The sequence below is a fragment of the Myceligenerans indicum genome, from assembly GCF_016742955.1.
In the GTDB taxonomy this organism is placed as follows: Bacteria; Actinomycetota; Actinomycetes; order Actinomycetales; family Cellulomonadaceae; genus Myceligenerans; species Myceligenerans indicum.
This window is the reverse complement of the sequence record NZ_JABBYC010000011.1, coordinates 1-104,653: the sequence shown is the minus strand read 5'-3', so window position 1 is coordinate 104,653 and position 104,653 is coordinate 1. Positions and strand designations below refer to the sequence as shown.

Below are 104,653 nucleotides of genomic sequence, written 5' to 3'. Positions count from 1 at the left end.
AGATGTGTATAAGAGACAGTGGGGATAGGTGGTGGGGAGGGTCAGCCGTCGGTGGTTGTGATGCGGGCGTAGGCCAGGGACATGCCTATCGCGAGGTAGGACAGTGCCCGGAGGGCTCCCTCGGCCAGGCCGTCGAGCGACACCGGGTCGCGGATCAGGTCCACCAGGCTCGTCACCGACGTCGGCAGGAGGAACGGGTGCAACCAGTCGAGCGCCGAGATCTGCATCAGCACCCCGGAGACGATCAGCCCTCCGAGCACGCTCACCACCACCAGCATCGGATGCTCCGTGAAGGCGGAGACGGCGAGCGCGACCGCCCCCACGGCCATCAGGTACAGCGTCGCCCACGCCACGGCGAGCGCCAGCCGCCCCAGCACGTCCCCGATCGACAGCTCGGTCCCGGACATCGACACCAGCCCGTCCGTCCCGGCCAGGACCAGCCCCGTCACCAGGCCCGAGACGACGACCAGCGTGGACGCGACGAAGGCGACCACAAGCACCCCGGCCGCCTTGACCGCCAGCAGCCGCCCGCGCGCCACGGGGGCGAGCAGCCAGCCACGCAGCGCGCCGTGGGACTGCTCGCCGGCCAGCGCGTCGCCGCTCGCCATCGCGACCGTGAGCGGCAGCAGGAGCATCAGCAGCGTCATCAGCGACCCGAGGGGCAGCACGAAGGCGCTGGTCGCCATCGTGACGAAGATCGGCGGCCCGCCGTCCGGCCCGGGGCCCGGGCCCGTCTGGCTCGCGGAGACGGGTCCGTCCAGGGTCAGATCGACGGCGACGCCGGTGATGACGGGAAGGGCGGCGAGCAGCGCCAGCACGGCCAGCGTCCGGGGACGCCGGAAGATCCAGCGCACCTCGGCCCGCAGCAGGCGGACAAGCGGGACGCGCCGCCGCGCGGTCGTCGTCGCCGCGGGTGCGGCCCCGGACACCGGGGCGGGCAGGGGATCTCGGACTGCCATCGGGCCTCGCGCACTCATCGCGCCTCCTGGGGTTCGTCGCCGTCCAGCGCTCCCACCATGTCGCCCACGTCGTGCGTCAGCCGGGCGAACGCCTCCTCCAGCCCGGTGCGCTCCCGCCGGGCCTCGTCCACGTCGATGCCCGCGCGGACCAGGGTCTCGACCACCGTCGCCGGTGTCGTCGTCGTGACGTCCGCGCGCACGCCTTCCGGTGCGAGCCGCGCGGGGATCCGGTGCTCGCGCAGGGCATCGACCGCCCGGGCGCCGTCGGGGGTGGAGACGAGCAGGGTGGGGCTGCTCGACTCCAGGAGGTCGTCGAGCGCGCCCTGTGCCACCACGACGCCCTCGTTCAGCACCACCACGTGCGTGCACGTGGCCTCGACCTCCGCCAGCAGGTGCGACGACACGAGCACCGTCACGCCGCGGGCGTGCAGTTCCGCGATGATCCGGCGGACCTCCTGCGTGCCGGCGGGGTCCAGGCCGTTCGTGGGCTCGTCCAGCACGACGAGCCGGCGGGGCGCCAGCAGTGCCGAGGCCAGCCCCAGCCGCTGCTTCATGCCCAGCGAGTAGGCGCGGTACTTCTTCGTGGCGGCGTCCGTGAGCCCCACCCGGTCGAGTGCGGCGGACACGGCACCGTTCAGCTCCGCGGTGGCCAGCAGTGGTTCGGCGGCCGCGAATCGCAGCAGGTTCTCCCTGCCGGACAGGAACGGGTGGAATCCGGGCCCCTCCACCAGGGCCCCGACGTGCGGCAGGACGCGGTGGGCGTCGGTCGGCACCGGTGCGCCCAGCAGCTCGATCTCTCCCTCGGTCGGCTGGACGAGTCCGAGCAGCATGCGGATGGTGGTGGTCTTGCCGGAGCCGTTCGGCCCGAGCATCCCGACCACCGCGCCCTGCGGGACCTCCAGGTCGACGCCGTCCACGGCGACCGTGCCGCGGTAGACCTTGCGCAGCCCCCGGGTGCGCGCCGCGACGGCGGTCGCGGGGGCGGTGCCCGCCTCGGGAACCGTCGCCTCCGGAGCCGTCGCCTCGGCCTCCCGCGCCGTCGTCACTGCTGGTCCAGGGCGTCGACGAGCACCTGCTGCGGCACCGCACCGGCCGCGATCCGGCCGTCGTCGGTGATCACGGCGCCACCGACGGCCACCTGGACGAAGGTCCCGGAGCCGAACTCGCCGGACACCGGCCGGCCGATCTGCTCCAGGAACGCGCGGGCGTCCTGTCCGTCACCGGCCGGCCCCTCGGAGGCCCCGTCGGCGGGAGCCTGGCCGATCACCACGGTGTCCCACCCGTCGCCGACCGTCGTGGTCCGCTGCCGGAGGTCCTCGGCGTCGGGCGCTGTACCGTCGCCGGCGGACCGGGCGCCCGCCGTCGTCGTCTCGACGTCGGTGCCGGCAGGGGGCGTGAAGTCGAACAGGTCCGCGTCCTGCGCGCCGACCTCGAACCGGACGAAGCCGAGCGAGAGGACCGGTTCGGTGCTGCCGCCCACGTAGACCTCGACCCGCAGCGGCACGCGCGTCTCGTCGTCGATCGCGACGGTGATCTCCCGCAGGAGTGTCTTCTCCGTCGGCTTCGGGGTCAGCACGAGCTCGTACGCGGCCCGGTCCGCGACCCGTGCCGTCCCGTCCACGAAGATGTCACTGGTCGCGCGGAGCTGCTCGACGAGCCGGGCCGCCGCCTGCGAGGGGTCCGCGAGCTCGGACGCCGCGTGTTCCCGGGCGGCCGCGGCATCGGTGTCGTCCCAGGTGAAGTGCTTCGCGGCGGACTCCTGCGAGTCGTAGGCCCAGACCTCGCCCGGGCTCTTGACGACGGTGAGCTCGGACGCCGGCCGCTCGACCTGGATCCGGGTGCTCTCCGCGCCGTCGTGGAACACCCGCACGGAGTCGGCGTCGAGCACGTCCGCGCCGGACACCGGGCCCGTCCCCGGCAGGACGGGGAGCCCGAGGTCGTTGCTCACCTCCGCCACGCCGTCGAACGCGGGCGGGCGGGCCTCCAGCGTCGAGGCCACCAGCTGCTCCGCGTCGATCTCCGGCAGCACCGGGTCCTCGTCCGCGCCGGCGGGCAGGGCGCCGAGCGCCAGGCCGGCGAACCCTGCTGCGATACCCGACCCGGCGGCGACCAGCGCCTTCGTCCTCGGCCTCATGTGACGCTCCTTCGCTCTCCTACCAGTGTCCTGCACCTGACACCCTCCACGATGCGCCGTGTCCGCTGAGATCTTCCTGAGACCGGCGCCCCCTCCTGAGACCACGCTGAGAGCGGCACGCGGAGTGCCCCGTCGGCCTCCCGCGTGCGGCATGCTGGCAGGTATGAGACCGCAGATCCTCGTGGTCGACGACGAGCCCGGCATGCGCAAGGCGCTGGACCGCGGGCTGCGCGCGGAGGGCATGGACGTCACCGTCGCCGCGGACGGGCCGACGGCGCTGCGGCTGGCGCGCACCGGCTCGTTCGACGCGATCCTGCTGGACATCATGATCCCCGGCCTGTCCGGGTACCGCGTGCTGCAGGAGCTGCGGTCCGCACGCGTGCTGACGCCCGTGCTGCTCGTGTCCGCGAAGGACGGCGAGGTGGACCAGGCGGACGGGCTGGATCTCGGCGCCGACGGCTACGTGGTCAAGCCGTTCTCCTTCGTGGTGCTGGTCGCCCAGCTGCGTGCCACGCTGCGCCGCGCGGCGGCGGGCACGGCACGCGGCCGGATCGAGCTCGGCTCCCTGGCCATCGACCGCGGCACCCGGACGGTGCGGTACGACGACGTGGACGTGCCGCTGAGTCCACGCGAGTACGCGCTGCTGGAGGCACTGGCCGTCCGCGCCGGGACCGTGCGCACCAAGCAGGAGCTCCTGGACGAGGCGTGGGGCGACGAGCGGGCCGCGACGAGGAACGCCGTGGAGGTGTACATCGGCTACCTGCGCCGCAAGCTGGCTGCCGCCGGTGCCGGTTCCCTGGTGCGGACCGTGCGAGGGCACGGCTACCAGCTCGGGGAACCGCGCGCGTGACCGGGTCGCCGGGCGGTCGCTGGGCGGGCATGTCGCTGCGCCTGCGGATCACGGTCCTCGCCACGGTGGTCAGTCTGGCGTGCCTGCTGGGCCTCGCGCTGACCGCCGGCCGGGGACTCGGACCGCTGCTGACGCGCGCCGTGGACGCGGAACTGGCCACGGCGCTGACGGAGGCGGCCCGCGACGTCGTGGGCGGACGGACTCCGGCCACGCCCGACGGCCTGGAGATCTACGTCCTGGACACCGCGGGGCACGCCGTCGGGCCGGGCGAGGCCGACGGCGCCCGCGCGGACGACGCGGCGGACGACGCGGCGGGCGGCACGGCGGGCGGCACCGCCGACACCACGGCGGACGGCACCGGCAGCGCGCCGGCCCTGACGCGTGACCAGGTCCGCACGCTCAAGGCGAGCACCCCCATCACCACCCGCCCGCCGGCCACGGGGCGCGAAGGCGACGGCCCGCCCGTCCGCTGGCACGGGACCGTCGTCACCGCTCCTGACGGGAGCCAGCGGCTGGTGGTGGCCGGGACGGGGCTCGTGGGACTGGCCGCCGCCGAGGCGTCGGGCGGCCGCTGGCTGCTGGTCGTCGCCCTGGCCGGGACCGTCGTGGCGGGCGTGGCGATCTGGTTCGCCGTCGGCTCGGCGCTGCGGCCGGTGGCCCGGATGCGGCAGTCCGTACGCCGCCTCGGACCCGGCTCGCGGATCGAGGTGCCCGACGCCGCGGCCCGGGAGCTGCGCGCACTGGCCGAGGACTTCAACCTGCTGCTCGACCACCGGGACGCGACCGCCGAGCGGCTGCGCCGCTTCACGGGCGACGCGGCGCACGAGCTACGCTCCCCCGTGGCGTCGATCCGCGTGCAGTCGGAGGTCGCGGTGGCGAACCCCGACCCGCAAATCTCGCAGGAGGTGCACGCCGACGTCCTGGCCGACGCCGAGCGGCTCTCCGCCCTGCTCGACGGGCTGCTGGCACTCGCGCGCTCGGACGCCGGGGAACTCCCGCCGGCCCGCGACGTGGACCTGGTGGGCGAGGTGCGGGCCGCGGTGGCGCGGGCCGGGGACCAGCCGGTTCCGATCGTGACGGGCTCCCTGGCGGGCGAGGCGTGGGCGGCCGCCGCGCACACCGAGGTCGAGCTGGTCCTGGACAACCTGCTGCGCAACGCCTGCCGGTACACCCGCACGCGAGTGGTGGTGTCGGTGCTGGCCGACCGGCGTGGCGCGCGCGTCCTGGTGGACGACGACGGCCCGGGCATCGCCCCGGAGCACCGGGCAAGGGTCTTCGACCGCTTCTACCGCGTCGCGGACGACCGCGCCCGCTCCTCCGGTGGCGCCGGGCTGGGCCTGGCCCTGGTCGCGGAGCTGGTGCGCCGCCGGGGCGGCCGGGTCGCCGTCGGCGACTCCCCCGACGGCGGTGCCCGGTTCACGGTCGTCTGGCCGCGCGCGGCGTGACACCGCGCGCGGCCCGGCGCACGCGGCCTACCGCACGCTGCCCGTCACGTGCCCGGCGGGCACGGAACCACCGGTGACGTGGCGCCTGCGCACCGGGTAGGGCAGGGGGTGGGTGACCGCCCAGGCGACGTACCGGCAGATCAGCTCCTTGTGGCGGGCTGCCAGGCGCCCGCCCGGCGCGGCAGGCTTGGCCTGGTCGTCCGGCGTGACCATCTGGACGATGCCGTCGTGGCGACCCAGGCTGATGCACTGGTGGATGTAGGCCAGCGACGTGCTCGGGAGCTTTCCACCGGTCAGCCGCGCGGCGATGGAGTCCGCGGCCTGCCAGGCCATCGGAATGGCCGACGCGCAGGACATGCGCAGCGGGTTGCCCCGCGGACCGTCCGCGAGCGCGGCGTCACCCACGGCGTAGACGTCGGGGTGGGAGACGGACCGCATGGTCTCGTCCACGACGATCTGGCCACGCTCCGAGACGGTCAGCGACGTGGCGGCGGCGACCGGCTGCACGCCGAACCCCGCGCACCACACGGTGGCGTCGGCGGGAACCACGACGTCGCCGGCCACCACCTCGCTCGCGCCGACACGCTCGACATCGGTGTGCTCGTGGAGCGTCACTCCCAGGCGGTCCAGGGACTCGCGCAGGTGGCGCCGTCCCTTCGGGGAGAGCCAGTCGCCGAGCTCGCCCCTCGTGACGAGGGCGACGTCGAGGTCCTCGCGCGCCTCGGCGATCTCGGTGACGGCCTCGATGCCGGTCAGCCCGCCTCCGGCCACCACCACGTGGCTTCCCGGCGCGAGCGACGCGAGCCGTTCGCGCAGGCGTAGCGCACCGGGGCGGCTCGCGACGTGGTGGGCGTGCGCGGCGACGCCCGGCACGCCGGCGTCGTCCCAGGAGCTGCCCAGGGCGTAGACGAGCGTGTCGTAGCGCAGCTCGTCGGCGGTGGCCGGGTCGTCGGGCCCGGTGAGGGAGACGGTGCCGCGGTCGACGTCGACGGCGGCCACCCGCGCGACGCGCAGGGTGACGCCCGTGCCGGCGAGGATGTCGTGCAGTGGCCGGCGGGGCAGCTCCTGGCCGGCGGCGACCTGATGCATCCGGATCCGTTCGACGAAGTCCGGCTCGGCGTTGACCAGGGTGATGTCGACGTCGTCGGGGTGCAGGCGGCGGGCGAGTCGCCCGGCCGCGACGGCTCCGGCATATCCGGCTCCGAGGATGACGATGTGGTGCTTCATGAGTGCACTCAGCTCCTGTCGTGGATGGTGGTGCCTCCTGAACCGGACGGCGGCACGATCCCTGACACCTCGGGCCTATGACGACGGTCACACCGCGTGTGCCGCCCGCATCGTCGGCCGCGCCCGGCGCCCGGGCCGCCCGCAGGGCCCGGGCCGCCATGGCACGCGTGAGCCGCCTTGGGGCCCCATCACCCCGGCGACGCCGTCCTCACCAGCCGCGGAGCAGCGGTTCCCCGTGCTCCGACGCCGCCCACTGCCGGCCCGCGCGGTCGAGCTTGTCCGGGTTGGCGTGGGTGAAGACGGCTGCGATCCCCTCGGCGGTCGTCCCCAGGGTGAGGATCCCGACCAGTCGGCCCTCGACGGTGGCCACGAGCGCGGGGTCGCCGTTCGCCGTCCACGCGTACAGGTCGGGGCTCCCGCCCACCAGGGCCCGCTTCGCGTCGGCGGGCCGGAACACGCCGCGCAGGAACTGGGCGACGGCCTCGGCGCCGAAGAACGGCTTGGGTCGCACCGGGAACTTCCCTCCGCCGTCCCCCACGCCCATCACGTCGTGGGTGAGCAGGCGGACCAGCGGCTCGGTCCGGCCACTGGTGGCGGCGGCCAGGAACTCCTCGACGACCTGGTGCGCGGCGGCGCGGTCGACGTCGGCGCGGGCCCGGGCCGTGGCCAGGTGCCGCCTGGCGCGGTGCAGGATCTGCTGGCAGCCCGCCTCGCTGAGCCCGAGCATCTCGGCGATCTCCGCGTGCGGGACGGCGAACGCCTCCCGCAGCACGTAGACCGCCCGCTCGTGCGGGGTGAGGCGCTCCATGAGCACGAGCACCGCCGTCGAGACGGAGTCCCGCTGCTCCGCGGTCTCCGCGGGGCCGAGCAGCGGGTCGCCGTCGAGCACGGGCTCCGGCAGCCACTCGCCCACGTAGACCTCCCGCCGGGCGCGGGCGGACCCCAGCTGGGTAAGGCACAGGTTCGTCAGCACGCGGGTCAGCCATGCCTCGGGCACCCGGATCTGCGCACGGTCGGCGGCTTCCCAGCGCAGGAAGGTCTCCTGAGCCACGTCCTCCGCCTCGGCGGCGGAGCCGAGCAGGCGGTACGCGATGGCTTCCAGCCGGCCTCGAAGCCCTTCGAAGAGCTCCAGCTCGTCCTGCCGCAGCGGCTCCCTCGTCATGCCCCGACCCTACGACGCCGGAGCGGGCGGGCGGCGTGCGCGAACGGCGTGCCACGGCGGTTTCCGCCGCCGTGTCGACGGCATCGAGGCCGGCCCGACGGGCGGGGTGCGCCGCCTTCAGCTGCTTCATCTCGTCCCGGGCCATCTCCTCCCAGGCGCCCTGGCCGAAGTTCGGCGAGATCGCGTGCGCGGCGTGCTCGCCGACCTCGGGTCCGGGATCCTGGACCGGGACACCGAGGAACTCCTGGCGGCCCACCCGCCCGTGATCGACGACGAGTAGCCGCGCGGCGACGCACTCCCTTCACGGACGGACGGGACCGCGTCAGGCGCCGCCGTTCGCCTCCCCTTCGGCCGCGAGCTTCTCGCGGACCACCGCCACGACCTTCCCCACGTTGACGGTCCAGCCCACCCCGACCACGCGCGGTCCGAGGAAGTGGTCGGACTCGGGGTTCCAGACCCGTTCACGGATGCGCGCCATGGTCGGGAACCGGAAGTCGTACGGAACCACCATGGCCACCGTGCCGTTCCACGTGCGCTCGTCCTCGGGCTTGCGCAGCTCCTTGACGACCGCGGCCACCGTCAGGCCGACCGTCACGAGCGTGACGACCTTCCTCAGGCGGCCGCGGCGGTGCTTCTTCCCGCCGGTGTCGCCGCTGTCATGCGTCGCTGCTTTCCTGGAACCCACGTCGGCCTCCCGTGTTCGTGGCACTCGTCGTTCGCGGCACCCGTCTTCCGGCGCCCGCCCCAGCTCCATCCTGCGCCGCGGTCCGCGATGCCGCCACGGGGCCGCTACGGCCGCCGCAGCCAGACCGCCGTTTCCGGCGGCAGCACCGCACCGTCGCAGGGACCGCTGGCGAGCAGCACCTCACCGCCCGGCAACGACACCTCGCGGCCGGAGAAGTTGACGACCACGCCCCACCCGCCGGGGCGCTCGAACGCGAGCACGTCCGGGTCCCCGACGTCGGTCCACTCCAGCGTCTCCGCACCCTGCAGCTTGTGCCGCAGCGCGAGGGCCTCCCGGTACAGCTCCAGCGTCGACCCTTCGACGCCGTCCTGCCGGTCGACCGCGAACTCGGCCCACCCGTCCGGCTGCGGCAGGTGGCTCGCCGCAGACGGCCCGAACCCCGCCGAGGGCGCTGCCGCCCGCCAAGGGATCGGGACACGGCACCCGTCCCGCCCGACGTCGACCCCCGGGCTGCGGTAGAAGGTCGGGTCCTGCCGGGCCTCGTCCCGAATGCTCGCGACCTCGGGCAGGCCGAGCTCCTCCCCCTGGTAGAGATAGGCGCTGCCGGGGAGCGCGAGCAGGAACAGCACCGCCGCACGGGCGCGCCGCAGACCCTGTTCGTCGTCCACCCGCGGCGAGGTTCCCCCGCTGAGCAGCCACTCGCGGCCGGTGGCGCCGCCGCGGCCGTGGTCGTCGGGCAGCCCGTACCGCGTGCGGTGCCGCACCACGTCGTGGTTGGACAGCACCCAGGTGTTGGACGAGCCGGTGCGCGCGGTCGCGGCGAGGTTGTGGTCGATGATGCGGCGGAAGTCGGCGGCCGCGAAGTCGGCGCGCAGCAGGTCGAAGTTGAACGCCTGCCCGAGGCTGTCGGCGCCGGCGTACCGGTGGCGGCGCGCGGGGTGCACCCACGCCTCGGCGACCGCGACGCGCGGCGGGTCGTACTCGTCGAACACGGCCCGCCACCGGGCGTAGATCTCGGTCAGCTCGTCACGGTCCCACAACGGATGGGAGCCGTCGAGCACCTCGTCCACCGGGACCAGGTCGGCCTGGGACGGGAGCGGGTCGGCCGACAGGTCCTTGGCCAGGGCGTGCGCGACGTCGACCCGGAACCCGTCCACGCCCCGGTCCGCCCAGAACCGCAGGGTCGTCAGGAAGTCCTGCCGGACCTCGGGGTTCGACCAGTTCCAGTCAGGCTGCTCCGGCGCGAACAGGTGCAGGTACCACTGCCCGTCGCCGACCGGTTCCCACGCCGGGCCGCCGAACATGGACACCCAGTCGCTGGGCGGCTCGGCTCCGTCCGGCCCGAGCCCGTCCCGGAACACGTACCGGTCCCGGGCCGGTGACCCCTTCGGGGACGCCAGCGCCTCGGCGAACCACTCGTGCCGGTTCGAGGAGTGGTTCGGCACGATGTCGACCACGACGCGGATGCCGGCCTCGTGGAGCGCGGCCACCATCGTGTCGAAGTCGGCCAGGGTGCCGAGCCGAGGGTCGACGTCGCGGTAGTCGTCGACGTCGTACCCGCCGTCGGCGAGCGCCGACGGGTAGAACGGGCTGAGCCAGACGGCGTCGACACCCAGGTCGCGCAGATGGTCCACGCGCGAGGTGACGCCGGCGAGATCGCCGATGCCGTCGCCGTCGGAGTCGGCGAAGCTGCGCGGGTACACCTGGTAGACGACGGCCTGGCGCCACCAGTCGGGGTCGTGGGTGAGGGGCATGGTGCGGCCTTTCTGAAGGCTTCTACTTGACGGAGCCGCGGACGACGCCGGAGATGACCCAGCGCTGCGCGATCACATAGACGAGGAGCAGGGGTGCCATCGCCATGAGGTAGGAGGCGAAGGCGACCGTGTAGTCGGTGTTGTACTGGCCCTGGAACACGTACTCGGCCAGCGGGATCGTCCGGGCGGCCGGGTCCGAGAGCACGACGAGGGGGAGGATGAAGTCGTTCCACGCCCACACGCAGGTCAGGATCCCGACGGTGGCGTTCATGGGTCCCAGCAGCGGGAACACCACCTTCCAGAACACCGCCCAGGTCGAGGCGCCGTCGATGCGGGCGGCCTCCTCGAGCTCGAGCGGGATGCTGCGGATGAACGCGGTGTAGACGAACACGTTGAGCGACAGCCCGAAGATCGTGTAGAGCACGACCAGCCCGGCCTGGTTGTCCAGCCCCAGCAGGGCGGTCTCCTTGACGAGCGGGAGCATGATGATCGGGAACGGCACGAACAGGGCCGCCAGCAGGTAGAAGTAGGCACCCCGGAAGAACGTCCGGTCCAGGTTGCGGGCGATCGCCCAGGACACGATCGAGCTGGTCAGCAGCGTCAGGACGACCGAGCCGACGGTGATCAGCGCGGTGTTCGTCAGCGCCTGCGGGAACTGCGTCCGCTCCCAGGCGTCGGCGAAGTTCGCCCAGCGGATCGACGTCGGCCACTCGAAGCCGGTGCCGCCGAGCTGGTCGGGCGTCTTGAGGGCGACGACGACGGCGAGATACAGCGGGACCAGGACGGTCAGCGAGCAGACGGCGATGAACGCCGTCGCCCACCAGTTGACGCCGCGGACGCCGCGGACGCCGCGGACGGCGCGGACGGCGCGGGTCCTCGCGGGGCGGGCGCCGAGGAGTGTGGTGGTCATCAGAAGTCGGCCTCTCTGCGCTGAAGGACCCGGAACTGCCCGAGCGAGACGACGGTGATCACGATGACGAAGACCACGGCGTTCGCGGTCTGGTAGGCGAACTCCCCGCCGGTGAAGCCGCCCTTGTAGATGAGCATCGTGATGGACTCGGTCGACGTGCCCGGCCCGCCTCCGGTCAGGGCGACGACGTGGTCGAAGACCTGCAGGAAGTTCTTCAGGCTCAGCACCATGTTGATCGTGAAGAACGCACTGATCAGTGGGAACGTGATGGAGCGGAACTGGCGCCACGCGCCGGCGCCGTCGATGGACGCCGCCTCGTACAGCTCGGTGGGGATGCTCTGCAGCCCGGCGAGGTAGATCACGACGGCGAACGCGGAGGCCTGCCAGACCGCGAAGAGCACGATCGCCACCCACGCCCATTCCGGGCTGGACAGCAGGTTGTCGCGCACCGCCGGGACGAACGGCAGGAGCTGGGGCAGCGAGTTGGCGAACAGGTACTGGAACACGTACCCGACCACGAGGACGGCCAGCACGTAGGGCAGGAAGAAGACCCCGCGGAACGTGTTGCGGGCGACGATCCTGGCGTTCAGCCCGAGCGCGACGGCCAGGGAGACGACGTTCGTGAGGATCGTGGCGGCGACGGCGAAGCCGAAGCTGAACCCGTAGGCGTGCAGGGCGCGGTCGTCGGCCAGCAGGCCGGCGTAGTTGCGCAGGCCCACGAAGTCCCAGGTGCCGTAGCCGGCGTAGTCGGTGAAGCTGTAGAAGACCCCGACGAGCACGGGTACGGTGTGGAACCCCGCGAACAGGACGAGGGCGGGGACGACGATCCAGTAGTAGTGGCGCCGGGAATGCAGGTTCTTGCGACGGCTTGCGTGGCCCACGGCGCGGGGCGCCGGTGTCCGGGCCGCGACGACGGTGTCGGTGACGCTGGTCATGGCTGCCTCACTCTCCGGTCCGTGCGGCGACCTTGCGCCACTCGTTGTCGAGGGTGGCGAGCGCGCGTTCGCCGTCGCCGTCGAAGATCCCCTGTTGCAGCACCGCGGCGAGCGGGATGCTGGGTGGGACCTGGTGGTCGATGAACCCCGTGATGCGGCCGTCGTCGAAGTAGGGCTGCAGCTCGGCGAGCATCGGGTCGTCGGTGCCGGTGCTGGTTGCCGACGGGGAGAACATGTGCTGTTCCGCCGCGTACCGGTCGAGGACCTCGGGGGTGAACAGGTAGTCCACGAATCGCTTCGCCTCTGCCAGGTGCGGTGTGTCGCGGCCGATGGTCACGGCCACGTCGACCCCGCTGACCAGCAGGGTGTCGCCGGCGTCGTCGGCGGGGTACGGGAAGACGCCCAGATCGATGTCCGGGTTGACGGCCTGGATCTGGGAGGTGGCCCAGATGCCCTGCATGAGCATCGCCACCTCGCCGTTCGCCAGGGCCGCGTTGCCGTCGTCGTACGTACGCCCCCGGTAGCCGTCCTGGACGAACGTGTACGCCTGCTGCATGCGCGTCAGCGTCGTGTCGAAGTCCCGCTCGAACGACACCGGGGCGTCGGGGCCGACGTCGGCCCCCTCGGCCCGCAGGTCGTCGAAGAACCCGTCCTGGGCGGCGTACGCGCCGAGCCCGTTGAACGAGGGCTGCGTGGTCCAGGCGTCGGCCAGCGTGCCGTAGAACGGTGTGACGCCCGCCGCCTCGAGCCGTTCGCAGACGTCGATCAGCTCGGCCCAGGTCTGCGGGGGCTCCAGGCCGTGCTCGGCGAAGATCTCGCGGTTGTAGAGGATCCCGTTGGCGTTGCTCGAGAAGCCGAGGGCGTTGACCTCGCGGCCCTCGAAGGTGCCGAGGTCGCCGAGGATGTCCTGGACGCCCGGGTTGATCCGCTCGAGCACCGGGTCGCCCGTGAAGTCGTGGAACACGCCTGCCTTCGCGAGCAGGCCGAAGTTCCCGCTTCCGTTGAGCGTCAGGACGTCCGGTGTCTTGCCCTTGACCAGCAGCGCGCGGATGGCCGTGTCAGGATCCGGCACGGTGTTCACGACCACGTCGATGTCGGGGTTCGCGGCCTCGAAGTCGGCCACGATCGCGTCGAACGTGTCCGCGGCCTCGGGTTTGAACTGGAAGAAGTCCAGCGTGACGGCGTCCGGGTCCTGGCCCGGGCTGCCGCAGGCGGACACCCCTGCGACCAGAGCCACGGCGAGCGTGGCGGTCGCAAGGCGTGCCAGGGACGGCTGTCTCATGGATACGCCTCCTTGCGTACGGAGATGCTTCTCGCCACGGCCTGCTGCCGGGGCGGTGCGGTGATGCGGTGGTGCGGGTGACCGGTCAGCCGGTGGTGAGCTCCAGGACGACGAGGCGCTCGGGATGGAGCACCGGTGCCTGCAGCCCGACGCTGCCCAGCTCGCGGCCGGTGAGCGTGACCGGCCGCCGGGTCCAGGCCAGGGGTGACTGGCCCGGGCCGTCGTCGACGGCGCCCGCGACGACGCGGACGGTGTAGTGGCGATCGGGGTGCAGCCCGGGCAGCGTGAAGCGGCCGGGCGGGTAGGTGACGCTCGTGGAGACCTGGGTGTAGGTGAACACCGCGGCGGTCCCGTCGGCGGCGACCACGCCGCGGACGTCGGCCTGCGGGCCGGTGTCGGCGTTGACGACCACACCGGTGTGGGAGAGCTCGCGGTGACGCCGGTGCAGCGCGACCCAGCCGGCGACCTCGCGCAGGCCGGCTTGGTCCAGGGTGGTCAGGTCCCACTCGATGCCGAAATGTCCGGGCAGCGCCACGCCGGCGGACAGGTCCAGGGCCACCGTGCGGCCCGTGGAGTGCACCGCCGGTGTGGTCAGGTGCATGCCCTGGAGCTCGGGCGGCAGCAGCAGGCCGGTGTACCGCTGGTTGGTCAGCCGCTCGACCGGGTCCAGGGTGTCGGAGGTCCAGACGCGGTCGGTCAGTTCCAGGATGCCCAGGTCCACCCGCCCGCCGCCCGAGGCGCACGACTCGATCTCCAGGCCCGGGTGGCGGTCCTTGAGCTCGGCCAGCAGCCGGTAGAGCGCCAGCACGGTCTCGTGCACGCGGGCCTGTCCGGTCCCGGCGCCGCCGGCCTCGAGCAGGTCGCGGTTGTGGTCCCACTTGAGGTAGGCGATGTCGTGTTCGCTCAGCAGTGCGTCGAGGCGCGTCAGCACGTACTTGTACGCCTCGGGGTGCGCGAGGTCCAGGGCGTGCTGCTGGCGGCCCGGCAGGGGCAGGTCCCCGCGGGCGCGCAGGATCCAGTCGGGGTGCTCGCGGGCCAGGTCGCTGTCGAGGCTGATCATCTCGGGCTCGACCCACAGCCCGAACTCCATGCCCAGGCCGCGCACCGCCGAGACGAGCGGGTCCAGCCCGCCGGGCCACACGGCGGGGTCGACGAACCAGTCCCCCAGGGCCGTGGTGTCGTCGCGCCGGCCGCGGAACCAGCCGTCGTCGAGCACGAACCGCTCGACGCCGACGCCGGCGGCCCGTTCGGCGAGGTCGAGCAGCTTGGGCAGCGAGTGGTCGAAGTACACCGCCTCCCACGTGTTGAGGGTCACGGGGCGGGCACGCCGGGGGTGGTGGGGCCGCGCGCGCAGGTCGTCGTGGAACCGGTGCGCCAGGGCGTCCAGCCCGTCTCCCCACGAGCCGACCGCCCAGGGCGTGGCGTACGCGGCGCCCTCGGGCAGCACGATCTCGCCCGGCAGGAGCAGTTCGCCGGCCGCGAGGTACGAGTCCCCGGCCGGGGTCCGCTCGGCGAGCAGCCGGTGGTTCCCGCTCCAGGCCACGTGCACGGCGTGCGCGACGCCGCGCTCGAACCCGAACCCGGGCCTCCCGGCCGCGAGGAGCAGGCTCGCGTCGTGGCCCGGCCGGCCGCGCCGGCTCTCGCGCAGGTGCGTGCCCACGGTGAAGTCGTGCCGCTGCGGGGAGCGCTCACGCAGGTGGCGGCCTGTGGTGCCGAGCAGTTCGTCCGCCCCGACGGGAAGCGGGAAGACCGGCGCGAGCGCGTCCACGGTGTACGGCTCGGGCCCGAGGTTGGTCAGAGTCAGCCGCTGCCTGAACAGTCCGGCCGCCGTGACCTCCAGCTCCGCGTCGAGCGTGAGCCCGGACTCGTCGTCGGCGGCGTGCACGACGACGCGCGCGGCTCCGTCGTCGTCGGCCGCGAGGCGCTCGGGCCGGACCTCTCGCGTCACGAGGCGCGGTGAGAAGGTCCGGCCGGACCGGTGGCCTGACAGGCCCGGCGTGCCGAACCAGCCGGCGGCCTGCCCCGGCACGATCGACATCGGGACCGGGACGTCGAGCCCGCCCGAGACCCGCTGCGGGATCGCGGCCGTGACGAGGTCGGAGAGCGTGGACCGGGACGAGGCTCCGAGATCCTCCCCCCACCAGACGACGACAGGCAGGTCGGCGGTGCCGGTGGCGAGAACGACGCTGGTTCCGCCACCCCTGAGGTGGAGCACACCGGAGTGCTCGGGCTGAGGCATGAGTTATTTCTACAGCAGAAATAACTACGAGGCAAGGGTCGCTCGACGACGGCGTCGCACGGCGGCAGACCGAGGCGAGATCGGGACGAGGCCCGACGGCACCGCGGGAACGGCGAACGGTCCGGGACGACGGAGCGCCATCAGGGAGAATGGCGAGCGTGAACGCCATCGAGGCCATCCCGCAGGGCGGGACCGCGCGTGAGCTGGCGCGCCGGGTCCTGATCCACGGTCCGATCTCGCGTGCCGACCTCGGCCGGCAGCTGGACCTGTCCCCGGCCAGCCTGACGCGGCTGTCCAAGCCGTTCCTCGACCGCGGGATCTTCGTCGAGGGCCCCGCCACCCGTCGCGGCGCCCACCGGCCGACCCGGCCGCTGGACATCCGGGTCGACGCCGCCCGGTTCGCCGGTGTCAAGATCACCGGCGACGGCGCCTCCGGTGTCATCACGGACCTGCGCGCCGGCCCGCTCGCCGAGGCCTCCCGCTCCCTGCCGAGCCAAGAGGTCGACGACGTCGTGGCGGCCGTCGCCGCGCTGGTGGCCGAGCTGGACCGGGCAGCACCGGGCGCACCCCTGGCAGGCCTCGGCGTGAGCCTCGGAGGCCACGTCTCCGACGACGGCGACGTCACCCGCGCCCCGTTCCTCGGCTGGCGGCACGTGGCACTGTCCACGGCCCTGGAGTCCGCGACAGGCCTCCCGACGACCGTGGAGAACGACGTCACCGCGCTCACCATCGCCGAGCAGTGGTTCGGTGCGCTCCGCGACGCCGGCTCGTTCGCCGTCGTGACCGTCGGCGCCGGGGTGGGGTACGGGCTCGTCGTGCACGACCAGGTGGTCCGGACACCCAACACGGGCCTGGGGCTCGGCGGGCACATCCCCCTCGTGGCCGACGGGCCCCTCTGCCCCGACGGCCATCCGGGCTGCTCGACGGCGATGCTCTCGGCGCCCTCCATCGTGGCCCGGGCCACGGAACGGCTGGGACGGCAGGTCACCTACGAGGAGGTCCTGCGGCTCGCCGCAGAAGGCCACCCTGACATGCGTGAGATCACGAACTCGGCCGGGCGGGCGCTCGGGCGCCTGCTCGGCTACGTCACGAACCTCGCCATGGTCGACGCGGTGGTCCTGGCCGGCGAGGGCATCACGCTGTGGGACGTCGCGGCCCCCGCCGCGCTCGAACAGCTCGACGCGGATCGCGACCCCGACGCGACACCGGTCCGGATCGAGGTCGACGACGCCGGGTTCACCGCCTGGGCGCGCGGCGCCGCCGCCGTCGCCGTCACCGCGGCGCTGCGGTCGCTGCGCCTGCCCGCCGGCACGTAGGAGCCCGACGGCGGAACGGGTGAAAGGCACGTCCCCCACTATCCGACGATCCCGGCATTCCTTAAACTACCTGCGACGATGGTCGGTGATCGGAGTGCCATGGACGCCATACCGGTTGAGGTGGGCAGCGCGACGCTGTACCTGGAGCCCTCCGACGTCGCGGTCGAGCGCGTCATGTCGGAGGCGCTCGACGACGACTACGACGGCACCGTCGAGAGCGGAAACCTGCCGCGGAAGGTCGCCGACGGATACGAGCAGCTCAAGATCGTCCTCACGGAGATCATGCACGACATCTCGGGCACCATGGTCCAGAAGGTCAAGGAGCAGGGAGACGGCGCGCCCAGGTCTCTCGAACTGGAGATGTCCCTGAAGTTCTCGGCGTCCGCGAACGTGTGGGTAGTCGCCGCATCCGGCGAGTCGGGTATCTCGGCACGCCTGACGTGGGACTTCACGGACTGAGCGATGGACGTTCGCGAGAGGCTGGAGCAGGCGACGTGCGAGGTGCTCGACGTCGACGGTGTCCTGGGCGAGGCGGGACGGTCTCTGGGCACGGCCTGGCTCGTGTCCGACCAGGGGCACCTGATCACGGCCGGCCATGTCGTCGTCGACCTGTACGAGACCGCCCTGATAGAGGCGGCGGCCGGCGCGGGCGCCGAACCCGTTGTGCACGTCAGGTTCCCGGCCCGGGCCGGGGAGGAACCCCGGACGGAACGCGCCGCGTTCCAGGTGCCTCCCCTGCGTGACAGGTCCACCGACATCGACGTCGCGGTACTGCGCCTGACCGGCGGAACCGACCGGAACGCGCTGCCGACCATCCTGGTCGACGACGCCGAGGGCGAGGTGCGCGTGGCCGGGTACGGATCCAACACGCCCGGGCGCCAGCAGGCCGGGCGCGGCACGCTGACCGGTCACAGCGTCAAGGGCGCACGGTCCGACCAGTGGCTGTTCCAGTACGAGACGACGTCGCTGACCCACACCGGCTTCAGCGGCTCGGCGGTCTGGAGCACGGCTCTCAACGCCGTCGTCGGCTTCCAGATCAGCTATGTCGCGGGACGCGACCGCCGTGAGCCGGCCTCCGCGCTCGCGATGCCGCTGACCCGGGTCGTGAAGTACTGGGCCGACCTGCGCAGCTTCACCGCTGCCGCGCGACGGCGGACGTGCGTCCTGATCCAGCCCCGCACGCCGACCCCCCGGCTGCGGGACGACGTCGTCCGCCCTGTCCTGGACGCATTCGGCATCGACCTGTACGAGTCGCAGGCCGGGGCGACGCACGACGAGGACTACCGGCGCCTCGAGCTGGCCGACGCCGTGGTCGCCGACGTCACCGGCGACGACTCGAGTGTCGTCTACGAACTGGCGGTGGCCCAGGCCCTCGGCGTGCCGGACGTGGTGGTGGCCGACGCCGCCCGGTCCGACGGCGACCACAGCATGTTCCAGGTGCGGCTGCTCGACCTGACCGACGCCGAAGCCTCTCGTGCGCACCTGCGCGAACGACTGGAGTCCGTCCGTGCGACCTTCGGCAGCCTCGGCCCTGCTGACACCAGCAGCCCGCTGATGAGCTTCTTCCACACCCCGTTGACGCAGATCTCCGCCGCGGACGCGCTGTCGCGCGGCTATCTGAAGAACTTCGTCCGCCCCGTGTCCGAGGTCCTGCGCCGCGTGCGGCAACGCCCCGGCGAGGCCGAGGTGATCGTGAACGGCAGGCGCCTGCGCCGCTCCCAGCTCGGGGAACTCACCCTGACCGTCGTGCTGCCGGACCAGCTGAGCTGGGCCAGCGACGAGTTCATCACCCGCGACATCGCGGCCCAGGTGGTCGACGCCTCGATCAACGACAACCTGTCGCGGCCCCGAACCATGAAGGCCCGCCCGCCTCGCAAGAACCAGCCGATAGTCCTCTACGACGTCTTCCCGACCACGATGAACGTCATGACGGACTCCATCGCGGAGCGCGTCCGTCACCTCGCGGGCAGTCCCGAGGGCCAGCGGCTCGCAGGTGAGGAGCTCGAACGCAAGGAGATCGACCGCTTCCACCTGCGCCTGCTCGACCTCGTGCGCAACGACACGGACGTTCATGCCGGTGAGCGCATGCGGGCCGTCGTGCACGTGGCGCGGGCCAGCGCCGTGTTTCCCGACCTCTACGGGTAGGGCGCGCCGGCGGGAAGAAGGCAACCGGCCGGCGACACGGACGCCCGATCGCGGCACGGCGCCGCTAGCGCTCGCCGGCGCACGCGGCCTCGATCGTGCGCACGACGACACGTTCCGCCTCGCCCTGGTCGAGGCGGCCCGCCATGACCTCTGCCGCGGCGGCGTGCATGAGGCTGAAGCAGGCCGTCACCTGCCATTCGAGCGGCATGTCGGCGCGGAACGCTCCCGTCCCACGTCCTTCGGTGAGCACTGCGCCGAGTCGCTCCTCGTGCCGATCGTGATGCTCCCGGAGGCGGCCGGCGGACTCGAACCAGCTCGGCTACGTCGCGGCCGTCGCCTCGCTGTGCGACTCACTTGGCGGCTCACCCGGCGGCCAACTCTGCGGCTGACTGTCCCGCCGCCGCACCGCGCCGGGCGAGATGCCGTAGCGGCGCTTGAACGCCCTGCCGAACGCCGCCTCGGAGCCGTAGCCGACCCGGCGGGAGATCGCGGCGACCGGGTCGGCGCCGGTGGTCAGCGCGACGTACGCCTGCTCCAGGCGCCAGGTGGTCAGGTAGCGCATGGGCGGCTCGCCGAGGAGGGCGGTGAACCGTTCGGCGAACGCCGACCGGGACATCCCGGCCAGCCGCGCGAGCTCGACCAGGCTCCAGTCGTGGTCAGGCTGCGCGTGCACGCTGCCGAGCACGCGACCCACCTGCGGGTCGCGCAACGCGGCGAGCCATCCGGTCCCGGCCTCGTCCGCGGTGTCCAGCCACCGGCGCAGCACCTGGATGACGAGCACGTCCGCCAGCCGGGTCATCACCGCCTCGCCTCCCGGCTCCAGGGTCCGCGCCTCGTGCGCCAGCAGGCGGAGCACCGTCGCGAACGCCCCCGGCTCGCCGTCGTCCCAGGAGTCCACCCGGATCAGGTCGGGCAGTTCCGCGACCAGTCGTGCCGTGAGGGGATCGTCGGCGGTCATCGCGGCGTAGGCGATCTGCGTCCGCTCGCCCCCGCCGCCGAACCGCATGCGCTCGTAGGTCTCCCCGACCCGTTCGACGGGAATGTCGAAGAGCCCCGAGCTCGGCGCGCCGGGCGAGCTCAGCAGCCGGTGCGGCGTGCTGTGCGTGATCAGCGCGGCGCTGCCCGCCTCCAGGGTGTGCCGCTCGCCGCCGAGTTCCAGGACGCAGCGGCCGGACAGCACGACCGGCAGCATCACGCAGGGCTCGATCCGGGGGAACGCCACGCCCCAGGGCGCCGTGAGGTCGGCGTGGCAGTACAGCGCCCCGGTGAACCGGAGCAGGTGAAGGCCGCCGCCCAGGGTGCCCGACGCCTCGTCCGGGCCTCGCGGCACGCTGCGCGGCGGGGTCGGCAGACCGAGTTCCACGGCCCGGGGCGTGGCAGGCCCGACAGGCGGTGCGGCATGCCCGCCGACCGACGCACGCAGTCCGGAAGGAGGGTCCGCAGTGGTCTTGACCATGCGTCCAGCCTTGCATGCCGATCTACCGGCCGTCCGGGGTTCCGGACGATCAGCACAAGATCGCGGACGATCAGGCATTCCGCGTCCGCCTCCGAGACGCCACCGTGGACGCATGGACATCACCGCAGCACATCCCTCCTCCTTCGCCGTCATCGGCGCCACCGGAAAGACCGGCCGCCGCGTCGCGGACCTTCTCGAGGCGGGCGGTCACACGGTGCGCCGGCTCGCCCGCGGAACCACCCCGGCGTTCGACTGGGAGCGGCCGGACGGCTGGGCCCAGGCCCTGCACGGCGTCGAACGGCTCTACGTCACCTACGTGCCGGACCTTGCCGCCCCCGGAGCCGACCTCGCGATCACCCGGCTGACCGACGCCGCCCGGGAAGCCGGCGTCCGACGCGTCGTCCTGCTCTCGGGCCGAGGCGAACAGGGTGCCCGGCAGTGCGAGGACGTCGTGCTCGGCTCCGGCATCCCGGCGACGGTCGTGAGCGCGAGCTGGTTCGCGCAGAACTTCACTGAGGGAGCGCTCGCCGACGCACTGGAGACCGGGGTTCTCGCGCTTCCGGCCGCGAACGTCCGGGAACCGTTCGTCGACGTCGCCGACATCGCCGCCGTGGTCACGCGGGTGCTGACGACGGACGGGCACGAGGGCCGCCGGTACGAGCTGACCGGACCGGACTCGTTGACGTTCACCGAGGCGGCGGCCCTGCTCACCGACCTCACCGGGCGTGCGGTCCAGTACGTCCCGATGGGTTTCGAGGAGTTCCACGCCGCGGTGGCAGCCGAGGCCGGCGACGACGCGGCGACCCTGCTGACCGAGCTCTGCCGCGAGGTGTTCGACGGCCGCAACGAGGCCCCGGCCGACGGCGTCCGGCAGGTTCTCGGACGCGAGCCCCGCGGCCTGCGGGACGTCCTCACCGACGCGCTCGCGGGGTCCCGGACCGCATGAGGCGTGCGGCCGCGGCGGTATGGTCGTCGCGGCCGAACGCATCGCACCAGACGACGGTGAGGACACCATGACCACGCACGACCAGTCCGAGGTCCTGGCTCGCGTCGCCCGTGGCCTGCTCTACAGCGAGTCGGAGGCGGCGTTCCAGTCGGGCCTGCGGCGGTCCGACCTGATCTTCGAGTACAACCACACGCCCCCGGGCGAGGCCGCGCGCCGGCGGGACCTGCTGGAGCGGATCCTGGGCTCGGTCGGGGAACGTACCGTCCTGCTCCCGCCCTTCCACGCGGGTTTCGGGAGCAACGTGCACCTGGGCGACGACTTCTTCGGCAACGTCAACCTGACGTTCGTCGACGACGTGGAGATCCGGATCGGGCACGGCGTGATGATCGCGCCGGGCGTCACGCTGACGACGACCGGGCATCCGGTCCATCCCGACCTGCGCGTCGATTTCGGGCGCTACTCGGAACCGGTCGTCGTCGAGGACAAGGTGTGGATCGGCAGCAATGCCGTCGTCCTGCCGGGAGTGCGCGTCGGCCACGGCTCGGTGATCGGTGCCGGCAGCGTGGTCACCCGGGACATCCCCCCGATGACCGTCGCCGTCGGCGTCCCGTGCCGGCCCGTCCGCGAGATCACCGAGGAGGACCTGAAGGAGCGCCAGGAGATCCGGTGACGGTTTGCGGCCCGGACCGGCGCGGCCCGTCCGGCAGCAGTACCGGCCCGGACCGCGGGTCAGTGCACCCGGTCCGGCGGCTCGTGCGCCGCACCCACCGTGGCGTCGGTGGTGAGCCAGGCCGCGATGCGGGCGATGCTGCGCGCGGCGCCGGGCTCGTCCGGGCGGTTGAGGTGGCCGTGCGTGGTGCCGTCCTCCCGTACGACGGCGACGTCGACCCCGGCGGCCGCCAGCTCCGACGCGTAGGCCTCCCCGCCCGCGCGCAGGGCGTCGTGGTCGGAGTTGACGATGAACGTGGGCGGCAGCCCGCGCAGGTCCTGCCCGCCGGGGAACGCGTACGGCGAGCCGGCCGGGCCGTCGTGGCCCAGATAGTTGCCGTTCATCGCGCGCACCGCCGCGGCCGGGAAGTTCTTCTCCTCGGGCAGGGCAGCCACCTTCGCGGCCAGCTCGGGCCGGAAGGCGGGCAGCGCCTGATGCGTGACCGGATAGGCCAGGACGACGCCGCGCGGCAGCGGCACGACAGCGCCCCCGCGCGCACCCGGCGGAACGGCGCCGTCGCGCAACCGCAGCGACGCCCCGGCCGCGAGGTCTCCTCCGGCGCTGGCACCACCGAGCCACCACCTGCCCGCCGTCAGCTCCGGCGCGGGTCCGTCCGGTCCGGCCGCCCACGCGAACGCGAACGCGACCTCTTCGGACGGGACCGGGAACCGCACTCCCGCACCGCCCGGGCGAGCCCCGGCGGTGCGGTAGTCGAGCGGCGGCGCCAGGCGGTAGTCCACGCTCGCCACGACCACCCCGGAACCGGCCAGGCTGCGCGCGACCCAGTCCGCCTCGGGCATGTCGAGATCCCCGTGCATGAACGCCCCGCCGTGCGCCCAGACCAGCCCGGCCACGGCGCCGGCCGGGGGCGCGTACACGCGAACGCGCAGGTCGCCGTGCGGCCCGTCCAGCGTTCGATCGGCAATCCGCAGGCCGGCGTTCCCCATCCGTCACTCCCGTTCGTCTGGTCCTCGTCGATCCCGGACGATGCGATCGAACCACCTCGGGTAAGCGCTGTCCAGACCCGTCACGGCGGCTGCGCCGACACCTCGCCGCCCGCGTAGCGCTTACCGATGCCCTACTATTTGTCCGTTTGCTTCACAGTGTGGTGCCGATCAGCCGGCCCCCTGTCCTGCGCGAAAGGACCCCCCATGCGCCTCCTGTCGGCAGCGTCCCGCATCGCCGCCACCCTGGCCGTCGCCCCGGCCGTACTGTTCGCGGCGCCGGCCGCCGCCACCGGCGGCTCGGACGACCCGGTTCCGTACGAGGTCACGGCCGAGGGCCTGACCCTGCCCCCCGGCACCACGTTTCCCGACAACGGCCACGTCAACATCCGGTACACCGTCGACGGCACCGAGAACTCCGCGGGAATCCACTTCGAGACACTGAACGACCAGCCGTCCGGCAAGTACGTCGGCGAGTCGTTCCTGCCCTGGGGCGAGCTGATCGACGCCGCCTCGTACTGCATCACCTGGGTCCAGGTCTCGGAGTACAACCAGCACTTCGGCGAGGGCGGCCAGGAGCCGGTCTGCACCACCGACGAGCCCGAGCCCACGCCCGACGCGACGGAGCCGGCCACCGGCCCCACGCCGTCGGCCTCCACGCCGTCCGCCGCACCCGGCACACCGGGCGAGGCCGCCGTCACGCCGTCGGCGTCGCCGGAACCCTCGGCCGAGGACGGCACGGTGCTCGCCGCGACCGGCTCGACGGCCGTCCCCGTCGCGATCTTCGCCGGACTGCTGGTCGCCGCGGGCGCGATCCTGGTGGTCCTGGGACGCAGAGCCAGGCGCGGCTAGGGCGCAGGGAGGCCGCCGGACCGACCTCGGCGCCGCGGACCGCGGCCGCGTCGGGGACGGCCCGCCGGCCTCCTGCCTCACGCCAGGCGCCGCACCGGGGCGCCCGCCCGCCAGGCGCTGATCGCCTCGACCGCCTGGGCGTAGAAGACGCGGTACGTCCCGTCGGTCACGTACCCCAGGTGCGGGGTCAGCACGGTGCGCGGCGCCGTCCGGAGCGGGTGGTCGGAGGGCAGCGGTTCGGCGTCGTACACGTCCAGGCCGGCGCCGTGGATGCGCCCGGCCCGCAGGGCGGCGAGGAGCGCACCGGTGTCCACGAGGGGCCCTCGGGAGGTGTTCACGAGGATCGCCGTCGGCCTCATCAGCGCGAGCTCGGCCTCGCCGACGAGCCCGCGGCTGCGGGCGCTCAGCTTGTAGTGCAGGGTCACGACGTCGGACGTCGCGAACAGTTCCCGCTTGCTCACCGCCCGCACGCCCTCCGATGCCGCACGGGCGGCGTCAAGATTCTGGCTCCAGGCGACGACGTCCATGCCGAACGCCGCACCGACGCGCGCCACCCTGGCCCCGAGCCGCCCCAGCCCCACGACGCCGAGCCTGCGCCCCTCCAGGTCGCCGCCGACCGTGGTCTGCCACCCACCGGTGCGCATCCCGGCGTCCTCCTGCGGGATACCCCGCAGGACAGCGAGGATGAGCCCCCAGGTCAGCTCCGGTGTGGCGGACGACGGCGACTCGGTCCCGCACACGGCGACCCCGCGGGCCCGCGCCGCGTCCAGGTCGATCGCCGCGTTGGCCCGGCCGGTGGTGACCAGGAGGCGCAGGTCGGGCAGGCGTTCGAGGAGGCTCGCCGGGAAGGCGGTGCGCTCACGCATCGCGACGACGACGTCGGCGCCGGCCAGTGCCTCGACGACGGCGTCGGCCCCGGGAAGCGGGTCCCGGAGGAAGGTCACGCCCGCATCCAGCGAGGCCCAGTCCGCATACCCCTCGGCGACCCCCTGGTAGTCGTCCAGCACGACGATTCGCATGTCTCCTCGTTCCCCGTTCGGTGACGCCCTCGGTCCGGCGGCCGGCGGCCGCCGTGGACATCCAGCCTCACGCCGGCGTCCGGGTCAACTCGCCCTGCACGCCTCCCGCTACATACCGCACAGTCGGTATGCTGTCGTCGCCGCGCACCCACGACGAGGAGGTCGCTCCCATGGAGATCGCCGGTGCCGCCCTGGCACACTGCGGCTCCCCTGCCCGGTACGCCGAGTCCCGCCCCCCGACCGCCGCCCTCGATCGCCTCGCCGCCGGCGAGGAACTGCGCCAGATCATCATCCTCGACGAAGGGATACCAGCATGACCACCACACCTCGCGTCGCCGTCGTGACCGGCGGGGCCCGCGGCATCGGAGCCGCGACCGCCCGCCGGCTCGCCGCCGACGGCCATGCCGTCGCCGTGCTCGACCTCCTGGAGGACCAGGCCGCCGGCACCGCCCGGGCCGTCGAGGCCGACGGCGGACGCGCGCTGGCCGTGGGCGCCGACGTCGCGGACGCCGAGTCCGTCGAGGCCGCGGTCGCCCGCGTGGCCGAGGAGCTCGGCGCGCCGACCATCCTCGTCAACAACGCCGGGATCCTGCGCGACAACCTGCTGTTCAAGATGTCCCCCGACGACTGGGACGCCGTGCTCGGCGTGCACCTGCGCGGTGCGTTCCTCATGACCCGCGCCGTGCAGGCGCACATGGTCGAGTCCGGCTGGGGCCGCGTCGTGAACCTGTCCTCGACCTCGGCGCTCGGCAACCGCGGCCAGGCGAACTACTCCGCCGCCAAGGCCGGGATGCAGGGCTTCACCAAGACGCTCGCGATCGAGCTGGGACGGTTCGGGGTGACGGCCAACGCTGTGGCGCCCGGCTTCATCGAGACCGACATGACCCGGGCCACCGCCGAGCGGGTGGGGGTGTCGTTCGAGGACTTCGTGGCGCACGCCGCGAAGGAGATCCCCGTGGGACGGACCGGGAAGCCGGAGGACATCGCGGCCGCGGTGTCCTACTTCTGCTCCGAGGACGCCGGCTTCGTGTCCGGCCAGGTGCTGTACGTGGCAGGAGGTCCGCGCGGATGACGATCCACGTCACGAGCCCCGCCGACCTGCCCGACGCCGTGGGCGCCACCGCCACCGGCGAGTGGTTCACCGTGGACCAGGCCCGCATCGACGCCTTCGCGGATGCCACCGAGGATCACCAGTGGATCCACGTGGACCCGGACCGGGCCTCCCGCGGCCCGTTCGGCACGACGGTCGCGCACGGCTTCCTCACTCTCTCCCTCCTGCCACACCTGGCGTCCAGCCTGGTGCGGGTGGACGGCGTGAGCATGGCCGTGAACCGCGGGATGGACCGCGTGCGCTTCCTGACGCCGGTCACGGTGGGCTCACGCGTCCGCGCCACCACGGAGATCACCGGCGCCGAGCCGACCGGCCGCGGGGTGCGGGTCTCCTCCACCGTGACGATCGAGATCGAGGGCGCCGACAAGCCCGCGCTCGTCGCGGAGGCGCTGTCCCTCTACGTTCCCGCTTGATCAGACGCGTTCCAGCACCATCGCCATTCCCTGCCCGCCGCCCACGCACATGGTCTCCAGGCCGTACCGGCCGCCGGTGGCGGCCAGGCCGTTGATCAGCGTGGACGTGATCCGCGCGCCGGTCATCCCGAACGGGTGCCCGACGGCGATCGCGCCGCCGTGCACGTTCAGGCGGTCCTCGTCGATCCCGAGCTCACGCGCCGAGGGGATCACCTGCGCGGCGAACGCCTCGTTGATCTCGACCAGGTCCATGTCGCCGACGCCGAGACCGGCGCGCGCCAGAGCCTGCCGGCTGGCCTCGACCGGGCCGAGCCCCATGATCTCCGGGGAGAGGCCGCTGACGCCGGTGGACACGATGCGCGCCAGCGGCTGCAGGCCCAGCTCGTCGACCACCCGTCCGGAGACCACGACCACGGCCGCGGCGCCGTCGTTCAGCGGGCACGCGTTGCCTGCGGTGACGGTGCCGTCCGGGCGGAACCGGGGCTCCAGCGTGGCCAGCGTCTCGACGGTGGTGCCGGGGCGGGGGCCGTCGTCGGCGGCGACGATCGTGCCGTCGGCCAGCGTGACGGGGGTGATGTCCCGCGCCCAGAACCCGTCGGCGATCGCCCGCTCGGCGCGCTGCTGGCTGCGGGCCGCGAAGGCGTCCTGCTCCTCGCGCGTGATGCCGTGCAGGGCGGCCACGTTCTCCGCCGTCTGGCCCATCGCGATGTACGGGTCGGGCAGAAGGCCCCGCTCGCGCGGGTCGGTCCAGGGGGCCGCGCCGCCCGCGGCGCGTCTCGCGGTGGTGGCGACGGCGTCGGCGAACACCGGGTTGTTCAGGTCGACGCCGGGGATCAGGTCGCTGGAGCCGACGTCCATCCCGCTGACGGACTCCACCCCCGCCGACACGAACACGTCGCCCTCGCCGGCCTTGATCGCGTGGAAGGCCATGCGGGTGGTCTGCAGGCTGGAGGAGCAGTACCGGGTGACGGTGGCGCCGGGCACGGAGTCCCAGCCCAGCAGCACGGCGACGATCCGGGCCATGTTCATGCCCTGACGTCCTCCGGGCAGCCCGCAGCCCAGGAGCAGGTCCTCCACACGGTCTGGGTCCAGGCCCGGCACCTGCTCGACGGCGGCGGCCACCATCAGGGCGGCGAGGTCGTCGGCGCGGACGTCGCGCAGCGAACCCTTGTGCGCGCGCCCGATCGGCGAGCGGGCGGTCGCGACGATGTATGCCTCGGTCATGGTCTCTCGGTCCTTTCTGGGACGGATCCTGGTCGATTCGGACGAGACCCCGGTCGCGTCTCGCGCGGGATCTCGCGCGGGCTGTCTGCCGGAGCGTGCGGGCCACGTCTGGGACGGCCACGTCTCGGACGGCCACGTCTGGGACGAACACGCCTCAGACGAACACGTCTCGGACGAACGCGGCTCAGACGAACGCGCCTCAGACGAACGCGGCGTGGCCCGTGATCGACCGGCCCACGATGAGCTGGTTCATGTCCTTGGTGCCCTCGAACGTGTAGACGGCCTCCGCGTCGGCGAAGTACCGGGCGACGCCGTGGTCGAGCTGGATGCCGTTGCCGCCGCACGACTCGCGGGCCAGTGCCACCGTCTCACGCATACGCGTGGTGACGAACGCCTTGGCCATCGCGGCGTGCGCGTCGGTCTGCCGCCCCTCGTCCTGGAGCTGGGCCACGCGCACGCACACCCCCAGGCTCGCCGTGACGTTGCCGAGCATGGTGGCGAGCTTGTCCTGGATGAGCTGGTAGCTGGCGATGGGGTTACCGAACTGCTCGCGCTGCGCGGTGTAGCGCACGGCGGCCTCGTAGGCACCGATCATCGTGCCCAGGGCCTGCCAGGAGACCCCGTCGCGGGTCACGCGCAGCACCTTCGCCAGGTCGCGGAAGCCGTCGATGCGCTGGAGCCGGTCCGCCTCGGCGACCTCGACGCCCTCCAGGGTGATGTCCGCGTTCTGCACGATGCGCAGCGACTGCTTGCGCTCGATCTTGGTGGCGGTGAACCCGGGCGTGCCCTGTCGCACCAGGAAGCCCTTGACCTGGCCGTCGGCGGTGTCCTTGGCCCAGATGACGACGACGTCGGCGAAGGTGGCGTTCCCGATCCAGCGCTTGGCCCCGTTCAGGACCCAGGTGTCGCCGTGCCGGGTGGCGGTCGTGCGCAGGCCTCTGGCGGTGTCCGAGCCGGCCAGCGGCTCGGTGAGCCCGAAAGCGCCGATCACGTCGCCGGACGCCATCGCCGGGAGCCACCGCGCGCGCTGCTCGGGCGATCCGCCCATGCCGATCGAGCTCATCGCCAGCCCGGAGGAGACCCCGATGAACGTGCAGAACGAGGAGTCCACCCGGGCCAGCTCCATGCCGACCCAGCCGCGGAACACGGCCGACGTCTCGTCCCCGGCCGTCTCCGCCCAGCCCGATCCGAGCGTGCCGAGTTCGGCGAACGGCTTGAACAGGTGCACCGGGCACTCGGCGCGCTCCCAGTATTCGTCGGCGATGGGGCGCACCTCCCGTTCCATGAACTCGCGCACGGCCAGGACGGACTCCTGCTCGCGCGGTGTGAGCAAGGACTGGAAGGCGTAGAAGTCGGCATCCAGGAAGCCCGCGCCCTGGGACTGCGGGGTGGCCTGGGACTGCGAGGTGGCCGGCGACTGCGGGGTGGCCGGCGACTGCGGGGTGGCCTGGGACTGCGGGGTGGCCGGTGAGAGCGCCATCGATCCTCCGATCGTCGTCGATCGCCGACCAGCAATCCGACCGGTCGGTCTGTATCATTGTGCCGCATCCCGCGAGCGCCGCGCCACACCCGCCCCGCAGTGCGGCCTTGCCGCCCCTCGGCCCCTGACGACAGCCCCGCACGGCCGCTCACCAGGCCCGCATGGTCGGTCGCCCGGGCGCAGAGTCGGTCGCCCAGGCGCAGAGTCGGTCGCCCAGGCGCAGAGTCGGTCGCCGGGGCGCATAGTCGGTCACTGGGCGCACGGTCGGCCGCCGGGCACATGGTCGGCCGCCGGGCACATGGTCGGTCACTGGGCGCGTGGTCGGTCACTGGGCGCGTGGTCGGTCACTGGGCGCGTGGTCGGTCACTGGGCGCGTGGTCGGTCACTGGGCGCGTGGTCGGTCACTGGGCGCGTGGTCGGTCACTGGGCGCGTGGTCGGTCACTGGGCGCGTGGTCGGTCACTGGGCGCGTGGTCGGTCACTGGGCGCGTGGTCGGTCACTGGGCGCATGGTCGGTCAAGCGATTGACCGACCACGCGCCCAACGACCGACCACACCCGGCAGGCCGGGCAGGCCGGGCAGGCAGGCAGGCAGGCAGGCAGGCAGGCAGGCACACCATACCCGGCAGGCCGGGCAGGCCGGGCAGGCAGGGCAGGCAGGCAGGCAGGGCAGGCAGGCCGGGCGCGCCGGGCCGGCACGCCCCCCGGCACGCCCCCCGACTCGCCCCTCCAGCTCCCGCGCCCGCGGCGAAGGGGCTCGCCTCACATACCGACCACGCGGTATGCTCCATCAGCCGGCACACGACCGCGGTGCCGGGGTGACGACGAGGGGGTCGAGGATGTCCGACGTGCCGGGACTGGACCGTGCGGGGCTCACACGATGGCTCGAACGCGCGCACCCGGAGCTGACCGCCGGACCGCTGACGGCGACGCTGCTCGCGGGGGGCCGCAGCAACCTGACCTACCGCGTGGACGGCGCCCGCCTCCCGCTCGTGGTCCGCCGGCCACCGCTGGGGCACGTCCTGTCCAGCGCGCACGACATGCGCCGCGAGCACCGGGTCATCTCGGCCCTGGAGACGAGCACCGTCCCGGTCCCCCACGCCGTGGACGTCGTCGACGACACCGAGACCCGCGAGGTGACCGGCACCGTCTTCCTCGTCATGCAGCACGTGTCGGGCAGCGTGCTGGCGCGGCCCGAGCTCAACCAGGACTGGACGCCCGGCGGGCTGCACGGCCTGAGCCTGCACCTCGCCGAGGTGCTGGCGGACCTGCACTCGGTCGATCCCGGCTCCGTGGGCCTGGCCGGCTTCGGCCGGCCCGACGGCTACCTGGCACGGCAGCTGCGCACGTGGCGCCGCCAGTACGACGCGTCACGCTCCCGTGAGCTGCCCGCGCTCGACACCCTGCAGGACCGCCTGGGCGCCCTGCTGCCGGAGCAGAACCCGCGGGCCGCCGTCGTGCACGGGGACTACCGGCTCGACAACGTGATCGTCGACGGCCCGCCCGACGCACCGCGCGTCGCCGCCGTCGTCGACTGGGAGATGGCCACGCTCGGCGACCCGCTGGTCGATCTCGGGATGCTCGGCATGTACTGGGAGTTCGCCGAGCTGACGGGCGGGGCCGGGCCCGCCGTCGGCGCCGTCGTCCCCGGGGCCGGCTACCCCGGGCTCGACGAGCTGGTCGACGCCTACGCGGCCCGGGCCGGGGTCGCCACGCCGGACCTGTCCTGGTACCGAGCATTCGCCACCTACAAGCTCGCCGTGATCCTGGAAGGCATCCACTACCGCTTCCGGGCCGGGGAGACCGTTGGCGACGGCTTCGACGGCATCGGGGACCTCGTGGCTCCCCTGGCCGAGGACGGCCTCGCCCGCACCGCCCCGAGGAGGAGCTGAGCATGGACTTCGCACCCGACGCCCGCACCACCGAGATCACCGGGCAGGTGCACCGGTTCCTGCACGAACGCGTGCTGCCCGCCGAGCCCGTGCTCGACGAGCAGCTCGCGGCCACTCCCGGCGAGTGGGGCTTCCGGCCCGTCGTCGGCGAACTCCAGGCCGCGGCACGCGCCGAGGGCCTGTGGAACCTGTTCCTGCCCGACGCCGGTCCGGATGCCGGGGCCGCCGGCTCCGCCCACGCCGACCCCGACGCCGACCCCCACACCGGACCGGCCCAGATGCCCGGCACCCGCCGCGGCGCGGGACTGACCACACTGCAGTACGCCGCCGTGGCGGAACTGACCGGCTGGAGCCCGCGCCTGGGCCCGGCCGCGTTCAACTGCGCCGCCCCCGACACCGGCAACATGGAACTGCTGGCCCACTTCGGCACGCCGCAGCAGCAGGAACGCTGGCTCGACCCGCTCCTGGACGCCCGCATCCGCAGCGCGTTCTGCATGACCGAGCCAGGCGTCGGCTCCTCGGACGCCACCCAGATCACCACCCGCATCCGGCGCGACGGCGACGACTACGTGATCTCCGGCCACAAGTGGTTCGCGACCGGCGCGATGAACCCGGACGCGCGGCTGCTGATCGTGATGGGCAAGACCGACCCGGACGCGCCCCGGCACCGGCAGCAGTCGATGGTGCTGGTGGGCCGGGACACTCCGGGAGTGACCGTGGTGCGCCCGCTGACCGTGTTCGGTTACGACGACCGCGACCACGGCGGCCATGCCGAGGTCGTGTTCGACGACGTCCGCGTGCCCGGCGAGAACCTGCTGGGCGGCGAGGGCGACGGGTTCGCGATCGCCCAGGCACGCCTGGGACCCGGCCGGATCCACCACTGCATGCGTGCGCTCGGCATGGCCGAGCGGGCCCTGGCGCTGGTGCGCGAGCGCGCGCGGACGCGGACGGCGTTCGGCGGCCCGCTCGCGGACAAGGGCGTGGTGCGGGAGTGGGTCGCGGAGTCCCGGATCGAGCTGGAGGCGCTGCGGCTGCTCGTGCTGAAGACGGCGTGGCTGATGGACACCGTGGGCAACAAGGAAGCGATGACGGAGATCCAGGCGATCAAGATCGCCGTGCCACGCGCCGTCCAGCGGATCCTCGACCGGGCCATGCAGGTCTTCGGCGCGGCCGGCGTCTCCGCGGACCAGCCGCTGGCCGAGATGTTCGCCGGAGCCCGCGCCCTGCGGCTGGCCGACGGGCCCGACGAGGTGCACCTGAACTCGCTCGGCCGGGCCGAGCTGCGGCGCCCCTGACGTACTACCCCTGACCGAACCCGCCCCTGACCGGCTCCCCCGACCGGCGGCCGGTGCCGGCGCGCCGGCACCGGCCTTCGACCTACCGCTCGATACCGCTCGACGACGACGGGAAAGAGGATCCCATGACCCATCAGCCCGACGACGCCATGGACGGCGCCGGCTTCGGCACGCTGTCCGTGGCGAGCATTCTCGCCGAGACCGCCCGGCGCCGGCCCGATCACGCAGCACTGCACTTCGCGGGGACCACGACCACGTACCGGGAGCTGTGGGACCAGACCCGGGCGTACGCGGGCGCGCTGCGCGCCCGCGGGATCGGCCGCGGCGACCGCGTGGCGATGATCGTTCCCAACGTCCCGGACTTCCCGCGCGTGTACTACGCGGCGCTCGCGCTGGGCGCCGTCGTCGTCCCCGTGCACCTGCTGTTCAAGGCCGAGGAGATCGAGTACGTGCTGCGCGACAGCGGCGCCGACGTGCTCGTGGTGGCGGCGCCCTTGCTGGCCGACGCCGCGGCGGCGGCCGGCCGCGCCGACGTGCCGGTTCTCACCGTTCTGGCGCCGCCCGCCGGAGCGGGCGGTCCGGAGCTGCCCCGCCTGGAGGACGAGGCCGCCGCGACGGCGCCGATCGTCCGCCACGAGCCGGTGGCGCCCACCGCGGCGGCCACCATCCTGTACACGAGCGGAACCACGGGATCCCCCAAGGGGGCGGTCGGGTCGCATCTCGCGCTCGTGGAGCAGGTGCACTGCTCGCTGGTGGACGCGTTCGACCTGCGTTCCGACGACGTGGTGTTCGGCGGGCTGCCCCTGTTTCACGCGTTCGGGCAGGTCTGCGTGCTGAACACGGCGTTCCGGGTGGGCGCCTCGGTGGTGCTGCTGCCCCGCTTCGAGCCCGACGACGCGCTGGCCCTGATGGTCGGCCACGGCGTCACGGTCTTCGCCGCCGTCCCGACGATGTACGTCGGGATCATCGAGGCCGCGCGCCGTGGGGGTGCCCGGCCCGCCCTCCGGTATGCCGTCTCGGGCGGCGCCGCGCTGCCGTCGGCCGTGCTGGAGGCGTTCTCCGAGACGTTCGGAGCCCAGGTGCACGAGGGCTACGGCCTGACCGAGACCGCCCCGATCGTGTCCACCAACCCGCAGTCCGAGCCGATCCGGCACGGCACGGTGGGCAAGCCGATCTGGGGCGTGGACGTCGCGGTCGCCGACGCGGAGGTCGAGGGGCGGATCGCGCTGCTGGAGGAGCCGGGGGCCCTGGGGGAGGTCGTGGTGCGGGGGCACAACCTCATGAAGGGGTACCTGGGGCGGTCCGACGCGGCGGCCGAGGTCGTGGTGGACGGCTGGTTCCGCACCGGCGACCTCGGCACGCTCGACGAGGAGGGTGTGCTGCGGATCGTGGACCGCAAGAAGGACCTGATCATCCGCAACGGCTACAACGTGTACCCGTCGGAGGTGGAGGCGGTGCTCGCGCGGCACCCGCAGGTCGCGATGGCCGCGGTGTTCGGCCTGCCCCACGAGACGCACGGCCAGGAGGTGCACGCCGCCGTCGTGGCGCGCGACGGGAGCGAGGTGGACGCGGGCGAACTGGTGGGCTACATGCAGGAGCACGTCGCGGCCCACAAGTACCCGCGCGTCGTGCACGTGGCCGACTCCCTTCCACTGGGTCCGAGCGGGAAGGTTCTCAAGCGGGAGCTCGTGCAGCAGTACGGGACCGGGTGACGGGTCCCGGAGGGGCCCTGCGAACCAGGGCCTGTCCCCCGCGGCCGCGCACCGCCCCGCGCGGCCGCCGGGTGGGGGGGGTCAGCGGTGCGGGATGCCGGCGATCATGCCGCCGTCGACGACGATCTCGGCGCCGGAGACCCAGGACGACGCGTCCGAGGCGAGGAACAGCACGGCCCCGGCCACGTCCTGCGGCAGGCCCGGCCGGCCCAGCGGGATGTCGAGCCGTTCCGGGTCGATCCGCGTGGTCATGTCGGTGTGGACGAAGCCGGGGTGCACCGAGTTCACGCGGATCCCGGCCGGGCCCAGCTCGACCGCGAGCGACTTGGTCAGGCCCAGTACCGCGAACTTGGAGGCGGTGTACCCGTGCAGGTGGGGGCTGCCCCGTTTGCCCTCCACCGAGGAGATGTTCACGATCGAGCCACGCCCTGCCGCCTTCATCGCCGGCACCACGGCACGGCAGCCCAGAAAGGTGCCCGTGGCGTTGACCGCCATGACCGCCTCCCACTTGGCCAGAGTCAGGTGCTCGATCGGCGCGGCGTTCGCGATGCCGGCGTTGTTCACCAGCACGTCGACGCCGCCCAGCTCGGCGATCGTCCGGGACACCACACGCCGCCAGGCCGACTCGTCGGTGACGTCCAGTTCCTCGAACCGGGCACGCTCGCCCAGCTCGGCCACCAGGGCGTGCCCCTGCTCGATAAGCACGTCCGCCACGACGACGGACGCACCGGCGTCGTGCAGGATGCGGGCGTAGGCCGCACCGAGGCCGCGGGCGCCGCCGGTCACGAGCGCGACCCGGCCGGTCAGGTCGGTGGTCACCGTCATCATCGGTCCCCTCCGCCGCCGGAGGTCGCACGGATGGTCCCGCCCGGCGCCGCGCCGGTGGCGTCCGCCGCGACGCGCACCACGATGCGTCCGGTGGTGTCGCCCCGGGCCAGCCGCCGCACGCCGTCGGCCGCGTCCTCGAAGGCGACGACGTCGCTCACGTCCGGGACCAGCTCGCCGTCGTCGACCAGGCGGCACAAGGCCTCGTGCGCCTCGTCCAGGAGCTGCGGCCGGAACTGCTGGTACAGGCCCCAGTGCAGCCCGAGCACGCTGTAGTTCTTCACGAGCACGTGGTCCGGGCGCACCCGCGGCAGGTCGCCGCTCGCGAACCCGACCACGACGATCCGCCCCTCGAAGGCCACCACCTTCGTGGACCGCTCGAAGGAGGCACCGCCCACGGGGTCGATCACCACGTCGGCGCCACGCTCCCGCAGCGGGGTGACCCAGTCGTCGTCGCGCAGGTACACCTCGTGCGCGCCGGCCGCGCGGGCGGCGTCGACCTTCTCCGGGCTTCCCACCACGCCCACCACGTGGGCGCCCGCGGCCGCGCCGAGGCGGCAGGCCGCCGAGCCGACGCCACCAGCCGCCGCGTGCACCAGCAAGGTCTCCCCCGGCTGGAGACGGGCACGGCGGTGCAGGCCGAACCAGGCGGTCTGGTAGGCGATGGTCAGGCCGCAGGCCTGCACGTCGTCCAGGCCCGACGGCGCCGGGTGGACCGCCGCGGCCGGCAGCAGGGCGTACCGGGCCAGGGCACCCTGGCCCCAGCCCACCACGCGCTCGCCCACGGCGACGCGGGTCACGCCGGGCCCGACGGCGGCCACGTCGCCACACAGCTCGATGCCGGGGGTGAACGGCAGCTCGGGCCGCACCTGGTACCGGCCGCGGGCGAGCAGCACGTCGGGGAAGTTCAGCGCGACGGTACGGACGCGGACCAGCACCTGGCCCGTGCCGGGCTCGGGAACCTCGACGGTCCCGAGCTCCATCACCTCCTCGGGCTCGCCGTTGGCCAGAACCTGCCAGGCGGGCATGACCCGCGGGGCCGGCGCGGCCGGCGGGGCGGACTGTTCGGGCATCAGGTCTCCTTCCGGATGCTGCGCAGGAAGAGGTCGGTCACCTGCTGGGCGACCTCGGTCTTGGTCTCGGGGCCCTCGGGGCGGTACCAGTGCGAGAGGTAGTGCACGTCGGAGAAGAAGTGGGCGATGAGCACCGCCGTCGGAACGTCGTCCCGGAACACCCCGGCGGCCTGACCGCGCTCGATGATCGTGGCGAACTCGTCGTTGTACTCGCGCCGGCGGCGGGTGACCTCCTTCTGGCGCTCCTCGGACAGCATGTGCACGCTGCGGAAGAAGACGGTGCCCTCGGGCAGGAACTCGATGGAGGTCTCCAGCACGTCCACGCACACCGCGCGGAGCACCTCCTCGGGAGCCCCGCCACGCGCCGTGATCTCGTCCAGCCGGCTCTTCTGCAGGGACAGCATCCGCTCGTAGATGGCGAACAGGAGGTCGTCCTTGGAGGTGAAGTAGTGGTACATGGCGCCCTTGGTGACACCCGCCGCCTCGACGATCTGCTGCACGCTCGTGTTGGCGTAGCCGCGCGTCGAGAACAGGTCGAGGGCGGCCCGGGTCACCTCGTCGGCGACGTTCTTGGTTCGCATGGCTCCCATCCTCCATCACCTCCCGTTCGCGCCCCGGGGCCGCCGCGGGCGACGTCAGCCCAGCGCACGGATGCCCGCCCCGCCGTCGACCAGCAGGGTCTGCCCCGTGATCCAGGCGGCGTCGTCCGAGAGCAGGAAGGCGGCGGGCCCGGCCACGTCGGCCGGCTCGCCCAGGCGCCGCAGCGGGTAGGCCGCCGCGACCTCCTTGTCGCGGCCCTCGTACAGGGCGCGCGCGAACGAGGTACGGATCACCGCGGGCGCGAGGGCGTTGACCCGGACGGCGGGCGCGAGCTCGCCCGCGAGCTGCTGCGTGAGGTTGATCAGGGCCGCCTTGGACACGCCGTAGAAGGCGATGCCCGGGGATCCGCCTGTGCCGGCGGCGGACGCCATGTTGACGATCGAGCGCAGGCCGGCGGGCCCGTCGGGACCCGCCTCGCCGGCGGAGCCTGCCGCCACGCCTGCGGCATCGCTCGCGGCGGCCACCGCGTCCCGCGCCCACTCCAGGGCAGCGATCACGTTGACCTCGAGGATCTTGCGCGCCGCGCCCACGTCGAGCTCGGCCAGGGGCCCGAACGCCGGATTGATGCCCGCGTTGTTGACCAGATGGTCCAGCCGTCCGAACCGCTCGACGGCGGCCGCCAGCGCGGCGGCGCGATGCACGGGATCGTCGACCTTCCCGGCGACGCCGACGGCGTGCTCCTCGCCGAGCTCGGCCACCGCCGCGGCGAGCGCGTCCTCGTGACGGCCCGTGACGACCACCGAGCCGCCCTCGGCCACCAGCCGCCGCGCGACGGCGAAGCCGATGCCCCGGCTGGCGCCGGTGATCACGGAGACCCTGCCCTCGAACCTGTGCGTCATCCGGTGCACCTCCCTGTGCGTCCGTGCGCGACGTGCCGTGCTGTCCGCGGGCGAGCCGCGGGTGCCGGCCGCGCACCACCGGCAGCAGCGATCATACCGTCTAGTCGGTTTGATGAGGAGACCGTACCGCACCCTGGCCTTTCCGGGCCAAACCCATCCGGACCGGATCCCGCTCCGAACCCCTGATGCCCTACCAAGGCGGCACCCGCCGCCGGCATACAGGAGGACATGTCATGCGTACGACACGAATCACCACCATCGCGGCCGCCGCGGCCCTGGTCGGCCTGCCCCTGGCAGTGGGGCCTGCCAGCGCCGACGATCACGGCGGCAGCGAACTCACCGCCGAGCTCACCCAGCTGAACGACTCGGGCGCGTCGGGTACGGCGTGGGCCAAGGTCGACGGGACCCAGGTCGAGGTCAAGGTCGAGACCACGGGCCTGCTCGACGGCGCGCCGCACGCCCAGCACATCCACATCGGCGGCCAGGGCGTGTGCCCGTCCAACGACCAGGAGGGCAGCGGCTTCGAGGGCGCCCTCCAGACCACCGACGCGGCCGACCAGTACGGCGGCGTCGCGGTGTCGCTCACCATGGAGCCGGGCGAGACCGGCCCCGACGCCGCGCTCGACGTCGACAACTTCCCCACCGGCGCGAGCAACACCTACTCGCGCACCATCACCGTCTCCGACGAGGTGGCGCAGCAGATCGCGGACGGTGACGGCGTCGTCGTCGTGCACGGTGTCGACCACGACGGGTCGGGCGCCTACGACGGCGACACGAAGTCCGACCTCGACCCGAGCCTGCCGTCCGAGGCGACCGACCCGGCCGCCTGCGGCGAGCTGGACGTGGCACAGATGGCCATGCCGGAGGGCGGGGTCGAGACCGGAGGCGCCGACACCAGCGGCGTCGAGTACCCGGCCGTGCTCGGACTCGGCGGCCTGGCCATGGCGCTCGGCGCGTTCGGCCTGATCGCGACGCGTCGCCGCGCCACCAGGTGACGACGATGAACTCCGGGAAGGACAGCGCACGCCGCCGCCACACCCTGGTGGTGGCGGCGTGCGCCGCGCTCCTCGCCGTCGGCGGCTCGGCCGTGGCGTGGGCCGCCAGCCGGCAGGTCGAGGAGCCTCCGGCGCCTCCGGCCGCCGGCGTGACCGCAGACGTCACCGCCGAGCCGCCGACGGCGCAGCGCGCGACGCCGCAGCCGTCGACGCCGCGTCCCTCGACACGGCAACCCGGGTCGAGCACCCGGGACGCGTCCGGTGTGACGCCGCTGCCGGCGTCACGGCCCGTCGCGGTCCGCATCCCGGGGATCGGCGTCGACTCGCCCGTGCACGGGCTCGGCCTCGACGACGAGGGCAGGCTCCGGGTCCCCTCCGGGGCGCGGTACAACCAGGTCGCCTGGTACGACGGCTCCCCCACGCCCGGCGAGGTGGGACCGGCCGTCCTGGAAGGACACGTCACGGGGAGCGGCTACGCCCCCTCGGTGTTCTTCGAGCTGGGCAACACCCGCCCGGGCGACCGCATCGAGGTGGACCGCGCCGACGGCAGCACCGCCGCGTTCGAGGTGACGGAGGTCAGGAGCGCCCCCAAGACCGACTTCCCGCGCGTCGACGTCTACGGCGCGACCACCGGGCCGGAGCTGCGCGTCATCACCTGCGGCGGCACGTTCGACACCAGCACGGGACACCACCTGGACAACGTCATCGTGTTCGCCAGCCTCGTGCGGGACTGACCCCCGCCGCTCCCCGGGACGCGAGACGGCCTCCACGCCGCGCCGGTGGGACTGTGTCCGCCCCGGAGGCACGTCGCCAACCCGGAGGCGCGTGGCCGCCCGCCATGACTCACGCCCGCCCGGTGCACGCCCGCCCGGTGAGCGCCCGGCCGGTGAGCGCCCGGCCGGTGAGCGCCCGGCCGGTGAGCGCCCGGCCGGGCGCACCGGCCCCTCCTTCACATCACCCGGATCGGGTGAACCGCGACGTGCCGCCCGGCCGTACCGTGCTGTTGCGTCGGCGAACCATGCCGAGGTTCGACCATCGGGCGGGCCCGGTCACGGGCACCAGGTGTCCGGACCCGCTTCCCGTGGCACCGGCGCCCTCGGGCGGAGGACCGGGGCTCACGCCAGGCGCAGGCGCGTCCGGGGCACCTTCTCGGCCCCGCACGCGCCCGACGCGCAGGAACTGAGGAGGAGAATCATGGCAACACAACCGACGACCCCCGCGCCCGTCGTCACCGCATGGGCCGGCTGGGTGTGGTTCGGCGCGACCATGCTCGTCACGCTCGGGCTGTTCCAGGTGATCCAGGCCCTGGTCGCTCTGCTCGACGACGGATTCGCCGTGGCGCTCGAGAGCGGCCTGGTCGTGTTCGACCTCAATACCTGGGGCTGGACGCACCTCGCCATCGGAGCCCTGCTCGTGATCGCCGGCATCGGCGTGTTCGCCGGCGCGCTCTGGGGGCGGGTGATCGGCGTCATCGTCGCCGCGATCAGCATCCTGGTGCAGATCACGGTGCTTCCCGTCTACCCGATCTGGGCCCTGATCGTCATCGTGCTCGACTCGTTCGTGATCTATGCGCTCATCGTCCACGGCGAGGAGGTCCGGGCCGCATAGAACGGCGGAACGCCCTGATCGTCGGGCCCGGGTCCCGCGGACCTCCGCGAGACCCGGGCCCTGGCCGTGCCGAGCTGCCCGAGACCGCGCCGGGCCACCGGCCGGGAGCTCACCGTGTACGGGGACCTGTGCGTGACGCTGGGCGGCGTGCTCGTCGCCGGGAGCTCGCTGGTCATCGAGGACTGCGCGGGGACGGTCGAGCAGCAGTGGGATCTGAACGACGACGGCACGATCAGCGCCGTGGGCGCCCCGGAACTGTGCCTGGCCACCCGGGAAGACTCCTGGGGGCTGTCGCTCGCGACCTGTGAGGCAGGGGCTACGACCCAGCTGTGGTGCCACTCGGCGTCGCGGGACGGGCGGTTCACTCCTGGATCAGTGCGATGACGTTGCCCGCGGGGTCGGCGATCCATCCGATCGTCGGGCCCCGGGTGGGGTCGGTGCTCCGTGCCACGCCGTGTTCGTCCTGGTCGAACGCGGGGTACCGAATCAGGCTCACACCGGCCGCCTCCAGTTCCTTCACCGCCTCGTCGATGTCCGGAACGACCACGTTGAGCACCGTGTACGACGCCGGAGCATGGGCCTCGCCCTTGGGGTAGACGAACACCGACGAGCCCTCGGTGAGGTCGATCTCGAAGCCTCCCATCGCGTTCCCGCGTGCGGGCAGGCCGAGCGTGTCGCGATAGAAGCGGAGCGCGGCGTCGGCGTCGTCCACCGAGAAGCCGCTGAAGGTGCGCGTCGTGGTGACCATCGTGGGTTCCTTCCGTCGGGTCGTCCTCCGGTTGACGAACGCGGGTGAAGGAACTCATCGGTCGCGGCGCCGAGCGCATAAGCGCCGGCGCCCGTCGAAGGTGACGACGACGCGCGTGGCCGCGATCCGGCGCGGTCGACGCCCCTCTCACGCCGAGTCCGGCAGGCCTATGCCATCCGGTCCATCTCGCGGCGGATGCGGTCCTCGCTGAACGGACGACGGAACGTGTCCACGCCGTGGAAGAAGAGTCCGATACCCCAGCCGACGAGCGGGAAGACGGGCCAGAAGAAGCCGTCGGCCGTGGTGAAGAACCACACGACCACCAGCATCGCGTTGATCAGCACGTAGACGGCCAGGTGGGTCCAGAACTCCGAACGCTTCTTCAGCCGCTCGACGGCCTGGGTTCGCCGGTCGGCATCTCTGTTGTCGTTGGTGGACATTGCGGCCTCCTCGCGTCTCGGGTGTCCATGCCCGATCCACCACCAGCCTGACGCTGCGCGCCCGCCGATCGCAGGGCCCAAAGGCACTGACCGCAGGGACCATCCGCCCGAAATGAGGCTCTCCCGCGCACCCGGTCCCGACGCGGGCGCAGCCTCAGCCGGTCACGGAGGAGCCGGTCACGGAGGAGCCGGTCACGGAGGCCGGGAGGCTCCCGCCCGTCAGGATCTCGGCACACTGCCGCTGCAACGCGACGTCGGACCACATCGGATGGTGCGGCGCGGCGTTGGAGCACACGACGGCGCCCCACGCGCCGAGCCGTGCCGCCTCCCGCACGGCGTGCCGGCACAGCTCGGCCCCGAACCGGTCCTCCTCGAAGCGGCCGTGCAGCGGGGTGTATCCCACGTAGCCCTCACCGAGGATCAGCGGGATCCCGCGGCCCGCGGCGGCTTCCGCGGCAGCCTCCAGCCAGAGGGCGAGCTTCTCGTACATGGCCGCTCGGTGGGCATCCAGCCGGTCGTACAGCCAGTGGTCCCACGCCTCGGGGTCGCACCAGTCGTGCACGTAGACCTCGGCGACCGACATGATCGTCGCGCGCGTGCGCCACTCCTGCCCCTCCGGCACCGACCACGCGGCGAGCCCGGGCGCGTCCGGGCGCAGCAGCTCACGCGCCCGGTCCTCGTCGAACTCCTCCACGGGGCCGCGAAGCCCGAACGTGTCGATCAGTTCCTGCAGCACCCCGTACACGTACGGGTGCACGACCAGTGCGTCGAGGTCGGCGGGCAGCGCGTTCAGGGCGCCCACCGGCACACCCCCGTAGTTCACGGTCACCGGCCGGTCCGGATGCCGCCGGCGGAACCGGGCGATCCCGCGCTCCAGCCGCGGGGTGAGGGCCCGGACGGCGTCATCGCCGCCGCCGGCACCCAGCCCGTCGGTCAGGTAGCCGATCTGCACTTCGTTGTGCAGCTCGGTCAGCACGAGCCGGTGGCCCAGGCCCTCCTGGTCCAGCAGGTCGGCGAGGTCCGCGTGGGCGTCGGCGAGCACCACGGCGCGGTCCTCGGGGTCGACGGCGTGCAGCGCCTCGTACCACTCGGGTGTGGCCGCGAACGACGGGGACTGCTGGTACTCCCACGAGGAGGCGATGACGCCGACGTCGTGCCGGTCGGCCGCGCGGAACAGCTCCACCAGGTGGGCGCGCGCGTCGATCGTCGTCTCGTGCCGGACGTCGTACCACCGCACACGCTGCCCGAACTCACCTCCGAGCGGGCCCAGGCCGAACGCCGACGTGTCGATGCCGGACCCGAACAGCAGGAACGGCATCGCGCAGATCCGGATCGTGTCGTAGCCCCGCTCGCGCGCCTGCGCGAAGGCGCGGTCCAGATCCTCGAACGGCTCCCCGGGGCCGGTACGCGTGTACCAGGTGAAGTCCCACAGGCACACCATGTGCGGGCGGTCGGGGGTGGTCAGCAGACTGTTCATGGCGAGAACTCCTTCGGTTCGGCGGGATCTGGTCGGGCGAGACCCGAGACGGCGGAGACCGGGGCCGTGATGCCGGATGAGGCGACGCAGGTCCGCCGCGTTCCAGGAGGCCGCGAGCGCCGGGCCGGCCGGGAAGGGTGAGCACGCGCTCCACATCGAGCATGGGGCCGACGCTACGAAGTCGCGGCACGCCCCGGGAAGTAACGCATCGACGCTCTTGCCTGGACGATCCGATGATCCTGCGGTCCGCCGCCGGCGAGCCCGCAGGGGTAGCCTCCGGGGATGCGCATCGGCGACGGCTTCCCCGGGCAGCGCCTGCGGGTGCTGCCGTCCGCCGTCGTGGGCGCGGCGTCGGACACGGGCCCCACCTCCCGGCTGCTGGTCACGGACGCCGGCTATTTTCCGCATGCCGCGAACCACGGCAGGAGCCGCGGCGAAGGCGCCGTCGGGACGATCGCCATCGTGTCCGTGGCGGGGTGCGGATGGTGCCGCACGCCGGGCGGCCTGCACCAGGTCGGGGCAGCTCAGGCCCTGGTCATCCCGGCCGGAGTACCCCACGAGTACTGGGCGGACGACGACGCCCCATGGACGATCTGGTGGATGCACGCCCGCGGCCCGGACGCGGGCGAGTTCGAGCGCGACCTCGCCCGGCACGCCGGACCGGACAACGTCGCCGTGGTCGAGGTGCACGACGTCGTCCGTGTGGTCGCCGACCTCGAACGCGTCGTGGCGGCCCTCGAGACCGACGACACCTACCCCAGCCTCCTGCGCTGCGCGGGCGCCGCCTGGTCGGTGCTCGCCCAGCTCGGGGCCGACGCCGCCGTCGGCAGCCCGGCACGCGGCGAACCGGTGCGTGCCGCGCAGGAATACCTGCGGACACACCTGGACGCCGTCGTCGAGGTGGGGGCGCTCGCCCGCCGGTTCGGCCTGAGCACGTCACACTTCTCCGCCCTCTTCCGCGCGGCGACCGGGGGCGGCGTCGTCGAATACCTCAAACGGCTGCGGATGGCCCGGGCGTGCGAACTGCTGATCACCACCGGGCTGCCGGTCGCCGACATCGCCCGCGCCGTCGGGTACGCCGACCCGTTCTACTTCTCACGGCAGTTCCGGAGCGTGCACGGGTGCAGCCCGAGCGAGTTTCGGGGGCGGGGGCGGTAGGGGTGTCGGAGGCCGTGGCGGGTGGGAGCTCGGAACCGTCTTCAGGCGACTCGCAGAACCACGGCAACTAGCTAGGCACTGTTCATGAGATCGCTCCGAGCGGAATGCACGAACTCACGGATCGCCGTGCGTGATCGATCGCGCCAAGCCACCAAGCGCTCATCGGACTGGTCCACGAGGGGCTCGTCCCCGGATCTGGACCTGCCAACCTCCTGAACCGCGTCAAGCGCCTCCCGCCTCAACGGACTCGGCCAGGCGGGGTCAGCGGCAGACCACGGGAACGCCGTGGGGTCCGGCCGGTCACGCGCTGATCGACCTCGCGCCGGTCACCGGCGGCTCGGCGGACCACGGGAAGGTGATCCACAGGTCGGTGTCCTTCCACGAGTAGTCGGGCTGGACGATCGTGCGCGGCTTGGTGAACAGCACCGCGGAACGGGCGTCGGCGCCCTGCTTCTCCAGCAGCTCCATGACCAGGGCGAGAGTGCGTCCGGAGTCGGCGACGTCGTCGACCACCAGGACCCTGGCGCCGGGGAGGTCGGAGGTGTCCATGAGCGGTGGCAGGACGCGCGGATCATCGAGCGTCTTGCCGATGTCCGTGTAGAACTCGATGTTGAGCGTGCCCACGCCCTTGGTGCCGAGTGCGTACGCCATGGCACCACCGGGCACCAGGCCGCCGCGCGCGACGGCGACCACCACCTCGGGCACGAACCCGCTGGCCACCACCTGATGCGCCAGGTCACGCACCGCGACGGGGAAGGTCTCCCAGGTGAGCACCTCGCGCTGGGGAAGCGCGTCGGCCCCGGGGGAAGGTAGTTCGGTCGACGTCATGGGAAAGACCCTACGAGACGTGGCGGGCGCGCGTCTCTTGCCCGCGGCGCGGAGAGGGCCCGGTCCGGCCCCCGACCCCGAGCCGCCCGCGACAAACGTCACCGCCCGAGCGGACTCGCTCCCGTCAGAGACTCGGCGATCCGGTCGAGCGACCCGGGCGTGATGGCGTAGTAGCCCCACTTGCCCCGCTGGGTGCGGGTGAGGAATCCGGCTTCGACCAGGATCTTCAGGTGGTGGCTGACGGTGGGCTGCGACAGGCCGACCGGTTCGGTCAGGTCGCAGACGCATGCCCCGCCGCCGTCGTGCGCGGCGATGATCGAGACGAGCTGGACGCGTGCGGGGTCGCTGAGCGCCTTGAAGGCGTGGGCGAGCTCGCGGGCGGGTTCCGGGTCGATGGCCTCGCGGACCATCGGCGCACAGCAGGCGCCGGAGGGGGGCGCCACCGTCGGGAGGAGTTCGCGCGTCGCGGTCATGCCCCCCATCTTGCCACGGATCGAAGTTTGTGGATATGTTGCTCACGTCATCGCATCGAAGTATGTCGATCTGAGGAGGACGGGATGACGAGTCTGCCTGTGGTGGTCGTCGGCGGGGGCCCGGTGGGCCTGGCCGCCGCCGCGCACCTGCTGGAGCGCGGCCTGGAACCGCTGGTCCTGGAAGCCGGCCAGGGGCCGGGCGCCGCCGTGGCGAGCTGGGGTCACGTGCGGCTGTTCTCCCCGTGGCGGTTCGACGTCGACGATGCCACCGCGCGTCTGCTGGCGCCCACAGGCTGGACAGCTCCCGACCCGGAATCGCTGCCCACGGGCAACGACCTGGTCGACGTCTACCTGACGCCGCTGGCCACCAAGACGCCCCTGGCCGACCGGATCCGCTACGGCACGCGGGTCGTCGCCGTCGCGCGCCAGGGCGCGGACCGCACGCGGTCCGTCGGGCGGGAGCGCCGCCCGTTCCTGGTCCGCACCGTCGAGCCGGGAGGGCAGGTGACCGACGTGCTGGCGCGCGCGGTCATCGACGCGTCGGGCACGTTCGGGCAGCCCAACCCGATCGGCACGGCCGGCCTGCCCGCGGTGGGCGAGACCGAGGCGGCCGGGTTCCTCACCGGGCCGCTGCCGGACGTGCTCGGACGGGACCGCGCCCGGTTCGCCGGGCGGCACACCCTGGTGGTGGGCATGGGGCACTCGGCGGCCAACACGCTGCTGTCCCTGGTCGAGCTCGCCGAGGCCGAGCCCGCCACGCGCATCACGTGGGCCATCCGCGGTGCGACCGCCCGCCGCCTGTACGGCGGTGGCGAGGCGGACGAGCTACCCGCCCGCGGGCTGCTCGGTACGCGGCTCCGTGCCGCGGTCGACGCGGGCCGCCTGGAGCTGGTGACGCGGGTGACCGTGGACAGGCTCGTGCCCGACGGCGACGTCGTGCACGTGACCGGCACGGGACGGCGAGACGGCGCCGACGGGGAGCTGGACCTCACCGTGAGCGCGATCGTGAACGCCACTGGGTTCCGGCCCGACCTCGCCATGCTGAGCGAGATCCGCCTGGACCTGGACGCGGTGGTGCAGGCGCCGGCGAAGCTGGCCCCGCTGATCGACCCGAACCTGCACTCCTGCGGGAGCGTGCCTCCGCACGGGGAGGCCGTGCTGGCGCACCCCGAGGAGGGCTTCTACCTGGCGGGCATGAAGTCCTACGGGCGTGCGCCGACGTTCCTGCTGGCCACCGGGTACGAGCAGGTCCGCTCGATCGCCGCCGCTCTGGCGGGGGACCAGTCGGCAGCGGACGCCGTCGAGCTCGCGCTCCCTGAGACCGGCGTCTGCTCCTCGGACCGGGCTCAGGACGCCGACGACGCGGCGAGCAGCGCGGCCGCGTGCTGCGGCACGGCGCCGGGGCCGGAGCTGGTGACGCTCGGGGTGGGTGCGCCTGCGGGCGCGGACGACGGCGGGGCCGGGGCCACGCGGCGGGACGCCGGATCCGGCGCGCCCGGCTCCGCCGGTCCGGAGGGCAGGGAGCCCGTCGTCGCCGGCGCGAAGGCCGGGTTCGCCACCGGGGTGGCACACGGCCGGTCGGGCGACCCGGTTGACTGATCCGGCCCGTCCCGGCCTCGCGGCGCCCCGGTCCGCACCGGGGCCCGCGGGGCCGGCACGCCTGGTCGCCGTGCTGGCGGTCACCCAGACGGTCGGGTACGGCGTGCTGACGTACGCGCTACCGGTCCTGCTGGTCCCGATGGCTGCGGACCTCGGGACGACGCCGGCCGTCGTGGCCGGCGCGGTGGCGGTGTCCGTGCTCGCCTCGGGCCTGGTCGCGATCCCCGTCGGACGGTGGCTCGACCGGCGCGGAGGACGCGCGCTGATGACCGCCGGGTCGGTGCTGGGCGTCGTCGTGGTGGCGGCGTGGTCGCAGGTGACGCAGGTGTGGCAGCTGTACGTGGTGCTCGGGCTGACCGGGGTGGCGCTGGCCGCCTCCACCTACGAGGCGGCGTTCGCCGTGCTGATCTCCCGCACCGCTCCCGCCCACCGGGATCGCGCCCTGCTCGCCGTGACGGTCGTGGCCGGGTTCGCCTCCAGCGTGTTCTTACCGCTGACGGGGCTGCTGTCGGAGAACTTCGGGTGGCGGACCGCCCTGCTGTGCCTGGCCGGGCTGCTCGCGCTGACGGCGGTGCCCGGCCACGCCCTGGCCGTCCCGACAGGCGCTGGGCAGCCGGGGCGGAGCCTCCGGCGTGGCCTGCCGCCCGCCGTGTCCGAACCGGGGTTCTGGCTGGCGACCGCGGCGTTCGTCGCGCACGCCGCCGCGGTCTCCGCGATGGGACTGCTCCTGGTCAGCCACCTGACGGGCGCCGGATGGGCGGTCACCACGGCGTCGGCGACCGCCGGGCTGCTCGGCATGCTGTCGGTGACCGGCCGCCTGCTGCTCACGGGGCTGTCCCGGCGATGGGGCATGGCCACGGTCACGGCCGTGGTGTTCGCCGTCCAGGGGCTGGGCGCCGTCCTGCTCCCGCACGCCGCGAGCCTCGCCGGGGCGGTGGCGTGCGTGGTCGCGTTCGGCGTCGGGTTCGGGGTGGCGACGATCGCCCGCCCGGCGATCCTCGCGGACCGCTACGGCACGGCCGGGTTCGCCACCACGGCCGCGGTCATGGTGGTGCCGCTGACGGTGGCCCGCGCCGGTGCCCCGCTGGGGGCCGCGGCCCTCGGGGATCCTGGCTTCCTGCCGGTGGTGGGGGTCTCGTGCTTCGTGGCGGCGGGGTTGCTGGGGGCGTTGCGGTTCGTGCGCCACCCCGCTCTTTCGGGATCCACGCCCGTCGCGGAACAGGGCGGGCCGGCGCGCGGCGGGTGACCATGGGGTCATGGTGCGAACGATGGGCGTCGACATGCCGATCGGGCTGCCCACCGGGACGGGCCGGGCAGGTGGCCGGCCCCGACGACGTGCTCGACGCCGCGGTCGCGTGCTGGTCCGCGCGACGCGTGGCCGCGGGAGACGCGGTCCGGTACCCGGACCCGCCGCAACGGCTCGACGGGATCGAGGCGGCGATCCATGCCTGAGCGCCGGAAACCTGAGCGCCGTCAAGCACGACGGGCGGGCGGGTGCGCCCGGGAGCTCAGGCTTCGCGGGCGAAGGCGATGCTCTCCTCGACCGCCGACAGCACGGCCTCCACCTCGGCCGCGTCCCGCGGGCCGTAGACCATGTACTCGGTGCCGAAGTCCTCGTACTGGTGCGCCTCGGCCCAGCCCAGCGCGACCAGTTCCTCGCCCCGAGCGTGCGGCAGCACCAAGTGGACGCTCGTGTCGGCGACCCCGTGCAGGTGGACGGGCTCCAGACGACGGCCGGGCGCGAGGTTCGTCCCGGGGGCGCGCTCCTGCTCCAGGTCGGTGAGGAACACGGCCCGTGACGACGCCGGGGACACCTGGCTGTGACCCTCTTGGACGCCGTCGAGCGCGAACACCCGGGCGACGAGCTCACCCCAGACGGCAGCAGACGACCGCTGGGTGAGCTGGCGATGCGGGCCCTGGTCGGAGGTCTGCGGGCGGTCGCCCGAGCGTTGTCTCGTGAGCACGCTCGGACCGTACAGCGGTGAGGTGGCAGGGAACGGGTCTTTTTCCTGCCTCTCCCAAGGCCACGGCGAGGCTCGCTCCGGTCGGCGGCGCGCCAGTCCGTCCGGAGCGACGACGAAGCCTGGTTCATCGGCCGGCAGCCTCCGGACGCTCAGCCTGCGCATCCGGGACGACGGGCGGCTCGGGTGGCCTCCTGGTGCGGAGCTGCCGACGAACCTCGGCCGCCGGGTACGGGACCGCCCGGCTCTCCCGCTGGAACCGGCGGTAGAACTCCCCCATCACCGCGGCGACCGGCGCGTCCCGCACGATGAGGTCCGCGAGCGCCGCCGGAATCCCGGTCGGGGGCACTCCCTGGGCGGACGAGCGCACGAACGCCCTGCGTTCGTCGGGGCCGTGTCCGTACAGGGCGACGGCCAGCCAGTTCACCAGGTGCGTGGCCGCGTAGCCGCGGTCGTAGTCGCGGTGGGCGTCGAGGAAGGCGGCCTCGTGCGGAGTGAGGTCGAAGCTGGAGGAGATCGCCAGTCCGTAGTCGGCGAGGTAGAGACGGTGGCCGTCGGTGAGGATGTTCTGGAAGTGGGCGTCGACGTGCAGCAGCCCGCGGGAGTTCATGAAGGAGATGCCGGCGTCCAGTTCGCGGTCGATCATGGCGCAGGCCTGCTCGGCGGCCTCGCCTCCGGCGTTGACCTGGGCGCCCAGCCAGTCGTGCAGGTTCTGCGGGATGTACTCCAGGAAGAGCACGAGGCTCGCCGAGGAGTCGCGCACGGCCTCGATCCGATGGCGGATCTGCGGCCCGCCGCCCCAGTAGGCGACGGCGTGGTCGACGTCGGCCAGTTCCTCGGGCAGTGGGTGGCCGCCGTCGGGCAGCACACGCCAGTGGTACATCAGCGGGAAGCCCTATGTGGCAGCCCAGGCGGCGACGCGGTAGCAGAACCCGTCCAGGTCTTCCTCCGCCCGCGCCAGCGCGGACCGCACGTCCCGCGGCGCGAAGCGCAGCACCGGGCGGGTCGAATCCTCGGCGTCCTGGGTGATCTTGACGATCCCGCCTGTCATGTGAGCCCCGCGTCCGGGTCGTGTCCGAGCCCGCAGCCAGGTCGGTCGCCGTCGAGCACCTCGAAGACCTCGGAGCGTTCGTCGATCGAGGAACAACGTCCCGGAAGAACCGTCTCTCCGGTGGTGAGGTCGGTGAACCGTAGGCCGCCCATCGCCATGGGCACGACGCCGTCCGGTCCGGTCGGTGGCAGCGCGCGGTCCATGTAGATGTCGCGAGTGGCGGCATCGTCACCGTTCTCATCCGTGTGGAACCGGTGCAGCATCTGGTGGACAGCGGTACCGACCTCGACGTCGGACAAACCCGCGTGCAGGGCCAGGTACCAGAAGCCTTCTCGGCGCACGACCGGCCACAGATCGAAGTTGTCGTCTCCCAGGACCTCGATCACCGGCTCGATCCGCAAGGCTGCCATGCGGGACACCGTGGCAGCAGACCGGCGCCATGGTCAACGGCAAAGGCGACGTCTCACGATCGCGGCACCCCCGGGGAAAGCGCAGGAGAACCCTCCCCCACAGTCGACCTCGGCCCCGAGAGCGTTGACGCCGGCGGCGGAGCGAGAGTGGCCATGGAGCGCAACGAGTAATGATCGTCGGAGCGGTCGCGTGACTGCCCGTGGTGCGCACTGAGTAGCCCTCTGCCCACGGCCGGATTCGGAAGGCAGCACGATATTGAGATGCTTCGAGGCGACGGCATGACGGGACGCCCGGCATTGGTCGCAGTCAGCGGCCCGCCCGGGGCAGGGAAGACGACCCTGGCGCGCGCCGTGGCCGAGGCGCTGGCCTGGCCGCTGGTCTGCCGGGACGAGATCAGGGAACGCCTGGCCGTCACGGGCTCGGACTCGACGGATCCGAACCTGAAGACCCTTGAGCTGTTCTTCCGCGAGATCGGTGAGCTTCTGACGGCGGGGAAGAGCGTCGTCGCAGAGGCAGCCTTCCAGGATCGGCTCTGGCGCCCGGGCCTGGAGCCTCTGACGGGTCTGGCTGGCATCCGCGTCGTGCGGAGCGTCGTCGACCCTGAGATCGCACGCGCACGCATCAGCCGCCGCGCCGTCGACGATCCCAGCCGTGCCGTCCACGCGGACGCCGAACTCCTGCGCAGGATCGCCGACGGGCAGCGGCCGATCGAGTCGTGGGTGCCCATCGCGCTCGACGTGCCCAGCCTGGTCGTGGACACCACGCGGGGGTACAGGCCGTCTCTGGGGCGGGTCGTCGAGTTCGGGGCGGGAGTGTCGGGGCGTAGGACGCTGTGTCTGGGATCCTCGGTATCGTGGGTGGTCATGAGCCTTTCGGACTACCTCGACATCACGGTCGCCGAGGCCGAGCGACAGTGGCGCGAAATCCTGTCCCGTCAGGGGGACTCGGAGAATCGCCCTCGAATCAATCACACGCCGGTTGAGACGCTTCTCGCCGGTGCGGTGCGCGTCGTGGCGAATGTCAGGGCGGGTGGTGGAGACGGCCGCACCTTCCCGTTTCCCGTACCGGAACTCGCACGGCTGTTTCGTCGCAAGCCCAATGGCGTTGCGTCCAAAGTTCAGAACCTCTCCGGCGTCCCTGGCCGGAACCGCGGCGCCACCACCGACATCGAACTTGGTCGACGCCTCGCCGCGGAGCCGAAGCTCGTCGCCACGACCTACCGCGTCGTCGTCACAGCAGCCCGAAACGTGGGCATCGGCACCGACCGCCTTTCCGACTTCCTCGGCCTGGAGCATGGCGGCTCGATGGTGCTGCTCGGGCAGGAGGAGATCGACGAGGCTGATCTGCAGACCGCTGTCGAGAGGGAGATGCGCCAACGCCTGATGGAGAACCTCGAGACCGACGGCGCTACCGAGCGTGCACTGATGCGGATGATCCGAGTCGGGCAGAGCGCGTTCGCTTCCGAGGTGCTACGCAACTACGGCGACGCGTGCGCTTTCTGCGGGTTCACGCTCGGCGACGGACGACGCCCCACCCTCCTTCGGGCCGGACACATCAAGCCGTGGCGCGACTCCAATCCCCGGGAGCGCCTTGATGTCGCCAATGGGATCGCGGCGTGCCCCACGCACGACGCTGCCTTCGACACAGGCCTGATGACGCTGGACACGGCTGCCAATCACTTGGTCGTTCGCTTCTCGCCGCGGCTTGCGGCAGCGGTGAACAATCATCCGGCGACCGCCTTCCAGTTCACTGGTGACGGCTTGCGGCAACGGATTGATCTGACGGTGCCTGTGGTCGCGCCCGAAGACAGGTATCTCGCCTGGCACCGGGAGCAGGTCTTCGGGTAGGGCCGTTGCGGGTGATGCCGGATGAGTAGCGCGCGTTCCGCCCGGTCGAACCAGTCGGCCGCTGTGTGAGTCGGCGCCTACGGGTCAGAGGTTGAACATGTGGGTTTGGGGTGCGGGACCGTTGGAATTCTGCGGTCTCTAGGGTAGCGGGGGGTGGGGCGTGCCTGCTGCGTGCCACTCCGAAGTAGGCCCTGATCTGCGGCCGGGAAACGACGACGTGGAGTTCCTTGACAGCAATCAGATAGGCACGCAGGAGAACACCCCTGTCAACCAGCGACGCGGCCCGTGGTCCACGGTACGCGAGCAAAGCTGCAGGGTGTAACCCCACAGCAGGCTATGCGCGATCCGCCGTCTGCACATAGCGTCAACGCATGTCTGCAACGGTTGCGGCCTCGTCGCCGTGGGATGAGCCGACAGTTAGCGCGCGTGCGCGCAAGCCGCGATCTCCGGCACGCCTGCTTGGGAGTTCCCACCGAATGGGGTGAATCATCCGGCTATCGCACGACACACGGAAGCAGTTCCGGGGAGTGTCAGTGAGCCCTGGCATCATCGGGTGCGGCTGCTATTCCGTCCGCAGAAGGGTAAGACGTGACAGTTCTGGTTCCTGGCGTCGGCGCGGGCTCGCTCCTGCAGAGCGAGTTGCTCGCAGAAGGCCGGTCGGTCCGCATCGGCGCGATCCACAGACTCGACTTCCACGAGGCTGTCGTGCTGACGCACGACCGTTGGAAGCACGAGGCCGGCGGCATCCCGCAGTATTCGTTCCTGCTGGCCACAGCGCAGAACATCAACGCCGCCGAAACGGACGACGACGAGGTGCTGCTGCTGCGCGTTGAGGGTACCGCCCAGCTCGCGATGGAGACCGAGTTGCACGCGGTTCGTGAGGAGGCGTTGCGGACCGCTCTCTCCAGCACGACGAGCCCTTCGCCCACGCAGGTCCTCGACGTGGACGTCGATCCGTTCACCCGGAACCGCATCTCGTTCACCGGCCTGCGTTGCAAGGTGCTGGGGACGTTCTACGAAGAGAACGTCAACGGCAACAAGATCCTCGAGTTCGGCGCCGACGTGGACAACTTCTACGCCGCTTCAACCTACCGAGTACTCAAGCCTGTCGGGGAGGGCTTGGCAGCGGTTGCGTCATATCTGAAGCCGTCCAAGGAAGCGCCTCTGCGAGTTCCGATCGGTGTGGTCAGGTTCTCCGCAACCCGTCGCCGTGCGCGGATGTCGGGCCAAGCTGCCTCGCCAGTAACCGTGAACATCCACGACTTCATCGGGCACAAGACCGCCCTGCTCGGTATGACGCGGATGGGTAAGTCGAACACCGCGAAGACAATCATTGCGCGGACCTTCATCGTCTCCGAACAGCAGCGCCAAGCTGGCGAAAATCCGATCGGACAGCTCATCTTCGATCCGCAGGGTGAGTACGCAAACCCGAACTCGCAGGACGGCACGGAGATTGCTGCCATCGGTGAGAAGCATGTATCGATCTACAAGTTCGGCGCCGATGGCAGCCAGCCGCATGTCAAGCCGTTGAATATCAACTTCTTCGCTGAGAACCAGATAGACGCAGTTCAGAACCTGATCACGGACCAGCTCGCTGACGAGAATGCTGGCTATGTAAAGGACTTCGCGGGCACGTCGTTCGCGGACGATCCGGCCTCCTCCTTCGGATCGGCAACGACTCATGCGGTTCGAGCGCGCTTCGTGCTCTACGGCGCCCTTCTGCGTGCTGGGTTCGAGGCTCCTGCCAACTACCGTGCGCGCCTGGTTATGAAGGGTGGCCTGCAGAAGAAGCTCGAAGAAAAGCTCGGTTCGAACCCGTTTCAGACTTCCTCCAGGGGCGCGCAGTACGTGAGCGTCGGCAAGGACGACATCCCGAGGGTCATCGAGGCGACCGTTGCGATGCGCGAGGCCGGCGACACAGATGCGGTCGACTTCACGAAGGATGTCCGCTGGAAGAGCGTCGAGCCGATCTTCACGACCAAGATGGACTCGCGCAACGTCCGTGGCTGGAGGAACCTCAACCCGCTCCGACCGTTCCACAGCCCGCTCACGCAGCAGAACCCTGCCGACGAGATTTATGACGAGCTCCTCGACGGACGCATTGTCATCGTCGACCTGCACATCGGTGCTCAAGACGTCACGACCCGGCTGAGCGAGGCAATCACCCGCCGGATCATGGCCCACCAGACCGAAGTCTTCACCTCAGGAAGCGACGTCAAACCGCCGCAGATCCAGATCATGCTTGAAGAGGCGCACAACCTCTTCGCTTCGGACAAGTACAAGGATGACACTGACGTGTGGGTCAAGCTCGCCAAGGAGGCGAGCAAGCTCCGACTTGGCATGACCTATGCGACCCAGGAAGTCTCTGGCGTGGCGCACCAGGTGAGGGCGAACACCGCGAACTGGGTTGTGGCGCACTTGAACAACACCAAGGAACTGACGGAACTGAGCCGCTTCTACGACTTCGGCTCCTTTGCGGACGCCATCCTGTCGTCCGAGGACCGCGGATACGTGCGCCTCAAGACGCTCTCGTCGCCCTTCATCGTGCCGGTTCAGATCGACCTGTATGACCCCGACCTGGTCAACGCCGCTCGGGCAGCGGCTGGCGACCCGCCTATCGCTGGGCCGGCCCTGACGCTCCTCGACGGCGGTCAGTGATGCCGTATCAGAACATCGTCGGCGGGCATGAGGTCGCATCCCGGCTGAGCCACAGCACCGCCGCCGTGAAGGCGATCTCGGACACCCGCACGTTCTACGTCCCCGCTGAGGTACTCCGCGACGTCGAAGCGATCCGCAAGAGCATCCGACCCCGTTCGGACTTCGTGCGCGATGATGGCGCAGACATCGACGCGGCACTCGCGATCGACGGTTCCTACATGGTCGAACCGATCCGCGACGGACTGCCGTCTGTGCAGTACGGCTTCGCGCAGGCCGCCGCTGCATTCGTCGATCTTGGAGTGATGGAGACGCAGCGCGCGGAGCGATTCATCGACCCAAGCGAGATCGAGCGCGCGGTGGCCACCGCGCTGGTGACCTTGGACCTGCCAGCGGCAGGCGCGTACACGCGCCAGGGCATCGATATCCAGACGTCGTGGCGTGAAGCGATCGACGGCGTCTTTCGCACAAAACTCGTCGAGGTGAACCGTCTGAATCAGACTCTCCTCGACCTGCTGTTCCTTCTTCACGGTAGGCCCGATGCGCCGGCACAGACCGTACCGGCCGGCTGTCCTGCCGACGGATGCGGCGTCGACCTCGAGGTCCCACGTGCAGGGATGGACTGCTCGAATTGCTCGGCGCGGGTGTATCCGACCGACGTGCTGCGGATCCACGAGGAGGTCTCGGAGGACGGCACAAACCAAAGCGCGCTCGGCCGCCTGATGTCGGTGGTCGAACTTCTCGTGCTTGTGGGACTGGCGACGCTCCTGTGGAACGAGTCTCGCAACGAGGTGTTCTCCCGAACACTCTTCATCGTCGATGGCCCCCTGGCGGTGTATGGCCCGCCAGCCAAGCTGCGCGCCCGCGCACTGAGCTACTTCCAGGCGATGGCTGCTGCGACCCAAGGGCTGGCACCGTTCATCTGCGGCATCGAGAAGTCCGGGCTCATGGTGGACTACGCCAGACAACTCGCCCGTCACGATGTCCTCAAGCCGGGGGACCTGCTGGTGTGCGACGGGCCGGTCATCGAGCGCATAGCCAACACCAAGGACGTCCTGCGGTACGGCAAGGAGACCTACTGGGGCCGCAAGTTCGTCTACCGGGCGCTTGACGGTCGGGTCGTCGTGCCAACGGTGATGCCTCCCGTCGGGGCGCCTTATGACTCCGATGGTGGCTTGCCCGAACCCGAGCACTACCCGACTCTGGCAGCGATCTTGGACGTGATTGATCGAACTGGCTCCTCGATGTACGTCGACGGGATCATCCCGGTGGCGGCCGCGCACGGAAAGGCAGCCTTCCCGATCGGCGTCGGCACCGACGTCCTGCGACTGGTCGCCAGGACGCGCCTCGGGCTGGACACATCAACCCCACGTCCCGATGTAGCGTGGGGCCCGTGACCGTTCTTGCAGATGAGAGGGACTCTAAACCGGTCGGTTCCGCCGTTGCGGGGCCGACCGGCTTAGTGCCGCCCGAGCCCGAGATCCGCAAGATTAAGGCCGACCCTGGCGCCATCACTCACCCGCTCGCTGCAGGCCGGTATCAAAGCCCGTTGCGGTATCCAGGAGCCAAGACTGGGCTCTCGAGCGTCATCGGGGAACTCATAGACGCTGCGCGCGGCGCCGCGGAGATCCGAAACGTCGATCTCTTGGTAGAGCCGTTCGCCGGCGGCGCATCAACGTCGCTGCGTCTCGTCGGCGACGGGACCGTCGAGCGTGCGCTCCTGGCCGACGCCGATCCCATGGTTGCGGCGTTCTGGAGGGTCGCCGCAGCGCGGACCGACGAACTCGTGTCACGTATTTCCGATGAACACGCACAGTTCGTTGAGCCTGGTGGGACTGTTGCGCTCAGTCGTTGGGACTACTGGCGCGCATGGGAGCCCGCCGCGGGGATGAGTCGCAAGGCTAGGGAACTTGAGCTGGCGGTCAAATGTCTGTTCCTGAACCGGACGACCTTCTCTGGCATCCTTCACGGGCAGGCGGGGCCCATCGGCGGCCGCGCCCAGAAATCGGACTACACCATCGGATGCCGGTTCAACCTTGCCTCCATCAAGGAACGGCTTGAGTACGTAGGCCACCTCTACGACGCCGGCCGCATCGTCGATGTCTGGTGCGGCGACTGGAAGGCGACGCTCACCGAAGTCGTATCCAACTACAAGACCCTGATTCCGAATCGGGTTGTCGCGTACCTCGATCCTCCATATCTCTCGAAGTCGGGCAAGCTCTACCGCAAGTCGTTCGATGTCGATCCGAGCCGCCTCGGAAGGGATTTGGAGTGGACGGCAGGACTGCAGCACGAAGCGCTGGCGCAGTATCTCCGCACGGAGATGCGTTACCGGTGGATCCTGTCCTACGACTTTGACTCTGCACTCATGACAGACCCCGCGTACTACAGTGCGGCGCAAATGCATCCGACTGCCGACGCTCGGCAGAACGAGGGGGTCAAGCAGTGGCGTATTTCAAAACGTGTGGTCCAGCTGAACTACACCGCTTCGTCACGAAAAGGACGCGGAGCGGCACGCGAGCTCTTGATGACAACCCTGCCGCCAGCATCGGTTCCAATCAATGGACGCCTCAGCGCGGTCGATCCAAAAGACATGACGCCACCCACGATTCCTTGCAGGGACGATCAGATTTAGCTGAGGTTCCTGTCCGCGGCCGCCTGGCCTGACTTGGGTCACCTCTATCCACAGCGGCAATGTCCACGGCGGTGACCTGGGCTGACGCTCCGGGTTCTGTGGAATTAGTGCCTGAGTAGGGCACTAAACAGCTCCCTCGCCGGCGGGACAGCTCCCACAGACGCGGCCTACTTTGGGAGCGAATGGTGTGCGATGAGTCCGTTGCGCCTCGTCGACGGAGGTAGAGGCGGGATATCGCGGCATTGTCGAAACGTCGCCCATGCTCATCCGCGGCCGGTCTGGCAGGGTCGCCTGCCCGCAGATCCCTCGATCCAGCATGAAGCGCCATCGTCCGCCTGTATAAAACCTGGCTGGCGACGCGCCAAGCCATTTGACCCAAGTCAGGCCTGGTGGCGACTCTGCGCCTTGGCAGAGTTAGACCCTGTCGGTAGATTCACGAGATGCTGAAGTGGGAACCCCTATTCACCGCGGCGGTTCGTTGACCGGCTGGAATTCATCGCCCTGATGCTGCACGACGCGCCTTCCGGCTGTCGGCCGGGACGTCGCGACAGAGTTCGGCGAGGTCGCACTTCCCACACTTGTCGTTCCACACCGGCAGCCGCGGCAGGTCGTTCTCACGGAGCGAGTCGCCTGCATTCTTAATCCGCCCGCGAACCTCGACGAGCAGCGGGTCCTCCACGAGTTCACGGATGGTCTTGCCCTGCTCGTCGAGGTTGAGCACCTCGACCAGGTCGGCCCGCTCGCCGCTGAGTTCCTCGTACCCGACTGCGTAGACATGCAGTTGGTCGCGGGTCACGTCCTCGTCCTGGGCGCGTGCCGTCGACTTGAAGTCAACGATCGCCAGCTCGTCCTTGTCGAGGCGACGGACGAGGTCGATACGGCCGTCGACTGTGATCCCGGGTGCGACGTGCACTTGGATCTGCTTCTCGCTGTGGACTGTGCGCGCAAGGTCGTCTTGGTGATCGGTGAGGTACCGACCGACCGACTCGACGGCAGCCTTGCGCAGTGCGTCACGTAGAGCTGGGTAGGCGTAGGGCGTGTGCAAGTGCCGTTCCACGAGTTCGGCCGCCTCGGTCGGGCTAACAATATCGTCGGCGAGCGCGCGCTTGTGAGCCTCGGCGAGCGCGTCGTGGAGGCCCTTGCCGTAGCCGAGCGCTTCGTGAATCGGCGGGTTGAAGCCGTAGAGGAACCGGAGCTTGAACTGGTACGGGCACTCGAACAGGTACTTGAGCTCCGAGAACGACAGCGTGACGTTGGGGATCTCGCGCTTCGCGTGGGGCGTCAGTCTCGTCCCGCGGACGCCGGGGTCGCGGGTGAGGAACCACTTCTGCCTGGTGCAGTGGTCGAAGAACAGTGAACGACGGCGGTAAAGCCGGTTGGACGGCACAGGTGAGTAGGAGACGAACAGGTACTTCTGCGCCCGTGTCACGGCGACGTAGAAGAGTCGGGTCTCGTCCTCGACGGTCCCTCGATAGCGGTCTGGGCTGGAGACGGCGGTATCGGGGATCACGTGGAAGAGGCCGACCCCGCCCTGACGCTTGGCCGGGAACCTGTTGCTTCGCAGGCACGGCACGAAGACGGCCGGCCACTGCATGCCCTTGGCCTGGTGAACCGTCGAGATCACCACGGCGTCGGGCATTGCGTAGCCGGCGTCGGCGTCCGCATCGGCGTAGTAGCTCGGCGCTTGGTCGGGGAAGGTGAGCCAGTCGGCGAACTGCTGGTACTTCTGTTCGGGGTCGGTGTTGAAGTAAATCGCCTCGAAGTCGGAGATCGCCTGGCTGAACTTCCCGAGCTGGTAGAAGACCAGTTCGGCACGTTCAGGCTTACCGGGGACTGTCTCCTCGCGGAGCTCCAGCGCTTCGAGGAACTCGAGATAGAGGCGCTGGATGTTGTAGACGCCCCACCGGTCGCCTCGTCCGAAGTCGCGACCCTCGTTGAGTACGGCCATGGCGTCCGCCCAGTTGCCGGTGGGTGGCAGGAGGTGAGCGTCGATGAAGCGCTGGCGAAGGGCAGGCTCGTCGAGCCTGCCCGCCATGAACTCGAAGACCCCAACAATCGCCTGAATCTCCGGGCTCTCGAACAGTCGATTGAGGCCCTTGATCACGTAGGGGATGTCCCGTTTGCGCATCTCCTCGACGAGCTCGCCGGCGTCGGCCTTGACTGAGCGGAAGAGGACGGCGAAGTCCGACCAAGACAGGCCTCGTGGCTCTGACGAGATCGCGTCCTGGAACGCAAGTCCGTGCATCGCCTGGATGCGCTCGCAGATCCAGGCGGCCTCGGATTGCGGGTCGGGGAAGTCGACCGCGAGCAGATCACCTCGTTCGAACTGCTGGTGTCCGGACGCCACCATGGCTTTAGGCAGTCGGTTCCCCAGCTGGATCAGCTCAGCGACCGACCGGCCGACCTCGACGACGCCCTCGCTCGAACGGAAGTTGTCGTCGAGAGTCACCTGCCGAACACCGGAGTAGCGGTCCCAGAAGGTGACGATGTTGCTGACTTCGCTCCCGCGCCATTGGTAGATGGTCTGGTCGTCGTCGCCAACGACGCAGAGGTTCGCACCGAACTGCGTGAGCCCCCGAACGAGCCGCTCTTGGAGCGGGTTGACGTCCTGGTACTCGTCGACGACGACGTAGTGAATGTCATCGCGAATGTGACCCTGGATCAGTGCCGCAGCGGCGTCCTGGCTCGGGTCGCCCTCCAGGAGCTGCACCGCGAGATTGATCATCTCGGTGAAGTCGAAGTAGGCGTTGCCGTAGAGGAGCTGCATGTAGTCCCAGTGCGCCTTGAGCACGCCGTTGGGCACCAAGTCCTCGTCCACGGCGTCTTCCCGAAGGACGGTCGTGACCTGCATGTAGAGCTTTGAGTGGATGTAGCGGCGCAGCCGCGGTGTGCTTGTCAGCGACGTCGGGCACTCGGTTAGTCCCGACTTGCGGCTGTTCCTGTCGACGAAGAGCCGCGCGGTGATGTCCGTGAGCACGGAGAACTTGAACGTCTCGGGCACGAGCCTCTGCACGAGGTCTAGTGCGTAGCCGTGCATGGTGCCGATGTACATCTCGGCAATGCCTTGGGTGCTCACGCCCTCGGCTTCGAGGACCGACAGGATGCGCTCCTTAAGCTCCGCGGCCGCCTTCTCAGTGAACGTGAACGCGATCAGGTTCGCGGGCTTGACCCCGGGCTGGGACAGGATCGCCGCGATCCGCTGTGAGATCACCTGAGTCTTGCCGGACCCGGCGCAAGCGATGATCTGCAGCGGCTCGTCAAGGCAGGCGATCGCCTCGGCCTGGGCTGCGGTGTAGTTGGTCATGCTCGTGGCACTCCCCCGTAGTCAGACTCGATCTGGTGGGTGATCAGGGATCGGAACCGTGCGTGGACCGGCGGGGATGGATCAACCACCTTGAGGGCCGGTTCGTCGCGGCCGCGCATCACTCCGGCGCGGATGAGAGTGCGGACCTCGATGTCGTCCGGCGGTAGTGAGTACCCAGCGATCTCGACCCTGTCGGCGCGGCCGAGCGCCGCATATGCGTCACGCCACACTGCCTGGAGTGGCCCGAGCTCGTCCTGCTTCCCAGTGACCATCGTGACGATCCACGGCTCGTAAGTCCTACTCGAGACTCGGCTCCACATGTCTCCGAGGTACGCACGTATCCGAACCAGCTGGTCGACGTCGCCTTCGAGACTGGGAAGTGCCACACGGTACTGTCGGCCGGCCGTCTGAAGCTCGGTGAGGGACGCATAGTCAGTATGGTCGTAGCTCCGTTTGACCGTCCGGTTCGATGTCCAGTCCACGGAGCCGTGGAGCTTAAGGAGCGTGACTCCCGAGGTCGAAAACCTCCCGCTCTCGCGCGACCGACGGAGCGGCACTTCCCTGAGTTCCGCGTGACGTTCGACGAGCGGGTCCCAATTCGTCGTGACGATGACGTGACCCGGCTGAACAGCTTCGGTCAGGTAGGGATGCTTCCGGAGCTTGACGCCGTCGACCTCCTTCGTCCGCGTGATCAGAAGGTGAGCGATGGCCCGCTTGAGCTCGCGGAGAAGGGTCTGGCTGTCCTTGAGCCCTGTGCCCGGCCAGCCTTGTCCCACACCGACGAATGCGCTGAGTGACGAGAAGAAGTCCACGACGTCAGGCTGATAGTGGTCGTAGGTGGCGTCGGGATACAGGAACTTGTATGCCGCTCGAAGCCGTGCGCTGAGCTGTGGGCGCAGTGCAGTCTCGAGCTCCTTCAAAAGCGCGGGCGTGTTCGGGAGCCCGAAGGCACTGGACAGTCCCGCTCCGAAGAACCAGACCTTCGTGTCACGGGGCGGCTCCGGAGCTGGCATATCACACCACCTCGAAGACCTTCATGACCTCGTCGCCGTAGTCGTTGATGACCTTGATCGCAATCTTGCCCGTCTCGGGCTTAGCGAACGGACGTGAGGTCGTCTGGTAGAGCGATGCCCAGGCGTCCTCGTCGATGTCGGATTTTAGGGCCGTCTTGAGCCGCTTGTACGGGTCGTTGCCGCCCGTGAAGTAGCAGTGGCGGACGAAGAATGACTCCTCGTTGTAGTTGGTGTCAATGATCCAGAGCGCGGCCTCGCGCTGGGCGAAGATCACCCGGTGGGTGAGGTCGAAGTCGAAGCCCTCCTGCTCGAACGCCTTGCCCTTCTTCGTCACCGCGATAGGGATTAACGACTCGCTCGGGCGGCGACCGTCACGAACCTCGCCTGTCGGGCCCTGCGGGCCGATCACGTAGTGGCGGTCAGGCTGCTCGTAGGGAGAGTTCAGGATCGGGTTGTCGATCGACGTCACTCTCGCTCCTTGTCGGCGTGGCTACCTGCGCAGGTGCAACCCTACCGACCCTGGCCAAAACTGGCCGAACCGCCAGGCGCCCTAGCGCGCCTACACCGCCCATGGCAGTCTCAGATGACCCGTTGGTAGGTTTCGTGCACTACGGAGGGGGCAGGTATGACGCACACCACAGGCCCGAACGAAGCCCTGTCACGGTCATCTGACCACCTCGGCAACTTGGCAAACATCCTCAAGGATCTGGGCGGCGGGGCAACACTGCTCAACGAGCTGACGCAGAACGCCAACGATGCCGCTGCCGACAGCATCCGGTTCACGGCCTCGGAGGACGAACTCGCGGTCTGGAACTCGGCCGTCTTCAGCGACTGCGGCCAGCAGCAGGAGCGACGCACCTGTCCCTGGCGGGACGCGGGACGACGTAGTTGCGACCTGCACTCGTTCCGCCTGGTCGCCGGTCGCCACAAGTCAGATGACGACTCAACGACCGGCGCGTTCGGCGTCGGTTTCACTGCCGTCTACCAAGTCACCGACCACCCCGAGCTAGTCACAGCGGGATGGCACCTGATCCTCAACGAGCTCCAACCCGAGGACCGAAGAATTCGCGTCTGCTCTGGCGGCTGTTCCCGAGATCACGAACAGCCGGGGACAACTTTCCATCTGCCTTGGGCACGCAGCGACTCCGAGCTGCGACGGGCACTTGGCGCTACACCGCTCGCCGAGAGCGAGGTCAGTGCACTGATCGCGCAGATGATCGACGGCGCGGCACCGGCTCTCATCTTCCTCGAGCGGCTTCGCTCGCTCGAGTTTCATGCATCCGGCCGGCGCACGGTGGTCACGCGGTCGAAGCAGGCAGACCGCATAACCATCGAGATCAACGGCACGCCGAGTGAGTGGCTGCTCCTGGGCGGCCAGGCCGAGGGTGCGGCGGAGTTGAAGGCCCACTTCGGCGAGTCGAGATCTGACAGGTCGCCCCGCGTACAGGTGGCGGTCCCCATCGATGCGGAGCGGGTTGGCCGGGTCTTCGCCGACCTGCCTACGGAAACGCGGACTGGCTGGACCGGCCACGTCAACGGCACGTTCTTCCCGCGCCAGGACCGAAAGACCGTCGAGTTCGGCGGCCAAGGGTTCCGCGGCAGGTGGAACGACTTACTAATCGAGACCGCCGCTCGGATCACAGCAGAGCATCTGGAAGAGATAGCGGACGCTCTCGGGGAGCGGGTCGCATGGCGATACCTCGTCGCGGTCGAGCAGATCAACCGGGACATCGCGAGAGACGAGTATCCGGCACCCTTCAGTGCATTTTTCACGCACGCCAAGTCGGCGGCCACCGATGCATCGATCGCTCTGCTTGCCGATGGGCGCAGGGTGACACCGCGGGGGGTCCTCGTGCCTCGCGACGACCACGAGTACCAGGCGGCCGATGCACTCACAAAGCTGGACTTGACGCTCTTACACCCGTCGATCCGACCTGAGGCACGCCAGATATCCCGGACCCAATACGGGATGAGCGACCTCGCAGTGGACGACGTCGTTGACGCGCTCAATCTTGCCGACGTCACTGGTCCATGGATCCCATCCAACGACTCGCTTCTCGCCGAAGACGATGTCGAGGCGGTCCTTCAACTCATCGAATCCCTCCAAGCTCGGGGCAAGGCTTTGCTCACGAACGCCCTCGCAGGCGAGGTAGCGATCGTGCCGTGCCTTGACGGATCATTCGCTCCAGCTACCGAAGTTGCGAATCTGGGCGACGATGACCGGGCACTTTTCGAACTGCTCGCCCCCGATCTGAAGATCCTTGACGAAAATCGCCTCCAGAACCTGTGCCCAAGCCTCATCACGCTTTGCGATGACATCACTCCCTCTCGGGCAATCGAGATCTTCGAGGCAGACACCGACGCACTGGCCGTCGCTCCCGACGAGGTCCTTGATTGGCTGGCCAATCACAGGAGCGCACTCGCGACTGACGAGGTCCGAACCCGCGTGAGAGCGCTGCCTGTCTACCCCAGCACGAGCGGCGAGCTGCTCCCGCTGACCGACCTCTCACTCCCGTCCGATTTTGATGACGTGCTCGGGGTAGCTGATGTCGTCAATCGCGAAAAGACCACAGGCTACGAAGACTTGCTACAACTCCTTGGCGCCAGGAAATTGGACGCGGTCGAGTACCTGGAAAGGCATGTTGTACCCGCAGCGCGCGCAGGTGAACTCTCCGACGCGCAAGCTGTTGCCGTCCTGGAGATCATCGACCGTCACCAAGTCGACCTCGATCAGTCAGGAGCAACCCGCGCGGCGCTCGCCAACACCCCGCTCGTCGCGACCGATCAGGGTCTCAAGTCAGCGCGGGAGGCTCACCTCCCGAACCGCGCTCTCGCCCTCATCGACCCCGACGCGCCGACCGCCGTCGTCGACGGGCTGCCCTCGCACCTGATCGACACACTGGTCTGGCTCGGCGTGTCGAGAACGCCTAACGACACCGTTCTCAACTCGGCTGCCCTGCGGCTCGGGCAGGACTCGGAATCACCAGTACGCGACGTCGTCTTGGCTATCCTCGACTCGCTGCCCAACCCACCCGACACCGACAAGGTCCCTGAGTCGCTCAGCGCACTCACTACTTCGCCTTGGCTGCCTATCGAGGGGGGTCGCAAGGCGCGCCCCCGGGAGGCATACGCGGTCTTCCAGCGGTACTTGTTCGAGACGCAAGGGCCCCATCTGGACCTACCGCGAGCAGACCAGCAGCGACTTAGCCTCGTGCTCGACTGGTTGAGTGTCCCGAGCACCCCAACGACGGCGATGGTGGTCGCTCACCTCCGGAACTGCGCCGAGCACGGCATAGAGGTGAACGAGCAGGTGTACCGGTTCCTCGGCGATGCGAAGAACGAGCGAGCGGTACAGGCTCTTCGCGACTTTGCCTGTGTACAGATCAGCAAGGGCGAGTTCGTCAATCCCGACGCAGTCTTCTGGACCGACCCGCAACTCGGTCAGTGGGCACACCATCTGCCACCATCACACCGCCAGTACCAGGCGTTCTACGACAGGGTCGGGGTGGAGGAGTCGCCCTCGCCCGGCCAGTTGGAACGTGTCCTTCGGCGGATCGCTCGCGCGTTCATGAGCGAGTACGTCGAGGGCGACGACCAGGCGGTCGTCCACCGGTGCTGGGAACTACTCGACGAGCAGCTGCCAGCTTCCAATGAGGCGCTTGAGAGGCTTAGGCCCGTCAAGTCTGCCCTTGGGCCGCGCGGACTTCTGGAGAAGCCTGAGCTACTCCTGTTCGCCGACGGTCGCAGGCTCGCAGAGACGATCCCATTGATCAAGGACAACTTGATCCATCGCGACCGGACGACGCGACGGGCGCTGGCGGCCGCCGGTGTGCGGCCAGTTGAAGAGGTCATCGAGCCACGCGTCGACCCGACTCTCGCCGTGTCTCCCGCGGACCGTGTCGCAGCCCTGATTCGAGACCGGAACAACGCGCTTGCCCGGTTAGTTGATGCGCAGCGGTCAGACGAAGTGGACTACGAATTCGGTACGCTGACAGACCTTCGCTACGACCACATGCCAGACCTCTCGATCGAGTACGTCACGCGCTTCGCCCATCAGCACTGGGTGGACGAGCCACGGTCAGCGGAGGCGATCTATCTCAGCGACGAGCACCGCCTGATCGTCCGGAACCAGGCGCCGACTCGCCATCTAGCCCGCGAGCTCGCCTTGTGTATCGCGCCCGATGCAGACGTCAGCACAATGGCCCCCTCGATCCTCGAGATCCTTAGGGCAGAAAGCCTTACAGAGGCGATGAATGTTCTTGACGAGTACGGAGTCCGCGACCTCGACGTCATGGCTTGGGAAGCAGTGAAGAGTAACCCCGCCGACAATCTATCCGAGAGTACCGGCACGGCTAATGCCAACACTGACCACGAGTTGGACGAAAATGCCGCGGAGACAGGGCGTTCGACCGCGGGGACGTCGGACCTCCCGGACACCTCAGATGCGCCTGAGCAGGGCGGCGTCGAAGATCTGGCGAACGGTGTAGGTAGCCCGGCGCAGCACGATGGAGCCGGGCAGGGCGCTCGTACGTCCGATTCGCACGGCGGCACTGCAGCGGGGCGCGAGCGGCCCCCGCGTCGACGGTCCGATCGACAGCGCGTGCCCAACACCTCGCGGCTGACCTCTTATGTGAGTTTCGGTGACTCAGAGCACGAGTCAGACGGCGGGGACGAGGCGCAGCGCAGCAGCGCGATTGACAAGGCTGGAGTCAGGCACGTCATCGAGTTCGAGAGGAGCTGCGGACGCTTCCCGGAAGAGCAGACACACACCAACCCTGGCTTCGACGTGCTGTCCAGGAATCGCGACGGCGTCGTCCTGCGCCGCATCGAGATCAAGTCGATCGGCGGGCCGTGGAGCGATCGAGGCGTGCTCCTCTCGTCAACACAGTTCGCAGATGCCCAGGCCAACCCCGACCTGTACTGGCTCTACGTGGTAGAACACGCCCAGGATGACGACACCGTCGTGATCCACCGCATCAAAGACCCTGCGGGTCAAGTGACTAAGTTCGCGTTCGACAAGGGATGGCAAGCGCTCGACGAGCCAGAGGTGTCACGCGACGCGTCGGGGCAGCCAACGGTGCAGTCTACTCGGGGACTTCTCGGATGGAGTGCAGGACTTCAAGAGAATGGATTGCCGTAAAGATGGTCGGTCCCTGACTTGTGGCGCTGAGATGTTCCGCCGGTACGTCACGCCGACGGCTATCTGCCTCGCGGTACTCCTCCCTGATTGTGGCCAGCATGGTTGCCCTCAAGATCCAATCAACCACGAAGGTGCGGACATCTGATGAATCGCGGTCGCCGCGGCAAGGTACTCGTCGCAGCGTGCACGGGTCGCTGGGTCGCGGATCCGGTCGAAGTAGTCGGCGGACGGGACGACAGCCTCGATACTCCCGCCCAATTCGAAGACTACATCGGCGAAGATCTGATCCGCTCCGGCCCCAGGGCGGCGGCAAGGTCTGGTCTGTAGGAGCGCGGTGGTAGGGGTCTGACCTGCGTCTTTGCTGGTGAGACGGGATGCGCGGGTGCGTCCCGGTGCAGGTTGGATCGGAGGTTCCTACACCAAACCAGTCCCCACCTGCAGGAACACACCCGCGCTGATGCCAGCTTCTCGTGCCACGTCCGTGGTTTCCAAGCCCGTCTCATCCGAAGTCCTGCTCGTCGAGCTGCTGTCCGGGCTGCCTGATCCACGTGCCCGGCGTGGCCGTCGTCATCCGGTCGGTGCGCTGGTGGCCGTCGCGTTGTGCGCGGTGCTGACCGGCGCGCGAGGGTTCGCTGCGATCGCGGAGTGGGCTCGTGACGCGGGCCGGTCCCGGCTGCGGCGCCTGGGGATGGTGCGCCGGGTTGCCGATGCCTCGACGTTCCGGCGGGTCCTGACCCGCCTGGACCCGGCTGCCCTCGACGAGGCGCTGGGCGCGTGGGCGGTGACCCGTGCCCGCCAGGCCGGCGGGCGGCGCGTCTACGCGATCGACGGGAAGGCCTTGCGCGGGGCGCGCAAGAGAGGCGCGCAGCGCGGGTTCCTCGTCGCGGCCCTCGACCACGCGACCGGGACCGTGGCCGGGCAGGTCGGGGTGGACGCCAAGGGCTCGCAGATCACCGCCGCCCGTGTCCTGCTCGGGCTCAACGTGGCAGGCGCGGTGTTGCCCCTGGACGCCCTGCACACGAACAAAACCACAGCCGCCCAGATCGTGGCCGCCGGCGCGCACTACGTCTTCACCGTCAAGGGCAACTCACGGGTGCTGTTCGCGATGCTCAAAGCGCTGCCCTGGGCCCTGATCCCCGCGACCACGTCGACCGACCGCAGGCACGGGCGGCGCGCGACGCGCACGATCAAGTTCCTGGACGCCCCGGCATGGATCGAGTTCACCGGCGCCGCCCAAGTCGCCCAGCTACGCCGCACCGTCACCCGCAAGAGCAAGAAGACTGTCGAGGCCGTCTACCTCGTCACCTCCGCGCCCGCCCGCACCGCCGACCCCGCCACACTCGCAACCTGGACGAACGAGCAGTGGGGAATCGAGAACCGGCTCCACTGGGTCCGCGACGTCACGTTCGACGAGGACCGCTCCCAGATCCACACCGGCCACGCCCTGCAGAACATGGCTGCCCTGCGCAACACCGCCATCGCCATCCTGCGCACAGCCGGCTGGAACAACATCGCCCGCGCGCTGCGCCATCACGCCAGAGACGTCAACCGACCCATCCAAGCACTCCTACAGGCATGACTTTGCCGCAGCCCTGGCTCCGGCCCCCAGGCATGTCACACCGATCAAGCCTGCCTGCGCGAAGGCCGAGAGGTCACTCTTGAGAGCCTCTCGGACGAGGCCGGCCGTGGACGCCTCGAGGTTCGAGTGGCCGGTGATGCCGACGGTCGTCATGGTGGTCCTCTTCCGGTTCAGTAACGCATCTGCATGAGCCCGAGAACATCATCGAGAGTGCGGTCCGCGACCTCGTTGGCTCGCTGGTTGCCGCGCACCAGCAGATCTCGCAGGTACCGCGGCCCCCGCTCGGCCACCTCGACACGGCGGGCTCTCATCGGACGCATCCCCTCGACGACCGCCTCGGTGACGACCTGCTTGAGGCGGCCCGCACCGGCCGACCCGACGTCGTCCGCGAGCGCCTCGGGCGTCGTCCTGGCGAAGTGTGCGCCGATGGTCAGGAGGTTGGCGATCTCTGGACGGCGGTCTGGTTCGTAGGTGATGTGGCGTTCGGAGTCGGTCTTCGCGCGCTTGATGAAGCGGGCCGTTTCGTCGTCGGACGCGCGGATCTCCAGGGCGTTGCCTGCGGACTTGGACATCTTCGCGCCGTCGTTGCCGAGGATGGTCGGGGCGGGGACGATCAGTGCGTCCGGCTCGGGGAAGTATGGGCGGTCGGCGGAGTAGCGGTTGCTGAACCGGCGAGCGATGGTGCGGGAGATCTCGAGGTGCGGGAGCTGGTCCTGTCCGACCGGGACGAGGTTGGCGTGGCAGAACAGGATGTCGGCTGCCTGGTGGACGGGGTAGGTGAACATGAGCCCGGACATGCCGCGCCGCCCGCGCTCTTCCGCGGCGGCGGTCTCCGTCTTGACGGTGGGGTTGCGCTCCAGCTTCGGCGACGGTGACCAGCGACAGGAACGGCAGCAGGAGCTGGTTGAGGGCGGGGACGGCGGAGTGGGTGAAGATCGTCGTGGCCTCAGGGTCGATTCCAGCGGCGAGGTAGTCGAGCAGGATCTCGCGGACGACGGCGGGCAGGTCTCCGGCGACGTCGCGGTCGGTGATGACCTGGTAGTCGGCGATGATCAGGAAGATCTCGACGCCACGGGCCTGGAGCTGGACGCGGTTGTCGAGGGTGGCGATCAGGTGGCCCAGGTGCAGGGCACCGGTGGGTCGCTCGCCGGTGAGGACACGGAAGCTGCTCGGACGTGTGGTGATCTGCTGGTCCAGGACGGCTGAGCGTTCCCGGGCGATACGGATGGGCTCGGTCGAGTAGACCCGCTCGTCGGCGGATGCGGTCATCTTGTCTGTTGCGAGGTTGGCGTTCACGGTGGCTCCTCGAAGTAAGTTTCGGGCCTGCCACCGCCGTCGGGCTCTTGAAGACGAGAACGTCCCGGGCTGCGGCAGGCAGCTGGGGACGGGCGTCGGGCGCGTCTGGTCACGGCTGCGTGCGCAGCCACCACCAGTTCCGCCGGAGAGTCATGTCGTGAGCATAGCTTGCAGGCTCGATCCGGACCGGGATGTTCGGTTCGCCGTGCGTGGCTGCGTCGGCCGCCCCTGAACCGAGCGGCAAGTATGCGCAGCGACCGCGTCACGCCTGCGCTACCTCACCCAGCGTGCACCACGTTCCATGGAACGGTACGAGAGCCCACCCAGCCCCTTGCCCGTGGGCTCACGCCGAACCCTGGAGCGTGAACCATGCCCGACACCAAGACGCCCTCGCTGCACGCGATGTCCGTCGCGCTGACCGAGATCCTGGAACTCCTCGGAGAGGACCGCATCGCCCGCCTGACCCTGCTGCGCGGCGGCACCGTCACGATCGAGCCCGTCCACCTGTCCGAGGGCGCCGCCCTCGCCCGCGACCTCGGCCTGTCCGAGACCTTCATCCAACGCCTCGCGGTACCGACAGTCGCGGACTGGTGCGGAGCCGTCTCCGGCCTGGAATGCCACGTGCGCGCGCTGACCGGGAGCGACGAATGAACGAGCCGCAGCCGGTCGCACTGGGCTACATCGCCGCCCACACCAGCGCCCAAGCCCAGCAGCAGCGCGAGGCCGTCACCGCGTACGTGCAGGCCGAAGGCCTGGCCCTGGCGGACGTGCTCGACGACGCCCGCGACGGCCTGACCATCAGCCAAGTCACCGAGACCGCCCGCAACCACCACGCCGACGTCGTGGTCGTCCCGGGATCGGCCCGACTCGCCGAGGCCTACACCCGGCTCGCCTTCGAGCTGGAAAAGCACGGCGTGCGCTGCACCCTGCTGGGCAAGTCCCGCACGCCGCGACCGGTGCGGACGCTCTCTTCGGTCCAGCGCCGGCCATAGAGTGCCGCCGGCCACGCGCCGCGTTGCATCTTTGTCGCATCCCGTTCGCGGCACGGCCTGATGGTGGCTCTACGGGCCGGCGTCATGGATCATGCGGTGTGAGGAGCCTCCTGACCCGGCCCGAGCGTCCGCCGGGCGTACGGGACCGAGCCAAGGGAGAGGGCCATGGGACGACGCCGTGCAGAGCTTGCCGCTCGGCGGCGCAGTCGTGGCCTGACGCAGGAGAGCCTGGCCGCCCAGCTCCAGGTCGAACGAACCACCGTCGCCCGCTGGGAAGCCGGCGACACGGCGCCGATGCCATGGGCACGTCCCCTCCTGGCGCAGCTACTGGATATCACCGTCGACCACCTCGACGCGCTGCTCACCAACAACTCCACGCCCCCACAGACTCCGGAGACGGGCGGCACCGAGTCCGACCTGCCCACGGGCCCGGTCATTCCCGCCCCTCGGCGCGCGAGCCGGGCCGATATCGCCGCGATGAACGTCATGGCCGAAGCGTTCGCCCGAACCGATCATCAGATCGGCGGCGGGCATGCGTCGGCGACGGTCAGCCACTACCTGCACCAGACGGTCCGCCCGCTCCTTGCCGACCACACCGACGACGACGTGGGCCGCGCCCTGCTGGTGAGCGCGGGCAGGTTGCACGACCTGGCGGGGTTCATGCTGTTCGACGCCCAGCACCACGAATCCGCCCAGCACCACTTCGCGCAGGCACTCGGCCTGGCCCGTGCTGCCGAGAACGATGTGTTGACTGCGCACATCTTGGGGGACATGACGATGCATGCGATACAGACCGGGGCGGTCGGGCAGGCTGTCGCGCTCTCGGACGGCGCCGTCGTCCACGCCGACAGGTCGGACTCTGGCCGTGTCCGCGCCCGCGCGGCCGCTCTGGCTGCCCGAGCCCGTGCGGGCGCAGGCGACGCGACGGGCTCGGATGCCATGGTGTGGGCAGCTGAACGCGCTCTGGCACAGGCACCACACGACGATGACCCAGCCTGGATCCGGTTCTTCAACCCTGCCCAGCTCCAGACCGAGTTCCTGTACGCCGCCTGCGCGCTCGGCCGCACACGCGAGGTCGAACGCCTGGCCCCTGCCGTACTCATCACCGACAGCCGGATGCAGCGACGCCACGTCCTGGCCTCAGCCGCGATCGCCGGCGCGTTCGCACCACCGGCAAGCCAAGCTCGCGGCGCGAGCCATCGCGCCGAACCCGAACGTGCACTACAGATCCTGGCCGGGGTCCTGCCGACCGTCGCTCACCTGTCCAGCCCACGAGCTTCTGCTTCGATACTGGCCGCTCGCGGCCGGCTGAACGGCTACGGCGGCCTCTCCGGCCTGGATGCGTTCGACCGCGATCTCACCAGGACGATCGGCGCCGCCTGACATGACGCTGTTCACCGAACCCGTCCTGCGCCGCGCCCTGACCGCAGCCTGCGCCGAACGCGACCTGCCGGTCCAGAATGCCCGCCTCGTGCACCACTACAGCAACGCCGTCTACGTCCTGCCCACCGTCGACGTCGTCGTGCGACTAACCACCAGCCGGCGCACCTCCCAGCTCCTGGACGTCACCCAGGCCGCCGTCGCCCACCTGGTCCACGACCACGCATTCCCTGCCACCGCACCACTCGACGGCTGCCCGCCGGTCCGCCTCCCGGAAGGCATCAGCGCGTCCTTCTGGCGCTACTACCCCCAGCCGTCCGCCGGCCGGCCCTTCACATCAGCCGACCTCGCGACCCTGCTGCACCAATTTCACACCGTCTCGATGCCCGACGCCGAACTACCCGTCTGGCAGCCACTGACCTCCCTGCGCGAAGAACTCGCACGCGACCAACCCCCGCACGGGCTCACTCCCGACGAGGCAAGTTGGCTCCGCAGTACCGCCGATGACGTCGCACAGCAGGTTCTCGAGAACACCTGGGCCCTGGGCATCGGCCCCATCCACGCCGATGCCTGGACCGGGAACCTCCTGTGGGACGGCGACCAGCCGATCCTCGGCGACTGGGACAACCTCGCCATCGGCCCCGGCGAAGTCGATCTCATCCCGACCTGGCACGCTGCGGTCCGCTACGGCCGCGACCACACCTGGACCCGCGACTTCGTCGATACCTACGGGTACGACCTGGCCACCGACCCGTCCTTCGACCTCCTCCTGCGCATGCGCGACCTGGTCCAACTCACCGGCCCGCTCAGACGCGCCGCGGAGTCCCGACAGCACCTCGCCGTCCTCCGCCAACGGTTCGACGCTATCCGCGCCGACAACCGCACGGCGCGATGGGTCGCGCTGTAGACAGACGGACCTACCTTGAAGTCCCGGGCGAGGCCCCAAGGACCGCTGCTTCGACGAGTCGCGGTCCCATGTATTCCTCGGGGATCGCGTCCATGATGACTTCGTCGGCGGGTTGGCCGAGCCAGGAGCCGGTGCGGCGACGGGTGCCCACGATGCGGAAGCCGGCCTTTTCGTAGGCGCGGATGGCGCCGGTGTTCTGCGCGATGACGGACAGGTGGACACAGCGCAGAGCAGCCAGGTGGAAGGCCCAGTCCAGCACCATGGTGGTCGCGGCGGTTCCAGTTCCCCGGCCGCGTTCGGCAGGTTCGCCGATGTAGATGAAGAACTCCGCGGTGCGGTAGCGGTCGTCGATGAGCAGGGAAGCCAAGCCGACCGGCCGCCACATCTCGCCGTCACTGTTGTCGGTGTGGTCGCGGTAGATGGTGAAGCGAGTCTGGGTCTCGGTGTCCGAGAGCTGGTGGTCGAGCCCGGCGGTGCGTTCGGTGAGGGACTCCGGGGTCTGGCGGGCGTAGCCGGCCATGACGGGCAGGGAATTCTCCCAACGCCAGTACAACTCCAGCAGGTCGGCGCGCAACGGGCCCAGCCCGACGCCGTCGTGGGTGAGCCACAGGTCAGGTGCGGTGTCCTCGTTGATGGTGAGCTCCAAGGGTCAGATGGTGAGCAGGGCGGTGAAGCGGCTGGTGGAGGGCGGCTCGGCGACGGGCGCGTCGTCGACCTCGATCCAAGCGTGGAACTGGACGGGGTCGGGCGCAACGCCGTGACTCCAGGTCGCGCGCCGACGGCGCACGGTCAGGACGAGTATGGCGGCGACGGACTCCTCCAAGCAGGCGATCCGGGCTGGGACCTTGTGTGCGACCCAGCGGACGGCCTCGACGGCGCGTGTCGCGTGTGCCGTGGTGGCCGGCCGTGAGGCCGGACGGGTCGCGACGGCCAGCAGTCGGATGATCCGGCGCATGGACCGCGAACACGGACCGATGTCACGGACGGCAAGGACGACGACGAGCGCCACCGCTGCGATGATCGCGTCTCTTGCTCGCGGCACGGAGAGGGCCGAAGGCTCGAGGTCTGCCTCCTCGGTACCGAACACGAGCGTCGGGCTCTGGGCGACGACGACGTTCGCGTCAGCCGCCCAGACGCGTCCCGTGGCGCCGGTCGCCGCCTGAACGCTCCCTGTCGTGTAGTCGATCCGGATCGCTGCTTCGCCGAGGACGCAGGTGCGGATCATCTGGGCGGGATCAGTCATCGCGTGGCCACCTCCGCCGGAGCGGGCACCCAGTCGGGCAAAGGATTGGCGTAGTGAGCCCGTAACCATGACTCGATGGTGATCGCGGCGTCGAGGAGCCAGATCCCATCGCCGATTCCGCCTGCGGCCCGATCGAGTGCACTCTCGAGTGTTGCGGGCCTGATCAGCCCGGCCGCGCTGAGATGTCCGTCGACGAGATCGGTGAGTGCTGCCCGGTGGACGCGCATCCCGTGGTGGAAGTCCGGCGCGTACAGGCCCTTGGTGGTGCGGGTGAGCAGCGACGGCGGCAGAATGTCGGCCATCACCGCACGCAGGACAGGCTTGAACGCCGCCGGACTCGGCATACGCCCGGCTACCGTGGACAGGTAGGCGTCGATCACGCGCGAGTCGGCAAACGGGTTGTGCAGGACGACGCCGTGCACGTGAGCAAGCTGGGCGTCGGCGTGCGCGGTCCGGCCGACCTCGGTCATCTGCTCGACGACGTCCCACACCGCCCGCCCTCCGCGAGGCTGACGCGGGTCGGTGACGCCTGCGGCGTACTCGGCGAGCGCGGCTGCGTGGGCTCTCGCCTCGCCTGTCACCCAGGTGGCCTGTCCCGGTGCTGAGACGGTGTGTGCCGCACGGCGGGCGCGCGTCGTCGTCGACCCACCGCCCACGAGATCAGCCCAGTCCAGCAGCGCCTGGGAACGGTCGGTCCGGTTCAGGTCCCCAGCCTGCCGCAGCACTTGGACCGGGGAGCAGCGGCGCACCCGCCCGATCCCGACCGCCTCGTCGACCGCCTCCGCGTAGCGGTGGGTCGCGAGCAGGTCCGCGATCCACGCGTCCGGGGTCACCAGCAGCGAGTCTCCGCCGTCACCGGTCAGGTGGGCGCTGCTGGCAACCGTGGCGGTCATCGCGTCGAGTTGATAGCCGAACCGTGTGTGAGCGATGGTCGAGGGTGCGGGCTCGTCCGTCACGGGGACGCGTTCCAGTCCGCCGTAGGGCAGGTGGCTCGGCTCCAGCGGGAGCAGATGGTGGCGCACACTCGGGTGCTCCGCCGCGTCCAGGGCGTAGCGCAGGTCGCCTGTGGGCTGGTCGTACGGGGCGTGGACGGTGAACGACGCGATCGAGCGGTCCGGGCTGAGCCGGCGCGCGGCCAGGAGCGTGAGCGTCGTCGAGTCCAGGCCACCGGACAGGTCGGTCGACGGCGAGAGCGCGTCATCCACCCGGACCCCGACGGCGGCATCCAGTTCGTCACCGATCGACAGCGCGGAGTCGCCTGGGGCCGCCGTGGGAGACCAGACCCTGGCGGACTGGATCGCGCCCTCAGGAGCGAGCCGCACCCGGTGACCGGCCGGGAGCAGGTCGACGCCGTCGAAGTACGTCCTGTCGGCGGTCAGCAGCGGTGTGCTCGGCGCAAGCAGCTCGGCAGCGACCCGACCCAGACTGACGCCTCGCCCCGTCAGCCCGGCCAAGGCACGAGCCGACGTCGACCAGTACACGCCGTCGTCGGCCGCGGCGGTGTAGATGGGGACAGCGTTGGCAAGGTCCGTCCAGACAGCCGTGGCGAGGTCGGTCCGCTCGATCACGACGTATGCGCCCGGCCACCGCCAGACGACATCGTCCGGGATCCGGGCGTGCACGAGCCGGTCCAACTCGGCGTCGGAGGCACCGCAGACGCCCAGAACGACCAGATCGCGCAGCGGCCCCGATGCTGTCCGGATCCAACCTCGCGGCGCCTCTCCCACGAGCCAGGGGCCGGGCGCGATGCCGCTGTCGCTGCCGCTGCCGCTATCCAGCACAGCACCAACAGGGACACGGCGTGCACCATGCCCGACGAAACCTGCGGCCCAGTACATCGCGCCGCCTCCCCTCGATGGTGACGAGCTGTGGGACCGACCCGAGGCCGGCCCCACAGCCGCTGCCGGTCACTTGTAGAAGTACCGCTTGTCCTCGCGGCCCTTCTTCCGCTTGCTCCCCAGCGCCAGCTCGACCACGCCCCCGAGCTCGACCACCTCGTCGGCGCCACCATCCTCGACAGACCACGGCGCCTCCCGCCTCACAACGACGCCGAAGTCCTGCCCACGAGTCGGATCGACCATCTCCATCAGACAACCTCCTTGTCCGTCACGGCGAGCACCCACCCGCCTGGCAACGATCCAATCGCTCCGCAACCCGTCCGCCCAGGGCATCTCTGTGGCACTCTTGTGGCTTTTGCGCTGCAAGCGCTGAACGCTACGTCCTTCAACCGAAACGGGAATGCGAGTGGTGGAACCAGCGCATGTCTGTCGCAATTCGGCCCGTGAACTGCGGGGATGCGAGCTTCGACATGCCGGTCAGCTCATCGGGATAGGCAGCCTTCAGTAGAATCAACGCAGTTCGGAGGGTTGGTTGTCCCATCGCCGCGCGCCGTTGCAGCGTTGCCGCGATCACCAGTTGAGCGACGAGGGAGCCCTGTGAGCCGATCGGGACAGCCGGCCCATCAACGCCGCGAGCGGTTGACCGCCAGGCGCAAGGCGGTAGGCCTGTCGCAGGAGATGTTCGCCGAGCGCCTCGGTGTGGACCGCACAACAGTGGCCCTCTGGGAGGCTGGTACCAGTGAGCCACGCCATGGACGCGCCCCACGATGATCAAGGCCCTCGGGATCACAGCCGAAGATCTCGATGAGTTCCTGCGGCCCGCGCCCCAGCGATGCTCGACGACGAAGGTCGTCCTGTCCGGGATCAAGCCTCACACGTCGCGGATCATCGCTGCGGCCTGCGCCATCCCGTATCGGGCCGACAACAGGTCGAGCAAGTCGTCGATCGTGTGCGGCGGGTTGACGTACCGGGCGCTGATCCTGCCCAGTGCACGTCGCGCCATCGCTGGTGAGACGGAGACAGAGTCCGCTGCAAATCGCGCGGCCGTGACCACGGAGATCCCATGGGGCAGGAGCTTGGCCGGCAGGTCCTTGACGTTGTCGCTGACGATCACTCCGGCACCACCCACGACCGCAGCCGCGACCAGGTGCTCGTCGTCGGGATCCGGCAGGCCGTACGAACCCTCCAACGGTTCCCAGCCCTCGACGCACGAGTCGTCGAACGCCCAGCCCATCTGATCGACCAACCGCCGGGCCGCCAACTCAGCCTGCTCCGGCTCCGCACCACGGTGAACCCGCTTGTCGGCCTCGACCCGGACCAGCTCGTCCAGAATCGCTTGCGACCAAATCGGCCGGTACAGACCCTCAGCGGCCATGCTCAGCAGAAATCCCGCTGCAAGCTCGGCCACAACACCGAGGTGTCCAGCAATGCTGTGAACACCCGGTCACCCCCGCCGCTCTCGTGCTGCTGCCCTACGCGCCTCGCGCAGACGGTCGATCATCTGGGCGGGATCGTCCTCGTCCTCGAGGTCCACCGCCGCGGCGTCGAGCATCGCGTACTGCCGGGCCCGCCGCCGCTCCCGGTACGCGAGCACGTCGCTCAGCAGGAGGCGCCGCCGGTTCCCGTTGCGCTCAGCGGCCAGTTCACCCGACTCGATCATCCGCACCACTGTCGGCCGCGATACCCCGAGCAGATCAGCCGCCTGCTGTGTCGTCAGCTGCGGCTCCTGAGGCGATACTGTGACCGCCTTACCTGCCGCGAGCGCCTCGACCACCTGTACCAAGGCCCGGTACACCGTCCCCGGCAACTCGATCTGCTCGCCTTCGTCACTACCGACCAGAAAGAACCGCCGAGCAGGCTCGGTCCCCCACCGCTCGCTGTGAGCAGCAAGGAAACTGAGAACCTCGGCCGCCCCAGGGCCCGAATCCTCCGGAACATAAGTCTGTGATGCCAGCTCTGCGCTCATGACGGTCCCTTGATCGATCCTACGAACGTATCGTAGGCGCTTTCGGAACGTTCGCACAGGGTCGATCGGGCTCTCCATGCTTCCCGGCTGCAGGGTGCAGAGCTCAGGCCCGGCGAGCGAACGCGGGATTGCACGAAGGAAGATTGCGTAAACCCGGCATATCAGCTCTTCACAGCCCCACCGCGGACGGAATCCCCGTCCAGGCCCAGCCCATGGAACAACTCGTCCTCGGACACAACCTCCGGCGCGACCACCGCGTCCTTGAGCAACGTCTTGCTCTCCAGAAGCCGGTCGAGGTTGACGTCGAAGGAGTCACGGTCGGGGTGGATCGCCATCGGCAGGTACACGTGCACCTCCCGTGTCTGCCCGATGCGGTGGATGCGGTCCGTGGCCTGCGCCTCCTTGGCCGGGTTCCAGTGCCGCTCCAGATGGATCGCGTGATTGGCCCCCACGACGGTCAGCCCCACGCCCACGGCCAGTGGCGACATGATGATCACGTTGAATCCGTCGGCAGCCTCGAAGCGGCGGATCAGCGTCTTGCGTGTCGCCCCGCCGCCCGCCGACGTCGCCGCCGTGTCGCCGTTGACGACGCTGACGGTCAGGCCGTACCGCTCCATCAGCCACCCGGCGAGCGCCCGCTGGACCCGCTTGTCGATGGCGAAGACGATCGCCTTCTCACCGCGCCGGCGTACGTCGTCGAGGGCGTCGAGCATCCCGTGCATGCGCGCCGAGTCCAGCATGGCCGCCGCGTCAGCGCTCAGCGGTCCGGACGAGTCGGCTGTCGCGGAGGGATGCAGGCTGACCCCCTTGAGCTGCTGGAGCGCCTTGAGCGCGGCGCCCTTGACGCCGCCACCAAACGTCCGGAACCGATGCAGGACGTCGTCGTAGGCGTCCACCTGGACCTGCGGCATGGCGAGTGGGACCTTGTGGACGGACTTGGCCGGCAGGTCGGTGAGATGGTCTTCCTTGACGCGGCGCAGCATGAACGGTCCGACGGCGGCGCGCAGGTCACGCCCGAGCTCGCCCTTGGCCGCGCCGGTGGCCTCTTCCATGGGCGCGATCCAGCGGGTACGGAAGTCGGGGTAGGCACCCAGCAGACCGGGCTGGGCGGTGTCGAGCAGCGACCAGAAGTCCTTGAGCTCGTTCTCCACAGGGGTGCCGGTGGCCAGAAGCTTGAACCGGGCGCGGAGCCCCTTGGCGGCACGTGCGGCCAGCGTCTCGGGGTTCTTGATCTTCTGCGCCTCGTCCATGACGACGACGCCCCAGTCGACCTGGCCGAGCGAGATCTGGTAGCGCTGCAGTGTCTCGTAGGTGGTCAGAACGAGCCTGTTGGGCATGTCGAGCCGGGTGGCGCCGTAGGGGCGCTCCGTGGGCCCGGGCCCGATCCGCAGGCTCGTCCGCTGTGCCACGACCTCCTTGCGCACGATGCCTTGCGCGTCGAGGTCATCCGCCTCGACGGCTGTCTCTCGGCGTACGCCCAGCAGACGGTACTGCTTGAGCCCAGCGCCCTGGAGTACCACGACGTCGTCGAACGGCGACTCCGGGAAGACGCGTGCGAGCTCATCGAGCCAGTTCTCCACGAGAGCAACAGGAAGGACGGCGAGCGTCGGGCGGGCGTGGCCGGCCGGGCCATGGTTCGGATCGTCCTGCTCGGCACGCAGCGACTCACGCAGGGCGACAAGGGTCATGAAGGTCTTGCCCAGGCCCATGTCGTCGGCGAGGATCGCGCCCTGTACGCGTGCCGGGTCGTCGCCGTCGGCCGCGAGCGCGGCGTGCATGAGGCCGGTCATCCACTCGATGCCGTCGCGCTGATGGGGGTAGGGCGTGAAGTGCAGGTCCTCGCATGCGACGGGCTTCCGCGGTATCGCCCCGCGGGCGGCGACGCGCTGCTGCTCGGCGAGGTCGGTGGTGTCCTTGAGGATCACGCCGACACGGACGGAGTCGGGCTGCTCGCCGGCGGGGGCCGTGAGGCTTCCGGCCAGGTCGGCGCCGAGTTCTTCGAGTCTCTTCCGCGAGGCTGCCAGTGCTTCCTTCACGCGGCTGCGGTCGGCGATGTCGACCAGGTCGTCGCCCAGGGTCAGGACCTCGCGGTCCTGCTCCCACGCCTTACCGACCTGCTCTTCGATCTCCGTGTGCTCAGGAAGTGTCCGGGCCTTGCCGGCGAGGGCCTCCGGCCCCGCGACCACGTCGCGGGCAAGCCACGTGAGCCCGCTCTCCGCGGCCTTGGCGAAGGTGACCGGCGCAATCTTGCCGATCCCCTTGACCCGGTATCCGAAGCCGAGTTCGACGTCGACCAGCTCCGGGTCGAAGAAGTCACCCGGCGCCGCGAAGAAGTCGTCCCGTTGCTCGGCCGGGATGTGGGGGTTCTGCCGCACCTCGTCGACAGCGCGGCGCTCCTGGTCGTCGAGGAGCACGAGGTCGTCATCGATCCGCAGCACGCCGCCGTCGTTCGTGGAGTCCAGCTGATGCCAGCGGCGGGCCGCCTTCTCGGCGTCGACTCCGGCGCCGAGGTCCGGCTGGACGTCGAGACCGCCGTCGGGCCGCTCGTCGACGATCAGTCCGACCCGGTCGGGCTGGACGACGCGCCGTCCCTCGAGCTGGCGCAGGTCGAGGTCCAGGACCGGGCCCTCACGGTCGGGAGGGCCGGCGTCAGGCACATCGTCCATGGCTCGGCGCAACTGGGCGAGCAGGCGGACGTTGCGCGTCTCGGTGCGCTCCTCGACTGCGAGCCCTGCGTGCTCCTCCACCGCGCGGACGGCGTCGAGGGCAGCGGGAGCGAGCCGGTATCGGCGCGTTCCGACCTCGATGAACGGCCCCGTGCGCCGCACGGGCTGCGGGTATCTCCCGTCGACCGCCTGGAGTTCGACGACGAACCGCGAGCTGGTCGTGGCGCCACGAACCGCGCCGGTGATGCTTCCGGGGAAGGCGTCCGGAACTCCGAGGAAAGCCGCCTCGTCGGTATCCAGTGCTGCGACCACGCCGTCGGTCACGACGAAGCCGTCGGAGACCTCCAGCGCCACTCCCTGCTCGGCCAGGGCTTCCAGGGCCAGGAGTTGGAGACGGCTTCGCGGCGACCCGATGCCCGAGCGGAGCCCGGCGAGCGCCTCGGGAGGAAAGGTGAAGGCGACCATGCCGTCGCGGGGCTCGACGGTGAACCCGGCGTCGTCGGCCTGTTCCGTCTCGGCGGCGTGGCCGCGCAGGAGGTCTCGGAGTCTCATCGGCTTCATCCCCAACGTCGCCGGTATGTGGTGTGGGTGGTGGCGGACAGTTCGCGGCGGCGTTGCTTCTCGAAGTCGGCCGCGGAGTAGACGGCACGCGGGTCGACCGTCACGCCGATGGCCTGGAGGAAGGCGAGCGCCTTGGGCTGCCAGATCTCGTTGTGCCGGTAGTTGACCTGCCGCCCGTCGCCGTGGATCTGACGGTGTCTGCCCGGCACGGTCTCCCTGAAGTCCGTCAGCGTGTACGTGCGCTGTCGGGGGTCGACCAGCATGGGCACCGGGTCGCCTGCATACAGGTAGATCTGGAAGTTGTGCGACCCCTCGACGACCGTGAAGCCGTCACAGGTCAGCACGACCACGGCGGTTTCGGCCGCGTTGGCGCCGACGTAGCGCGCCGCGTCGACACGCGCGCCGCCGCGGGCACGGCGTGTGATCCCCCGGCGCACGTCGTCGCCGAGAACGAGACGCACCTCGCGGACGAGGCCGCTGCGGTAGAGGCCCTTGAGGAATGTGGTCCGCGCGGGAAGCATGCGCTTCATTCCGTCGCTGCCGTGATGCACGGCGTAGTCGTCCAGCGCGTCGAAGTACACCTGGAGGTCGGCGCCGACCATCCAGTGTGCAGCCCGCTCGGTGAGATGTGCAGGAATCTCTGCCCACCACCGTCGCCACTGCGCGGTCTCACGCAGCCGGGGATCTCCGCCGATGGCGGTGATCGCTTCCAGCCACTGTGCCGACGGGTCCTGCACGATGGGCTTGTCGCACAGGGCGGCCAGCAGTGCGTGCCCGAAGGACAGATCGTCCTCGGTCTCCGCGGCCGTGACCGCGTCGCGGGTCACGTCCCCGAGGAACGTGTGGCCTGCGGCGGTGTGGTCCGCGCCGGCGATCGCCACGAGGTAGTACTCGCGACGGAGGAGGATTCCGAAGCGGCCCTCCATCCCGGCGACGCCAACGCTCCGGAGGTGATCGTCCAGGCTCCGGCCGATCGACGTGAGATGGAGTGCGAGAGTTCGCGGCGCGTCGGCCGGCAGCCAGAATCGTGGTTCGCGGGCGATGGCGTCGAGAGGGCCGGCGAGGTCGCCGTCGTCGGCGATCTGACGTGCGGCTTCGTACAGCGTCCCGCCGACTCCGGCGAAGAGCCCGGCACCGACGCGGTCGAGCCGGTCGAAGATGCGCCAGAACAGGGCCGCGAGAACCATGGTTGTCTGGCGTCGAGGCCGATCCAGGAGGTGCGTTCGGGCAACAGGGAACAACCTGGGCAGGAACGCCCAGGCCATGTCGTCCTTCACCCACACGGTGAGCAGTGCGCGCAGGACTTGCGGCTCCCCGAGGCGCTCTGCGACGGCATCGATCGCACCCCGGGTGAGAAGGCTGCGCACCTGCGCGACGACGTCGGCGAATCTCTTGCCGGCTGCCCCTTTGCCCTGCGCGACATCACCGGCCTGCTCCGCCAGCACCGACCAGTGCCGCGCGGTGTCTGCGGGCCAAGGGGGAACCGAGAACGCGACGTTGCGCCGGAAGGCGTCCGCCATCAGTCCTCGGTCCCGTCGAGCCCGGCCTCGTGCTCGATGATCTCGGCGAGATCATCCGCCGTGGGCCGCACGACCGTGAATCTCAGGTCGATGCGCCGGTTCTTGGCCTTGGCCGCCTCCGTCGACTGGTCCGGCTCGACCGGGCGGGTCTCCCCGTATCCAGATACCGAGAAGAGAGGCTCCCCCGCTTCGCTGCGAAGCGCCTTCAGTTCCTTCGCGCCGGGACCCGACTCCCAGACCCTCCAGAGCGAGATCGCCCGGAACGTGGACAGGCCCCAGTTGCCCGTGCCGTCCAGTCCGGTGTGGGGTGTGTTGTCGGTGTGTCCCTCGACGAACACCGTGTCGAGCACGCGGTATCGGTCGTCCTTCGCGACAACGTCCGCGACCACCTGTCCGATCGTGAGCGCGGTCTGTCGCCTGGCGGACGCGATCTCGTACGACCCGGAGTCGAAGCCGAGCAACGAGGTGGGGATGCTCAACACGGAGGACGTCTCGTCGACCTCGACCCGGATGCCGCGCCGGGCGAGCTCCTCCTGGATCTCGGCGAGCATCTGCGCGCGCACCAGCTCCGACGCGCGGACCGTGTCGATCTGTGCGGTGAACATGGCCTCCTGCTCCTCCACGGTCTGCTGCGTCTGCACGAGATCCTGCTGCTGGTCCTGGAGGCGAATGACGACCACCATGAGCGTCAGGACGAACACGAACAGCAGCGCCGACATCAGGTCCGAGAACGAGATCCAGTAAGGGTTCTCCCCCGTCTGCTCAGTTCTGCGCGTCCGCGGCGTCCGACGCAGCACGGGTCACCTCCTCGACGGCCGGAACGGCCTGGGTGACGACGGCAGGGGTCGCCGACAGGTGGGCGACCGCCTCACCCAGCGTGTTGGTGTACTCGCCGAGGCGCAGGTGCAAGCCGTCGAACTGCTGGCCGGAACGGACCGCCGAGGACTCGAGTCCCTCCACGAGGTCGGCGAGCGCCCGGGTGACGCGTGTCATCTGGTCGGAGTAGTCCCGGGTGTGCGTGTTCCACTCGGACATCCGGTTCTCGACCTGCTTGCTGACTTCCCGTTCGTAGTCGTTCAGCCACTCGTTCACGGAGTCCGTGAGCGCCTTGAGCCGGCTCTGGAGGTCGGTGAAGCCGTTGTTGACCTGGCCTGCCGCCTCGCCGATGCGGTCTGCGGCGGTGAGCGTCGTCCTGGAGAGCGACTCGAGGCTCTCTCCCACCTGGGCGGCGGTCGTCACCGTGCCGGCGGTGCGCTCGCTCAGCTCGTCGAGCTTCTCGACGCCGTCGGCCACGGCGTCGCCCAGGGCTCCCGCCGAGCGGTCGAAGATGTCGGCGGTCGCGCGGAGCTTCTCGGACACAGGACCGAGGCCGTCGCCCGCCTCCTTCAGACGCTGCGTTGCCTCGTTCAGGTCGGTGACGATGCGCGGCAGGTGCTTGTCGAGCAGCTCGACCTGGCGGGCGGTCGCTTCCGCCATGCCGTTCAGCGTCGAGGAGAGCTCCGTCGTCGCGTTCTCCAGCCGGGAGGCAAGGCTGCTGCCCATCATCCGGAACTCTTCGGTGAACTTCTCGACCAGGACCTCGAAGACCTCGCTGGACTGGACCGCCGCCTGGGCATGGTTCCGGGCGACGACCTCCTGGAGCTTGTTGCCGATCTTCTCGGCCATGTCGTCCAGGGCCTTGGCCGAGTCATCGGTGTGCTGCTGGATGCGCAGCAGCGACTCCTCGGGTGAGTGGTTCTCGAAGAGGCCGTCGATCGTGCGCTGCACGTCCTTGATACCGGCGTCGAGACGGTGCTCCACGATCCGGTGCACCACGGTCAACGCCAGGCTGAAGAACACTCCCCAGAGCGACGACACGAACGCCGCGCCTGCACCGGCGACGAGCCCGTTCAGACCGGGCATCATGTCTGCGCCCGTGGATCCGCTCAGGTCGAGTCCTCGCAGACCGTATGCCAGGCCGGCGAAGGTTCCCAGCACACCGAGTGCGGTCAGGATCGACGGCGCGGACGCAAGGAAGCGGTTGTGCATGACCTCGGGTGCCAGCGCCGCGGTGCCGAAGAAGGTCTCCGCGTTCTGGGTGTTCCACAACCGGCTACGGTCCGGCGAGGACACGAGCGTTTCGTCGAACTCGCGCCATGCGTCTCGGACGTGATCGTCGGCCGCTCCGTCCGCCAGGGCAGCAAGCTCGCCGCGACGCACCGCGAGGTCGTCCTGCCTGAGACCACGCAGAAACTGCGAGAGGTGAACGATGCGTCGCCGGGCACGGTGGCCGCCACGGAGAACGAGCCACATGGCCAAGAAGAAGAGCAAGGCAACCAGGGCGCACACGACGATCGATATCGGGCCGTGAGGCCAGAATGCCTCGAGCGGGGACTGCAAGGACATGGCAGGTGGGCTCTCCTTCACAGGGATGCGAGGTGCTGGCCGTCGCGCGCGGACACGCGGGCGATGCGATGCATCGGATCCTATCTGCCTGCATCGCACCTATATCCACTGATGTGAGGCGAATTCACCCGGGTGAATTCAGGCGAGACGGCGCGCGGGTTCCTGCCTGCGCAGCCCGCGGAACGGCGTCAGCCGCGGATGCTGTCTCTCGTGATGGAGCCTGCCACCCCATCTGGTGGCGTTCCTGACGCAGGTCAACGACCCGATCGCGGCCCGCAAGCGCAACGCTCTGGGGCGACGAACGCCATCAGCTGTTCGTATCGCAAGCGTTGATCATCGAACCAGGCCGTGTCAGGGTGCACGATGATCCCAGCGCAACTGCCGGAGTTTGCATCAACGGCAAGTAACAGAAGTTCCGGGTATCGCTGTCCACCCACCTCGATGTCGGTCACATCGAGCGACAATCCCATCCCCCTCGCGTGGCGCCGCCAATGTGTCGCTCGCGAGCCTTCTACCGAAGCAAGAAAATCACGGTAGCTCGTCAGGTCGGCCACACCCAGCCGAGACGTCCTGGAGCCTTGAACGAGCTCCGTGTCGATGCGAAACTCAACGTCCAGGCCATGACACCCGCCGCCCTCACGCGGGATGATATTCACGACATCCAGCGCAACCCTTCCACCTTCGCCGACGAATTCCGCCATACGGTACGGAGTTCGCAGCTTTCCGGGCGGGCGACTGAGCGTTGACAATGAACAAACTCCTTGGACTTGAGACCCGAGAAACGGGGACGCCCGAAGAACTGTCAGACCTCACTGGCGATATGGCCGCGGAACTCACCGTCCCGCCGCAGGATCGCCACCCCGCCCCGGAACGGGTCGGGGGGTTGAATCGGTTTCAGGGTCCCTGCGTGCAGGCCTTCGGCGGAAGACCATCACTCACCCTTCGTCTTGGGGTCTCGTCAGCTCCGCAGGCTTCACGTCGGTGTACTCGCGCTTCTTCTCTCCTGCGATAAGGGCGGCTCCTCGACGTTCCAGCTTGTCGCGTTCCGCATCCGGGATCGCCATTGACTCGGCAAGCACAGCAGCGAGCCCGTCCACGTGTGCGTCGTCGGTGTCATAGCCGAAACGCCACTGGATGTTCTCCTCGCGCGTGATGAGGTCGACCGTCGAGAGTTCACCTCCGTCGCGCGCGGTGACTGCCCGGACATATCGCACTTCATCAAGGGGGATGTCCTGACCGATCTCGCCCTGCTGCCGGAACGCGCTCGTCTGGGCGACGAGGATGCGGCGATCCGTGACAGCGACCAGCGTCTTCACCGACGGGTTGTCGACCGCGCCAGCTGTTGCGTCGCGATCCAGCTTGCTCAGAACGCTGTTCCCGACGGTTCTGACAACATCACGCACATCGGGCTGGTACGGGAAAGCGAGACAACGCAGGGCTTCGCCATCCTGGATGAACCATTGCAGAAGGCGAAGGTAGGGCTCATGGTCAAGCCCCGTGGGCGCGCAGACGACACCTGGCGCCTCGAGCGGTGTGCTTGGTGGACGCAGCGCGTCGGCAAGCGGAGCGATCGCCTCAAGAAGCCGGGCAGCGGTCAGACGGGCTTCCTTCGAGTCCTTGCGCTTCTGCATCATGGGCATCGTCGCCGGACCTGGGAGTTCAGCGATGATCCGCAGTTCCCGCGTCAACGAACCGATCAGGTCCGCCGCCGCTGCCAGACCGGAGTCGAGCACCTCGCGCGTGTTCTCGGCGATGATCTCGACCAGCCGTGCCTCGTCCGCATCCTCGGCTCCTGCGGCCCGGGCCCGGGCGGCGTGGAGCGCCTGATAGCCGGTCCATGCCTTGACCGAGGACAACAACGCGAAGCTGTCGAACACGATCGCCTCGGCGTTCGTCTGCAGGTACTCACGACGAGCACGCGTCTCGAGCTGATCCAGCTGGCGTACATGACCACCGACGTTGCGCCGGTACAGGTCGAGCTGCTTACCCAGGTCCGCCTTCCGGGCCGCAACGGTGTCCCACAAGGTCCCCGGTACCGCCCCGACCTCCCCCACCTTGGCGACCGCGTCATCGACAACGTCGACCAGGCCTGTCAGTTCAGCCCACTGCTCGTGTCGGATCGCGGTCAGCACCTGGCTCGTCAACGCGATATTGGACCTGACCAGACCCGTAATCTCGTTCAGGGTCATCTGCAAGGCGACCATCGCCAGCACAGGCCCGATCGCGGCGGCCGCCGATGCCACGCTCACCGTCGCCACAGGGATGAAGCGGGCCTGAGCAAGACCACCCGAAGTGACCACGGTCCCGAGGTTCGCGCCGCCCTTCGTCGCAAGCGTCCCACCGGCCTTCAACAGAGTCTGAGTCGCATCACTCAGCCTGTAGAGCCCTTGCGCGCTGGACATCGCGGTCCCGAGGTTGCCGCCCACCCCTGCGGCAGTCGCAACCGAAGCGAGCGCCGTGGAGATCTGCTTGCGGTCCCTGGTCGGCACCAGACCGAAGTCCAGAAGGTCAAGTTCTGCCGGGACCTCACCGAAGACGACGGCAACCCCTGGGAGCGTCTCCACAAGGAGCGTCGACACCGCCGCGGAGTCGCCATCAGAGCCGGACGTCGCGCGCCGTTCATCGGGTGAGGCAATAGCATCGCGCCGGCCGTTCGTCTCATTCGCGGCTGGCTCCGTCGAGGCCGAAGAATCCTGCATGCGATCTCCTCTCGCACAAGCATGCAACCACTGGAAATGCCACCGATCGCTGCCTGCGAGCCTACTGCGCCTACCTCGCAACTCGGCGAAATCTCACGTCCCGTCGTGCCACGAACCTCAACTTCACCCAGCGGACCGTCGCTCCGCGCGATGACGAGTCGACCGGTGAGTCCCTCCTGTTGCCTTCCTTGGTCGAGTTATCGCGATGACTCACGACAAGCCGAGCACGATCGTGATGATCGTTCCGGCAAGCCCTGCCCCGGCGATCACCGTGAGGAGGGTCAGGGCGCTTCGCACCTTGGCGATGCTCGTGGTGGTCCCGTTGTGGTCCCGGTGGTGCGTGGCGGAGAGGTCACGGACCTCACGCGACAGCGTCTCACCAAGTCGCCTCGTCGCGGCCTGCTCCTCACGGAAGATCTCGAGCGCCCCTTTGATGCCGGCAAGTGCGTGCTGGAGCCGGTCGAGGTCGGCCGCGTGGAGGCGGCGGGTGATGCTGCGCAGGTCACGGGAGACGTCACGCAGCTCGGAACCGGTGTCGTAGAAGGCGCTGGCGCCGGCCTGGATCGCCTTCTCTGCGGCTTCCAAGGCGTCGGCGCGCTTGTCGAGGGCGTCGGCTGCCTGGGTGAAGGACTCTCCGCGGCGGACGAAATCGGAGAGGGCGCGCTCGACGGTGGTGAAGTCGTCGATAACTGCTTCGAGTGTCGTGTCGTCGGACGTCATGGAAACCTCGTCAGGTCGTGGGGCATGGCGGTCACATGGTCGGGGGTGTGCTCCAGGCCGCCGCCGTCCGTCCAGCCCATCGGTGGACACGCCGGGCCAGTACCGTGCGCAGTTCCGCAGGGTCGGCATCGCCCTGCCGGGCCGATGCCAGGACTTCCTCCTCGACCGGTTCGAGGAGATCTGCTGGAAGGCCGGTCTCGTGGGCGATCTGCCACACCAGCGCCAGGCTACGACGGCCTTGACCATCGAAGTCGGAGCGTAGCTTCCGTGTAATCCACCTGAACAGCTTCAGTGCGTCGTCGTGGCCGACGCCGAACTCACCAAGTCGGGCGAACGCGGACCGGAGGTTGACCTCGACGACCTCCGGATCGAGGTCTCGCCGAAGCGCCTCCCCGACCCCCCGGGCCACGCGGAGAACGGGCTGGTCCGGGTAGGCCTGAAGCTGGCGAGCTGCGGCACCTGCAAGCTCAGAGGGGTCGTCGACCTTGGCTGCGTCGATCTCGGCCAGTGCCGATGTCACGTCGACGCCCTGTCTCGCCGCGACACGCACAAGGACCGCCGCTATGAGCCCGTCGGAGAGATAGCTACGGATCGCGTCGCGAACCGCAGTGTGCCGCCTGGTGTCGTCCTGATCCCGCCCCAGGCGCGTGAGCCGGTACATCTCTGCCAGAGCGTGCACGCGGGCGGGTTCCACGACGCCGTAGATCATGTTCAGGAGGTGCCGCAGATGATGCTCAGCCCTGCGGTCGACGGACTCCGGTGCAACCGAAAGCGCCTGCCGGTGGGCACGCAGCCTGCCGGGGTCGATGCGGTCGGCGAAGTCCAGGAGCGCCCGGTCGAGGCCCTCAGGTGACAGGTCTCCGAGGTCGATCGTGAACTTTCGCGACCCGTACTCGATCGTGTAGTCGTCGACGACGCCGATCATCGCCAACCGATAGAGCGCCTTCTCCTGATCGCCCGACGTCGGCTCCAGCGGTCGCTTCTCGCTCTGCCACTGACGTTGGAACTCCGGTTGTCGCGGGATCTCGACACGAGCGAATGATCCCTTTGGCAGGAGGCGGCGAAGCAGCGTGCTGGAGTGACGGAACTCCGTCTCCTGGCCCTTGAAGCTGTTGTTGAGGAAGTAGAGCTGCCTCTTCAGGTCGCTCTCAGGCAGGTTGGCGGCTGACTTAGCGCGTTCTTCCCGGTCGGCCAGCGGGTCCAGAACGCTTCGAGTGCTGTCGTCGTCAGACGGAAGGCTTGTGACCAGAACACACTGCGAGTCCAGGCCGTCGCGCCCCGCGCGTCCCGCTTCCTGCGCGAAGGACTCGATCGAGGAGGGGAAGCCGACGTGGACGGTCCAGCGGATGTTCGGCTTGTCCACGCCCATACCGAACGCTTTTGTCGAAATGAGCATCGCAGTCTCGTTCGACAGGAAACGAGCCGCCTCCACAGACTTCACGCTCTCCCACATCGCAGTGGAAGTGCCCCTGGGTGGCGAGCCGGAGTACAGGCCGACTCTGCCCTTGATCAGCAGCTCCTCTTCTGGCCCGTCCTGAGCGATACGGTCATATCCTGCGACGACAGCGCCCTCAACTGCCTTCAGCCCGAGGCTGCCGTTGACATGGGGCGTGAAGATCAGGCCCGACCGTGTGTCTCGGCGTGCCAAGGCGACGAGCTCCGCAGCCGTACAGCCGAACCGGTCGGGAAATGTGGTGGTGATGACCTCGGCAACGTCCGCGAGGAGACGCTCTTCGTTCGAATGGACGACGTCGAAGGTGAGGTTCGTGCGGTCGAAGTTGTCAGCCCGGTGCAGGTGAAACGGTTGCCCAGGCCATTCGAGTTCGCGGCGCAGATCGCGCAGGACCGCAGGGCTGGCCGTCCCGGTCAGCGCAAGCAACGGCGGCAGAACGTCGTCGTCCCCGCTACACAGCAACCGCAGGTTGCGTCCGACACGCAGGTACGCAGCCCGGAAGTCGTGACCCCACTCCGAGACGCAATGGGCCTCGTCCACGACCGCGAGATTCACCATCAGGTGCTCAGCGACCTGCTCGAGGGCCTCGCGGAAGGCGGCCGTCTGTAGCCGTTCGGGCGTCACGAACGCGAACGCGGCACCGCCGTCGGTGATCAACTCGAGGATCGCGGCGGCCTTAGCCTTGTTCGCGATCCGACGGGCGTGGATGGCCACCACCCGGTCGATCCCGTCGGCGCGAAGACGGCGTTCCTGGTCGTCGATGAGCGACACGATCGGATCCACGACGAGCGTCAGGCCCGGGCGCAGCAGGCCCGCAATCTGGTAGATCAACGACTTGCCGGCGCCAGTGGGCAGCAGCACGCAGGCGTCCTCGCCCGTCAGGATCCGCTGAACGGCCTCTCGCTGACCGGGCCGGAAACCGTCATAACCGAACAACCACCGTACGAGGACGTCCAGCCCTCGGTCTACATTCGGCTGGTCGGTGGCCTGCCGCCGGGTCCGGGACACGGCCGGTATCCACGCGAGATCCACCGGCAGATGTGCACCGCGCACGACGGCGGTGGGTACGTCGTCGACCTGCGGCAGCACCGCGTGGGGTGCGGTGAACGGCTCCAAGACGAGGCGTGCAGCATCGACTTTCACGTCCGCGACCGGGCTCTCGCCGTCAGACTCCCTGAAGAGCCCCGTCTCGTCCCGAAGGAAACTTCGGCCGTTCACGCTGACCTGCACAGGCAGGACCGCTGCGGACCAGATGTCTGACACCGCGCCGAGGAGGTCCAGCACGTCAAGTACGGCTGGCAATGCAAGGTCGAACGGGTCGCGCACGTCGAGATCCCAGTTGCGACCGGGGCGCAGGTGCCCGTCCCTCAGAAGGAGAGCGATCGCGATCCCGACGCGGGTCACCGCCGCCGGACCGTACAGCAGCCGGGTGGTGTCCGGGTCCGCCATGCCCGCCAAACCGTCGGGAACCGCCCGCAGTCCTCGCCGCAGCCTTCCGCCGGGTGCGACGGCTTCCGGGCCTGAGTAGCGCGATGCCTTGTAGCCGGCCCGCTCGAGAGCGCCGTCTCGCGCCTGATCGACGCTTCGGGCCGTGCGGTGCTGGCTACCGTCGATCTCGACGACTACCGGCTTCGTGTACCACGGAGCGGAGACCAAGAAGTCCGCCCAGCGATCCCCCACACCATCAACCGTGCCCAGAAGAGCCTCCAGCGAGGGCTGCGGGTATACGAAGCGCGCAATCGGCGCAGCCTCCGAGACGATCGCCTGCCACAACGGTGCCTCGTAGGTCGGATCCAGCTCGAATGCCGGGTCGAGCACCAAGGGCTCCAAGACCGGCCCGATCGCCGACGCCACCACGGACTCGCCAGTCATCGCGCCGGGGCGCTCGGCCTCACTCAGCAGATCTGCAACCCGGCCGCGGATCACCGGGTTCTCACCGCGCTGCAGGATCTTCAGCAGAACCGAAGCCACGTATCGGACATCGTCCGAGACCGGAGCAGTCGCGCTCGGCACGGCGAAGCACGCCTGACTCGTCAAGCGGCGGATTCGGCCCCGCACGTCGTCGGACAACCCCGCAGGCGGATCAGCAGCTTCATCGAAGGCCAACCGTCCACCGGCCGGGGTGTAGAGCAGCGACCAACCGGGTCGGAACGACCGCTCTGCCCACACGACCCGACGTTCCACCAGCCGCCTCTTCGTCAAATTTCCGGAGACCTGAATCGTAGCGCTGATTTAACACACTTCGTCACTATCTGGTGGACAGGCGCCACGTCGAGTGGCCGGCGAACACTGGCTCTCTGACAGACTCCGCGCATGATCACGAGCGAAGCGAACCGAAGGGCAAGCAGAAGCAAACAGGCGGCGGAGGTCTTCGGCGACCAGGCCGATGCGGCGCTCGATGCGCTCGCACTACTCGACTTCGCGTGGCACGACTGCTACGGAGAAACGTCTCCGCCAGAACGAGTCGTTGAAGACATCTGGATGGTGTCCGGGGGCGACCTCGCGCAGTTCATCCAAGCTGCCTACCTGGCCGTCATCGACTTCAGGGATCTTCGAGTGGGCGCCGATGCAATGCACGGCTGACGCGGCCACATGTCGCTGTCCCGGGTGCGCTCGGTGAGGTCGCACAGCACCAGCCGGTTGCGACTCACTGCTTCCAAGTGGCATGGGTCGCCGGCGAACTCGCGCCCGTAAGCAGTCGACCCCCAGCAACGGAAAGTTGAGCGGCCGGAGCGGCCGACGGCGAACTAGACCGAGTTTCACCTCCTGCTCCCCGAGACATCGGCGACGCTCGCGCCGATCGTCGCCGCGACGTCGTCCGGCAGCGGATACGGCCGCTCCGGTGGCAGCAGCCCACAGGCAAGGGCAGATGCGGCTGCCACAAAACGGGCCTGCCACCGATGTAGCTGCGAGGGGCTGCCGCCGCCTCCTCGGGGAACTGACCGGAGAGCCCGTTGCGCTCTGCCTCGCAGTAGTTCGCTGCGAGCTCCAGCCACCCTTCTGCCTCAGCATCGAACGGCACGAGGTTGACGGACAGCTCGACCGGAGGGCCCCCGTTCCACTCCGGTCCACGCTTCCACAGCCTGGGCCCCGTCGCGGAGCAGACTGTCTTGATGAACGTCGGCACACGTCCGCCGGGCTGGATGATGAGCGCGTTCTCGCCTCCCTCGGCCTCCCACGTGGGAAGAAGCCCGTCGCCGCCGTCCGTCATGAAGAGATAGGCCATCCGGCGCTCGTCACCGGGGATCGGGAACTGCCCGACGAACATCATCTGCTCACCGCTCGCGGCGGACTGCGGCCACTGGGGTCCGTCGAGCCACGCGGGCTGCCTACCGAGCTTCGCCCGCACGTCGACGATCGGTTCCACGGCCAGGGCGAATGCCATCTGCCGTCGCGGCCTCAGCCAAGCCGCACCCGGGTCGGCACCAAGCGCTCTCGTCTCCTCCACGGCCAACATCATGCCGGGAACCATGAAGCCCTTGGCAAGCGCCAATCGGGCCGGCCCTGACCCTTGCCGCGTAGGTGGTCAGTCGCAGTCGTCGCAGCGCCCGGTCGCGGGAAGTTGGACGAAGCACGTCGGGCACACCCGCGGCACCTGCGCCGGCGGGAGCGCACTCGTGCCGTTCTGTGCCGCCCCCGGCACCCATTCGCGATGCCTTCGGCTCAGCCCTTCGCTCGCTCATCGTCATCGGGAGGCGCCCGCAGGACTGGCCACCACGCGACTCCGAGGCGCCGGACGGGACTTGGGCCGGAGGCATGCTCGCGCCCGGTAGGCTCGCACGCAGTCGTGGCATTCTGAACAGGCATGCTTGTTCGCTTCGGCGCTTCTCGACTTCACTCGAGCCGACAGCATGGCGACGCCGGCCTCGGTACCCCGAGCATCAGGACGCTCGAATGGAGACGGTCATGAACAGCTTCGACCTGCCGGAACTCGTCGGGCGCCGATGCGCGGCCGTCAGTCGATTCGTCCACCAGTTCACGGGAGAGCCCGCAACCTCCACTGGTCCGCTTGAACTCATCTGGGACGACGGCCAGGTCACGGTTCTTGACGTGCGCTCCGACTGGACGCTGGACGTCAGCAGCGACCCATGGGTCGACCCCTACCTGGAGGCCACTCCGCCTGAACGGGAGCACCTTGGCCGCGAAGTCGGCCTCTGGAGCCGAATTCTGATTGACGAGTCAGCCGATGATTTGTCCGCCGTGGTCGGCGCCAGGGTCACCGCAGCAGAGCCCTGGCACAACGAGATCGGCGAGCTTGCCGGAGCCGACATCACCTTCGATACCGCCCGCATCACTCTCAGGCAGTGGGCGGGCGACCTCGTCGTCGTCACTTCACGCAAGCCGTAGAGCACAGGCTCTGTCGACCACCGAGTTCGCACTCGCTGTTCGTCCTGCCCATCTCATCGCACCAGGACTCAGCTTCAACCGTGCGTGCGCCTTGTGTGCTCCGGGATGCCGCGTCCTCCTCCGCTGTCTTCCCGAGCAATGACCGGCCTACTGCGGCCTCAACCCAGCATGAGGGCGCGGCGGCCCTTGTCGATGCCAGACTTCACGTTGAGCAGACTACGGCCGGACGATGGACCCGTGGTCGCTGACCCAAGCGACGGCGACCCGGTACTTCTCGGCGAGCGTGCTGAAGACTGTGCGAGCCTCCCGAGCCTGACTCCAGGCGAAGGCCGCGTAGATCAGCGAGGTGCCTACCGAATAGTCGGTCATTCGGCTCTCGAGCTCAGGGGCTTGTCGGATCTCGTCGTCCGTCGGCACTCCCGGGCCGTTCATGGGCGGGAAGATCTGAGTGAGGTCGCGGTAGAAGGCCTGCAGGTTCGCCGTCGTGACGCTGGGATCGTTGTAGGAGTGGTCCTCGGGCCACTCCGACTGAACCTCCCACCATGCCGGGAAGTCCGCATCGGTGACGGCACTCGGTTCGAACGCAAGGATGTCGTAGCTCATGGCACGCAAAGTAACCGATCAGCCGAACGCTTTGGACTTCTCGCGCACCCTGGCACGCAGGGTGCGTGAGCACCCACCGACGAACCTCAGGTCGAGGTGATGGCCCTGCCACCTGCAACGGTGTAGCCGGTGGTCGTGATGCGGGCACGGTGGGGATGGGTCGTGGCGTGGCTCATCAGGCGCCAACTGCCGTCGGCGGCGTCGCGCCCGGCTTCGATCACTGTCAACGTCGGCCCGCGAGGTTCACTCGGGGCGGTGGCATCGACGGTCCAAGACAGGTGGCGGGGCTCGGCCGCCGAGAGTATCGCTCGCGAGCGGGCAGGATCGATGCGGTCTTCCCCAGGGGCGAGGTGGGGTGCGGGTGTGAGGTGTTCGAGATTGTCCGTGATGCGGCCGGCGAGGGCTGGTCGGTCGCGCTTCCAACGTTGCAGGAGGTCGGCGAAAGCAGCGTCGCGCCGAGCTGGCGGGAGGTCGGCGATGGCTCTCAAGTCGGAACCTGCTCCCCGGACGGCGTTCGCCAGTGCTCGGATACCGGGCGAGGCTGCTCGCAGTGGGCTGCGTGCGATGCGGATCTCGCGCATCGTCAGACGCAGGACCCACGCGACCCGACTGGCGTCGGGAGTCAGCTCGGTGACTGGGCCGGTGTCCTGTGTCAGTAGGACTGTGTGGGGCCTGACCACGTCGGCGGCCAGTCCGGCTGCCGACAGGTGCCAATGGTGGTCTTCGAGCCGGAGTGTCGCGCGGCGGGCGTAGCCGTGGCCCTTCTTTCCGATGCCGACGGTGACCTCACCGTCGGCTGCGATCAAGGTCAGGCCGTGGCGGTCGTCCTGGTCGAAGACGAGGTCTGTGACGTCGTCGAGCTCAACACTCAGGCTCGCGTCACGGGCCCTGGGGTCAAGGAGAGCGAACCGCCGGGCAACTGAAGCGGTCACGTGTGCCGTGAGAGCGCCCCGGGTCCGCTCGACCTCAACCCTCTCGATCGACGCCTCGTGGAGGTCGTAGTCGCCAAGGACCTCGTCGACCACGCTCGGGGACATTGCCGCGGGCAGGGGACGGACCAGCCCGCGATAGTCGCGTCCCGTATCGGGCCACGGCTGCGGTGTGAGTGCCTGCATGACCGTGTCAGGGATCCCGTGCCGCGTGAACAACTCCACTCGGCCTGGTCGGACGGTCATCATCCAGACGAGGGCCTCTCGAGCACGAGATTCCTGTTCGCCAGGGGCGGGTGCCGACACGGCATGGAGGAGCTCGTGCAGGCCGTTGTGCCACATATCCGCGTTGTGGCGGATCAACGGACGGTCGAACGACTCCGGTGAGGCCGCTTCGACGACCTCCTCGATCGACCGGTCCAGAAGCTCGGTCAGCAGGTCCAACATCGACGTCACGGACCGATTCTCCCAGAACTGGGAAGATGCCCGCTGTGACACTCGACGAACTGCTCGCCACGCCCGGTCTCGTCGTCGGGCACCCTGCCGACCCCGCCGCGATCCGCGCCTGCGAGACCGCCCTCGGCCACCCGCTCCCGGGCGATCTCGCCAAAGCCCTGCTGCGAGCCGACGGGATCACCCGCGACCACGAGAACCTCCTCTGGGCGGTCGACGACATCGCCCGAACGAACACCGAGTTCCGCGACGGAACGTTCGGCGACCTGTACATGTCGTTCGACGACGCCGTCTTCTTCGGCGACCCGGCCGACGGCGACCAGTTCTTCATCGCCACCACCGGCACCCAGGACGTCTACCAGTGGGACCACGAAACAGACAGCCGCACCTGGGTCGCATCCTCCGTCACCGACTACCTGGAGCGATGCATGGCCCCGATCGAGTCCAGCACAGGAGAGAGCTTGGGGCCACCCGCGATTGGCGCGGAAGCTCAGCCACCCCGAGCGAACGCGAGGCTCTCCTCGTCCACCGACACCACGGCCTCCACCTCCACCACATCCGGGGAGCCGAAGGTCATGTACTCGGTGCCGAAGTCCTCGTCCTGATGCGCTTCCGCCCAGCCCAGTCCGACCATCTCCTCACCGCGTTCGTGGGCAGCACCAGGTGCACGCTCGTATCGGTGACCCCGTGCAGGTGGACACGCTCCGGACGCCGCCTCGGCAAGGGGTTCGTCTCTGGGGCGCGCTCCTCTCCTCCGCAGATCAGGGGAATCCCTCTCCACCGCCTTGCCAACCGAAGCCAACGGCGCCCCCGAGGAGGAGGCTGCGCAGGAGACTCAGGATGCCCTGGCTGGCACTCGCGACCGTCCGCTGAAGAAGGGCGAAGCACGACAGATCTCAGAGCAGTCGGCCTTCACGATCTCTTTTGGCGAGACCGAGAGCTACGGGGAGGACTGCCTCTCCGTCCCGGTGAAAGCCCAAGTGGACTGGGAGATCCTCGAGGAGCAAATGAAGAGCAACGGCAAGGACACGACCAACATCAGTTCGATCCCGTTCTTCAGCGTCACCACCGCTTTCGTCACTGAAGACGGCAAGTCGTATGACTCGATGCGTGGTGACGCATGCATGGATGCTTTCCTAGCGCTTGACGAGAGCCTCACCAGCGTGCAAGAAATCTACCCTCCCGCGACTGCAGCCACTGATATCAGGTTCATACAGGTACCCGAGGACGAGCGCGCGGGCGGCGCCTGGGTCGCCGAGAACTCCCTCGGGGAGAAGGTGTTCGGAGAGGCCTACTGACGGCGCTGTTCAGCCGCTCGGGCGCGCTCATGAGGTGGTAGGGGCCTGACTTGGGATGTTGCAGGTGGCAGTCACGGTTGGGCAGGTAGCGCATCGGCCCTTGGGTCCGGTTCGATCGGGGTCGTCGAGACACCGATTCGAGCCAACTGACGGGCCGATGCGCTCTCGGAGTGCCGGCGGGCCGATGCCTGCCTGGACGACAAAGTTGATCGCCGACAACGGCGGCGAGATCGATCTGGATGCGACAGATGCAGGGCGCTCGAACCGACCCATACCAGTGCGTCGCGGTAGCGGCTGGCATGGTCTTCGAAGCCGGGCTGCGCCTCCAGCAGCTCGTGCTGCATCGTGAGGATGGCATCGGCATCGAGGCGCTCGGCGAGCTCGAGGGCGGCCTCCATGGCGCGCACGTTGGCGACGACGACCTTGGCGTTCTGTGACGTCGACTGGTCGATCTCGGCCAAGGCAAGCTGCCGTGCACCGACCGTGAGGTTCTCGATCTGGGAGGACGACGTCGACTCGGTGCGGAGCAGGATCGATGACATCGGACCCAACGTCGGGCTGTCTGCTCCGAGCACCGAGCGGGCGTAGGTGTCGAACCGCGCGAGAGCCGCGGTCGCCTCCTCGGCGTCCGCGACCAGGTCCGTCGGCAGGCTCGGCACGTACTGCGCGATCGACGGGGTCAGGGTCGACAAGTACTGCCTGCTGGCCGCCGCGACGCGGGCACGGCCGTGCAACCCGTCGGGCTCCGCGCGCCAGACGTGCTCCTGGTAACCCATCTCGGGGACCTGCACCGGAAGTGTGGCCACGCCACTGGTAACACTCCTCCGAGAAGCGTTACCAAGCAGCGGGGCGCAGGCCCACGACGATGTCGTGTCGCCGGAACGGCTACGCGCCGTCATGGGTGCCGGAGCCTGATCCCAGCGGACTGCCGAATCGCGCGACGACGCTCAGCCCTGACGACGCGCGAGTTTCAATGCTGTCCAGGGTAGACACCGTGTTCGTCGAGCGAGAGTTGCACGGTCTCGGCGAACTGGATGGGGAGCCGCAGCAGTCCTGCGGCCCGAGCGATCTCCGGGGCGACGCCATCCTCTCGCAGCGCTATGGACGGCGCCGAGACCTGCATGTAAGGACCGCGTGAGTCGTGCCAGTCGTAAGCATAGAAGCCACGTCTACTCATCTCGAACGAGTCGGAGTAGTCATCGGAGCGGTCCTCTCCTCTCAGGTCGAGTGGCGTGCCGATGACGGGAAGCGCCTGAATGCCTGCGACGGCCGCTTCGACCGATAGCCCGTCGTTCAGGACCAGCCAAGGGATCGGCCCGTACCCAGCGCTGGAGATCAGTGCGATCGATCCGGTCTGGTCGAGCGCAAGGAAGTCACACTCAAAGCCATAGAGGTCATCTCTGTCCACGGCCGTGTTCATGGGGTGCATCCTGCCAGCCTTTGGGGTCCTGCCACCCGGCGTGACGTGGAATGGTGGGCTCAGTCCGACGTTACCCAGGCGCGAAACCCGCTGGGGTCAAGGCATCAGCGGCGTGGCCGGTGTCATCGTCTCCGGGCACCTGGCCGGGTTCATCGGATCGTACGACGGCGAGGTCAACCGGACGTCACCAGGTGGTCCCGGGGCTCCTCACCCAGCGCCGTCAGCGCGGTCTCGAAGTCGGACTGCCTGCTCATCGGGAATGCCGGCAGTCGACGCAGGTCACACGGCCGGATCTTGACGGCATGTTCGCCGTCGGAGACCTGAAGATCGTAGACGCCTGGTCCGCCCACCCCGGCCCTGGTGAGGCTGACCCCGCCCGGCACGCGCCGCACGGTCCACCGTGGAGCGCTGTCGCCGTAGCCCCACACCTCGACGACGTCGCGCATGACCACCAGGATCATCGCCGCAGACTTCGCCGTCGCACGCCCGCCCTGCGGAAGCTGCCCGAGCACGAGCGGCCACCCCGGCCGCAACCGCTCCACGCCCTGGACCATCCGTGCGCACTCCCTCCGAGCACCGGCCGTCGTCAGAGCAAGGAGAGCCAGTACGAGCAACAGGATCATTCCGAGGATCGCCGCCGAGCCCAGCACTCGGGAAGCGCCGCCGACGATCACGTCACATAGCCAGCGGGCCTGGGACGTCAACTCAGCAGCTCGCATCTATACGGCCATCAGCAACGGGACCACCATCGAGATCGCGCTGCCGCCCGACCAGAGCGACTGGGTCATCGAGCGGCTCAGCGAAGAGCCGTTGTGATCCGCTGCCGAGTCACGAAGAGTCGGCGTCCCGCCCGCGATCGTGACCTGCACCCCGGTCAGCATCGGAAAGGGTCGTCGCGGAACCTTCGTGCCCGGGCGCCGGCAGCCGCGCCTTCCTCCTGAGGTTCCGCCGGACCACCACAACAACGGGTACGGCCACGAGCAGGAGAACCACGAGGACGGCCAGTCCGGCGACCATCAGGACGTTCCCCACGCCCGCCAGGTGGTCTTCGACGCTCTTGTCGTCAAGGCCAGGAGGCCGTGGTCCGAGCTCGTTCTCCAGCCAGTCGTACTCGATGTTCCGCACCTCGCCCTGGTACTCGATGGTGAGGATGTCGAACTTCATCGGCAGTTCGTTCCACACCACCGTGGCAGCCGTCTTCCGCGCGGTGTCACCGTCCATGGAGTCGTGCAGCAGCACGATCGTCACGACGTCGACCGATTCCTCGGGATGTTCGAGGTACTCCCTGCGACCGGCGTGCACTCCCGCGTCGTCGAACCCGGCCGCCACGAGCTTCGACCGCACGGAAGCAATGCCCTTGAGGAACTCGCTCGACTCCCCCGCCGACGAGCATCCGGCCAGGACAATGAGTGCCGCCGCGACCATGGCGAGTACACGCCCGATCGGCCGACCTTCGATCGCAGGACCTCGCACTGTGCCGTCACCCTTCATCGTTGTCCGCGAATGGTCCCATATCGGTGCGGCGAGTCCTGAACGGATTTTCGAAGGGCTCGGCGGGACTCATGTCAGGCAAGCGAGGAGGACCGAGGGCCGCCATGGTGCCGACAGTCCGCGCGAAGCCGCCGCCGATCCACGAGCCTGGCAGGATGTCGGCTCGTGACGAGCTATTCCGCCAGGTACGAACGAGGCGAACACGATGAGGTCTGGAGCGAGCTGCGCGAGCTGGGGTCCGCCGCTCTGCGCGCGCCAATACGGGAGGACGCCGAGGCGGTCGCCCGCGCGATGGCGCTCCGAGCTCGGCACAACATCGAACTGCTCGTGGAGCGCCTGACCGGCGCCGGCTACGACTTCCACTCCAACAACGACGATCGGTCCGTCCGGCCCGCGCACACACCACCCACGGCGGAGGCAGCTGGGCTCGTGGACTGGCTCGAAGAGCAAGCCGGCCCCGTCCCACTGACCGTGGCAGCGTGGATCCGGGAGGTGGGAGACGTCTGGCTCGTCGGCGACCACCCACAATGGCCGACCAGCGAGTTGGCCGACCCCCTCGTCGTCGAGTTCGAGCACAGCGCCTACACCGACCATGACGTCCGCGACTACTACGCCGACGAGCTCCAGGTCTGGCGTGAGAATCAGGACGACGACGCCGCCGCGCGGCCGTTCGAGATCGTCTTCGCGCCCGATGACCTGCACAAGGCCAACATCAGCGGGGGTGCACCCTACGGCGTCCTGCTGCCAGCCGTGGCCGCTGACGCGCTCGTGGCCACACCCCACGTCTATTTCGTGGACTACCTCAACTCCGCCTTCGCCGCCGGCGGCTTCCCCGGCGGACTCGTCACGGAAGGCTTCGAACAACCGCCAGCCGGACTCCGCGAGAACCTCGCCCGCGACCTGCTGCGACTTTGACACCGCGGAGAAGCGACGACGCGTTGATCGTCGGCGACGACGACGGAACCTAGCGAGCAGGCAACGACTCGTCTCCCGGCCGCCATTCGCGCCGGAGCAGCCCGAACACCCAGCTATCGGACACGTCGCCGTCCACGATGCAGTCCTCCCGCAAGGTCCCCTCACGCACGAAGCCCAGCTTCTCCAGAACCCGCGCCGAGGCGAGGTTGCGGGTGTCCGTCTCGGCCTGGACCCGGTTCCCACTCAGATTCCCTCGGTGTCGCCGGTCTCGACGAGTTCGTCGACCACGTCGAGGAGTTTGCGCAGGAAGGCGTCGAGATCCGGAGCAACCTGACGCAGCACAGGCTCGACCGACCGCGTCTCGTTGCCGGTCTCCGTCGAATACACGTGGAGGATCTCTCCGCAGTCGAGTGCGAGGACGAACAGCCCACCTCCGCCGTCGGACCCGAACGTCACTACCTCCCGGGTCATGCCCTCGGCCACGACACTGGTCGGATATCTACGATCCTCGGCTTCCGAGAGCCACTCCGCCGGGTGTATCCAGTAGCCGATGTGGACGCCGGGGAGGCAGACCTCATCAATGACCTGGTACAGCGCGTCGAGTGCCGGCGAACGGGTCTCTATGGGCGATGACCCGGGACTGGCCGCTGGAACGAACTCGTTCGAAGCGGCGTCCCGCTCTTCGAGCTCGGCAGAGGCACCGTCAAGAAGACGCACAGACGCAACCATCCGGTCACGCCACCACTCCAGATCAAGGGGAGGCCGGTAGCCGAAGTCGACTTCCTCGGGCTCGTCGACGAGATCGGCGTACTGGTCGAGATCGAGCTCGGCGCCAGCACGTGCGAGCCACGCCAATGCCAACGGTTGCAGGTAGAAGCCTCGCGCTCCGACCGGGTCACGCCCATCCATGTTCTGGACGACAACGAGGCGGACCGTGTCACCGATGTGAGCCCGGGTACGTAAGCGGTCTGCGAGAACCTCGGGAAGCATCGAGACAGCCCGGGTGATCCCGTCGACTCCGGCAAACCGCGAGGCCCGCCACCACAGAGGACGGGTCCACTTCGACCACTCGAGCGGCCTCGGCGGCGCCTGCGATGGGACTCGACGAGGACGGCGGGGGACGTCTCCGATGGAATGTGAGTCGTCTGACGACGGGCCGAGTGCGTCGCACAGCTCACCGAGCGTCGCCGACCTCGACCCGACGAAGAGGTAGGCCCGCCACATGGATGGGAGTATCCCAACGCTACGGCCGTGCGAGCGACGGGAATTCACCAGCTGTGACGGTCTCGGTGCTCACCGACGATTTGCTGACGAACCGTTGCAGCTCAGTTCGTGCGGGCACCAGGAGGGCAGAAGTTCGCACGTCAGTCGAACGCCGCAACCAGACGGACGCCGTCGTCCCCGAACCTGCCGGCCAATTCCCGCATGACGGCGGAGAGGCAACCCCGTGGCATGCCGTCGCCAAGGGAGATCGCCAGCGTCATCGGCGTGTACGAGTAGCTAAGGCCGCCGTGCGTCCACGTTGCCGATCGGATGGCCGAGCCTCTGCCGCCTTGGCGGCGAGAGCGGCGAATGTGCGGGCCAGACGGGGCGACGGGGACTACTGAAGGAGCATCGCCAGGAGAGGTAGCGCGGCACGCGACCGCGCACCAGGCAATTGGGCACGCCTTGCCCAGACACGATGCTTGTCAGCGGCGAAGCTGGTGGCGCAGTGGCGAGCCGGGCATGGCATCAGCCGCGCCGCAGGCGCTGCGCGTAGACGTCCAGCACCTGGATGACCCCGGTGTGCTGGTAGACCCGATTGCGTTGCATGCCGGTGCGTTCCTCCAGTACGCCCGCGTCGACCAGCTGGCCGAGCGCACGCTGGGCGCCCATGCCGTTCATACCCATCCGCTCCATCAGGAAGTTCGCGTTGACCACCGGATGTGCAACCAGGTGCGGCAGCACCTTCCATGCCCCTGCGTCTCGCCGCACGCCAGACATCTGCTCGCGGGACCATTCCACCTGTTCGGCGAGTTCGTCGACTAGTTGCGCCCCGGAGGAGGCAGCGAAGCGGCTCGCGTCGCCGAAGTCTTCGATGATCGGCCGCGCGTCGCCGTCGCGATAGGCGCCGAGTGCACGAAAGTAGCCCTCGGTGTCGCGCAGCAGTCCGGCGGAGACGGGTGCCGCGGTGCTGGTCAGCACCCCCTTGGACCTCAACAGGGCGTGCACGATGGCGCGCCCGGTGCGGCCGTTGCCGTCGGCGAACGGATGGATCGTCTCGAACTGGGCGTGCGCGATCGCGGCTTGCACGAGGACGGGCATGTCCTCGCGTCGCATGAACGTCACCAGATCGTCCATCGCGGCAGGCACGTGCTCCGCCTGCGGCGCGATGTGGCTGGCCCCGATCGGCGTCAAGGCGCTCGAACCGACCCACACGAGCCCGTCACGGTAGCGGCCGGCGTGGTCCTCGAAGCCGGGCTGCGCCTCCAGCAACTCGTGCTGCATCGTGAGGATGGCATCGGCATCGAGGCGCTCGGCGAGCTCGAGGGCGGCCTCCATGGCGCGCACGTTGGCGACGACGACCTTGGCGTTCTGTGACGTCGACTGGTCGATCTCGGCCAAGGCAAGCTGCCGTGCACCGACCGTGAGGTTCTCGATCTGGGAGGACGACGTCGACTCGGTGCGGAGCAGGATCGATGACATCGGACCCAACGTCGGGCTGTCTGCTCCGAGCACCGAGCGGGCGTAGGTGTCGAACCGCGCGAGAGCCGCGGTCGCCTCCTCGGCGTCCGCGACCAGGTCCGTCGGCAGGCTCGGCACGTACTGCGCGATCGACGGGGTCAGGGTGGACGAGTACCGGCCGCTGGCCGCCACGACGCGGGCACGGCCGTGCAACCCGTCGGGCTCGGCGCGCCAGACGTGCTCCTCGTAACCCATCTCGGGCACGCTCACCGGAAGTGTGACCACGCCACCATCTTAGTAACACTTCTTGGAAAAGCGTTACTAAGGAGCGAGCGCAGTCACACGACGATGTCGCACCAAGACGCCCGAGAGATCAAGGCCGTCGGCTGGCGAAACGATTCGTGACGAGATGCCACTCCCAGAGGGACTAGGGCCTGTCCTGCGAATGGGCAGGTCACAGGGCCGGTAATGTCAGGGTTGTGGGTGTTGGACGCGGTGAGTTGACCGATGCGGCTTGGGCGCGGATCGAGCCGTTGTTGCCCTCGGCGGAGGGT

96 protein-coding genes and 1 pseudogene are annotated in these 104,653 nt (G+C 69.7%); 39 read left to right on the top strand and 58 right to left on the bottom strand.

The features are described from left to right. Window positions 1-41 precede the first annotated feature (41 nt). Genes HGK34_RS09210 through HGK34_RS09200 form a run of 3 tightly spaced genes read right to left on the bottom strand, consistent with a single transcriptional unit; the run spans window position 42 to window position 3,093 of the window. On the bottom strand, window positions 42-977 hold the full coding sequence (locus tag HGK34_RS09210) for an ABC transporter permease subunit (protein ID WP_244666565.1): 936 nt from the start codon (window positions 975-977) through the stop codon (window positions 42-44). Next, window positions 974-2,005 (bottom strand): ABC transporter ATP-binding protein, encoded by a 1,032-nt coding sequence (locus tag HGK34_RS09205; RefSeq protein WP_201846391.1) that lies wholly within the window; start codon window positions 2,003-2,005, stop codon window positions 974-976. The genes HGK34_RS09210 and HGK34_RS09205 overlap by 4 nt, the downstream gene beginning before the upstream one ends. Continuing rightward, window positions 2,002-3,093: a LolA family protein gene (locus HGK34_RS09200; RefSeq protein WP_201846390.1), complete on the bottom strand. Its 1,092-nt coding sequence runs from the start codon at window positions 3,091-3,093 to the stop codon at window positions 2,002-2,004. The genes HGK34_RS09205 and HGK34_RS09200 overlap by 4 nt, the downstream gene beginning before the upstream one ends. A gap of 163 nt (window positions 3,094-3,256) precedes the next feature. Between HGK34_RS09200 and HGK34_RS09195 the strand changes: the two genes are divergently transcribed. Next, complete coding sequence (locus tag HGK34_RS09195) at window positions 3,257-3,943, top strand: response regulator transcription factor (RefSeq protein ID WP_244666564.1); 687 nt, start codon at window positions 3,257-3,259, stop codon at window positions 3,941-3,943. Then, window positions 3,940-5,388, top strand: coding sequence for a sensor histidine kinase (locus HGK34_RS09190; RefSeq protein ID WP_307815873.1), 1,449 nt, complete (start codon window positions 3,940-3,942; stop codon window positions 5,386-5,388). Before HGK34_RS09195 ends, HGK34_RS09190 begins: the two co-directional genes overlap by 4 nt. A 27-nt stretch (window positions 5,389-5,415) precedes the next feature. On the opposite strand, the gene HGK34_RS09185 is transcribed toward HGK34_RS09190, so the two are convergent. Together HGK34_RS09185 and sigJ are read right to left on the bottom strand one after the other, a co-directional pair. Continuing rightward, the gene (locus tag HGK34_RS09185; protein WP_201846386.1) at window positions 5,416-6,615 is read right to left on the bottom strand and encodes an NAD(P)/FAD-dependent oxidoreductase; all 1,200 of its coding nucleotides are present in this window, start codon (window positions 6,613-6,615) and stop codon (window positions 5,416-5,418) included. A gap of 208 nt (window positions 6,616-6,823) precedes the next feature. Beyond that, window positions 6,824-7,777 carry an RNA polymerase sigma factor SigJ gene (gene sigJ, locus HGK34_RS09180; protein ID WP_201846384.1) on the bottom strand — a complete coding sequence of 318 codons (954 nt, stop codon included), beginning with the start codon at window positions 7,775-7,777 and terminating at the stop codon, window positions 6,824-6,826. On the opposite strand from sigJ, the gene HGK34_RS09175 reads away from it, so the two are divergent. Next, on the top strand, window positions 7,776-8,057 hold the full coding sequence (locus HGK34_RS09175) for a hypothetical protein (protein WP_201846382.1): 282 nt from the start codon (window positions 7,776-7,778) through the stop codon (window positions 8,055-8,057). The genes sigJ and HGK34_RS09175 overlap by 2 nt on opposite strands. Before the next feature lie 42 nt (window positions 8,058-8,099). Here HGK34_RS09175 and HGK34_RS09170 read toward each other — a convergent pair whose 3' ends face one another. The 6 genes from HGK34_RS09170 to HGK34_RS09145 form a co-directional block, all read right to left on the bottom strand. Continuing rightward, a complete protein-coding gene (locus HGK34_RS09170; RefSeq protein WP_307815872.1) occupies window positions 8,100-8,462 on the bottom strand; it encodes a DUF5808 domain-containing protein in 363 nt (120 codons plus the stop codon). Between the two features lie 104 nt (window positions 8,463-8,566). Next, complete coding sequence (locus HGK34_RS09165; protein ID WP_201846381.1) at window positions 8,567-10,216, bottom strand: glycoside hydrolase family 13 protein; 1,650 nt, start codon at window positions 10,214-10,216, stop codon at window positions 8,567-8,569. A 22-nt stretch (window positions 10,217-10,238) separates the two neighbouring features. Then, entirely contained in the window at window positions 10,239-11,126 is an 888-nt protein-coding gene (locus tag HGK34_RS09160) for a carbohydrate ABC transporter permease (RefSeq protein ID WP_201846379.1), read from the bottom strand. Then, the gene (locus HGK34_RS09155) at window positions 11,126-12,061 is read right to left on the bottom strand and encodes a carbohydrate ABC transporter permease (RefSeq protein WP_201846377.1); all 936 of its coding nucleotides are present in this window, start codon (window positions 12,059-12,061) and stop codon (window positions 11,126-11,128) included. Before HGK34_RS09155 ends, HGK34_RS09160 begins: the two co-directional genes overlap by 1 nt. Before the next feature lie 7 nt (window positions 12,062-12,068). Then, window positions 12,069-13,343, bottom strand: coding sequence for an ABC transporter substrate-binding protein (locus tag HGK34_RS09150; protein ID WP_201846375.1), 1,275 nt, complete (start codon window positions 13,341-13,343; stop codon window positions 12,069-12,071). Window positions 13,344-13,428: 85 nt separating this feature from the next. Continuing rightward, window positions 13,429-15,582: an alpha-galactosidase gene (locus HGK34_RS09145; protein ID WP_201846366.1), complete on the bottom strand. Its 2,154-nt coding sequence runs from the start codon at window positions 15,580-15,582 to the stop codon at window positions 13,429-13,431. A 149-nt stretch (window positions 15,583-15,731) separates the two neighbouring features. Between HGK34_RS09145 and HGK34_RS09140 the strand changes: the two genes are divergently transcribed. From HGK34_RS09140 to HGK34_RS09130, 3 genes are all read left to right on the top strand, one after another. After that, window positions 15,732-16,898, top strand: coding sequence for an ROK family protein (locus tag HGK34_RS09140; protein ID WP_201846364.1), 1,167 nt, complete (start codon window positions 15,732-15,734; stop codon window positions 16,896-16,898). Window positions 16,899-16,997: 99 nt separating this feature from the next. Beyond that, window positions 16,998-17,357 (top strand): hypothetical protein, encoded by a 360-nt coding sequence (locus tag HGK34_RS09135; protein WP_201846362.1) that lies wholly within the window; start codon window positions 16,998-17,000, stop codon window positions 17,355-17,357. 3 nt (window positions 17,358-17,360) lie between these two features. Next, window positions 17,361-19,043, top strand: coding sequence for an STING domain-containing protein (locus HGK34_RS09130; RefSeq protein WP_201846360.1), 1,683 nt, complete (start codon window positions 17,361-17,363; stop codon window positions 19,041-19,043). Between the two features lie 64 nt (window positions 19,044-19,107). Here HGK34_RS09130 and HGK34_RS09125 read toward each other — a convergent pair whose 3' ends face one another. Both HGK34_RS09125 and HGK34_RS09120 read right to left on the bottom strand, forming a co-directional pair. Beyond that, the gene (locus tag HGK34_RS09125; protein ID WP_201846358.1) at window positions 19,108-19,293 is read right to left on the bottom strand and encodes a hypothetical protein; all 186 of its coding nucleotides are present in this window, start codon (window positions 19,291-19,293) and stop codon (window positions 19,108-19,110) included. Window positions 19,294-19,362: 69 nt separating this feature from the next. Beyond that, window positions 19,363-20,499: an AraC family transcriptional regulator gene (locus HGK34_RS09120; protein WP_201846356.1), complete on the bottom strand. Its 1,137-nt coding sequence runs from the start codon at window positions 20,497-20,499 to the stop codon at window positions 19,363-19,365. Window positions 20,500-20,611: 112 nt separating this feature from the next. On the opposite strand from HGK34_RS09120, the gene HGK34_RS09115 reads away from it, so the two are divergent. Both HGK34_RS09115 and HGK34_RS09110 read left to right on the top strand, forming a co-directional pair. Next, entirely contained in the window at window positions 20,612-21,445 is an 834-nt protein-coding gene (locus HGK34_RS09115; protein WP_201846354.1) for an NmrA family NAD(P)-binding protein, read from the top strand. A gap of 67 nt (window positions 21,446-21,512) precedes the next feature. Continuing rightward, on the top strand, window positions 21,513-22,115 hold the full coding sequence (locus HGK34_RS09110) for a sugar O-acetyltransferase (RefSeq protein ID WP_201846352.1): 603 nt from the start codon (window positions 21,513-21,515) through the stop codon (window positions 22,113-22,115). A gap of 59 nt (window positions 22,116-22,174) precedes the next feature. Here the strand turns inward: HGK34_RS09110 and HGK34_RS09105 are convergent, their stop codons facing one another. Next, a complete protein-coding gene (locus HGK34_RS09105; RefSeq protein WP_201846350.1) occupies window positions 22,175-23,101 on the bottom strand; it encodes an alpha/beta hydrolase fold domain-containing protein in 927 nt (308 codons plus the stop codon). Between the two features lie 204 nt (window positions 23,102-23,305). On the opposite strand from HGK34_RS09105, the gene HGK34_RS09100 reads away from it, so the two are divergent. Next, window positions 23,306-23,950: an LPXTG cell wall anchor domain-containing protein gene (locus HGK34_RS09100; RefSeq protein ID WP_201846348.1), complete on the top strand. Its 645-nt coding sequence runs from the start codon at window positions 23,306-23,308 to the stop codon at window positions 23,948-23,950. A 77-nt stretch (window positions 23,951-24,027) separates the two neighbouring features. Here the strand turns inward: HGK34_RS09100 and HGK34_RS09095 are convergent, their stop codons facing one another. After that, entirely contained in the window at window positions 24,028-24,969 is a 942-nt protein-coding gene (locus tag HGK34_RS09095; protein ID WP_201846346.1) for a D-2-hydroxyacid dehydrogenase family protein, read from the bottom strand. Window positions 24,970-25,097: 128 nt separating this feature from the next. Here HGK34_RS09095 and HGK34_RS09090 point away from each other — a divergent pair, with 128 nt between their 5' ends. From HGK34_RS09090 to HGK34_RS09080, 3 genes are read left to right on the top strand one after another with little or no spacing between them, the layout of a single operon-like run. Then, window positions 25,098-25,286 (top strand): hypothetical protein, encoded by a 189-nt coding sequence (locus tag HGK34_RS09090; RefSeq protein WP_201846344.1) that lies wholly within the window; start codon window positions 25,098-25,100, stop codon window positions 25,284-25,286. Beyond that, window positions 25,283-26,041 carry a 3-oxoacyl-ACP reductase FabG gene (fabG, locus tag HGK34_RS09085; protein WP_201846342.1) on the top strand — a complete coding sequence of 253 codons (759 nt, stop codon included), beginning with the start codon at window positions 25,283-25,285 and terminating at the stop codon, window positions 26,039-26,041. The genes HGK34_RS09090 and fabG overlap by 4 nt, the downstream gene beginning before the upstream one ends. After that, window positions 26,038-26,493 carry a MaoC family dehydratase gene (locus tag HGK34_RS09080; protein WP_201846340.1) on the top strand — a complete coding sequence of 152 codons (456 nt, stop codon included), beginning with the start codon at window positions 26,038-26,040 and terminating at the stop codon, window positions 26,491-26,493. The genes fabG and HGK34_RS09080 overlap by 4 nt, the downstream gene beginning before the upstream one ends. On the opposite strand, the gene HGK34_RS09075 is transcribed toward HGK34_RS09080, so the two are convergent. Both HGK34_RS09075 and HGK34_RS09070 read right to left on the bottom strand, forming a co-directional pair. Beyond that, window positions 26,494-27,717 (bottom strand): acetyl-CoA C-acetyltransferase, encoded by a 1,224-nt coding sequence (locus HGK34_RS09075; RefSeq protein ID WP_201846338.1) that lies wholly within the window; start codon window positions 27,715-27,717, stop codon window positions 26,494-26,496. It lies immediately after the preceding gene. Window positions 27,718-27,916: 199 nt separating this feature from the next. Further along, window positions 27,917-29,197 carry an acyl-CoA dehydrogenase family protein gene (locus tag HGK34_RS09070; protein ID WP_244666563.1) on the bottom strand — a complete coding sequence of 427 codons (1,281 nt, stop codon included), beginning with the start codon at window positions 29,195-29,197 and terminating at the stop codon, window positions 27,917-27,919. A gap of 837 nt (window positions 29,198-30,034) precedes the next feature. Between HGK34_RS09070 and HGK34_RS09065 the strand changes: the two genes are divergently transcribed. The 3 genes from HGK34_RS09065 to HGK34_RS09055 all read left to right on the top strand — a co-directional run bounded on the left by HGK34_RS09065 (window position 30,035) and on the right by HGK34_RS09055 (window position 34,094). Further along, window positions 30,035-31,087: a phosphotransferase family protein gene (locus HGK34_RS09065; protein ID WP_201846336.1), complete on the top strand. Its 1,053-nt coding sequence runs from the start codon at window positions 30,035-30,037 to the stop codon at window positions 31,085-31,087. Between the two features lie 2 nt (window positions 31,088-31,089). Further along, entirely contained in the window at window positions 31,090-32,382 is a 1,293-nt protein-coding gene (locus HGK34_RS09060) for an acyl-CoA dehydrogenase family protein (RefSeq protein ID WP_201846334.1), read from the top strand. A gap of 125 nt (window positions 32,383-32,507) precedes the next feature. Continuing rightward, complete coding sequence (locus HGK34_RS09055) at window positions 32,508-34,094, top strand: long-chain-fatty-acid--CoA ligase (protein WP_201846331.1); 1,587 nt, start codon at window positions 32,508-32,510, stop codon at window positions 34,092-34,094. Window positions 34,095-34,175: 81 nt separating this feature from the next. On the opposite strand, the gene HGK34_RS09050 is transcribed toward HGK34_RS09055, so the two are convergent. The 4 genes from HGK34_RS09050 to HGK34_RS09035 are packed head-to-tail and all read right to left on the bottom strand — an operon-like array spanning window position 34,176 to window position 37,431. Continuing rightward, complete coding sequence (locus HGK34_RS09050) at window positions 34,176-34,919, bottom strand: SDR family NAD(P)-dependent oxidoreductase (RefSeq protein ID WP_201846329.1); 744 nt, start codon at window positions 34,917-34,919, stop codon at window positions 34,176-34,178. Then, complete coding sequence (locus tag HGK34_RS09045) at window positions 34,919-35,992, bottom strand: NADPH:quinone oxidoreductase family protein (RefSeq protein WP_244666562.1); 1,074 nt, start codon at window positions 35,990-35,992, stop codon at window positions 34,919-34,921. The genes HGK34_RS09050 and HGK34_RS09045 overlap by 1 nt, the downstream gene beginning before the upstream one ends. After that, window positions 35,992-36,573, bottom strand: a complete 582-nt coding sequence (locus tag HGK34_RS09040; protein WP_201846328.1) for a TetR/AcrR family transcriptional regulator — start codon at window positions 36,571-36,573, stop codon at window positions 35,992-35,994. The genes HGK34_RS09045 and HGK34_RS09040 overlap by 1 nt, the downstream gene beginning before the upstream one ends. A gap of 54 nt (window positions 36,574-36,627) precedes the next feature. After that, window positions 36,628-37,431 (bottom strand): SDR family oxidoreductase, encoded by an 804-nt coding sequence (locus HGK34_RS09035; protein WP_201846326.1) that lies wholly within the window; start codon window positions 37,429-37,431, stop codon window positions 36,628-36,630. A 233-nt stretch (window positions 37,432-37,664) separates the two neighbouring features. Between HGK34_RS09035 and HGK34_RS09030 the strand changes: the two genes are divergently transcribed. The 4 genes from HGK34_RS09030 (at window position 37,665) to HGK34_RS09015 (ending at window position 40,418) form a co-directional block, all read left to right on the top strand. Then, entirely contained in the window at window positions 37,665-38,426 is a 762-nt protein-coding gene (locus HGK34_RS09030) for a CHRD domain-containing protein (protein WP_201846324.1), read from the top strand. Between the two features lie 5 nt (window positions 38,427-38,431). Then, complete coding sequence (locus tag HGK34_RS09025; protein WP_201846322.1) at window positions 38,432-39,160, top strand: class F sortase; 729 nt, start codon at window positions 38,432-38,434, stop codon at window positions 39,158-39,160. A 460-nt stretch (window positions 39,161-39,620) separates the two neighbouring features. Then, window positions 39,621-40,034: a DUF7144 family membrane protein gene (locus tag HGK34_RS09020; RefSeq protein WP_201846320.1), complete on the top strand. Its 414-nt coding sequence runs from the start codon at window positions 39,621-39,623 to the stop codon at window positions 40,032-40,034. Window positions 40,035-40,148: 114 nt separating this feature from the next. Further along, window positions 40,149-40,418 carry a ricin-type beta-trefoil lectin domain protein gene (locus tag HGK34_RS09015; protein ID WP_201846318.1) on the top strand — a complete coding sequence of 90 codons (270 nt, stop codon included), beginning with the start codon at window positions 40,149-40,151 and terminating at the stop codon, window positions 40,416-40,418. On the opposite strand, the gene HGK34_RS09010 is transcribed toward HGK34_RS09015, so the two are convergent. From HGK34_RS09010 to HGK34_RS09000, 3 genes are all read right to left on the bottom strand, one after another. After that, window positions 40,396-40,782 (bottom strand): VOC family protein, encoded by a 387-nt coding sequence (locus HGK34_RS09010; protein ID WP_201846316.1) that lies wholly within the window; start codon window positions 40,780-40,782, stop codon window positions 40,396-40,398. The genes HGK34_RS09015 and HGK34_RS09010 overlap by 23 nt on opposite strands. A 167-nt stretch (window positions 40,783-40,949) precedes the next feature. Continuing rightward, window positions 40,950-41,222 (bottom strand): 2TM domain-containing protein, encoded by a 273-nt coding sequence (locus HGK34_RS09005; RefSeq protein WP_201846314.1) that lies wholly within the window; start codon window positions 41,220-41,222, stop codon window positions 40,950-40,952. Window positions 41,223-41,376: 154 nt separating this feature from the next. After that, window positions 41,377-42,699, bottom strand: coding sequence for a cellulase-like family protein (locus HGK34_RS09000; RefSeq protein WP_201846312.1), 1,323 nt, complete (start codon window positions 42,697-42,699; stop codon window positions 41,377-41,379). Between the two features lie 282 nt (window positions 42,700-42,981). Between HGK34_RS09000 and HGK34_RS08995 the strand changes: the two genes are divergently transcribed. After that, complete coding sequence (locus HGK34_RS08995) at window positions 42,982-43,857, top strand: helix-turn-helix domain-containing protein (RefSeq protein ID WP_201846310.1); 876 nt, start codon at window positions 42,982-42,984, stop codon at window positions 43,855-43,857. A gap of 300 nt (window positions 43,858-44,157) precedes the next feature. Here the strand turns inward: HGK34_RS08995 and HGK34_RS08990 are convergent, their stop codons facing one another. Both HGK34_RS08990 and HGK34_RS08985 read right to left on the bottom strand, forming a co-directional pair. Beyond that, window positions 44,158-44,685: a phosphoribosyltransferase gene (locus HGK34_RS08990; protein WP_201846308.1), complete on the bottom strand. Its 528-nt coding sequence runs from the start codon at window positions 44,683-44,685 to the stop codon at window positions 44,158-44,160. A 98-nt stretch (window positions 44,686-44,783) separates the two neighbouring features. Beyond that, window positions 44,784-45,158: an ArsR/SmtB family transcription factor gene (locus HGK34_RS08985; RefSeq protein WP_244666561.1), complete on the bottom strand. Its 375-nt coding sequence runs from the start codon at window positions 45,156-45,158 to the stop codon at window positions 44,784-44,786. 84 nt (window positions 45,159-45,242) lie between these two features. Between HGK34_RS08985 and HGK34_RS08980 the strand changes: the two genes are divergently transcribed. The 3 genes from HGK34_RS08980 to HGK34_RS08970 all read left to right on the top strand — a co-directional run bounded on the left by HGK34_RS08980 (window position 45,243) and on the right by HGK34_RS08970 (window position 48,209). Continuing rightward, window positions 45,243-46,757: an NAD(P)-binding domain-containing protein gene (locus tag HGK34_RS08980; protein ID WP_201846305.1), complete on the top strand. Its 1,515-nt coding sequence runs from the start codon at window positions 45,243-45,245 to the stop codon at window positions 46,755-46,757. Further along, the gene (locus HGK34_RS08975) at window positions 46,750-48,003 is read left to right on the top strand and encodes an MFS transporter (protein WP_201846303.1); all 1,254 of its coding nucleotides are present in this window, start codon (window positions 46,750-46,752) and stop codon (window positions 48,001-48,003) included. The genes HGK34_RS08980 and HGK34_RS08975 overlap by 8 nt, the downstream gene beginning before the upstream one ends. 71 nt (window positions 48,004-48,074) lie before the next feature. After that, window positions 48,075-48,209, top strand: coding sequence for a DUF429 domain-containing protein (locus HGK34_RS08970; RefSeq protein ID WP_201846300.1), 135 nt, complete (start codon window positions 48,075-48,077; stop codon window positions 48,207-48,209). Window positions 48,210-48,265: 56 nt separating this feature from the next. Here the strand turns inward: HGK34_RS08970 and HGK34_RS08965 are convergent, their stop codons facing one another. The 4 genes from HGK34_RS08965 to HGK34_RS08950 all read right to left on the bottom strand — a co-directional run bounded on the left by HGK34_RS08965 (window position 48,266) and on the right by HGK34_RS08950 (window position 50,179). Then, window positions 48,266-48,721 carry a luciferase domain-containing protein gene (locus HGK34_RS08965; protein ID WP_207193326.1) on the bottom strand — a complete coding sequence of 152 codons (456 nt, stop codon included), beginning with the start codon at window positions 48,719-48,721 and terminating at the stop codon, window positions 48,266-48,268. A 124-nt stretch (window positions 48,722-48,845) separates the two neighbouring features. Further along, on the bottom strand, window positions 48,846-49,601 hold the full coding sequence (locus HGK34_RS08960) for a protein kinase family protein (RefSeq protein ID WP_201846299.1): 756 nt from the start codon (window positions 49,599-49,601) through the stop codon (window positions 48,846-48,848). Window positions 49,602-49,613: 12 nt separating this feature from the next. Beyond that, the gene (locus HGK34_RS08955; RefSeq protein WP_201846297.1) at window positions 49,614-49,769 is read right to left on the bottom strand and encodes a hypothetical protein; all 156 of its coding nucleotides are present in this window, start codon (window positions 49,767-49,769) and stop codon (window positions 49,614-49,616) included. Further along, the gene (locus HGK34_RS08950) at window positions 49,766-50,179 is read right to left on the bottom strand and encodes a hypothetical protein (protein WP_201846295.1); all 414 of its coding nucleotides are present in this window, start codon (window positions 50,177-50,179) and stop codon (window positions 49,766-49,768) included. Before HGK34_RS08950 ends, HGK34_RS08955 begins: the two co-directional genes overlap by 4 nt. A gap of 261 nt (window positions 50,180-50,440) precedes the next feature. Here HGK34_RS08950 and HGK34_RS08945 point away from each other — a divergent pair, with 261 nt between their 5' ends. The 4 genes from HGK34_RS08945 to HGK34_RS08930 all read left to right on the top strand — a co-directional run bounded on the left by HGK34_RS08945 (window position 50,441) and on the right by HGK34_RS08930 (window position 57,317). Further along, window positions 50,441-52,027 carry an AAA family ATPase gene (locus tag HGK34_RS08945; RefSeq protein ID WP_201846293.1) on the top strand — a complete coding sequence of 529 codons (1,587 nt, stop codon included), beginning with the start codon at window positions 50,441-50,443 and terminating at the stop codon, window positions 52,025-52,027. Between the two features lie 588 nt (window positions 52,028-52,615). After that, complete coding sequence (locus HGK34_RS08940; protein ID WP_201846291.1) at window positions 52,616-54,685, top strand: helicase HerA domain-containing protein; 2,070 nt, start codon at window positions 52,616-52,618, stop codon at window positions 54,683-54,685. Beyond that, entirely contained in the window at window positions 54,685-56,079 is a 1,395-nt protein-coding gene (locus HGK34_RS08935) for a hypothetical protein (RefSeq protein WP_201846283.1), read from the top strand. The genes HGK34_RS08940 and HGK34_RS08935 overlap by 1 nt, the downstream gene beginning before the upstream one ends. Then, window positions 56,076-57,317 (top strand): DNA adenine methylase, encoded by a 1,242-nt coding sequence (locus HGK34_RS08930; RefSeq protein WP_201846281.1) that lies wholly within the window; start codon window positions 56,076-56,078, stop codon window positions 57,315-57,317. Before HGK34_RS08935 ends, HGK34_RS08930 begins: the two co-directional genes overlap by 4 nt. A gap of 493 nt (window positions 57,318-57,810) precedes the next feature. Here HGK34_RS08930 and HGK34_RS08925 read toward each other — a convergent pair whose 3' ends face one another. The 3 genes from HGK34_RS08925 to HGK34_RS22620 are packed head-to-tail and all read right to left on the bottom strand — an operon-like array spanning window position 57,811 to window position 62,103. Next, on the bottom strand, window positions 57,811-60,621 hold the full coding sequence (locus HGK34_RS08925) for an ATP-dependent helicase (RefSeq protein ID WP_201846279.1): 2,811 nt from the start codon (window positions 60,619-60,621) through the stop codon (window positions 57,811-57,813). Then, window positions 60,618-61,634, bottom strand: a complete 1,017-nt coding sequence (locus tag HGK34_RS08920; RefSeq protein WP_201846277.1) for an SIR2 family protein — start codon at window positions 61,632-61,634, stop codon at window positions 60,618-60,620. Before HGK34_RS08920 ends, HGK34_RS08925 begins: the two co-directional genes overlap by 4 nt. Before the next feature lies 1 nt (window position 61,635). Beyond that, complete coding sequence (locus HGK34_RS22620) at window positions 61,636-62,103, bottom strand: hypothetical protein (protein WP_244666559.1); 468 nt, start codon at window positions 62,101-62,103, stop codon at window positions 61,636-61,638. Window positions 62,104-62,259: 156 nt separating this feature from the next. Here HGK34_RS22620 and HGK34_RS08910 point away from each other — a divergent pair, with 156 nt between their 5' ends. Beyond that, window positions 62,260-66,774, top strand: coding sequence for a protein NO VEIN domain-containing protein (locus tag HGK34_RS08910; protein WP_201846275.1), 4,515 nt, complete (start codon window positions 62,260-62,262; stop codon window positions 66,772-66,774). A 457-nt stretch (window positions 66,775-67,231) separates the two neighbouring features. Continuing rightward, window positions 67,232-68,353, top strand: a complete 1,122-nt coding sequence (locus HGK34_RS08905) for an ISAs1 family transposase (RefSeq protein WP_201846273.1) — start codon at window positions 67,232-67,234, stop codon at window positions 68,351-68,353. Window positions 68,354-68,523: 170 nt separating this feature from the next. Here the strand turns inward: HGK34_RS08905 and HGK34_RS23830 are convergent, their stop codons facing one another. Continuing rightward, window positions 68,524-69,150, bottom strand: a complete 627-nt coding sequence (locus HGK34_RS23830) for a tryptophan--tRNA ligase (RefSeq protein ID WP_443677252.1) — start codon at window positions 69,148-69,150, stop codon at window positions 68,524-68,526. A gap of 127 nt (window positions 69,151-69,277) precedes the next feature. Further along, window positions 69,278-69,622, bottom strand: a pseudogene (locus HGK34_RS23825) (tryptophan--tRNA ligase); the annotation flags it as partial. A gap of 396 nt (window positions 69,623-70,018) precedes the next feature. On the opposite strand from HGK34_RS23825, the gene HGK34_RS08895 reads away from it, so the two are divergent. The 4 genes from HGK34_RS08895 (at window position 70,019) to HGK34_RS08880 (ending at window position 72,928) form a co-directional block, all read left to right on the top strand. Then, window positions 70,019-70,300 (top strand): hypothetical protein, encoded by a 282-nt coding sequence (locus HGK34_RS08895; protein WP_201846271.1) that lies wholly within the window; start codon window positions 70,019-70,021, stop codon window positions 70,298-70,300. Further along, complete coding sequence (locus HGK34_RS08890) at window positions 70,297-70,641, top strand: hypothetical protein (protein WP_201846269.1); 345 nt, start codon at window positions 70,297-70,299, stop codon at window positions 70,639-70,641. Before HGK34_RS08895 ends, HGK34_RS08890 begins: the two co-directional genes overlap by 4 nt. 165 nt (window positions 70,642-70,806) lie before the next feature. Continuing rightward, on the top strand, window positions 70,807-72,024 hold the full coding sequence (locus HGK34_RS08885) for a helix-turn-helix transcriptional regulator (RefSeq protein WP_201846267.1): 1,218 nt from the start codon (window positions 70,807-70,809) through the stop codon (window positions 72,022-72,024). A gap of 1 nt (window position 72,025) precedes the next feature. Next, window positions 72,026-72,928, top strand: a complete 903-nt coding sequence (locus HGK34_RS08880) for a phosphotransferase (RefSeq protein WP_201846266.1) — start codon at window positions 72,026-72,028, stop codon at window positions 72,926-72,928. A 10-nt stretch (window positions 72,929-72,938) separates the two neighbouring features. Here HGK34_RS08880 and HGK34_RS08875 read toward each other — a convergent pair whose 3' ends face one another. From HGK34_RS08875 to HGK34_RS08860, 4 genes are all read right to left on the bottom strand, one after another. Next, entirely contained in the window at window positions 72,939-73,574 is a 636-nt protein-coding gene (locus HGK34_RS08875; protein ID WP_207193325.1) for a GNAT family N-acetyltransferase, read from the bottom strand. 3 nt (window positions 73,575-73,577) lie between these two features. Next, a complete protein-coding gene (locus HGK34_RS08870) occupies window positions 73,578-74,171 on the bottom strand; it encodes a lasso peptide biosynthesis B2 protein (protein WP_201846264.1) in 594 nt (197 codons plus the stop codon). Then, on the bottom strand, window positions 74,168-76,009 hold the full coding sequence (locus HGK34_RS08865; RefSeq protein ID WP_201846262.1) for an albusnodin/ikarugamycin family macrolactam cyclase: 1,842 nt from the start codon (window positions 76,007-76,009) through the stop codon (window positions 74,168-74,170). Before HGK34_RS08865 ends, HGK34_RS08870 begins: the two co-directional genes overlap by 4 nt. A 69-nt stretch (window positions 76,010-76,078) precedes the next feature. Continuing rightward, complete coding sequence (locus HGK34_RS08860; RefSeq protein WP_201846259.1) at window positions 76,079-76,258, bottom strand: hypothetical protein; 180 nt, start codon at window positions 76,256-76,258, stop codon at window positions 76,079-76,081. Window positions 76,259-76,465: 207 nt separating this feature from the next. Here HGK34_RS08860 and HGK34_RS23740 point away from each other — a divergent pair, with 207 nt between their 5' ends. Continuing rightward, complete coding sequence (locus HGK34_RS23740) at window positions 76,466-76,780, top strand: helix-turn-helix transcriptional regulator (RefSeq protein WP_372433101.1); 315 nt, start codon at window positions 76,466-76,468, stop codon at window positions 76,778-76,780. 100 nt (window positions 76,781-76,880) lie between these two features. Here HGK34_RS23740 and HGK34_RS08850 read toward each other — a convergent pair whose 3' ends face one another. The 10 genes from HGK34_RS08850 to HGK34_RS08805 all read right to left on the bottom strand — a co-directional run bounded on the left by HGK34_RS08850 (window position 76,881) and on the right by HGK34_RS08805 (window position 92,163). Then, on the bottom strand, window positions 76,881-77,417 hold the full coding sequence (locus HGK34_RS08850; protein WP_307815870.1) for a PIN domain-containing protein: 537 nt from the start codon (window positions 77,415-77,417) through the stop codon (window positions 76,881-76,883). A gap of 36 nt (window positions 77,418-77,453) precedes the next feature. Next, a complete protein-coding gene (locus HGK34_RS08845) occupies window positions 77,454-77,975 on the bottom strand; it encodes a helix-turn-helix domain-containing protein (RefSeq protein ID WP_201846255.1) in 522 nt (173 codons plus the stop codon). A 161-nt stretch (window positions 77,976-78,136) separates the two neighbouring features. Then, a complete protein-coding gene (locus HGK34_RS08840) occupies window positions 78,137-81,193 on the bottom strand; it encodes a DEAD/DEAH box helicase (protein WP_201846253.1) in 3,057 nt (1,018 codons plus the stop codon). A 5-nt stretch (window positions 81,194-81,198) separates the two neighbouring features. Continuing rightward, the gene (locus HGK34_RS08835) at window positions 81,199-82,722 is read right to left on the bottom strand and encodes an EH signature domain-containing protein (RefSeq protein WP_201846251.1); all 1,524 of its coding nucleotides are present in this window, start codon (window positions 82,720-82,722) and stop codon (window positions 81,199-81,201) included. Then, window positions 82,722-83,519, bottom strand: a complete 798-nt coding sequence (locus tag HGK34_RS08830; protein WP_307815869.1) for an OmpA/MotB family protein — start codon at window positions 83,517-83,519, stop codon at window positions 82,722-82,724. The genes HGK34_RS08835 and HGK34_RS08830 overlap by 1 nt, the downstream gene beginning before the upstream one ends. Further along, window positions 83,485-85,107: an anti-phage ZorAB system protein ZorA gene (gene zorA / locus HGK34_RS08825; RefSeq protein WP_201846249.1), complete on the bottom strand. Its 1,623-nt coding sequence runs from the start codon at window positions 85,105-85,107 to the stop codon at window positions 83,485-83,487. Before zorA ends, HGK34_RS08830 begins: the two co-directional genes overlap by 35 nt. 254 nt (window positions 85,108-85,361) lie before the next feature. Continuing rightward, the gene (locus tag HGK34_RS08820) at window positions 85,362-85,808 is read right to left on the bottom strand and encodes a DUF5959 family protein (RefSeq protein ID WP_201846247.1); all 447 of its coding nucleotides are present in this window, start codon (window positions 85,806-85,808) and stop codon (window positions 85,362-85,364) included. Between the two features lie 234 nt (window positions 85,809-86,042). Next, entirely contained in the window at window positions 86,043-87,806 is a 1,764-nt protein-coding gene (locus tag HGK34_RS08815; protein ID WP_201846245.1) for a hypothetical protein, read from the bottom strand. Between the two features lie 210 nt (window positions 87,807-88,016). Beyond that, complete coding sequence (locus HGK34_RS08810) at window positions 88,017-88,526, bottom strand: hypothetical protein (protein WP_201846243.1); 510 nt, start codon at window positions 88,524-88,526, stop codon at window positions 88,017-88,019. A 31-nt stretch (window positions 88,527-88,557) separates the two neighbouring features. Continuing rightward, entirely contained in the window at window positions 88,558-92,163 is a 3,606-nt protein-coding gene (locus HGK34_RS08805; protein WP_201846241.1) for a DEAD/DEAH box helicase, read from the bottom strand. Between the two features lie 129 nt (window positions 92,164-92,292). Between HGK34_RS08805 and HGK34_RS08800 the strand changes: the two genes are divergently transcribed. Then, window positions 92,293-92,562, top strand: a complete 270-nt coding sequence (locus HGK34_RS08800) for a hypothetical protein (protein WP_201846233.1) — start codon at window positions 92,293-92,295, stop codon at window positions 92,560-92,562. A 64-nt stretch (window positions 92,563-92,626) separates the two neighbouring features. On the opposite strand, the gene HGK34_RS08795 is transcribed toward HGK34_RS08800, so the two are convergent. Continuing rightward, window positions 92,627-93,427, bottom strand: a complete 801-nt coding sequence (locus tag HGK34_RS08795; RefSeq protein WP_201846231.1) for a hypothetical protein — start codon at window positions 93,425-93,427, stop codon at window positions 92,627-92,629. A gap of 458 nt (window positions 93,428-93,885) precedes the next feature. Here HGK34_RS08795 and HGK34_RS08790 point away from each other — a divergent pair, with 458 nt between their 5' ends. Continuing rightward, window positions 93,886-94,326: a hypothetical protein gene (locus tag HGK34_RS08790; RefSeq protein WP_201846229.1), complete on the top strand. Its 441-nt coding sequence runs from the start codon at window positions 93,886-93,888 to the stop codon at window positions 94,324-94,326. Between the two features lie 216 nt (window positions 94,327-94,542). Here the strand turns inward: HGK34_RS08790 and HGK34_RS08785 are convergent, their stop codons facing one another. Together HGK34_RS08785 and HGK34_RS08780 are read right to left on the bottom strand one after the other, a co-directional pair. Next, a complete protein-coding gene (locus HGK34_RS08785) occupies window positions 94,543-94,929 on the bottom strand; it encodes a hypothetical protein (protein ID WP_201846227.1) in 387 nt (128 codons plus the stop codon). A gap of 86 nt (window positions 94,930-95,015) precedes the next feature. Then, window positions 95,016-96,302, bottom strand: coding sequence for a hypothetical protein (locus tag HGK34_RS08780; protein WP_201846225.1), 1,287 nt, complete (start codon window positions 96,300-96,302; stop codon window positions 95,016-95,018). Between the two features lie 38 nt (window positions 96,303-96,340). On the opposite strand from HGK34_RS08780, the gene HGK34_RS08775 reads away from it, so the two are divergent. Together HGK34_RS08775 and HGK34_RS08770 are read left to right on the top strand one after the other, a co-directional pair. Further along, a complete protein-coding gene (locus tag HGK34_RS08775; RefSeq protein WP_201846223.1) occupies window positions 96,341-96,916 on the top strand; it encodes an SMI1/KNR4 family protein in 576 nt (191 codons plus the stop codon). A gap of 180 nt (window positions 96,917-97,096) precedes the next feature. Further along, the gene (locus tag HGK34_RS08770) at window positions 97,097-97,609 is read left to right on the top strand and encodes a hypothetical protein (protein ID WP_201846221.1); all 513 of its coding nucleotides are present in this window, start codon (window positions 97,097-97,099) and stop codon (window positions 97,607-97,609) included. Between the two features lie 71 nt (window positions 97,610-97,680). Here HGK34_RS08770 and HGK34_RS08765 read toward each other — a convergent pair whose 3' ends face one another. The 4 genes from HGK34_RS08765 to HGK34_RS08750 all read right to left on the bottom strand — a co-directional run bounded on the left by HGK34_RS08765 (window position 97,681) and on the right by HGK34_RS08750 (window position 100,454). After that, window positions 97,681-98,415 (bottom strand): Fic/DOC family N-terminal domain-containing protein, encoded by a 735-nt coding sequence (locus HGK34_RS08765; protein ID WP_307815868.1) that lies wholly within the window; start codon window positions 98,413-98,415, stop codon window positions 97,681-97,683. Between the two features lie 164 nt (window positions 98,416-98,579). Continuing rightward, window positions 98,580-99,029 carry a hypothetical protein gene (locus tag HGK34_RS08760; RefSeq protein ID WP_201846219.1) on the bottom strand — a complete coding sequence of 150 codons (450 nt, stop codon included), beginning with the start codon at window positions 99,027-99,029 and terminating at the stop codon, window positions 98,580-98,582. Window positions 99,030-99,202: 173 nt separating this feature from the next. Continuing rightward, window positions 99,203-99,652 carry a hypothetical protein gene (locus HGK34_RS08755; protein ID WP_201846217.1) on the bottom strand — a complete coding sequence of 150 codons (450 nt, stop codon included), beginning with the start codon at window positions 99,650-99,652 and terminating at the stop codon, window positions 99,203-99,205. Between the two features lie 205 nt (window positions 99,653-99,857). Then, window positions 99,858-100,454: a hypothetical protein gene (locus tag HGK34_RS08750; RefSeq protein WP_201846215.1), complete on the bottom strand. Its 597-nt coding sequence runs from the start codon at window positions 100,452-100,454 to the stop codon at window positions 99,858-99,860. Between the two features lie 231 nt (window positions 100,455-100,685). On the opposite strand from HGK34_RS08750, the gene HGK34_RS08745 reads away from it, so the two are divergent. Next, on the top strand, window positions 100,686-101,435 hold the full coding sequence (locus HGK34_RS08745) for a hypothetical protein (RefSeq protein ID WP_201846213.1): 750 nt from the start codon (window positions 100,686-100,688) through the stop codon (window positions 101,433-101,435). Window positions 101,436-101,678: 243 nt separating this feature from the next. Here HGK34_RS08745 and HGK34_RS08740 read toward each other — a convergent pair whose 3' ends face one another. Together HGK34_RS08740 and HGK34_RS08735 are read right to left on the bottom strand one after the other, a co-directional pair. After that, complete coding sequence (locus HGK34_RS08740; RefSeq protein ID WP_201846211.1) at window positions 101,679-102,425, bottom strand: hypothetical protein; 747 nt, start codon at window positions 102,423-102,425, stop codon at window positions 101,679-101,681. A 741-nt stretch (window positions 102,426-103,166) separates the two neighbouring features. Then, window positions 103,167-104,384, bottom strand: a complete 1,218-nt coding sequence (locus HGK34_RS08735; protein ID WP_307815867.1) for a Fic family protein — start codon at window positions 104,382-104,384, stop codon at window positions 103,167-103,169. Between the last annotated feature and the right edge of the window lie 269 nt (window positions 104,385-104,653).

Bases quoted from the DNA above. Each gene is read 5' to 3' on its own strand.
- HGK34_RS08845 (WP_201846255.1), bottom strand. From the start codon at position 77,975: ATGAGCGCAGAGCTGGCATCACAGACTTATGTTCCGGAGGATTCGGGC.
- HGK34_RS09100 (WP_201846348.1), top strand. From the start codon at position 23,306: ATGCGCCTCCTGTCGGCAGCGTCCCGCATCGCCGCCACCCTGGCCGTC.
- sigJ (WP_201846384.1), bottom strand. From the start codon at position 7,777: ATGACGAGGGAGCCGCTGCGGCAGGACGAGCTGGAGCTCTTCGAAGGG.
- HGK34_RS09095 (WP_201846346.1), bottom strand. From the start codon at position 24,969: ATGCGAATCGTCGTGCTGGACGACTACCAGGGGGTCGCCGAGGGGTAT.
- HGK34_RS09055 (WP_201846331.1), top strand. From the start codon at position 32,508: ATGACCCATCAGCCCGACGACGCCATGGACGGCGCCGGCTTCGGCACG.
- HGK34_RS09025 (WP_201846322.1), top strand. From the start codon at position 38,432: ATGAACTCCGGGAAGGACAGCGCACGCCGCCGCCACACCCTGGTGGTG.
- HGK34_RS09065 (WP_201846336.1), top strand. From the start codon at position 30,035: ATGTCCGACGTGCCGGGACTGGACCGTGCGGGGCTCACACGATGGCTC.
- HGK34_RS09040 (WP_201846328.1), bottom strand. From the start codon at position 36,573: ATGCGAACCAAGAACGTCGCCGACGAGGTGACCCGGGCCGCCCTCGAC.
- HGK34_RS09030 (WP_201846324.1), top strand. From the start codon at position 37,665: ATGCGTACGACACGAATCACCACCATCGCGGCCGCCGCGGCCCTGGTC.
- HGK34_RS08760 (WP_201846219.1), bottom strand. From the start codon at position 99,029: ATGAACACGGCCGTGGACAGAGATGACCTCTATGGCTTTGAGTGTGAC.
- HGK34_RS23830 (WP_443677252.1), bottom strand. From the start codon at position 69,150: ATGTCCGGGCTCATGTTCACCTACCCCGTCCACCAGGCAGCCGACATC.
- HGK34_RS08955 (WP_201846297.1), bottom strand. From the start codon at position 49,769: ATGACAGGCGGGATCGTCAAGATCACCCAGGACGCCGAGGATTCGACC.
- HGK34_RS08895 (WP_201846271.1), top strand. From the start codon at position 70,019: ATGCCCGACACCAAGACGCCCTCGCTGCACGCGATGTCCGTCGCGCTG.
- HGK34_RS08790 (WP_201846229.1), top strand. From the start codon at position 93,886: ATGAACAGCTTCGACCTGCCGGAACTCGTCGGGCGCCGATGCGCGGCC.
- HGK34_RS08870 (WP_201846264.1), bottom strand. From the start codon at position 74,171: ATGACTGATCCCGCCCAGATGATCCGCACCTGCGTCCTCGGCGAAGCA.
- HGK34_RS08815 (WP_201846245.1), bottom strand. From the start codon at position 87,806: ATGCAGGATTCTTCGGCCTCGACGGAGCCAGCCGCGAATGAGACGAAC.
- HGK34_RS09075 (WP_201846338.1), bottom strand. From the start codon at position 27,717: ATGACCGAGGCATACATCGTCGCGACCGCCCGCTCGCCGATCGGGCGC.
- HGK34_RS09195 (WP_244666564.1), top strand. From the start codon at position 3,257: ATGAGACCGCAGATCCTCGTGGTCGACGACGAGCCCGGCATGCGCAAG.
- HGK34_RS08885 (WP_201846267.1), top strand. From the start codon at position 70,807: ATGGGACGACGCCGTGCAGAGCTTGCCGCTCGGCGGCGCAGTCGTGGC.
- HGK34_RS09140 (WP_201846364.1), top strand. From the start codon at position 15,732: ATGGCGAGCGTGAACGCCATCGAGGCCATCCCGCAGGGCGGGACCGCG.
- HGK34_RS09020 (WP_201846320.1), top strand. From the start codon at position 39,621: ATGGCAACACAACCGACGACCCCCGCGCCCGTCGTCACCGCATGGGCC.
- HGK34_RS09010 (WP_201846316.1), bottom strand. From the start codon at position 40,782: ATGGTCACCACGACGCGCACCTTCAGCGGCTTCTCGGTGGACGACGCC.
- HGK34_RS09060 (WP_201846334.1), top strand. From the start codon at position 31,090: ATGGACTTCGCACCCGACGCCCGCACCACCGAGATCACCGGGCAGGTG.
- HGK34_RS09000 (WP_201846312.1), bottom strand. From the start codon at position 42,699: ATGAACAGTCTGCTGACCACCCCCGACCGCCCGCACATGGTGTGCCTG.
- HGK34_RS08860 (WP_201846259.1), bottom strand. From the start codon at position 76,258: ATGGAGATGGTCGATCCGACTCGTGGGCAGGACTTCGGCGTCGTTGTG.
- HGK34_RS08750 (WP_201846215.1), bottom strand. From the start codon at position 100,454: ATGGTCGCGGCGGCACTCATTGTCCTGGCCGGATGCTCGTCGGCGGGG.
- HGK34_RS09135 (WP_201846362.1), top strand. From the start codon at position 16,998: ATGGACGCCATACCGGTTGAGGTGGGCAGCGCGACGCTGTACCTGGAG.
- HGK34_RS08810 (WP_201846243.1), bottom strand. From the start codon at position 88,526: ATGACGTCCGACGACACGACACTCGAAGCAGTTATCGACGACTTCACC.
- HGK34_RS09120 (WP_201846356.1), bottom strand. From the start codon at position 20,499: ATGGTCAAGACCACTGCGGACCCTCCTTCCGGACTGCGTGCGTCGGTC.
- HGK34_RS09050 (WP_201846329.1), bottom strand. From the start codon at position 34,919: ATGACGGTGACCACCGACCTGACCGGCCGGGTCGCGCTCGTGACCGGC.
- HGK34_RS08980 (WP_201846305.1), top strand. From the start codon at position 45,243: ATGACGAGTCTGCCTGTGGTGGTCGTCGGCGGGGGCCCGGTGGGCCTG.
- HGK34_RS08880 (WP_201846266.1), top strand. From the start codon at position 72,026: ATGACGCTGTTCACCGAACCCGTCCTGCGCCGCGCCCTGACCGCAGCC.
- HGK34_RS08785 (WP_201846227.1), bottom strand. From the start codon at position 94,929: ATGAGCTACGACATCCTTGCGTTCGAACCGAGTGCCGTCACCGATGCG.
- HGK34_RS08985 (WP_244666561.1), bottom strand. From the start codon at position 45,158: ATGACCGCGACGCGCGAACTCCTCCCGACGGTGGCGCCCCCCTCCGGC.
- HGK34_RS08755 (WP_201846217.1), bottom strand. From the start codon at position 99,652: ATGATCCTGTTGCTCGTACTGGCTCTCCTTGCTCTGACGACGGCCGGT.
- HGK34_RS08935 (WP_201846283.1), top strand. From the start codon at position 54,685: ATGCCGTATCAGAACATCGTCGGCGGGCATGAGGTCGCATCCCGGCTG.
- HGK34_RS08925 (WP_201846279.1), bottom strand. From the start codon at position 60,621: ATGACCAACTACACCGCAGCCCAGGCCGAGGCGATCGCCTGCCTTGAC.
- HGK34_RS23740 (WP_372433101.1), top strand. From the start codon at position 76,466: ATGCGAGCTTCGACATGCCGGTCAGCTCATCGGGATAGGCAGCCTTCA.
- HGK34_RS09110 (WP_201846352.1), top strand. From the start codon at position 21,513: ATGACCACGCACGACCAGTCCGAGGTCCTGGCTCGCGTCGCCCGTGGC.
- HGK34_RS09185 (WP_201846386.1), bottom strand. From the start codon at position 6,615: ATGAAGCACCACATCGTCATCCTCGGAGCCGGATATGCCGGAGCCGTC.
- HGK34_RS09045 (WP_244666562.1), bottom strand. From the start codon at position 35,992: ATGCCCGAACAGTCCGCCCCGCCGGCCGCGCCGGCCCCGCGGGTCATG.
- HGK34_RS09145 (WP_201846366.1), bottom strand. From the start codon at position 15,582: ATGCCTCAGCCCGAGCACTCCGGTGTGCTCCACCTCAGGGGTGGCGGA.
- HGK34_RS08865 (WP_201846262.1), bottom strand. From the start codon at position 76,009: ATGTACTGGGCCGCAGGTTTCGTCGGGCATGGTGCACGCCGTGTCCCT.
- HGK34_RS08910 (WP_201846275.1), top strand. From the start codon at position 62,260: ATGACGCACACCACAGGCCCGAACGAAGCCCTGTCACGGTCATCTGAC.
- HGK34_RS08960 (WP_201846299.1), bottom strand. From the start codon at position 49,601: ATGTACCACTGGCGTGTGCTGCCCGACGGCGGCCACCCACTGCCCGAG.
- HGK34_RS08800 (WP_201846233.1), top strand. From the start codon at position 92,293: ATGATCACGAGCGAAGCGAACCGAAGGGCAAGCAGAAGCAAACAGGCG.
- HGK34_RS08990 (WP_201846308.1), bottom strand. From the start codon at position 44,685: ATGACGTCGACCGAACTACCTTCCCCCGGGGCCGACGCGCTTCCCCAG.
- HGK34_RS08775 (WP_201846223.1), top strand. From the start codon at position 96,341: ATGCCCGCTGTGACACTCGACGAACTGCTCGCCACGCCCGGTCTCGTC.
- HGK34_RS09105 (WP_201846350.1), bottom strand. From the start codon at position 23,101: ATGGGGAACGCCGGCCTGCGGATTGCCGATCGAACGCTGGACGGGCCG.
- HGK34_RS08835 (WP_201846251.1), bottom strand. From the start codon at position 82,722: ATGGCGGACGCCTTCCGGCGCAACGTCGCGTTCTCGGTTCCCCCTTGG.
- HGK34_RS09115 (WP_201846354.1), top strand. From the start codon at position 20,612: ATGGACATCACCGCAGCACATCCCTCCTCCTTCGCCGTCATCGGCGCC.
- HGK34_RS08920 (WP_201846277.1), bottom strand. From the start codon at position 61,634: ATGCCAGCTCCGGAGCCGCCCCGTGACACGAAGGTCTGGTTCTTCGGA.
- HGK34_RS09160 (WP_201846379.1), bottom strand. From the start codon at position 11,126: ATGACCACCACACTCCTCGGCGCCCGCCCCGCGAGGACCCGCGCCGTC.
- HGK34_RS09155 (WP_201846377.1), bottom strand. From the start codon at position 12,061: ATGACCAGCGTCACCGACACCGTCGTCGCGGCCCGGACACCGGCGCCC.
- HGK34_RS08840 (WP_201846253.1), bottom strand. From the start codon at position 81,193: ATGAGACTCCGAGACCTCCTGCGCGGCCACGCCGCCGAGACGGAACAG.
- HGK34_RS09080 (WP_201846340.1), top strand. From the start codon at position 26,038: ATGACGATCCACGTCACGAGCCCCGCCGACCTGCCCGACGCCGTGGGC.
- HGK34_RS08890 (WP_201846269.1), top strand. From the start codon at position 70,297: ATGAACGAGCCGCAGCCGGTCGCACTGGGCTACATCGCCGCCCACACC.
- HGK34_RS08820 (WP_201846247.1), bottom strand. From the start codon at position 85,808: ATGGCGGAATTCGTCGGCGAAGGTGGAAGGGTTGCGCTGGATGTCGTG.
- HGK34_RS09175 (WP_201846382.1), top strand. From the start codon at position 7,776: ATGCCCCGACCCTACGACGCCGGAGCGGGCGGGCGGCGTGCGCGAACG.
- HGK34_RS09130 (WP_201846360.1), top strand. From the start codon at position 17,361: ATGGACGTTCGCGAGAGGCTGGAGCAGGCGACGTGCGAGGTGCTCGAC.
- HGK34_RS09005 (WP_201846314.1), bottom strand. From the start codon at position 41,222: ATGTCCACCAACGACAACAGAGATGCCGACCGGCGAACCCAGGCCGTC.
- HGK34_RS09210 (WP_244666565.1), bottom strand. From the start codon at position 977: ATGAGTGCGCGAGGCCCGATGGCAGTCCGAGATCCCCTGCCCGCCCCG.
- HGK34_RS09090 (WP_201846344.1), top strand. From the start codon at position 25,098: ATGCTGTCGTCGCCGCGCACCCACGACGAGGAGGTCGCTCCCATGGAG.
- HGK34_RS09035 (WP_201846326.1), bottom strand. From the start codon at position 37,431: ATGACGCACAGGTTCGAGGGCAGGGTCTCCGTGATCACCGGCGCCAGC.
- HGK34_RS08945 (WP_201846293.1), top strand. From the start codon at position 50,441: ATGCTTCGAGGCGACGGCATGACGGGACGCCCGGCATTGGTCGCAGTC.
- fabG (WP_201846342.1), top strand. From the start codon at position 25,283: ATGACCACCACACCTCGCGTCGCCGTCGTGACCGGCGGGGCCCGCGGC.
- HGK34_RS09070 (WP_244666563.1), bottom strand. From the start codon at position 29,197: ATGGCGCTCTCACCGGCCACCCCGCAGTCCCAGGCCACCCCGCAGTCG.
- HGK34_RS08905 (WP_201846273.1), top strand. From the start codon at position 67,232: ATGCCAGCTTCTCGTGCCACGTCCGTGGTTTCCAAGCCCGTCTCATCC.
- HGK34_RS09165 (WP_201846381.1), bottom strand. From the start codon at position 10,216: ATGCCCCTCACCCACGACCCCGACTGGTGGCGCCAGGCCGTCGTCTAC.
- HGK34_RS08950 (WP_201846295.1), bottom strand. From the start codon at position 50,179: ATGGCAGCCTTGCGGATCGAGCCGGTGATCGAGGTCCTGGGAGACGAC.
- HGK34_RS09200 (WP_201846390.1), bottom strand. From the start codon at position 3,093: ATGAGGCCGAGGACGAAGGCGCTGGTCGCCGCCGGGTCGGGTATCGCA.
- zorA (WP_201846249.1), bottom strand. From the start codon at position 85,107: ATGTCCTTGCAGTCCCCGCTCGAGGCATTCTGGCCTCACGGCCCGATA.
- HGK34_RS08740 (WP_201846211.1), bottom strand. From the start codon at position 102,425: ATGCTTCCCGAGGTTCTCGCAGACCGCTTACGTACCCGGGCTCACATC.
- HGK34_RS09150 (WP_201846375.1), bottom strand. From the start codon at position 13,343: ATGAGACAGCCGTCCCTGGCACGCCTTGCGACCGCCACGCTCGCCGTG.
- HGK34_RS08995 (WP_201846310.1), top strand. From the start codon at position 42,982: ATGCGCATCGGCGACGGCTTCCCCGGGCAGCGCCTGCGGGTGCTGCCG.